109 protein-coding genes and 1 tRNA gene (1 of these 110 cut by a window edge) are annotated in these 94522 nt (G+C 64.6%); 93 read left to right on the top strand and 17 right to left on the bottom strand.

Features of this window, described 5'->3' with window-relative positions; all coding sequences use genetic code 11:
* From AC1DEL_RS22490 to dsbD, 32 genes are all read left to right on the top strand, one after another.
* A partial coding sequence (locus AC1DEL_RS22490; protein WP_477126246.1) for an EF-Tu C-terminal domain-related protein occupies positions 1–192 on the top strand: 192 nt, incomplete at its 5' end.
* A gap of 81 nt (positions 193–273) precedes the next feature.
* The gene (gene rpsJ, locus AC1DEL_RS22485; protein WP_006160488.1) at positions 274–582 is read left to right on the top strand and encodes a 30S ribosomal protein S10; all 309 of its coding nucleotides are present in this window, start codon (positions 274–276) and stop codon (positions 580–582) included.
* A gap of 369 nt (positions 583–951) precedes the next feature.
* Positions 952–1602 carry a 50S ribosomal protein L3 gene (gene rplC / locus AC1DEL_RS22480; protein WP_092299452.1) on the top strand — a complete coding sequence of 217 codons (651 nt, stop codon included), beginning with the start codon at positions 952–954 and terminating at the stop codon, positions 1600–1602.
* A gap of 12 nt (positions 1603–1614) precedes the next feature.
* Complete coding sequence (rplD, locus tag AC1DEL_RS22475; RefSeq protein WP_092299449.1) at positions 1615–2235, top strand: 50S ribosomal protein L4; 621 nt, start codon at positions 1615–1617, stop codon at positions 2233–2235.
* The gene (gene rplW, locus AC1DEL_RS22470) at positions 2232–2546 is read left to right on the top strand and encodes a 50S ribosomal protein L23 (protein ID WP_092299446.1); all 315 of its coding nucleotides are present in this window, start codon (positions 2232–2234) and stop codon (positions 2544–2546) included. The genes rplD and rplW overlap by 4 nt, the downstream gene beginning before the upstream one ends.
* A gap of 2 nt (positions 2547–2548) precedes the next feature.
* Positions 2549–3379: a 50S ribosomal protein L2 gene (rplB, locus tag AC1DEL_RS22465; protein ID WP_092299443.1), complete on the top strand. Its 831-nt coding sequence runs from the start codon at positions 2549–2551 to the stop codon at positions 3377–3379.
* A gap of 22 nt (positions 3380–3401) precedes the next feature.
* Positions 3402–3677, top strand: a complete 276-nt coding sequence (rpsS, locus tag AC1DEL_RS22460) for a 30S ribosomal protein S19 (protein ID WP_092299440.1) — start codon at positions 3402–3404, stop codon at positions 3675–3677.
* Positions 3678–3686: 9 nt separating this feature from the next.
* The gene (rplV, locus tag AC1DEL_RS22455) at positions 3687–4016 is read left to right on the top strand and encodes a 50S ribosomal protein L22 (protein ID WP_010812393.1); all 330 of its coding nucleotides are present in this window, start codon (positions 3687–3689) and stop codon (positions 4014–4016) included.
* Positions 4017–4025: 9 nt separating this feature from the next.
* Positions 4026–4835: a 30S ribosomal protein S3 gene (rpsC, locus tag AC1DEL_RS22450; protein ID WP_441593427.1), complete on the top strand. Its 810-nt coding sequence runs from the start codon at positions 4026–4028 to the stop codon at positions 4833–4835.
* Between the two features lie 2 nt (positions 4836–4837).
* The gene (rplP, locus tag AC1DEL_RS22445; RefSeq protein WP_006576240.1) at positions 4838–5254 is read left to right on the top strand and encodes a 50S ribosomal protein L16; all 417 of its coding nucleotides are present in this window, start codon (positions 4838–4840) and stop codon (positions 5252–5254) included.
* Positions 5255–5265: 11 nt separating this feature from the next.
* Positions 5266–5460, top strand: a complete 195-nt coding sequence (rpmC, locus tag AC1DEL_RS22440) for a 50S ribosomal protein L29 (protein ID WP_092299434.1) — start codon at positions 5266–5268, stop codon at positions 5458–5460.
* The gene (rpsQ, locus tag AC1DEL_RS22435; RefSeq protein ID WP_092299431.1) at positions 5457–5735 is read left to right on the top strand and encodes a 30S ribosomal protein S17; all 279 of its coding nucleotides are present in this window, start codon (positions 5457–5459) and stop codon (positions 5733–5735) included. The genes rpmC and rpsQ overlap by 4 nt, the downstream gene beginning before the upstream one ends.
* 279 nt (positions 5736–6014) lie before the next feature.
* A complete protein-coding gene (gene rplN / locus AC1DEL_RS22430; RefSeq protein WP_017225233.1) occupies positions 6015–6383 on the top strand; it encodes a 50S ribosomal protein L14 in 369 nt (122 codons plus the stop codon).
* Between the two features lie 9 nt (positions 6384–6392).
* Positions 6393–6701: a 50S ribosomal protein L24 gene (rplX, locus tag AC1DEL_RS22425; protein ID WP_092299428.1), complete on the top strand. Its 309-nt coding sequence runs from the start codon at positions 6393–6395 to the stop codon at positions 6699–6701.
* A 25-nt stretch (positions 6702–6726) separates the two neighbouring features.
* Positions 6727–7269 (top strand): 50S ribosomal protein L5, encoded by a 543-nt coding sequence (gene rplE, locus AC1DEL_RS22420; RefSeq protein WP_092299425.1) that lies wholly within the window; start codon positions 6727–6729, stop codon positions 7267–7269.
* Between the two features lie 9 nt (positions 7270–7278).
* Positions 7279–7584 carry a 30S ribosomal protein S14 gene (rpsN, locus tag AC1DEL_RS22415; protein WP_092141234.1) on the top strand — a complete coding sequence of 102 codons (306 nt, stop codon included), beginning with the start codon at positions 7279–7281 and terminating at the stop codon, positions 7582–7584.
* 27 nt (positions 7585–7611) lie between these two features.
* Positions 7612–8007, top strand: coding sequence for a 30S ribosomal protein S8 (rpsH, locus tag AC1DEL_RS22410; RefSeq protein ID WP_092141231.1), 396 nt, complete (start codon positions 7612–7614; stop codon positions 8005–8007).
* Between the two features lie 9 nt (positions 8008–8016).
* Positions 8017–8550, top strand: coding sequence for a 50S ribosomal protein L6 (gene rplF, locus AC1DEL_RS22405; RefSeq protein ID WP_477126245.1), 534 nt, complete (start codon positions 8017–8019; stop codon positions 8548–8550).
* Positions 8551–8561: 11 nt separating this feature from the next.
* Positions 8562–8918, top strand: a complete 357-nt coding sequence (gene rplR, locus AC1DEL_RS22400) for a 50S ribosomal protein L18 (protein ID WP_092299512.1) — start codon at positions 8562–8564, stop codon at positions 8916–8918.
* A 21-nt stretch (positions 8919–8939) separates the two neighbouring features.
* On the top strand, positions 8940–9458 hold the full coding sequence (gene rpsE, locus AC1DEL_RS22395) for a 30S ribosomal protein S5 (RefSeq protein ID WP_092299417.1): 519 nt from the start codon (positions 8940–8942) through the stop codon (positions 9456–9458).
* 10 nt (positions 9459–9468) lie between these two features.
* Positions 9469–9651 carry a 50S ribosomal protein L30 gene (rpmD, locus tag AC1DEL_RS22390; RefSeq protein WP_006160440.1) on the top strand — a complete coding sequence of 61 codons (183 nt, stop codon included), beginning with the start codon at positions 9469–9471 and terminating at the stop codon, positions 9649–9651.
* Between the two features lie 22 nt (positions 9652–9673).
* Positions 9674–10108, top strand: coding sequence for a 50S ribosomal protein L15 (rplO, locus tag AC1DEL_RS22385; protein WP_092299411.1), 435 nt, complete (start codon positions 9674–9676; stop codon positions 10106–10108).
* A 49-nt stretch (positions 10109–10157) separates the two neighbouring features.
* On the top strand, positions 10158–11501 hold the full coding sequence (secY, locus tag AC1DEL_RS22380) for a preprotein translocase subunit SecY (protein WP_092299408.1): 1344 nt from the start codon (positions 10158–10160) through the stop codon (positions 11499–11501).
* A gap of 25 nt (positions 11502–11526) precedes the next feature.
* Entirely contained in the window at positions 11527–11745 is a 219-nt protein-coding gene (infA, locus tag AC1DEL_RS22375; RefSeq protein WP_010812378.1) for a translation initiation factor IF-1, read from the top strand.
* 32 nt (positions 11746–11777) lie between these two features.
* Positions 11778–11894 carry a 50S ribosomal protein L36 gene (gene rpmJ / locus AC1DEL_RS22370; protein ID WP_008642959.1) on the top strand — a complete coding sequence of 39 codons (117 nt, stop codon included), beginning with the start codon at positions 11778–11780 and terminating at the stop codon, positions 11892–11894.
* A 19-nt stretch (positions 11895–11913) separates the two neighbouring features.
* Positions 11914–12279, top strand: coding sequence for a 30S ribosomal protein S13 (rpsM, locus tag AC1DEL_RS22365; RefSeq protein ID WP_092299405.1), 366 nt, complete (start codon positions 11914–11916; stop codon positions 12277–12279).
* Positions 12280–12303: 24 nt separating this feature from the next.
* Positions 12304–12705 carry a 30S ribosomal protein S11 gene (gene rpsK / locus AC1DEL_RS22360; protein WP_008642963.1) on the top strand — a complete coding sequence of 134 codons (402 nt, stop codon included), beginning with the start codon at positions 12304–12306 and terminating at the stop codon, positions 12703–12705.
* Between the two features lie 291 nt (positions 12706–12996).
* Positions 12997–13620, top strand: coding sequence for a 30S ribosomal protein S4 (gene rpsD / locus AC1DEL_RS22355; RefSeq protein WP_092299402.1), 624 nt, complete (start codon positions 12997–12999; stop codon positions 13618–13620).
* 175 nt (positions 13621–13795) lie between these two features.
* The gene (locus tag AC1DEL_RS22350; protein WP_092299399.1) at positions 13796–14776 is read left to right on the top strand and encodes a DNA-directed RNA polymerase subunit alpha; all 981 of its coding nucleotides are present in this window, start codon (positions 13796–13798) and stop codon (positions 14774–14776) included.
* Positions 14777–14926: 150 nt separating this feature from the next.
* Entirely contained in the window at positions 14927–15322 is a 396-nt protein-coding gene (gene rplQ, locus AC1DEL_RS22345; RefSeq protein WP_011299296.1) for a 50S ribosomal protein L17, read from the top strand.
* A 107-nt stretch (positions 15323–15429) separates the two neighbouring features.
* Entirely contained in the window at positions 15430–15825 is a 396-nt protein-coding gene (gene cutA / locus AC1DEL_RS22340; RefSeq protein WP_454757376.1) for a divalent-cation tolerance protein CutA, read from the top strand.
* Between the two features lie 52 nt (positions 15826–15877).
* Positions 15878–17806, top strand: a complete 1929-nt coding sequence (gene dsbD / locus AC1DEL_RS22335) for a protein-disulfide reductase DsbD (RefSeq protein ID WP_477108349.1) — start codon at positions 15878–15880, stop codon at positions 17804–17806.
* A gap of 7 nt (positions 17807–17813) precedes the next feature.
* On the opposite strand, the gene AC1DEL_RS22330 is transcribed toward dsbD, so the two are convergent.
* The 3 genes from AC1DEL_RS22330 to yihA all read right to left on the bottom strand — a co-directional run bounded on the left by AC1DEL_RS22330 (position 17814) and on the right by yihA (position 21097).
* Complete coding sequence (locus AC1DEL_RS22330; RefSeq protein WP_477159183.1) at positions 17814–19139, bottom strand: magnesium transporter CorA family protein; 1326 nt, start codon at positions 19137–19139, stop codon at positions 17814–17816.
* A 9-nt stretch (positions 19140–19148) separates the two neighbouring features.
* The gene (gene hemB / locus AC1DEL_RS22325) at positions 19149–20141 is read right to left on the bottom strand and encodes a porphobilinogen synthase (protein ID WP_477126243.1); all 993 of its coding nucleotides are present in this window, start codon (positions 20139–20141) and stop codon (positions 19149–19151) included.
* Positions 20142–20425: 284 nt separating this feature from the next.
* Positions 20426–21097, bottom strand: a complete 672-nt coding sequence (yihA, locus tag AC1DEL_RS22320; protein WP_092299390.1) for a ribosome biogenesis GTP-binding protein YihA/YsxC — start codon at positions 21095–21097, stop codon at positions 20426–20428.
* Positions 21098–21493: 396 nt separating this feature from the next.
* Between yihA and AC1DEL_RS22315 the strand changes: the two genes are divergently transcribed.
* The 6 genes from AC1DEL_RS22315 to msrQ all read left to right on the top strand — a co-directional run bounded on the left by AC1DEL_RS22315 (position 21494) and on the right by msrQ (position 28359).
* A complete protein-coding gene (locus tag AC1DEL_RS22315) occupies positions 21494–22153 on the top strand; it encodes a c-type cytochrome (protein WP_092299387.1) in 660 nt (219 codons plus the stop codon).
* Between the two features lie 164 nt (positions 22154–22317).
* The gene (locus AC1DEL_RS22310; protein ID WP_477159182.1) at positions 22318–24534 is read left to right on the top strand and encodes a cytochrome c biogenesis protein ResB; all 2217 of its coding nucleotides are present in this window, start codon (positions 22318–22320) and stop codon (positions 24532–24534) included.
* 111 nt (positions 24535–24645) lie between these two features.
* A complete protein-coding gene (gene ccsB / locus AC1DEL_RS22305) occupies positions 24646–25869 on the top strand; it encodes a c-type cytochrome biogenesis protein CcsB (RefSeq protein ID WP_092299380.1) in 1224 nt (407 codons plus the stop codon).
* A gap of 214 nt (positions 25870–26083) precedes the next feature.
* Entirely contained in the window at positions 26084–26512 is a 429-nt protein-coding gene (locus AC1DEL_RS22300; RefSeq protein ID WP_092299503.1) for a COG4315 family predicted lipoprotein, read from the top strand.
* Positions 26513–26653: 141 nt separating this feature from the next.
* A complete protein-coding gene (gene msrP / locus AC1DEL_RS22295) occupies positions 26654–27664 on the top strand; it encodes a protein-methionine-sulfoxide reductase catalytic subunit MsrP (protein ID WP_092299377.1) in 1011 nt (336 codons plus the stop codon).
* A 14-nt stretch (positions 27665–27678) separates the two neighbouring features.
* Positions 27679–28359: a protein-methionine-sulfoxide reductase heme-binding subunit MsrQ gene (gene msrQ, locus AC1DEL_RS22290; protein WP_092299500.1), complete on the top strand. Its 681-nt coding sequence runs from the start codon at positions 27679–27681 to the stop codon at positions 28357–28359.
* 45 nt (positions 28360–28404) lie between these two features.
* Here msrQ and lysA read toward each other — a convergent pair whose 3' ends face one another.
* Positions 28405–29664: a diaminopimelate decarboxylase gene (gene lysA, locus AC1DEL_RS22285; protein ID WP_441593423.1), complete on the bottom strand. Its 1260-nt coding sequence runs from the start codon at positions 29662–29664 to the stop codon at positions 28405–28407.
* Between the two features lie 31 nt (positions 29665–29695).
* A complete protein-coding gene (gene lptM, locus AC1DEL_RS22280) occupies positions 29696–29953 on the bottom strand; it encodes an LPS translocon maturation chaperone LptM (RefSeq protein WP_092299371.1) in 258 nt (85 codons plus the stop codon).
* A gap of 168 nt (positions 29954–30121) precedes the next feature.
* Between lptM and cyaY the strand changes: the two genes are divergently transcribed.
* Entirely contained in the window at positions 30122–30457 is a 336-nt protein-coding gene (cyaY, locus tag AC1DEL_RS22275; RefSeq protein WP_092299368.1) for an iron donor protein CyaY, read from the top strand.
* A gap of 90 nt (positions 30458–30547) precedes the next feature.
* On the opposite strand, the gene AC1DEL_RS22270 is transcribed toward cyaY, so the two are convergent.
* Positions 30548–32926 carry a penicillin-binding protein 1A gene (locus tag AC1DEL_RS22270; RefSeq protein WP_477159181.1) on the bottom strand — a complete coding sequence of 793 codons (2379 nt, stop codon included), beginning with the start codon at positions 32924–32926 and terminating at the stop codon, positions 30548–30550.
* A 456-nt stretch (positions 32927–33382) separates the two neighbouring features.
* Here AC1DEL_RS22270 and pilM point away from each other — a divergent pair, with 456 nt between their 5' ends.
* The 11 genes from pilM (at position 33383) to AC1DEL_RS22215 (ending at position 49067) form a co-directional block, all read left to right on the top strand.
* Positions 33383–34453 carry a type IV pilus assembly protein PilM gene (gene pilM, locus AC1DEL_RS22265; RefSeq protein WP_177219987.1) on the top strand — a complete coding sequence of 357 codons (1071 nt, stop codon included), beginning with the start codon at positions 33383–33385 and terminating at the stop codon, positions 34451–34453.
* A 17-nt stretch (positions 34454–34470) separates the two neighbouring features.
* Complete coding sequence (locus AC1DEL_RS22260) at positions 34471–35118, top strand: PilN domain-containing protein (RefSeq protein ID WP_092299361.1); 648 nt, start codon at positions 34471–34473, stop codon at positions 35116–35118.
* A 2-nt stretch (positions 35119–35120) separates the two neighbouring features.
* Positions 35121–35795 (top strand): type IV pilus inner membrane component PilO, encoded by a 675-nt coding sequence (locus AC1DEL_RS22255; RefSeq protein WP_092299358.1) that lies wholly within the window; start codon positions 35121–35123, stop codon positions 35793–35795.
* A gap of 38 nt (positions 35796–35833) precedes the next feature.
* A complete protein-coding gene (locus AC1DEL_RS22250; protein WP_177219992.1) occupies positions 35834–36370 on the top strand; it encodes a pilus assembly protein PilP in 537 nt (178 codons plus the stop codon).
* Entirely contained in the window at positions 36367–38499 is a 2133-nt protein-coding gene (locus AC1DEL_RS22245) for a type IV pilus secretin PilQ (protein WP_092299355.1), read from the top strand. The genes AC1DEL_RS22250 and AC1DEL_RS22245 overlap by 4 nt, the downstream gene beginning before the upstream one ends.
* A 260-nt stretch (positions 38500–38759) precedes the next feature.
* On the top strand, positions 38760–39332 hold the full coding sequence (locus tag AC1DEL_RS22240; protein WP_092299352.1) for a shikimate kinase: 573 nt from the start codon (positions 38760–38762) through the stop codon (positions 39330–39332).
* Entirely contained in the window at positions 39329–40435 is a 1107-nt protein-coding gene (gene aroB / locus AC1DEL_RS22235) for a 3-dehydroquinate synthase (protein WP_092299348.1), read from the top strand. Before AC1DEL_RS22240 ends, aroB begins: the two co-directional genes overlap by 4 nt.
* A 52-nt stretch (positions 40436–40487) precedes the next feature.
* Positions 40488–41624, top strand: a complete 1137-nt coding sequence (locus AC1DEL_RS22230; protein WP_092299345.1) for a deoxyguanosinetriphosphate triphosphohydrolase — start codon at positions 40488–40490, stop codon at positions 41622–41624.
* 80 nt (positions 41625–41704) lie between these two features.
* A complete protein-coding gene (locus AC1DEL_RS22225) occupies positions 41705–42436 on the top strand; it encodes a transposase (protein WP_441593422.1) in 732 nt (243 codons plus the stop codon).
* A 378-nt stretch (positions 42437–42814) separates the two neighbouring features.
* On the top strand, positions 42815–47482 hold the full coding sequence (locus AC1DEL_RS22220) for a glutamate synthase-related protein (RefSeq protein WP_441593431.1): 4668 nt from the start codon (positions 42815–42817) through the stop codon (positions 47480–47482).
* 121 nt (positions 47483–47603) lie between these two features.
* Complete coding sequence (locus AC1DEL_RS22215; RefSeq protein WP_441593421.1) at positions 47604–49067, top strand: glutamate synthase subunit beta; 1464 nt, start codon at positions 47604–47606, stop codon at positions 49065–49067.
* A gap of 346 nt (positions 49068–49413) precedes the next feature.
* Here AC1DEL_RS22215 and AC1DEL_RS22210 read toward each other — a convergent pair whose 3' ends face one another.
* The 3 genes from AC1DEL_RS22210 to AC1DEL_RS22200 all read right to left on the bottom strand — a co-directional run bounded on the left by AC1DEL_RS22210 (position 49414) and on the right by AC1DEL_RS22200 (position 50850).
* The gene (locus tag AC1DEL_RS22210) at positions 49414–49749 is read right to left on the bottom strand and encodes a DUF1493 family protein (RefSeq protein WP_477126241.1); all 336 of its coding nucleotides are present in this window, start codon (positions 49747–49749) and stop codon (positions 49414–49416) included.
* Positions 49749–50180: an STM2901 family protein gene (locus AC1DEL_RS22205; RefSeq protein ID WP_477126240.1), complete on the bottom strand. Its 432-nt coding sequence runs from the start codon at positions 50178–50180 to the stop codon at positions 49749–49751. Before AC1DEL_RS22205 ends, AC1DEL_RS22210 begins: the two co-directional genes overlap by 1 nt.
* Before the next feature lie 145 nt (positions 50181–50325).
* Positions 50326–50850, bottom strand: a complete 525-nt coding sequence (locus AC1DEL_RS22200; protein WP_477126239.1) for a GNAT family N-acetyltransferase — start codon at positions 50848–50850, stop codon at positions 50326–50328.
* A gap of 299 nt (positions 50851–51149) precedes the next feature.
* On the opposite strand from AC1DEL_RS22200, the gene AC1DEL_RS22195 reads away from it, so the two are divergent.
* From AC1DEL_RS22195 to AC1DEL_RS22065, 27 genes are all read left to right on the top strand, one after another.
* Positions 51150–52166, top strand: coding sequence for a tripartite tricarboxylate transporter substrate binding protein (locus AC1DEL_RS22195; RefSeq protein ID WP_477126238.1), 1017 nt, complete (start codon positions 51150–51152; stop codon positions 52164–52166).
* A 134-nt stretch (positions 52167–52300) separates the two neighbouring features.
* On the top strand, positions 52301–53152 hold the full coding sequence (locus tag AC1DEL_RS22190) for an ABC transporter ATP-binding protein (protein ID WP_255370940.1): 852 nt from the start codon (positions 52301–52303) through the stop codon (positions 53150–53152).
* On the top strand, positions 53149–53925 hold the full coding sequence (gene mlaE, locus AC1DEL_RS22185) for a lipid asymmetry maintenance ABC transporter permease subunit MlaE (protein ID WP_092299321.1): 777 nt from the start codon (positions 53149–53151) through the stop codon (positions 53923–53925). The genes AC1DEL_RS22190 and mlaE overlap by 4 nt, the downstream gene beginning before the upstream one ends.
* A 38-nt stretch (positions 53926–53963) precedes the next feature.
* Positions 53964–54518 (top strand): outer membrane lipid asymmetry maintenance protein MlaD, encoded by a 555-nt coding sequence (gene mlaD, locus AC1DEL_RS22180; RefSeq protein ID WP_092299318.1) that lies wholly within the window; start codon positions 53964–53966, stop codon positions 54516–54518.
* Positions 54515–55426 (top strand): MlaA family lipoprotein, encoded by a 912-nt coding sequence (locus AC1DEL_RS22175; RefSeq protein ID WP_092299315.1) that lies wholly within the window; start codon positions 54515–54517, stop codon positions 55424–55426. The genes mlaD and AC1DEL_RS22175 overlap by 4 nt, the downstream gene beginning before the upstream one ends.
* 236 nt (positions 55427–55662) lie before the next feature.
* Entirely contained in the window at positions 55663–56298 is a 636-nt protein-coding gene (locus AC1DEL_RS22170) for an MlaC/ttg2D family ABC transporter substrate-binding protein (protein ID WP_477159180.1), read from the top strand.
* A 137-nt stretch (positions 56299–56435) separates the two neighbouring features.
* Positions 56436–56738, top strand: coding sequence for an STAS domain-containing protein (locus tag AC1DEL_RS22165; protein ID WP_441593416.1), 303 nt, complete (start codon positions 56436–56438; stop codon positions 56736–56738).
* 269 nt (positions 56739–57007) lie between these two features.
* On the top strand, positions 57008–57958 hold the full coding sequence (locus AC1DEL_RS22160) for an ABC transporter ATP-binding protein (protein WP_092299306.1): 951 nt from the start codon (positions 57008–57010) through the stop codon (positions 57956–57958).
* Between the two features lie 74 nt (positions 57959–58032).
* The gene (locus tag AC1DEL_RS22155; protein WP_369823521.1) at positions 58033–58803 is read left to right on the top strand and encodes an ABC transporter permease; all 771 of its coding nucleotides are present in this window, start codon (positions 58033–58035) and stop codon (positions 58801–58803) included.
* 44 nt (positions 58804–58847) lie between these two features.
* Positions 58848–59099: a BolA family protein gene (locus AC1DEL_RS22150; protein WP_092299300.1), complete on the top strand. Its 252-nt coding sequence runs from the start codon at positions 58848–58850 to the stop codon at positions 59097–59099.
* A gap of 57 nt (positions 59100–59156) precedes the next feature.
* Positions 59157–60407, top strand: a complete 1251-nt coding sequence (gene murA / locus AC1DEL_RS22145) for a UDP-N-acetylglucosamine 1-carboxyvinyltransferase (RefSeq protein WP_092299297.1) — start codon at positions 59157–59159, stop codon at positions 60405–60407.
* Positions 60408–60449: 42 nt separating this feature from the next.
* On the top strand, positions 60450–61124 hold the full coding sequence (hisG, locus tag AC1DEL_RS22140) for an ATP phosphoribosyltransferase (protein WP_092299294.1): 675 nt from the start codon (positions 60450–60452) through the stop codon (positions 61122–61124).
* A gap of 38 nt (positions 61125–61162) precedes the next feature.
* A complete protein-coding gene (gene hisD / locus AC1DEL_RS22135) occupies positions 61163–62500 on the top strand; it encodes a histidinol dehydrogenase (protein ID WP_092299291.1) in 1338 nt (445 codons plus the stop codon).
* A 39-nt stretch (positions 62501–62539) separates the two neighbouring features.
* Positions 62540–63640, top strand: coding sequence for a histidinol-phosphate transaminase (gene hisC / locus AC1DEL_RS22130; protein ID WP_477126237.1), 1101 nt, complete (start codon positions 62540–62542; stop codon positions 63638–63640).
* 7 nt (positions 63641–63647) lie between these two features.
* The gene (hisB, locus tag AC1DEL_RS22125; protein WP_477126236.1) at positions 63648–64235 is read left to right on the top strand and encodes an imidazoleglycerol-phosphate dehydratase HisB; all 588 of its coding nucleotides are present in this window, start codon (positions 63648–63650) and stop codon (positions 64233–64235) included.
* A 97-nt stretch (positions 64236–64332) separates the two neighbouring features.
* Positions 64333–64956: a YchE family NAAT transporter gene (locus AC1DEL_RS22120; RefSeq protein ID WP_092299282.1), complete on the top strand. Its 624-nt coding sequence runs from the start codon at positions 64333–64335 to the stop codon at positions 64954–64956.
* Positions 64953–65606 carry an imidazole glycerol phosphate synthase subunit HisH gene (hisH, locus tag AC1DEL_RS22115; RefSeq protein WP_177219986.1) on the top strand — a complete coding sequence of 218 codons (654 nt, stop codon included), beginning with the start codon at positions 64953–64955 and terminating at the stop codon, positions 65604–65606. The genes AC1DEL_RS22120 and hisH overlap by 4 nt, the downstream gene beginning before the upstream one ends.
* Positions 65607–65790: 184 nt before the next feature.
* Entirely contained in the window at positions 65791–66534 is a 744-nt protein-coding gene (gene hisA, locus AC1DEL_RS22110; RefSeq protein ID WP_092299279.1) for a 1-(5-phosphoribosyl)-5-[(5-phosphoribosylamino)methylideneamino]imidazole-4-carboxamide isomerase, read from the top strand.
* A gap of 68 nt (positions 66535–66602) precedes the next feature.
* Positions 66603–67373 carry an imidazole glycerol phosphate synthase subunit HisF gene (gene hisF / locus AC1DEL_RS22105; protein WP_092299276.1) on the top strand — a complete coding sequence of 257 codons (771 nt, stop codon included), beginning with the start codon at positions 66603–66605 and terminating at the stop codon, positions 67371–67373.
* 2 nt (positions 67374–67375) lie between these two features.
* The gene (hisI, locus tag AC1DEL_RS22100) at positions 67376–67777 is read left to right on the top strand and encodes a phosphoribosyl-AMP cyclohydrolase (RefSeq protein WP_092299274.1); all 402 of its coding nucleotides are present in this window, start codon (positions 67376–67378) and stop codon (positions 67775–67777) included.
* 2 nt (positions 67778–67779) lie between these two features.
* Entirely contained in the window at positions 67780–68166 is a 387-nt protein-coding gene (locus tag AC1DEL_RS22095; RefSeq protein WP_092299271.1) for a phosphoribosyl-ATP diphosphatase, read from the top strand.
* A gap of 72 nt (positions 68167–68238) precedes the next feature.
* Positions 68239–68631, top strand: a complete 393-nt coding sequence (locus AC1DEL_RS22090) for a DUF4870 family protein (protein ID WP_092299268.1) — start codon at positions 68239–68241, stop codon at positions 68629–68631.
* A 36-nt stretch (positions 68632–68667) separates the two neighbouring features.
* Positions 68668–69024 (top strand): histidine triad nucleotide-binding protein, encoded by a 357-nt coding sequence (locus AC1DEL_RS22085; RefSeq protein WP_092299265.1) that lies wholly within the window; start codon positions 68668–68670, stop codon positions 69022–69024.
* Between the two features lie 152 nt (positions 69025–69176).
* The gene (tatA, locus tag AC1DEL_RS22080; protein WP_092299262.1) at positions 69177–69413 is read left to right on the top strand and encodes a Sec-independent protein translocase subunit TatA; all 237 of its coding nucleotides are present in this window, start codon (positions 69177–69179) and stop codon (positions 69411–69413) included.
* A 77-nt stretch (positions 69414–69490) separates the two neighbouring features.
* Positions 69491–70006: a Sec-independent protein translocase protein TatB gene (gene tatB / locus AC1DEL_RS22075; protein WP_092299259.1), complete on the top strand. Its 516-nt coding sequence runs from the start codon at positions 69491–69493 to the stop codon at positions 70004–70006.
* A 94-nt stretch (positions 70007–70100) separates the two neighbouring features.
* Positions 70101–70889 carry a twin-arginine translocase subunit TatC gene (gene tatC, locus AC1DEL_RS22070; RefSeq protein ID WP_092299256.1) on the top strand — a complete coding sequence of 263 codons (789 nt, stop codon included), beginning with the start codon at positions 70101–70103 and terminating at the stop codon, positions 70887–70889.
* Between the two features lie 254 nt (positions 70890–71143).
* A complete protein-coding gene (locus AC1DEL_RS22065) occupies positions 71144–72286 on the top strand; it encodes a porin (protein ID WP_255370939.1) in 1143 nt (380 codons plus the stop codon).
* Between the two features lie 354 nt (positions 72287–72640).
* On the opposite strand, the gene AC1DEL_RS22060 is transcribed toward AC1DEL_RS22065, so the two are convergent.
* The gene (locus AC1DEL_RS22060; RefSeq protein WP_092299249.1) at positions 72641–73834 is read right to left on the bottom strand and encodes a Do family serine endopeptidase; all 1194 of its coding nucleotides are present in this window, start codon (positions 73832–73834) and stop codon (positions 72641–72643) included.
* A gap of 20 nt (positions 73835–73854) precedes the next feature.
* Between AC1DEL_RS22060 and AC1DEL_RS22055 the strand changes: the two genes are divergently transcribed.
* Positions 73855–74601 carry a Nif3-like dinuclear metal center hexameric protein gene (locus AC1DEL_RS22055; RefSeq protein WP_477126235.1) on the top strand — a complete coding sequence of 249 codons (747 nt, stop codon included), beginning with the start codon at positions 73855–73857 and terminating at the stop codon, positions 74599–74601.
* Positions 74602–74626: 25 nt separating this feature from the next.
* Here the strand turns inward: AC1DEL_RS22055 and mscL are convergent, their stop codons facing one another.
* Entirely contained in the window at positions 74627–75061 is a 435-nt protein-coding gene (mscL, locus tag AC1DEL_RS22050) for a large conductance mechanosensitive channel protein MscL (RefSeq protein WP_092299243.1), read from the bottom strand.
* 218 nt (positions 75062–75279) lie between these two features.
* Between mscL and petA the strand changes: the two genes are divergently transcribed.
* From petA to AC1DEL_RS21995, 11 genes are all read left to right on the top strand, one after another.
* Positions 75280–75897 carry a ubiquinol-cytochrome c reductase iron-sulfur subunit gene (petA, locus tag AC1DEL_RS22045; protein ID WP_092299240.1) on the top strand — a complete coding sequence of 206 codons (618 nt, stop codon included), beginning with the start codon at positions 75280–75282 and terminating at the stop codon, positions 75895–75897.
* 2 nt (positions 75898–75899) lie between these two features.
* Positions 75900–77303 carry a cytochrome b gene (locus AC1DEL_RS22040; protein WP_477159179.1) on the top strand — a complete coding sequence of 468 codons (1404 nt, stop codon included), beginning with the start codon at positions 75900–75902 and terminating at the stop codon, positions 77301–77303.
* A gap of 37 nt (positions 77304–77340) precedes the next feature.
* The gene (locus tag AC1DEL_RS22035; RefSeq protein WP_092299234.1) at positions 77341–78084 is read left to right on the top strand and encodes a cytochrome c1; all 744 of its coding nucleotides are present in this window, start codon (positions 77341–77343) and stop codon (positions 78082–78084) included.
* A gap of 244 nt (positions 78085–78328) precedes the next feature.
* The gene (locus AC1DEL_RS22030; protein WP_008643086.1) at positions 78329–78940 is read left to right on the top strand and encodes a glutathione S-transferase N-terminal domain-containing protein; all 612 of its coding nucleotides are present in this window, start codon (positions 78329–78331) and stop codon (positions 78938–78940) included.
* A 27-nt stretch (positions 78941–78967) separates the two neighbouring features.
* Positions 78968–79456, top strand: a complete 489-nt coding sequence (locus AC1DEL_RS22025; protein WP_092299231.1) for a ClpXP protease specificity-enhancing factor — start codon at positions 78968–78970, stop codon at positions 79454–79456.
* 50 nt (positions 79457–79506) lie between these two features.
* Positions 79507–79582, top strand: a tRNA-Thr gene (locus tag AC1DEL_RS22020).
* Positions 79583–79663: 81 nt separating this feature from the next.
* Positions 79664–80362 (top strand): DUF3348 domain-containing protein, encoded by a 699-nt coding sequence (locus tag AC1DEL_RS22015; RefSeq protein ID WP_477126234.1) that lies wholly within the window; start codon positions 79664–79666, stop codon positions 80360–80362.
* Positions 80363–80372: 10 nt separating this feature from the next.
* Positions 80373–82268 carry a DUF802 domain-containing protein gene (locus AC1DEL_RS22010; protein ID WP_477126233.1) on the top strand — a complete coding sequence of 632 codons (1896 nt, stop codon included), beginning with the start codon at positions 80373–80375 and terminating at the stop codon, positions 82266–82268.
* Positions 82265–82912: an OmpA family protein gene (locus AC1DEL_RS22005; protein ID WP_092299162.1), complete on the top strand. Its 648-nt coding sequence runs from the start codon at positions 82265–82267 to the stop codon at positions 82910–82912. The genes AC1DEL_RS22010 and AC1DEL_RS22005 overlap by 4 nt, the downstream gene beginning before the upstream one ends.
* On the top strand, positions 82905–83573 hold the full coding sequence (locus AC1DEL_RS22000) for a DUF2894 domain-containing protein (protein WP_477126232.1): 669 nt from the start codon (positions 82905–82907) through the stop codon (positions 83571–83573). The genes AC1DEL_RS22005 and AC1DEL_RS22000 overlap by 8 nt, the downstream gene beginning before the upstream one ends.
* 63 nt (positions 83574–83636) lie before the next feature.
* The gene (locus tag AC1DEL_RS21995) at positions 83637–84533 is read left to right on the top strand and encodes an endo alpha-1,4 polygalactosaminidase (RefSeq protein WP_477105962.1); all 897 of its coding nucleotides are present in this window, start codon (positions 83637–83639) and stop codon (positions 84531–84533) included.
* A 39-nt stretch (positions 84534–84572) separates the two neighbouring features.
* Here AC1DEL_RS21995 and AC1DEL_RS21990 read toward each other — a convergent pair whose 3' ends face one another.
* The 5 genes from AC1DEL_RS21990 to AC1DEL_RS21970 all read right to left on the bottom strand — a co-directional run bounded on the left by AC1DEL_RS21990 (position 84573) and on the right by AC1DEL_RS21970 (position 87275).
* Entirely contained in the window at positions 84573–85076 is a 504-nt protein-coding gene (locus tag AC1DEL_RS21990) for a M48 metallopeptidase family protein (protein ID WP_477126248.1), read from the bottom strand.
* A gap of 49 nt (positions 85077–85125) precedes the next feature.
* Positions 85126–85347: a hypothetical protein gene (locus AC1DEL_RS21985; protein WP_092299156.1), complete on the bottom strand. Its 222-nt coding sequence runs from the start codon at positions 85345–85347 to the stop codon at positions 85126–85128.
* Positions 85348–85421: 74 nt separating this feature from the next.
* On the bottom strand, positions 85422–85724 hold the full coding sequence (locus AC1DEL_RS21980) for a hypothetical protein (RefSeq protein WP_255370936.1): 303 nt from the start codon (positions 85722–85724) through the stop codon (positions 85422–85424).
* A gap of 206 nt (positions 85725–85930) precedes the next feature.
* Positions 85931–86374, bottom strand: coding sequence for a hypothetical protein (locus AC1DEL_RS21975; protein ID WP_255370935.1), 444 nt, complete (start codon positions 86372–86374; stop codon positions 85931–85933).
* A gap of 58 nt (positions 86375–86432) precedes the next feature.
* Positions 86433–87275 (bottom strand): hypothetical protein, encoded by an 843-nt coding sequence (locus tag AC1DEL_RS21970; RefSeq protein WP_477126231.1) that lies wholly within the window; start codon positions 87273–87275, stop codon positions 86433–86435.
* Positions 87276–87444: 169 nt separating this feature from the next.
* Here AC1DEL_RS21970 and ettA point away from each other — a divergent pair, with 169 nt between their 5' ends.
* Positions 87445–89112 (top strand): energy-dependent translational throttle protein EttA, encoded by a 1668-nt coding sequence (ettA, locus tag AC1DEL_RS21965; protein WP_441593380.1) that lies wholly within the window; start codon positions 87445–87447, stop codon positions 89110–89112.
* A 57-nt stretch (positions 89113–89169) separates the two neighbouring features.
* Here the strand turns inward: ettA and AC1DEL_RS21960 are convergent, their stop codons facing one another.
* A complete protein-coding gene (locus tag AC1DEL_RS21960) occupies positions 89170–90303 on the bottom strand; it encodes a metallophosphoesterase (RefSeq protein ID WP_477126247.1) in 1134 nt (377 codons plus the stop codon).
* A gap of 288 nt (positions 90304–90591) precedes the next feature.
* Here AC1DEL_RS21960 and AC1DEL_RS21955 point away from each other — a divergent pair, with 288 nt between their 5' ends.
* From AC1DEL_RS21955 to AC1DEL_RS21945, 3 genes are all read left to right on the top strand, one after another.
* On the top strand, positions 90592–93018 hold the full coding sequence (locus tag AC1DEL_RS21955; RefSeq protein ID WP_477126230.1) for a carbohydrate-binding family V/XII: 2427 nt from the start codon (positions 90592–90594) through the stop codon (positions 93016–93018).
* 171 nt (positions 93019–93189) lie between these two features.
* Positions 93190–94383: an efflux RND transporter periplasmic adaptor subunit gene (locus AC1DEL_RS21950; protein WP_092299143.1), complete on the top strand. Its 1194-nt coding sequence runs from the start codon at positions 93190–93192 to the stop codon at positions 94381–94383.
* 13 nt (positions 94384–94396) lie between these two features.
* Positions 94397–94522: the 5' end (the start) of an efflux RND transporter permease subunit gene (locus AC1DEL_RS21945; RefSeq protein WP_092299140.1), read on the top strand. 3048 nt of this gene lie beyond the right edge of the window; 126 of the gene's 3174 nt are visible here — the first part of the coding sequence; the start codon lies at positions 94397–94399; its stop codon lies beyond the right edge, outside the window.

The following is a 94522-nucleotide window of genomic DNA, read 5'->3' as shown; positions in this document are numbered from 1 at the left end:
TACTTCCGTACGACCGACGTGACCGGCTCGATCGAGCTGCCGGCGGACAAGGAAATGGTCATGCCGGGCGACAACGTGTCGATCACGGTCAAGCTGATCGCCCCGATCGCCATGGAAGAAGGTCTGCGCTTCGCTATCCGTGAAGGCGGTCGTACCGTCGGCGCCGGCGTCGTGGCAAAGATCCTCGACTAAGCAATTGTTCCTGGGACATGTCCTCGGGCATGTCCCCTTTTATCTGGGCGCACGCGCTCATCGCTCTTTCAAGGAAATATCATGCAGAACCAGAAGATCCGTATCCGCCTGAAGGCTTTCGACTATCGCCTGATCGACCAGTCGGCAGCCGAAATCGTGGATACCGCCAAGCGCACGGGCGCGATCGTCAAGGGCCCGGTGCCCCTGCCGACCCGCATCCAGCGTTTTGACATCCTGCGTTCGCCGCACGTCAACAAGACCAGCCGCGATCAGTTCGAGATCCGCACCCACCAGCGCCTGATGGACATCGTCGACCCGACGGACAAGACCGTCGACGCGCTGATGAAGCTGGACCTGCCGGCCGGCGTGGACGTCGAGATCAAGGTGTAAGCTTGCCTGACCCGGGCCGGTCCTCCGGCCCGCTGCAGCACAGAACGGCGGACGCAAGTTCGCCGTTTTTGCTTCCGGGCAACACGTGTTCTGCCCGGATGGCGCCTGCATCGGCCCGCAACGTGCCGAAATTTACCGGGAAGTGCGGAAATCGTCCCCTTCCCGGCAAAAAAGGGCCAGCACCCTCAAGAAAAGGCGCCGTGCATGTTGCCCTTTCCAAACTACTGCGATATAGTGTAAGGCTACCCGTTTATCCGGGTAGTGGGGACCGTTTTGGTCGTGCGCAATCCTTTTCGCGCAACCCGCACATCGCACAGTTTTCGTGTATCAATCAGCCCCGGCCAATCGCAGCTGGGAATGGAGCAAACCATGAGCCTTGGCCTTGTAGGTCGCAAGGTTGGCATGACCCGTATTTTCACGGACGACGGTGATTCGATTCCCGTTACCGTGGTCGAGGTCGGCGACAACCGCGTGACGCAAATCAAGACGGACGAGACCGACGGTTATACCGCCGTTCAAGTCACCTTCGGCAGCCGCCGCGCAAGCCGCGTTACCAAGCCGCTGGCGGGTCACCTCGCCAAAGCCGGCGTGGAAGCCGGTGAAGTCATCAAAGAATTCCGCATCGATGCAGCCAAGGCTGCCGAGCTGCAAGCTGGCAGCTCGCTCTCCGTCGACCTGTTCCAGGTTGGCCAGAAGATCGACGTGCAGGGCGTGAGCATCGGTAAGGGCTACGCCGGTACCATCAAGCGCTATCACTTCGCATCGGGTCGTGCCTCCCACGGTAACTCGCGTTCGCACAACGTGCCGGGTTCCATCGGTATGGCGCAGGATCCGGGCCGTGTGTTCCCCGGCAAGCGCATGACCGGTCACCTGGGTGATGTCACCCGCACCGTCCAGAACCTGGAAATCGCCAAGATCGACGCAGAGCGCAAGCTGCTGCTGGTCAAGGGCGCCATTCCTGGCTCCAAGGGCGGCAAGGTCGTCGTTACCCCGGCCGTCAAGGCCAAAGCCAAAGCTTAAGGAGCGCATGTAATGGAACTCAAGCTCCTCCAGGACAACGGCCAGATCGGCGCCGGCGTTGCCGCGTCGCCTGAAGTGTTCGGCCGTGACTACAACGAAGCCCTCGTTCACCAGATCGTCGTCGCTTACCAGGCCAACGCGCGTAGCGGTAACCGTAAGCAGAAGGATCGTGAAGAGGTCAAGCACACGACCAAGAAGCCGTGGCGCCAGAAGGGTACGGGCCGTGCTCGTGCCGGTATGTCTTCCTCGCCGCTGTGGCGCGGGGGTGGTCGTATCTTCCCGAATTCGCCGGAAGAGAACTTCACCCAGAAGGTCAACAAGAAGATGTTCCGTGCCGGTATGCGCTCGATTTACTCGCAGCTCGCACGTGAAGGTCGTATCAACGTGGTGGACGGTTTCACTGTCGACGCGCCCAAGACCAAGCTCTTGGCCGACAAGTTCAAGGCCATGGGCCTGGACTCGGTGCTGATCATCACCGACAGCCTCGACGAGAACCTCTACCTGGCTTCGCGCAATCTGCCCCACGTGGCAGTCGTGGAGCCGCGCCAGGCTGACCCGCTGTCGCTCGTGCACTACAAGAAGGTGCTCGTGACCAAGGCCGCCGTCGCGCAGATCGAGGAGTTGCTGAAATGACGCAAGTAGCCAAGAACGATCATCGTTTGATGCAGGTGCTGCTCGCGCCGGTGGTTTCCGAAAAGGCAACCCTGGTCGCCGACAAGAATGAACAGGTCGTGTTCGAAGTGGCTCGCGATGCCAACAAGGCAGAAGTGCGCGCAGCCGTCGAACTGCTGTTCAAGGTCGAGGTGCAGTCCGTTCAGATCCTGAACCAGAAGGGCAAGCAAAAGCGCTTTGGCCGCTTCATGGGCCGTCGCAACCACGTAAAGAAAGCTTACGTGTCGCTGAAGCCGGGTCAGGAAATCAATTTTGAAGCGGAGGCCAAGTAATCATGGCACTCGTCAAGACCAAGCCGACTTCCCCGGGCCGCCGCTCGATGGTGAAGGTCGTGAACAACGACCTGCACAAGGGCGCCCCGCACGCTCCGCTGCTGGAAAAGCAATTCCAGAAGTCGGGCCGTAACAACAATGGTCATATCACCACCCGCCACAAGGGCGGTGGTCATAAGCACCACTATCGCGTGGTCGACTTCAAGCGCAACGACAAGGACGGCATCCCCGCCAAGGTCGAGCGCCTGGAATACGATCCGAACCGTAGCGCCAACATCGCGCTCGTGCTGTTCGCCGACGGCGAGCGCCGGTACATCATTGCCACGAAGGGCATGGTGGCTGGCCAGCCGCTGATGAACGGCTCGGAAGCGCCGATCAAGGCCGGTAACAACCTGCCGATCCGCAACATCCCGGTCGGTACCACGATCAACAACGTGGAAATGCTGCCTGGCAAGGGTGCGCAAATCGCCCGCGCTGCTGGTGGTTCCGCTGTGCTGCTGGCCCGCGAAGGCGTGTACGCCCAGGTGCGTCTGCGCTCCGGCGAAGTGCGTCGCGTGCACATCGAGTGCCGCGCCACCGTTGGTGAAGTGGGTAACGAAGAGCACAGCCTGCGCGTCATCGGCAAGGCCGGTGCGACGCGTTGGCGCGGTATTCGCCCGACCGTCCGCGGCGTGGTGATGAACCCGGTGGATCACCCGCACGGTGGTGGTGAAGGCAAGACCGCCGCTGGTCGCGATCCGGTTTCGCCGTGGGGTACCCCGGCCAAGGGTTACCGTACCCGCAGCAACAAGCGCACTGCCAGCATGATCGTGCAGAAGCGCCACAAGCGTTAATCGGTAGGTAGGAGCCTAGAACATGACACGTTCCGCAAAAAAGGGTCCGTTCTGTGACGCCCACCTGCTGAAGAAGGTGGAAACGGCTGCAGGCGGCAAGGATAAGAAACCCATCAAGACTTGGTCGCGTCGCTCGACCATTCTGCCGGAGTTCATTGGCCTGACGATCGCCGTTCACAACGGCCGTCAACACGTGCCGGTGTACGTTACGGAAAACATGGTTGGCCACAAGCTCGGCGAATTTGCGCTCACGCGCACGTTCAAGGGCCACGCGGCTGACAAGAAAGCCAAGAGGTAAGGTGCCATCATGGAAGTGAAAGCGATTCATCGCGGTGCCCGTATCTCCGCCCAGAAGACGCGTCTGGTTGCTGACCAGATCCGCGGTCTGCCGATCGAGCGTGCGCTCAACGTCCTGACGTTCAGCCCGAAAAAGGCTGCCGGGATCGTGAAGAAGGTGGTCGAATCGGCCATCGCCAACGCCGAGCATAACGAAGGCGCCGACATCGACGAGCTGAAGGTCAAATCGATCTTCGTCGACAAGGCAACCTCGCTCAAGCGCTTCACGGCACGGGCAAAGGGCCGCGGCAACCGCATCGAGAAACAAACCTGTCACATCACTGTGACGCTCGGCAACTAAGGAGTCACGATGGGACAGAAGATTCATCCGACTGGCTTCCGTCTGGCCGTCAGCCGTAACTGGGCTTCGCGTTGGTACGCCAACAACACGAAGTTCGCCGGCATGCTGAAAGAAGACATCGAAGTTCGCGAGTTCCTGAAGAAGAAGCTCAAGAACGCATCGGTTGGCCGCGTCGTGATCGAGCGTCCTGCCCGCAATGCCCGTCTCACCATTTATAGCTCGCGTCCGGGCGTGGTGATTGGCAAGAAGGGTGAGGACATCGAACTGCTCAAGGCCGAGCTGCAACGCCGCATGGGTGTGCCCGTGCACGTGAACATCGAGGAAATCCGCAAGCCGGAAACCGATGCGCAGCTGATCGCCGACTCGATCACCCAGCAGCTCGAGCGCCGTATCATGTTCCGCCGCGCCATGAAGCGCGCGATGCAGAACGCGATGCGCCTCGGTGCCCAGGGTATCAAGATCATGAGCTCGGGTCGTCTGAACGGTATCGAAATCGCWCGTACCGARTGGTAYCGYGAAGGYCGTGTGCCCCTGCACACCCTGCGCGCCGACATCGACTACGGCTTCTCCGAAGCCGAAACCACCTACGGCATCATCGGTGTCAAGGTGTGGGTCTACAAGGGCGACTACCTGGGCCGCAATGACGCGCCTGTGGTGGAAGAGCCTCAAGAAGACCGTCGTCGTCGCCCGGGTCGTCCGGAAGGCCGTCGCCGTGAAGGCGAAGGTGGCCGTCCGGGTGGCAACCGCCGCGGTGGTGCAGGTGCTGGCGCTGGCGCTGGTCGCCGCGCTGCGCCTGGCGATGCGAAGAGTGGAGAATAAGAATGCTGCAACCGAAGCGTAGGAAGTATCGCAAGGAGCAGAAAGGCCGCAACACGGGTAAGGCTACCCGTGGCAACGCCGTGTCTTTCGGCGAATTCGGCCTGAAGGCAATGGGCCGTGGTCGTCTGACCGCGCGCCAGATCGAGTCGGCCCGTCGTGCGATGACCCGTCACATCAAGCGTGGCGGCCGCATCTGGATCCGGATTTTCCCGGATAAGCCGATCTCGAAGAAGCCCGCCGAAGTCCGTATGGGTAACGGCAAGGGCAATCCGGAATACTACGTGGCTGAAATTCAGCCGGGCAAGATGCTGTACGAAATGGATGGCGTGAGCGAAGAGCTGGCACGTGAGGCGTTCCGCCTCGCGGCCGCCAAGCTGCCGATCGCCACGAATTTCGTGGTGCGTCAGGTCGGGACGTAAGGAGAGCAGGGATGAAAGCATCCGAACTTCGCGGCAAGGACGCCGCAGGGCTGAACCAGGAGCTCTCCGAGCTTCTGAAGGCCCAATTTAGCCTGCGCATGCAAAAGGCCACCCAACAGCTGCAGAACACCAGCCAGCTGAAGAAGGTGCGCAAGGACATCGCGCGTGTGCAAACCGTGCTGAGCGAAAAGGCAGACGCGAAATGACTGAAGCTGCAAAGACTGAAACGTCGCTTCGCCGGACTCTCGTAGGCCGTGTCGTTAGCGACAAGATGGACAAGACCGTTACGGTCCTGATCGAAAACCGCGTCAAGCATCCTCTGTACGGCAAGTACGTGCTGCGTTCGAAGAAGTACCACGCACACGACGAAGCCAACCAGTACAAGGAAGGCGACAAGGTCGAGATCCAGGAATCGCGTCCGCTGTCGCGGACCAAGTCCTGGGTGGTTTCCCGGCTGGTAGAAGCTGCGCGCGTCATCTAAGAACAACAGTTCTTCGCTGACTTGCAAGTCCAGGGTTATGTTGCTATAATCCTGGACTTCCGCTTTGTAGCGTTCGTCGAAGCTTCACCAACACGGCGTACCTCTGAAGCGAGCCAAGGCCTGGTGGTCCTGGAGTTGTCCGGGCTGCCTGGTGACTACCGACTTCCAAGTTGATCAACCCAAGCGGTACTGGCGTAAAGCCGGGGCCGACGGGACCAAGACTGACCGGCGGACTTCCATCTTGAGAAATCCGGCGGATTAAGTTGGGAAGATAACACCATGATTCAGACAGAAAGCCGGCTCGAAGTGGCCGATAACACTGGTGCGCGCGAAGTGCTGTGCATCAAAGTGCTGGGTGGGTCCAAGCGCCGCTATGCGAGCGTGGGCGACATCATCAAGGTGACCGTCAAGGACGCAGCGCCGCGCGGTCGCGTAAAGAAGGGCGATATCTACAACGCCGTCGTTGTACGTACCGCCAAGGGCGTGCGCCGTGCAGACGGTTCGCTCGTCAAGTTCGACAGCAATGCCGCTGTCCTGCTGAACACCAAGCTCGAGCCGATCGGCACCCGTATTTTCGGGCCGGTGACTCGTGAACTCCGTACCGAGCGCTTCATGAAGATCGTGTCGCTCGCACCGGAAGTGCTGTAAGGAGCCGCCATGAACAAGATTCGTAAAGGCGACGAAGTCATCGTCCTGACCGGCAAAGACAAGGGCAAGCGCGGTACCGTGCAAGCCATGCTCGGCGACAAGGTCGTTGTGGAAGGTGTGAACGTTGCCAAGAAGCACGCTCGCCCGAACCCGATGCTGGGCACCACCGGTGGTGTGGTCGACAAGGTCATGCCGCTGCATATTTCCAACGTTGCGCTCGTGGATGCCAATGGCAAGCCGTCGCGCGTCGGCATCAAGGTTGAAGAGGGTAAGCGCGTGCGCTTCCTGAAGTCGACCGGCGCCGTCGTGGCCGCTTGATTCTGGGCACAGATAGGAGTTGAGCATGGCAGCACGTCTGCAAGAGTTTTACAAAGAGAAGGTTGTGCCGGCGCTCATGGAGCAGTTCGGTTACAAGTCGGTCATGGAAGTGCCGCGTATCACCAAGATCACCCTGAACATGGGTCTTGGCGAAGCCATCAATGACAAGAAGGTCATTGAACTGGCCGTGGGCGACCTGACCAAGATCGCTGGTCAGAAGCCGGTTGTGACGAAGGCCAAGAAGGCCATCGCCGGTTTCAAGATCCGCCAGGGCTACCCCATCGGTGCGATGGTGACCCTGCGTGGCGAGCGCATGTTCGAATTTCTCGATCGTTTCGTGACCGTGGCCCTGCCGCGCGTGCGTGACTTCCGTGGTGTGTCGGGTCGTTCGTTTGACGGCCGTGGCAACTACAACATCGGTGTGAAAGAGCAGATCATTTTCCCCGAAATCGAGTACGACAAGATCGACGCACTGCGTGGTCTGAACATCAGCATCACGACGACGGCAAAGAACGACGAGGAAGCCAAGGCTCTCCTGAACGCGTTCAAGTTCCCGTTCCGCAATTAAGGGGTTACCGTGGCTAAACTGGCTCTGATTGAACGTGAGAAGAAGCGCGCCAAGCTGGTGGCGAAGTACGCCGCCAAGCGCGCAAACCTCAAGGCCATTATTGACGACCAAGAAAAGTCGGAAGAAGAGCGCTATCTGGCGCGTCTGGAGCTGCAACAGCTCCCGCGCAACGCGAATCCGACCCGCCAGCGTAATCGCTGCGCGATCACCGGTCGTCCCCGCGGTACCTTCCGCAAGTTTGGCCTGGCGCGTAACAAGATCCGCGAAATCGCCTTCAAGGGCGAAATTCCGGGTCTGACGAAAGCCAGCTGGTAATTACGCACAGGCTACAGGAGAAACAGTATGAGCATGAGCGATCCTATCGCCGATATGCTGACGCGCATCCGCAACGCCCAAGGCGTGCAGAAGGCGTCGGTGGTCATGCCCTCGTCGAAGCTGAAAGCGGCGATCGCCAAGGTCCTGAAGGACGAAGGCTACATCGACGACTTCGCAGTGCAGGAAGAAGGCGGCAAGGCACAACTGAGCATCGGTCTGAAGTACTATGCCGGCCGTCCGGTCATCGAGCGCATTGAGCGCGTCTCGAAGCCCGGCCTGCGCGTGTACAAGGGCCGTAGCGAGATCCCCCAGGTGATGAACGGCCTCGGTGTTGCGATCATCTCGACCCCCCAGGGTCTGATGACCGACCGCAAGGCACGTGCCACCGGCGTGGGCGGCGAAGTTCTCTGCTACGTCGCTTAAGGAGCAAACATGTCCCGTGTAGGTAAGGCTCCCATCTCGCTGCCGAAAGGCGCGGAAGTGAATGTGGCGGCTGGCGTGCTCTCCGTGAAGGGCCCGCTCGGCACGCTGTCCCAGCCGATTCACAACCTGGTCAAGGTCAGTGTCGAGAACGACACGCTGGCTTTCGCGCCGGTTGACGAATCGCGTGAAGCAAATGCCCTGCAAGGCACCATGCGCGCCCTGGCGGCAAACATGGTCAAGGGCGTGACCACTGGTTTCGAGCGTAAGCTGAACCTCGTTGGCGTGGGCTATCGTGCCCAGCTGCAAGGCGCTGCGCTGAAGCTCCAGCTTGGTTTCTCGCATGACGTGATCCATGAGATGCCGGAAGGCGTGAAGGCGGAAACGCCGACGCAGACCGAGATCATCATCAAGGGTGCGGACAAGCAGAAAGTCGGTCAGGTTGCCGCTGAAGTTCGCGCGTACCGTCCGCCTGAGCCCTACAAGGGCAAGGGTGTTCGCTACGCTGACGAGCGCGTCATCCTGAAAGAAACCAAGAAGAAGTAAGGGGTGCAATGATGAACAAGAAAGACGCTCGTTTGCGCCGTGCACGTCAGACCCGCGCCAAAATCGCGGAACTGAAAGTCAATCGTCTGACCGTGTTTCGTACGAATTCGCACATTTACGCTCAGGTGTACTCGCCGTGCGGCACGCAAGTGCTGGCATCGGCCTCGACCGCCGAAGCAGAAGTGCGCAAGGAACTGACCGGCAGCGGCGCGACTGTTGCCGCCGCCACCGTGGTTGGCAAGCGCGTGGCCGAGAAGGCCCGTGCAGCCGGCGTGGAAACCGTCGCGTTCGATCGTGGTGGCTTCCGCTTCCACGGCCGCGTGAAGGCCCTGGCTGACGCTGCGCGCGAAGCCGGCCTCAAGTTCTAAGCGCACAAAGAGAGATACGTCATGGCAAAGATGCAAGCAAAAGTCCAGCAGGACGAACGCGACGACGGCCTCCGCGAGAAGATGATCTCGGTCAACCGTGTCACCAAGGTGGTGAAGGGTGGCCGGATTCTCGGTTTCGCTGCGCTGACCGTGGTCGGTGACGGCGATGGCCGCATCGGCATGGGCAAGGGCAAGGCCAAGGAAGTTCCGGTGGCCGTGCAGAAGGCAATGGACGAAGCCCGTCGCAAGATGGTGAAGGTTTCGCTCAAGAACGGCACGCTGCAACACGAAGTCATCGGCAAGCACGGCGCTGCCAAGGTGCTGATGATGCCCGCCAAGGAAGGTACCGGCGTGATCGCCGGCGGCCCGATGCGCGCAATCTTCGAAGTGATGGGCGTGACGAACGTGGTGACCAAGTCGCACGGTTCGACGAACCCGTACAACATGGTTCGCGCCACCATCGATGGTCTGCAAAAGATGAGCACGCCGGCGGAAATCGCTGCCAAGCGCGGCAAGTCGGTTGAAGACATCCTCGGCTAAGGTGAACGAAATGTCGCAACAAACCGTAAAAGTGCAACTCGTGCGCAGCCTGATCGGCACGCGCGAGGATCACCGCGCCACCGTTCGTGGCCTGGGCCTGCGCCGCATCAACTCGGTGTCGGAGCTGCAGGACACGCCCGCCGTGCGCGGCATGATCAACAAGGTCTCGTACCTGGTGAAGGTTCTGGCCTGATCCCGGGGACTTGGAGAGCAACATGCAATTGAATAACCTGAAGCCGGCCGACGGTTCGAAGCACGCCAAGCGTCGCGTCGGCCGTGGTATCGGTTCCGGCCTGGGCAAGACCGCCGGTCGTGGTCACAAGGGTCAGAAGTCGCGTTCGGGCGGCTTCCACAAGGTGGGTTTCGAAGGCGGCCAGATGCCGCTGTATCGTCGCCTGCCGAAGCGTGGTTTTACCTCGCTGACCAAGGCGTTCAACGCCGAGGTGACCCTGCGTGACATCGAACGCCTGGAAGCTGCTGAAGTGGACCTGCTGGTCCTGAAGCAAGCTGGCCTGGTGGGCGACCTGGTCAAGAACGCCAAGGTCATCAAGGCTGGCGAACTGACCCGCAAGGTAACGATCAAGGGTCTGGGCGCCACCGCTGGTGCCAAGGCCGCGATCGAAGCCGCTGGCGGCCAGATCGCTGAGTAATTCTGCAGCAGTATTCGCAGCATAGGCGAAGTCACAGTCGGAGCATCGTTTGGCCACGGCGAAACCCAATGCAAGCGCGCAGGCTAGGAACACGGCGAAGTACGGCGATTTGAAGCGCCGGCTGATGTTCCTGGTGCTGGCCCTGATCGTCTACCGCATCGGTGCACATATTCCGGTGCCGGGAATCGATCCGGAACAGCTCGCGAAGCTTTTCCAGAGTCAGTCGGGTGGCATCCTCGGGATGTTCAACCTGTTCTCGGGCGGTGCGCTGTCGCGCTTTACCGTCTTCGCGCTCGGCATCATGCCGTACATCTCGGCGTCGATCATCATGCAATTGCTGACGATCGTGCTGCCGCAGCTGGAGACGCTGAAGAAGGAAGGGCAGGCAGGGCAACGCAAGATCACGCAGTACACGCGTTACGGCACGGTGGTTCTGGCCACGTTCCAGGCGCTGTCGATTGCGGTCGCGTTGGAGTCGCAGCCGGGTCTGGTCATCGATCCGGGCCTGATGTTCCGGGCGACGGCGGTGATCACGCTGGTGACCGGTACGATGTTCCTGATGTGGCTGGGTGAGCAGATCACCGAGCGTGGTCTGGGCAACGGCATCTCGATCATCATCTTCGGCGGTATCGCGGCGGGCCTGCCCAACGCGATCGGCGGACTGTTCGAACTGGTCCGCACGGGGTCCATGAGCGCGTTCGCAGCGATTGTCATCGTAGCGATCGTGGTCGGTGTGACCTTCGCCGTGGTGTTTGTCGAGCGGGGTCAGCGCAAGATCCTGGTGAACTATGCCAAGCGTCAGGTCGGCAACAAGGTGTACGGCGGTCAGTCGTCGCACCTGCCGCTGAAGCTGAACATGGCAGGGGTGATTCCGCCGATCTTCGCATCGTCGATCATCCTGTTCCCGGCGACGATCGCGGGCTGGTTTACGTCCGAGTCGACGGGCGCGGTGGGACGGTTCATCAAGGACCTGGCCGCTACGCTGTCGCCGGGCCAGCCGGTCTACATCCTGCTGTACGCTGCTGCAATTGTTTTCTTCTGCTTCTTCTATACGGCTCTGGTGTACAACAGCCGGGAAGTTGCGGATAACCTGAAGAAAAGCGGTGCCTTCATTCCGGGCATCCGTCCGGGCGAGCAAACGACGCGCTATATCGACAAGATCCTGGTGCGCCTGACGCTGGCTGGTGCGATTTACATCACACTGGTCTGCCTGTTGCCGGAATTCCTGGTGCTGCGCTGGAACGTTCCGTTCTATTTCGGCGGAACCTCGCTGCTGATCATCGTGGTCGTCACGATGGACTTCATGGCCCAGGTACAGTCCTATGTCATGTCGCAACAGTATGAGTCGCTGCTGAAGAAGGCGAATTTCAAGGGTAATCTGACCTTGCGTTGATGCCGGGTCGGAACAGGCTCTAGGTATGGCAAAAGACGACGTCATCCAGATGCAAGGGGAGGTCCTGGAAAATCTCCCCAACGCGACGTTCCGCGTCAAGTTGGAGAACGGCCACGTAGTACTCGGGCATATCTCGGGCAAGATGCGAATGAACTACATCCGGATACTTCCGGGTGACAAGGTGACTGTCGAGCTGACCCCATATGATCTGTCACGCGCACGCATCGTCTTCCGGACGAAGTGAAGCGAACAGGAATTGAAGGAAAGAGGAAAATCATGAAAGTGCTGGCTTCTGTGAAGCGCATTTGCCGTAACTGCAAAATTATCAAGCGCAACGGTGTCGTGCGCGTGATCTGCTCGTCGGATCCCCGCCACAAGCAACGCCAAGGCTAATCGGAAAGAGGATTGACGAATGGCACGTATCGCAGGGGTTAACATCCCGAACCATAAGCATACCGAAATCGGCCTGACGGCTATTTACGGTGTTGGCCGCTCGCGCGCTCGCAAGATTTGCGAGGCCACCGGTGTTCCGTTTGACAAGAAGGTCAAGGACCTGACCGACGCCGACCTGGAAAAGCTTCGTGACGAAGTGGGCAAGGTCACGGTCGAGGGTGACCTGCGTCGTGAAACCACGATGAACATCAAGCGTCTGATGGACCTTGGTTGCTATCGTGGCGTCCGTCACCGCAGGGGCCTGCCGATGCGCGGCCAGCGTACCCGCACGAACGCCCGCACCCGCAAGGGTCCGCGTAAGGCCGGCGTGGCTCTGAAGAAGTAAAGCCGAAGGCATAGGAAGAAACTAATGGCAAAAGGTCCGAACAACGCCGCCCAGCGCGCGCGTAAGAAGGTCAAGAAGAACGTTGCCGACGGCATTGCGCACGTCCACGCTTCGTTCAACAACACCATCATCACGATCACCGACCGTCAGGGTAACGCCCTGTCGTGGGCGACCGCCGGTGGCCAGGGCTTCAAGGGTTCGCGCAAGTCGACCCCCTTCGCTGCCCAGGTTGCTGCCGAGAACGCCGGCCGCGTGGCGCAAGACCAGGGTATCAAGAACCTGGAAGTGCGCATCAAGGGCCCCGGTCCTGGCCGCGAATCGGCTGTCCGTGCACTGAACGCGCTGGGCATCAAGATCGCCGTGATTGAAGATGTGACGCCGGTGCCGCACAACGGCTGCCGTCCGCCGAAGCGCCGCCGTATCTAAGCGCCCGGTTGGTCCGGAGGCGAGCAGGGTTTCTCGCTCGTCCCCGAGATGTGGTAATATCGCGCGTTGACCTGCTGCAATTCATTGCGGCAGGTTTTCGTTTTGCGTTCACGCTTTGCAGGGTGCCAGGTAACCGGCGCACTCGGTGTGGGCGATCGTCATGCTTTTGCGTTGCCTCCGCGTGGCCCAGGCCGCTGCGGATGAAGAACCATAAGCCCACCGTCCGTCACATGCAGATGACGGACTCGCGGCGCGTCCGAATGGCGTCGCGATCGATCAAAGGAAGATAAAGTGGCACGTTATACCGGCCCGAAGGCCAAACTTTCCCGCCGCGAAGGCACAGATCTGTTCCTGAAGAGCGCCCGTCGCTCGCTGGCCGACAAGTGCAAGCTGGACAGCAAGCCTGGCCAACACGGCCGCACCTCGGGTGCCCGTACGTCCGACTACGGCAACCAGCTGCGTGAAAAGCAGAAGGTCAAGCGTATCTACGGCGTGCTCGAACGTCAGTTCCGCCGCTACTTCGCCGAAGCCGACCGCCGCAAGGGCAACACGGGTGAAAACCTGCTGCAACTGCTGGAATCGCGCCTGGACAACGTCGTGTACCGCATGGGCTTCGGCTCGACCCGCGCTGAAGCGCGTCAGCTCGTGTCGCACAAGGCGATCCTGGTGAACGGCATTGCCATGAACGTGCCGTCGGCCCAGATCAAGTCGGGCGACATCATCACCGTGCGCGAACAGTCGAAGAAGCAAGTGCGTATCGCTGAAGCACTGTCGCTGGCCGAGCAGTCGGGTTTCCCGACCTGGGTGGCCGTGGATTCGAAGAAGTTCGAAGGCACCTTCAAGCAAGCTCCGGATCGCACCGATATTTCGGGCGATATCAACGAAAGCCTGATCGTCGAATTGTATTCGCGTTAATCGCCGAACCGATCATCGGACGATTCAGCGCTTGCCCCTACCGCAAGGCTTCGCTTTCAGCCCGACGCGCCGTTTGGCGCGCCGGGCTTATTGCCCATCGTGCGATGGGATTTTCGGGTTCCAAACGTCAGCCTTATCGGTGTAACGAGCCGAGGGTATTGAAAAGGACAACCTAATGCAAACAGCACTCCTCAAGCCAAAAATCATCGCCGTCGAACCGCTTGGCGACCATCACGCCAAAGTCGTGATGGAGCCGTTCGAGCGCGGCTACGGCCATACGCTCGGTAACGCCCTGCGTCGCGTGCTGCTGTCGTCGATGGTCGGCTATGCCCCGACCGAAGTCACGATCGCTGGGGTGGTCCACGAGTATTCCACCATCGATGGCGTGCAAGAAGACGTCGTCAACCTGCTCCTCAACCTGAAGGGCGTGGTGTTCAAGCTGCACAACCGCGACGAAGTCACGGTGTCGCTGCGCAAGGATGGCGAAGGCGTTGTCACGGCTGCCGATATCGAGCTGCCGCACGACGTCGAGATCATCAACCCGGGTCACGTGATCGCCCATCTGTCTGCCGGCGGCAAGCTGGACATGCAGATCAAGGTCGAGCAAGGCCGCGGCTACGTGCCGGGCAACGTGCGCAAGTTCGGCGACGAGTCGGGCAAGGTCATCGGCCGCATCGTGCTGGACGCGTCGTTCTCGCCGGTCCGCCGCGTGTCGTACGCCGTGGAATCCGCTCGTGTGGAACAGCGTACCGACCTGGACAAGCTGGTGATGAACATCGAAACCGACGGCGTGATCTCGCCCGAGGAAGCGATTCGTCAGTCGGCCCGCATCCTGGTTGACCAGCTGTCGGTGTTCGCCGCGCTGGAAGGTACCGAGTCGGCCGCCGAGGCCGCCTCGAGCCGCACGCCGCAGATCGATCCGATCCTGCTGCGTCCGGTGGACGACCTCGAGCTGACGGTGCGTTCGGCCAACTGCCTGAAGGCCGAAAACATCTACTACATCGGCGATCTGATCCAGCGTACCGAGAACGAACTGCTCAAGACCCCGAACCTGGGTCGCAAGTCGCTGAACGAGATCAAGGAAGTCCTCGCCTCCCGTGGCCTGACGCTCGGCATGAAGCTCGAGAACTGGCCGCCCGCAGGTCTGGAGAAGTAATTGGCGGCGCGGGATTCCGGCAACGGGGTCCCGCCTGTCATCGCGCCAAGGGCATGTTGCCTGCGGCATTGAAGCACTACCGGCCCGCGCCCGTGCCTTTGCATTGGCGATAGAAGAGCTGGTCAAACACTGAAATCGAAAGGAATCATCATGCGTCACCGTCATGGTTTGCGGAAACTGAACCGCACCTCGTCGCACCGTCTCGCGATGCTGCGCAACATGTCCAACTCGCTGTTCCAGCACGAGCTGATCAAGACCACCCTGCCCAAGGCCAAGGAACTGCGCAAGGTTGTCGAGCCGCTCATCACGCTGGCCAAGAAGGACACCGTTGCCAACCGCCGTCTGGCTTTCGCCCGTCTGCGCGACCGCGACATGGTCACCAAGCTGTTCACCGAACTGGGCCCGCGCTACAACGCTCGTCCGGGCGGCTACACCCGTATCCTGAAGTTCGGCTTCCGTCAGGGCGACAACGCGCCGATGGCGTTGGTCGAACTGGTGGATCGTCCGGAAATCACCGAAGCCCCGGCTGAAGAAGCTGCGGAATAAGTGATAGCCGTGCCCGTCCTCGCTGACGGGCAATCGAGCACCGCTTTACAATTGAGCCAGGCTTTTGCCTGGCTCTTTTGTTTTTGGCGACGTTTTCCGAGAATGACATGACCGTTTCAGAATCCGCTCATATCCAGCCGACCGGCGAGGCGGCAGAATCGGTGCTCGTGGCGATGACGAACCTGCCAGACGAGGCCTCGGCGGCGCGCCTGGCACGGGCAGTGCTGGAGGCCCGCGTGGCGGCCTGCGTGAACCGGCTCGCGCCGTGCCAGTCCGAGTACTGGTGGCAGGGCAAGCTGGAGCAGGCGCAGGAATGGCCGTTGCTGATCAAGACCACGCGCGCCCAGTATGCGGCCCTCGAGGCGGTGATCCGCGCCGAGCATCCTTATGATGTGCCGGAGCTCGTCGCGTGGCCGGTTGGAGCAGGATTTGCGCCGTATCTGGCGTGGGTGCGGGAGGAAGCCAGCGGCATGCCCACTGGCGACGCCAACGCGCCGCGCTAACACTTTGAAGAATCGGAAAAGCGACATGGGATCGACGGGAACGGGCATCGGCATGGGGTGGAACGCCGTTGCGGAATGGCAAATGCAGGGTCGGCGGGTGCGGCAAATCGTCGCAATGCTGCTGATGCTGTGCGCCTGCCTGATGCTCGGGCGCGTGGCCCATGCCGCGACCGAGGAGGATTTCCTGCCGCCCGAGAAGGCATTCCGGTTCGCGGCGAAGCAGGTGGACCCGCAGACCATCGAAGTCCGCTTCGATGTGGCCGATGGCTACTACATGTACCGCGAGCGGTTTGCGTTCGCCACCCAGCCGGCCACGATCAAGCTCGGGCCGCCGGTGTTGCCGCAGGGCCAGGTTCATTTCGACGAGACCTTCGGCAAGGACATGGAGACCTATCGCGGCAGCGTGGTGGTGCGCGTGCCTGTGGTCCAGGCCCCCGCCGATGGCCGCTGGTCGCTGGTCGTGACCTCGCAGGGCTGCGCGGACAAGGGGCTCTGCTATCCGCCGATGGAGAGCATTTACAAGGTGGGCGGGTCGGTGCTCGGCAACCTGTTCGGCGACCGTACGACACCCGCACCTTCCACGCAGGCGCCGGCAACGCCTGACCAGCCTGCTGCATCCGCTAAGGCGCCGCCGGTCACATCCGGGGCCGTCGCACTGCGGGATGACAACGATCGCATTGCCGGGGCGCTGGCAAGCCGCAATCTGGGTCTCATCGCCGCGCTGTTCTTCGGACTGGGGCTCCTGCTGACCTTCACGCCGTGCGTGTTGCCGATGGTGCCTATCCTGTCGTCGATCGTTGTGGGCGAGCATGTGACGCGCGGTCGGGCGCTGCTAGTCTCTCTAGCCTACGTGCTGGGGATGGCGGTGGTCTACACCGCTGTGGGCGTGGCGGCCGGCCTCGCCGGCGAAGGGCTTTCCGCCGCGCTGCAGAACCCGTGGGTGCTAGGCGCATTCGCCGCGCTGATGGTGGCGCTCGCGCTGTCGATGTTCGGCCTCTATGAACTGCAACTGCCCCAGCGCTGGCAGACACGGCTCACGGCATCCTCAAACCAGCGCCAGAGCGGCCAGATTTTCGGCGCGGCGGCCATGGGGGCGATTTCGGCACTGATCGTCGGCCCGTGCGTGACCGCGCCACTGGCCGGTGCGCTGGCCTATATCGCCCAGACTGGCGATGCGTTCACCGGCGGTGCGGCGCTCTTCGCAATGGCCATTGGCATGGGGGTGCCCCTCGTGCTGGTGGGCGTGGGTGCTGGCAACCTGCTGCCCCGTGCGGGCAAGTGGATGGAGGCTACCAAGCGCTTTTTCGGATTTCTGCTACTTGGCGTCGCGCTCTGGATGGTGACGCCCGTGGCGCCGGTGTGGGCCGTGATGGTTGCCTGGGCCGCGCTGCTAATCGTGGCGGCGGTCTATCTGGGAGCTTTCGATGCGCTTGGCCCCGACCCGCGCGGACTGATGCGGCTGGGCAAGGGCCTGGGCCTGCTGGCCGCGCTGGCGGGTGCGATCCAGCTGGTGGGGCTCGCCTCGGGCGGACGGGATCCGTTGCAGCCGCTGTCCCACCTCGGGGTGGTGACTTCGGGTACCGCACCGCAGGCGCGTGCGGATCACATTCGATTCGAGCGCGTCCGTTCGGTGGCAGAACTCGACGCCCGCGTGGCGCAGGCAGCCGCCAGTGGTCGGCCGGTGTTGCTCGACTTCTATGCCGACTGGTGCGTGAGTTGCAAGGAAATGGAGAAACTGACTTTTCCGGATGCGAAGGTGCGCGCCAGGCTTACCGACGTCGTTCTGTTGCAGGCGGACGTCACCGCCAACAATGCCGACGACCGCGCGCTGCTGAAGCGTTTCGGGCTATTCGGGCCCCCTGGGATCATCCTGTTCGGCCCTGATGGGCGCGAGCGCCCGGTCCGCGTGATCGGCTATCAGACGGCCACGCGCTTCCTGGACAGCCTCGAGCGCGCGCTCGGCCCCAAGACGCGTACCTGAACCAGCGTCAGCGGTCCAGCCAGCGGCCAATGGCCCAGATCGCGCCGATGGTGGCCACCACGCCGCCCATCAGGCCGATCGACCACCAGAACCCGTTCGCCTCCCGCAGCCACGGCATTCGGTCGAAATTCATGCCGAAGACGCCGGTAATCAGGGTCAGCGGCATGAACAGCGCGGTGATGACGGTCAGCGTGCGCATGGTGCGATTGGTCCGATGGGCCACTGCCGAGAAGTGGATCTGCACTGCCGACTCGATCGAGTCCTCCAGTCGCCGGGCGTGGGCCAGTACGCGCAGGATGTGCTCCATCAGGTCTGCGATGCGGACCAGCAGGACCTCATCGCGGCCCGCCACCACCGTGCCTTCGCCGCCGTCGCCGACGGCAGGATCGTTACTGCTGTAGCGATTGTCGAGCAGGCTGTCGCGGAATTCCTGGAGCGCGTCGCGCTGCTCCTCGCTCAGGTGCTCGAGCCGGCGCAATTGGATCCGGGCGTCGAGCAGACCTTCCCAGCTCGAGAAGTTCTTCTGGGTGCTAAGCAGGGCGCGCTGCCAGCGGTCTAGTTGGCGGGTGAGCGGTGCGCGCAGGTCGAGGTAGCGGTCCACCATCGCATTGAGCAGCCGCAGCATCAGGTCCTCGGGGCGCGTGGGCGGCCGCACGCCGTGCACGAGCGATGTCTGCCCATTGGGGCGCGCGGAGGCAGGCCGAGGGGCGCCGCACAATTCGAGCAGCCGCTGCCGGACCTGGTCGACGGTCCRGGAGGGCCCGGGGCGCACCGTCACCAGCACGCTGTCGAAGACGAAGAAGGTCACGGGCTGGGTGTCGATGCGGGCCAGCGCCGGCAGGAAGCCGGCCGGATACTTGCGCGCGGGCTTCTGCGGCGCGGCGGCGGGTGGCGCAGCAGGCGCCACTGGCACGGTTGCCGCAGGCGAGCCCGCCACGGCAGCCATCCCCGCCGCCGGCATAACCGAGGCTCCGGGCGTACTCACTGCTGCGCCAACCCCGCCGGCGCCAGCGTGCGCAGCGTCGGCTTCCGCGAAGAGCCTGCTCGTTTCAAACGTGAGCTTGCGGAAGATCATCATGTCGTACGCATTGGTCGTGTCGAAGAACGACGGATGCGTGGGATTGATGGCATCGACCAGGTGCAGGTCGTGGATCGGCGAGCCGGTCAGGCCCGCCAGACGATCGCGCCACGCGGCCGGCGCCGGGCTGACTTCGTCGAAGAGAAAGTCGGCCCAGACAAAGCGCGCGGCGGCGTTGCCGGCCAGGAAGTCGTGGGCCTCGTCCAGCGTGGCCAGTGGATGGACCTGGCTGGCCGAGAAGCCAAGCAGTTGCATGCGAGGGTATCAGCCGGCCAGCAGCCGCGCGGCGTCGCGCGCGAAATAGGTCAGGATGCCATCGGCGCCGGCGCGACGGAACGCCAGCAGCGACTCCATCATGACCTTGTCGTGGTCCAGCCAGCCGTTCTGCGCCGCCGCCTTGAGCATGGCGTACTCGCCGCTCACCTGATAGACGTAAGTCGGGAAGCGGAACTCGTCCTTCACGCGCCGCACGATGTCCAGGTAGGGCATGCCGGGCTTCACCATGACCATGTCGGCGCCCTCCAGGATGTCCTGGGCCACTTCGCGCAGCGCCTCGTCCGTGTTGGCGGGGTCCATCTGGTAGGTCATCTTGTTGCCCTTGCCCAGATTGGCCGCCGAGCCCACCGCGTCGCGGAACGGGCCGTAGAACGCCGACGCATACTTGGCCGAGTACGCCATGATGCGCGTGTGGATGTGCCCGGCGTCTTCCAGCGCCGCACGCACGGCGCCGATGCGACCATCCATCATGTCGGACGGCGCGACGATATCCACGCCGGCCTCAGCCTGCACGAGTGCCTGCTTGACCAGGATCTCGACCGTAATGTCGTTGATCACATACCCGTTGTCATCGAGCACGCCGTCCTGGCCGTGGCTGGTGTACGGGTCCAGCGCCACGTCGGTCAGCACGCCCAGTTCGGGGAAGCGGTTCTTCAGCGCGCGCACCGCACGCGGCACCAGGCCTTCGAGGCGCGTGGCCTCGATGCCATCAGGCGTCTTGATCGACGGATCGATCACAGGGAACAGCGCGATCACCGGAATGCCGAGCTTCACGCAGTCTTCGGCGATAGGCAGCAGCAAGTCCACCGACACGCGCTCCACGCCGGGCATCGACGCCACTTGCTGGCGCTGGTTCTGGCCTTCCAGGATGAAAACCGGGTAGATCAGGTTGTCGGGCGAGAGACGATTTTCACGCATCAGACGGCGCGAAAAGTCGTCGCGACGCATGCGGCGGGGGCGGTACTCGGGGAAAGTGGACATGTCGGGATCGAGGCAGATTTCTGAACGGAAGCGGGACGAATGCGGGGCGCGCGTCACCGCGAAACCCCGCGGCCAGCCATCTCGATCGCGCGCCGAAAGAAAAACTAAACTTTTGTGCCTGCCCGCTATCATACTCGCGGACACCTTGTGTTGCTTCGCGCAGCGCGGGTGTCCCCCGCTACTCCTCCCTGAGCGGGTACCCGCCCTGAACCGGTGGGAAAGTTCGTCCCCGTTGCTTGCAACGGGGCTTTTTTTTTTTAACGGTTCGATGGCAGCCCGCCGGCTCAGGCGGCGGGCGCCTCCGGGGCCACGGGCGGCTGGGCCTCGGGCAAGGACAACCATCCGGCCACTACGCGCTGGGCTTCCTCGATGCCGCGACGCTTGAGGCTCGAGAACAGCTGGGCGCTCATCGGCGGGGGATTGTCCATCTGGGTCGAGTACTCGGCCAGGATGCGACGCGTCTCGCGCAGGGCGTTGGCGTTTTCATTGTTCGTGAGCTTGTCGGCCTTGGTCAGCAGCACATGGATCGGCCGCCGCGTGGGCAGGAACCACTCCACCATCTGGCAGTCGAGATCCGTGAAGGGGCGCCGCGCGTCCATCATCAGCACCAGGCCGGCCAGTTGCTGGCGCGTCTGGACGTAGTCGGACAGCAGGCCCTGCCAGTGGAACTTGGCCGAACCGGACACCTCGGCGTAGCCGTAGCCGGGCAGGTCGACGAGGAAGGCCTGCGGGTCCGGTACCTTCACCGGCGCCACCGAGAAATAGTTGATGTGCTGCGTGCGCCCGGGCGTGCGCGAGGAGAACGCGAGCCGCTTCTGGTTGCACAGGATGTTGATGGCCGTCGACTTGCCGGCGTTGGAGCGGCCGGCGAAGGCCACCTCGGGGACGGCCGTGGCGGGCAGGTCGCGGAGGTGGTTGACGGTAATAAAGAAGCGAGCCTGGTGTAGGAGCGACATGCGGGTGGTGCGTTGAAGCACGGTGAGGCGTTGAGGCGGACGAGCGCGCGCGCCGTGGGCGCGCGGGCGGAATGCTCGCGCCGCGGGAAGGGGAGCCGGGACGGCTGGTGCGCCGGTGCCACACGGGCAGGGCCAAGACCTGAGCCAAGTCAATCCGGAAAGCGATTTATTGTACAATAACCCGGTTTACGGTCTCCTGAGCGGGTGACGTGTGGCATCCTTGCGGGTTGTAGTGCAGGGTGTCCTGTCCGGTCCGGGGCACCTTCGTGTATCCCGTTCCATCATGATCGGATGCACGATGCTCAGGCCCTTGCAATAAGGCGCGTCCTCACCGCCAGCAGGGGCAGATCGGCATGCATTACGGTGTTCATAACAATTCTGACAAGGTGTGTGCGAATGAACCGCATTGCGAAACTTCTGGGAGTCATGGCGCTGGCTGTTCCGGCCGCCGCGATGACAGGGCTGGCATCTGCCGCAGAGCAGGCCGCCGCCAAGGCTGATCCCGCCAAGGGCGAAACGCTGTACACCCAGGGCGCGCCCGATCGCAATGTTCCCGCATGTCTCTCCTGCCACGGCGCCGCCGGCAATAGCGGCGCGGCCGCCAATCCCAAGCTGGCAGGCCAGCAGGCTGAGTACACCCACAAGCAACTCTCCGATTTCAAGGCCAAGACGCGTACTAACGCCATCATGACGCCGTATGCCTCCGCCCTGAGCGATCAGGAAATGAAGGACGTCGGTGCGTACCTGGCCAAGCAGCAGCTGAAGCCGGCCACGGCGAAGAACAAGGATACGATCGAGGCCGGGCAGAAGATCTACCGCGGCGGTATCGCGGCCAAGGGCGTGCCCGCGTGCGCGGCCTGCCATGGCCCGACCGGCGCCGGCATCCCGGCCCAGTACCCGCGCATCGGCGGCCAGTATTCTGAATACACCGAAGCGCAGCTGGTGGCGTTCCGCCAGGGCACCCGTAAGAATAATTCGGTCATGAGCACGATCACAGCCAGGATGTCGGATGCCGAGATCAAGGCCGTGGCGGATTACGTCGCTGGCGTCCGTTAAAGTCGTACCGGCCCACGCGCCACGGCACCTCCAGCGGTGAACCGGACGCGCGGGCAACAATCGAAGAGGGTGGCCCTGCCTGCAAGCGGGACCACCCTTTTTTCATGTTTTTGCGACGTCAGCCGCATGCTGCACCGGCATTACCCAGAAACCTGTCACCGCCCATGTCCACCCCATCCACTTCAGGGCTGCACCTGAAGACCCCCCACCGTGTGCTGCGCGACGGCGTGGAACTGCTGTCCTCGATGCGCTTCGCCATCACGCTGCTGACGGTGATCGCCATCGCCAGCATCATCGGTACGGTGCTCAAGCAGAACGAGCCGTATCCAAACTACGTCAACCAGTTCGGGCCGTTCTGGGCGGACCTGTTCCACGCGCTGTCGCTCCAGAAGGTCTACAGTTCCTGGTGGTTCCTGCTGATCCTGGCGTTCCTCGTGATTTCCACGTCCCTGTGCATCACCCGCAACGGTCCGCGGATGATTGCCGACATGCGCTCGTGGAAAGACCATGTGCGCGAACGCAGCCTGCGCGCGTTCCACCATCGTGCCGAGTACGAGGCCCCGCGCGGCCGCGAGGAGGCGGTGGGCAGGCTGACCGCGCTGCTGCGCAACCGTGGCTACCGCGTGAAGCCGGTGGCGCACGAGGGGGCCACGCTGCTGGCGGCCAAGGCCGGGGCGGCGAACAAGCTCGGCTATATCCTGGCGCACACGTCCATCGTGGTGATCTGCATCGGCGGCCTGCTCGATGGCGACATGCTGATCCGCGCCCAGATGTGGTTCGGCGGCAAGAGCCCAATCGACGGCAACGCCATCATCAGCGAGATTCCGGCCAAGCACCGCCTGTCGGCCAGCAACCCCGGGTTCCGGGGTAATGCCTTCGTGCCCGAGGGCGCCACGGTGTCCACGGCCATCCTGAACATTGCCGATGGCGCGCTGGTCCAGGACTTGCCGTTCACGATCACGCTCAAGAAATTTTCGGTGGATTACTACACCACGGGCATGCCGAAGCTGTTCGCCTCGGATGTGGTGGTGACGGACCGCGCCACGGGCAAGCAGACCGAGGCAACGATCAAGGTCAATGAGCCGCTGATCGTCGATGGCGTGGCAATTTACCAGTCGAGCTTCGAGGATGGCGGCTCCAAGCTCAAGTTCGTGGGCTATCCGATGTCAGGCGCGGCGCACCGCACCTTCGCGCTGGCTGGCACGGTCGGCGGCAACGCCAAGCTGGCTGGCACCGGTACCGGGGCGGATCAGGAGGATCTGACCGTCGAATTCAGTGATTTTCGACTGATGAATATCGAGAACGTCACCGATGCCTCGGGCAAGCCCGACGCTCGGGGCGTGGCGCGCAAGTCGCTGAACCAGACGCTCGAGCAGCACCTGGGCGCGGCGGCCAGCACGGACAAGGAGAAGACGCTGCGCAACGTCGGCCCGTCGGTGCAATACAAGCTGCGCGACCGCACCGGCCAGGCGCGCGAATACAACAACTACATGGTGCCGGTGCAGCTGGAGGGCCAGTCGGTGTTCCTGGCCGGCATGCGGGAGTCGCCGAGCGAGGCGTTCCGCTACCTGCGCATTCCGGCCGACGACCAGAACGGCGTGGGCGACTGGATGCGCCTGCGCGCGGCGCTGCAGGACAGCGCGATGCGTGGCGAAGCCGCGCGCCGTTTTGCGGCCATCTCGATGCCCGGCGCCGATAAGGACACGCTGCGCAAGCAACTCGCCGAGAGCGCCCAGCGCGCGATGGACCTGTTCGCCGGCGCCACGCGCAGCGCGCCCGATGCGCCGCCGGGCGGCTTCACCGCCATCGCCGCGTTCCTCGAAAAGTCCGTGCCGCCCGCCGAGCAACAGAAGGCGGCCGATGTGCTGCTGAGGATTCTCAATGGCTCGATGTGGGAATTGTGGCAACTGTCGCGTGAGCGCGACGACCTGCCGGCCATCGCGAACGATGCGAAAAGCGGCGCTTTCCTGCAGCAGGCCATCAACACGCTGTCGGACAGTTTCTTCTACGGCGCGCCGGTTTTCCTGCAGCTCGATGACTTCCAGCAGATCAAGGCCAGCGTGTTCCAGATGACGCGTGCGCCGGGCAAAAACATCGTGTATCTTGGCTGTTTGCTACTCGTTCTTGGCGTTTTTTCGATGTTCTACATCCGCGAGCGGCGCGTGTGGATCTGGATCAAGGACAGTGCCGCGCAGGGGCCGGACAATGCGGCGCAGCAGGCCGGCAGCCATGTGCTGATGGCCATGTCGACGCAGCGCCGGACGATGGATTTCGAGAAGGAGTTCACGGCACTGCGCGACGATATCGGACGCGCARCCGGCGCGGGGCCATCGCCGGGGACGCACCCATCGCACCCCTCAGCCGATTCGTCGGCACATTGATGCGCACCGATCACCGGGATTCACGACATCAATGCCCGGTGATATGCGGGTGCGATCGATATAGTACATATGCATAACTCCCAAAAGCGCAGGAAATAGAGCAGGAATGTCATGTCGTCCAATGTCAACCACGCCAACCCGGGCCTGAACCCGTCGCGCGCCAACGCTTCCAATGCCGCCAACGCCTCGATGGCGGATGCATCGGAGGCCTACCTCGAACCCTCGTTCCTGCGCCGGCTGGGCTGGCTCGACTGGGCCTTCGCGCTGTTGCTGGTGGTGGGCGCCGGGTTTGCGCTCACGCGCTACGGCGCCTGGATGAATGTCTACGACAAGGCCGTGCTGGTGGCCGCCGTGCCCACCTTCGCGCTGCTGGGCTGGCACTGGAAGGCGGTGCGGCCGCTGATGGTCGGCATGGCCGTGCTGGCGCTGTTCGCGATCCAGCTCTACCAGGGCGACCTCGCTCGCGCTGAGCAGGCCTTCTTCCTCAAGTACTTCCTGTCGAGCCAGTCGGCCATCCTGTGGATGAGCGCGCTGGTCTACCTGTCCACGCTGTTCTACTGGGTTGGTTTCCTCGCGCGGTCCGATACCGGCTCGAGTATTGGCAGCAAGCTGCTGTGGGCGGCCGTGGTGCTCGGCTTCACGGGCCTGCTGGTGCGCTGGTACGAGTCGTACCTGATCGGCGCGGACATCGGCCATATTCCCATCTCGAACCTGTACGAAGTCTTCGTCCTGTTCACGCTGATCACCTCGCTGTTCTACCTCTATTACGAACGCCGCTACGCCACGCGCGCGATGGGGCCGTTCGTGCTGCTGGTGGTGTCGGCGGCGGTGGGTTTCCTGCTCTGGTACACGGTCACCCGCAACGCGCAGGAGATCCAGCCGCTGGTGCCGGCGCTGCAAAGCTGGTGGATGAAGATCCACGTACCGGCGAACTTCATCGGCTACGGCACGTTTGCGCTGGCGGCGATGGTGTCGGTGGCGTACCTGCTCAAGGAGCGCGGGATCCTGGCTGAACGGCTGCCGTCGCTGGAGCTGCTCGACGACGTCATGTACAAGGCCATCGCGGTCGGCTTCGCGTTCTTCACCATCGCCACCATCCTGGGCGCGCTCTGGGCCGCAGAGGCCTGGGGCGGGTATTGGAGCTGGGATCCGAAGGAAACCTGGGCGCTGATCGTCTGGCTCAACTACGCAGCGTGGCTGCACATGCGTCTGATGAAGGGCCTGCGCGGCACGATGGCGGCGTGGTGGGCGCTGGTCGGCCTGCTGGTCACGACGTTCGCGTTCCTGGGTGTCAACATGTTCCTGTCGGGGCTGCATAGCTACGGCGAACTCTGACGCTGAGGTCTCCCGCTTGATCGACGAAGGCCCGCTTTGCTCAAGCGGGCCTTTTTCTTTGTGGCTACCCGGTAGAAAGTGCTGCATTGGGCTTTTATTGACGCCTGCACCACATTTTTTTAACTTTTCGGGAATAAACGGATCACATCAGGTGTTTACTGAGGAAGTACGGCGTCGACTGGCGGCGCCGCCCTGGAGAAAAGGAGACCCAATGATGACCACTCATCGTCACACCGCTGCATCGCTGCTGCGTCCCGCCCTGCTGGCCGTGGCTTCCGCGTCCGTCGTGCTGCTGGGCGCGTGTTCCAGCATGGGCATGGGCGGCGGCAACATGCCTCCGACCGTCAAGGTGACGAACGGCGCGCTGACCGATCCGCAGGGCCTGACGCTGTACACGTTCGACCGCGACCCGGCGAATGGCGGCAAGAGTGTCTGTAACGCCACTTGCGCGACCAACTGGCCGCCACTGCTGGCGGAACCGGGCACCAGCGGCACGGGCAGCTACACCATCATCACGCGTGATGACGGCACCCGCCAGTGGGCCTACAAGGGTATGCCGCTGTATCGCTTCGCCAAGGATGCCAAGGCTGGCGACCGCGCCGGCGATAACCTCAATAACGTCTGGCACGTCGCCAAGCCCTGACCGTCTACGCATTGCTCCCCGGGCCACGTCCGGGGAGATGTCGGACGGCAAACGGCGGGGAAATAGTTGTCAGGTTTCCCCGCACCATCCGACCAAGCCCCATGTCCAACAGAACATGCGGCCATCAGGAACGCTCCCATCATGTTGATCCCTTCCCCCAAATGGCTTCGTGGTGACGATATCGCCACGTCCGAAATCACCCCGCGCCATATTTTCGAGTCGCGCCGCCGCCTGCTCGCGATGGCCGCCGCCGGCGCCGCGGGCAGTGTGCTGACGCCGTGGTTCGCCCGTGAGGCGTTTGCACAGGGCAACCCGGGCAAGGGCCAGCGCCTGGCGGCCACGCCGAACAACACCTACGTGATCACCGAGAAGCGCACGCCTTACGAGGACGTGACCACGTATAACAATTTCTACGAGTTCGGCACGGACAAGTCGGACCCGGCCCGCAACGCCGGCACGCTGCGGCCCCGGCCGTGGCAGGTGTCGGTGGAAGGACTGGTCAAGCAGCCGAAGGTCTACGACATCGACGAACTCGTGAAGCTCGCCCCGCAGGAGGAGCGCGTCTACAGGTTGCGCTGCGTGGAGGGCTGGTCGATGGTGATTCCGTGGATCGGCTACCCGCTCGCCGAGCTGATCCGCCGCGTGGAACCGCTCCCCGGCGCGAAGTTCGTCCAGTTCATCACGCTGGCCGACAAGAAGCAGATGCCTGGCATCAGCAGTTCCGTGCTCGACTGGCCGTATAGCGAAGGGCTGCGCATGGATGAGGCGATGCACCCGCTGGCGCTACTCACCTTCGGCCTGTATGGCGAGGTGCTGCCGAACCAGAACGGCGCGCCGGTGCGCATGGTGCTGCCGTGGAAGTACGGGTTCAAGAGCGCCAAGTCGATCGTCAAGATCCGCTTCCTGGACAAGCAGCCGCCGACCAGCTGGAACCTGGCCGCTTCGAATGAATATGGCTTTTATTCGAATGTGAATCCAGACGTCGATCACCCGCGCTGGAGCCAGGCTACCGAGCGGCGCATCGGCGAAGAGAAGGGCGGCGGCGGGTTCTCCGCGCTGTTCGCGCCCAAGCGCAAGACGCTGCCGTTCAACGGCTACGGCGCGCAGGTGGCGTCGCTGTATCAGGGCATGGATCTGAAGAAGAACTTCTGATGGCGGAGCCGGACATGATCGCGAATCAAGCCACGGCGCCGCGTGCGTCGGCCGCCGCTGCGCCCGCCCCGCGCGCCGGCGGGCTGGCGACGCTGTCGCCGTCGGGCGTGCGCGCCGTCAAGGTACTGGTGTGGATCCTGGCGCTGCTGCCGTTCGCCCGATTGCTCTATCTCGGCGCCACGGCGCAGTTCGGCGCCAATCCGCTTGAATTCGTCACGCGATCCACCGGAACCTGGACGCTGGTCATGCTCTGCGTCACGCTGGCCATCACGCCGCTGCGCCGCTTCACGGGGTGGAACTGGCTGATCAAGCTGCGGCGCATGCTCGGGTTGTTTGCGTTCTTCTACGCCGTGCAGCACTTCCTGTTGTGGCTGGGCGTGGACCGCGGGTTCGACGTCGCGTACATGATCAAGGACATCGCAAAACGTCCATTTATCACGGTGGGGTTTGCTGCGTTCGTGCTGTTGGTGCCGTTGGCGGCTACGTCGACCAATGGCATGGTCAAGCGGCTGGGCGGCAAGCGGTGGCAGGCGCTGCACAAAGCGATCTATGCGATCGCCGTGCTCGGCATCCTGCATTTCTGGTGGCACAAGGCGGGCAAGAACGACTTCAGCGAAGTGTCGATCTACGCCGCCGTGGTGTTCGTGCTGCTGGGCCTGCGGATGTGGTGGTGGGCGCGCAAGCGCGCCGCGTAGCGAGGATGGCGCGCCCCCCGCCGTGCGGAGAGGGGCGCCGCTGGGTCAGCCCTTGAGCAGGTGCTCGCCCTTGAACAGGTCGGCCGGCAGTTCGCGCTCGCGCACCAGGTGCACGGTGTCGCCATCGACCATCACCTCGGCGGCGCGGCCGCGGGTGTTGTAGTTGGAACTCATCACGAAACCATAAGCGCCGGCGGACATCACCGCCAGCAGGTCGCCCGGCTGCACGGCCAGCGCGCGGTCGCGGCCGAGCCAGTCGCCCGATTCGCACACCGGGCCCACTACGTCATAGGTCACGGGCGCGTCGGCGCGCGGCGCCACGGGCTCGATCCGGTGGTAGGCCTCGTACATCGCCGGGCGCGCCAGATCGTTCATCGCCGCATCGACGATGCAGAAGTTCTTGGCCGCACCGGGCTTCAGGAATTCCACCTGCGTCAGCAGCGCGCCGGCGTTGCCTACCAGCGAGCGGCCCGGCTCGAACAGCACCTCGCGGTGGCCATGGCCACGTGCTGCTACGCGGTCCAGCAGCGTGGTGGCGAAGCCGGTGATGTCGGGCGGGGTTTCATCGGCATAGGTGATGCCCAGGCCGCCGCCCACGTCGATGTGGTCCAGACGGATACCTTCGCGCTCAAGCGCTTCCACCACGTCGAGCACCTTGTCGAGCGCCTCCAGATAGGGCGCCACTTCCGTGATCTGCGAGCCGATATGGCAGTCGATGCCGACCACTTCGAGGTGCGGCAGTGCGGCGGCGGCACGGTAGGTCGGCAGTACGTCCTCGAACGCCACGCCGAACTTGTTGCCCTTGAGACCGGTTGAGATATAGGGATGCGTCTTGGCATCCACGTCCGGATTGATCCGCAGCGACACGCGCGCGCGCTTGCCCAGCCGGCCGGCCACGGCGTTCAGCCGGTCCAGTTCGGGGATCGATTCGACGTTGAAGCCGCGTACGTCGTGCTCCAGCGCCAGCGCCATGTCGGCCTCGCTCTTGGCCACGCCCGAGAACACCACCTTGCGCGGATCGCCGCCGGCGGCCAGCACGCGGAGCAGTTCGCCACCGGACACAATGTCGAAACCGGCGCCCAGCTGGGCGAACACCTGCAGCACGGCCAGGTTCGAATTCGCCTTCACGGCGAACTGCACATGCGCGTTGCGGCCCTTGCAGGCGGCGGCGTAGGCCTGGTAGGCCGTGGTCAGCGCGGCGCGCGAGTAGACGTAGGTCGGCGTGCCGAACTCGGCCGCGATACGGGCCAGCGGCACTTGTTCGACGGCCAGGGCGCCGTCGCGGCGGGTAAAGAAATCAGTCATGTTCTGCGTGCGGAGGGGCGAGGCGCCCAGGTTACTTCGTCGAATTCGTGTTCGTGGCCGGCTCGGCAGGAACCGGCGCGCTGGTGGCGGGTTCGCCCATCGGCCGTGCCGGTGCCACCGCGCCCGCCTGGCCCAGGCCCGGATCGGGCACCGTGGGCGGGGTCGGGGCGGGCGGTACCCGGGGCATGGTCAGCGGGCCGCGAACGCCGCATCCGGTCAGGGTCATCGCGAGTACGGCGGCAAACGCCGATACAATCGCACCACGACGCAGCTTCGGGGAGTCCTTCATTGTCTGAATGCCTTGGATGGCTTGGGGTGACTTTCTGGATGGCTGGCGAAACGGCCCGGAATCCGCAGGAATCCGCGGTAAGTCCCGACAATTTTCCATTTTTCCGCCAGCCGGATCGCGACCCGGGACGTCTGTCCGGGCGCGCTGCCGGCGGCCTTGGAGTGTAGCATGCCCCCCCTCACCGAAAGCGAGTTCCTGGTACTGGCCGGCAAGGCCCTGGACCGGCTGGAAGCCGACATCGAAACCGCCGCCGACGCGGCCGACGCCGATGTCGAGATCAACCGCACCGGCAATGTCATGGAGCTGGAATTCGAGGATGGCTCGAAGATCATCGTCAATAGCCAGGCGCCGATGCAGGAGCTGTGGGTGGCAGCGAAGGCCGGCGGTTTCCACTTCCGCCACGACGGCGCCAAGTGGATGGATACGCGCAGCGGCGCCGAACTGTACGCGGCGCTCTCCACCTATATGAGCCAGCAAGCGGGCGTCACGCTGACGCTCGGCTAAGGCAGCGCCGGCCCCAGCCAACAAAAAACCGGCCGAGTGGGCCGGTTTTTTGTTGGGGCGAAAATTACCGTCCGGATGCCGATCAGGCGTTCAAGCGCCGCCGAACATCTCCAGGATCTTGCGCTTCTCGGCTTCCGTATCCTGCGCCGGACGCGCGCTCTCGTCGGGTTTGCCGGGCCACGGATCGCCCAGTCCCACCGATGCCACGCCGGCACCCGCCGCGTTCTCCTCGAGCGTCCAGTCGCCGGCCACCATCACCACGCCTTCCGGCGCCTGCCGGTCGGGGCTCTCGGGCACGCCCTTGAGCGCCTTGCTCATATAGCTGACCCAGATCGGCAGCGCCAGGCCGCCACCGGTTTCGCGCACGCCCAGGCTCTTGGGCTGGTCGTAGCCCATCCACGCAATCGCCACGAGCTTCGGCGTGTAGCCGGCGAACCAGGYATCCACGGCATCGTTCGTGGTACCGGTCTTGCCGGCCAGGTCGTTGCGGCCCAGGCGCTGCTTGGCCGGGTTGGCCGTGCCGCTACGTACCACCTCGCGCAGCATGCTGTCGGCGATGAACGCGGTGCGCGCATCCAGCACGCGCACCGCGTCCTGGCCAGCCTTCTGCGGACGGGTCTCGGAGATCACGTTGCCGCGCGAATCCACCACGCGCTGGATGAGGTACGGATTGACGCGATAGCCGCCGTTGGCGAACACCGAGTAGGCGCCGGCCATCTGGAGCGGCGTCACCGCGCCGGAGCCCAGCGCCATCGGCAGGTAGGCCGGGTGTTTGTCGGCCTCGAAGCCGAACCGGGTGATGTAGTCCTGCGCGTACTGCGTGCCGATGGCGCGAAGAATTCGTACGGATACGAGGTTCTTCGACTTGGCCAGCGCGCGGCGCATCGTCATCGGGCCCTCGAACTTGCCGTCGTAGTTCTTGGGCTCCCAGACCTGGCCGCCGGTGTCGGGGCCGATCGTCAGCGGGGCATCGTTGATCACCGTGGCGGGCGAGAAGCCCTTCTCCAGCGCGGCCGTGTAGATGAACGGCTTGAAGCTCGAGCCCGGCTGGCGCCACGCCTGCGTCACGTGGTTGAACTTGTTGCGGTTGAAGTCGAAGCCGCCGACCATCGCCCGGATCTCGCCATCTTCAGGATTCAACGAGACGAAGGCGGCCGCCACCTCAGGCAGCTGGGTGACGGACCACGTGTTGTCCTTGGCGTCCTGCGTGACGCGGATGATCGCGCCGGGGCGGATCTTGACCTTGGGCTGGGCATTGGCCGACAGCGACGGTGCGATGAACCGCAGCGCCGTGCCCTCGATCGTCGCCACCTCGCCCGAGAGCAGCGTGGCGCGTACCTGCTTCGGCGTCACGCTGGTGACCACGGCCGAGCGCAGGTCGTCGCTGCCCGGGTGCTCCACCAGGGCGTCGTCGATGGCCTGCTCGCGTTCGGACGGATTCGACGGCAGGTCGACGAACGCCTCCGGGCCGCGATAGCCGTGCTTGCGCTCGTAGGTCATGATGCCGCCGCGCACCGCGTCGTACGCGGCGTCCTGGTCGGCCTTGTTCAGCGTCGTGTAGACGTTGAGGCCGCGCGTATAGGTTTCCTCGCGATATTGTGCGTACATGAGCTGGCGCACGATTTCCGCGACGTATTCGGCATGGGTGGAGAACTCGTTACCCTCGCCGCGCACCTTCAGCTCCTCGCGCACGGCCTGTTCGTACTGCGCCGGTGTGATGTAGCCGAGGTCGCGCATGCGCTGGAGGATGTATTCCTGGCGCACCTTGGCGCGGCGCGGGTTCACCACGGGGTTGTAGGCCGACGGCGCCTTCGGCAGGCCAGCCAGCATGGCGGCCTCGGCCGGCGTCACGTCCTTGATCGACTTGCCGAAGTAGACCCGCGCGGCGCTGGCGAAGCCGTAGGCGCGCTGCCCCAGATAGATCTGGTTCATGTACAGCTCGAGGATCTGGTCCTTGGTCAGGTTCGCCTCGATCTTGTACGCCAGCAGCATCTCGTAGATCTTGCGCGTGTAGGTCTTCTCGCTCGAGAGGAAGAAGTTGCGCGCCACCTGCATGGTGATGGTGGAGGCGCCCTGCGACAGCCCGCCACGCAGGTTGGCCAGCCCGGCGCGCAGCACGCCCACGAAGTCGACGCCGCCGTGCTCGTAGAAACGGTCGTCCTCGATCGCGAGCACGGCCTTCTTCATGACGTCCGGGATCTCGGTGATCGGCACGAAGTTGCGGCGCTCCTCGCCGAACTCGCCGATCAGCACGTTGTCCGCCGTGTAGATCCGCAGCGGGATCTTCGGCCGGTAGTCGGTGATGGTGTCCAGCGATGGCAGGTTGGGCGCGGCCACGACCAGCGCGTAGCCCACGAGCAACGCCACGGCGACCAGCCCGGCGACAAGCAGTCCAATCAGCCCGAACATGATCCGCGCCCAGAGCGGACGGCGGACGGGARGGGACGGCTTCTGTTGTGCTGTGGCCATAAGGGTTTACCTAATCAGAGTGCCCGGATTATATCGTCGGGGATGGGGCGTCCCCGGTGCGCCGTGCCGCAAAAGGCGCTATCGCCCTGTTACAAGATGTAATCCTGTTGAGATCAGGTTGTCACGGCGCGCAGGTCTTCGGCGCAGGGCGGGTTGGCGGGTGTCGCGAAGGCGTGTTGGCCGGGAGACCGGATCGAGGGTGACCGATGCGGTGGCGCGGCGCTCTGTAACGGGCTTGAGGTGGACCGTGGGATTTTGGCAACGCTTTCGTGCGGCCCGTCTGAAAAAGAAAGCGTGGTCAGATCGGCACATTGCGCGCGCCTCTGCTTTTTGTGAGAATCCACGAACATAAAAGAGCAAACGTTTCATCCAAGAAACTAATCTGGCTCGCCCCATTAGAGCAGTCATGCCGTGGGCGAGTTCAAATGTCAGGGGGTCACCTTGCGACGGGGCATCTTGTCGGGTCTTCTGCGCCGGACTACGGTCGGCGTAGATATCGGGTCGTCCAGCGTCAAGGTCGTGGAGCTGTCCGTTGGGGCGGGCAAACACGACTTCAGGCTGGAAAAATGCGCCAGCGAACTGCTGGACCGCAACGCCGTTGCCGATGGCAACGTCGTCAACATCGAGGCCGTGGGCATCGCGCTGAAGCGAGCCCTTGGCAAGGCCGGTATTCGTACCAAGGACGTTGTCCTTGGCGTGCCGTCCATGCTGACGGAATCTCAGACTGTCAGTCTTCCGGACAACCTGTCCGAGGACGAACTCTATTCGCAGGTCGAATCGGAGGCGCACCGCCTCTATCCGCCTTCCCAGGCGGTGAATTTCGACTTCGCGGTGATTGGCCCCAACGAGACCGAAGGCGGGATTGGCGTGCGCGTGACGGCCGCCAACAGCGATCGCGTGCAGGAGCGGGTGACGGCGGCCGAAATGGCTGGCCTGAAGCCGCAGGTGATGGATGTCGAGGAGTACGCCGTGCAGCGCTCGGTCGTACAGATGCTCGGCGTGCCGTCCTCCCTGACCGAGACCGATGCCAAGGATCTCCCCGTGGTCGCCGTCATCCACCTCGGTGGCAGTCGCTCCAAGGCGATCTTCTACCAGGGCTGGAAGGAACTCTACGAACAGCCACTGAACAGCTACGGCGACCAGCTCACGCAGAGCGCCGCGCGCATGTTCACGCTGGATGCCCTCAAGGCCGAGATCAAGAAGCGCAAGAACACGCTGCCTGAAGCGTGGCGCGCGCAATTGCTCAAGCCGTCGCTGGAAGCCCTGGCGATGGAAGTGCAGGGCGCCATCGGCAATTTCGTAGCCAGTTCCAGCCTGGGCCGGGTCGACGAGATCCTGCTCTCGGGCGGACATGCCTCGCTGCTGGGGGTGCAGGCCGCCATCCAGCAGCAGACGCAGATCACTACCACGCTGGCCAATCCTTTCGCCAACATGATGACCGCAGGCAACGTCAACGAGCGCTATCTCCAGCGCGACTTGCCGGCCTACATCGTCAGTGCGGGACTGGCATTGCGCGGGCTGCAATAACCCACGGGGGGAGAAGCATGTCCACGACGACGAACACCATCCCGTCGGTCAACCTGCTGCCGTATCACGAGGCCCGCAAGGCCGCGCGGCGCAAGAAGGTCTATTCGCTCCTGGGCGGCGCGGCAGCCGCCGGGGCGGTCATCGTGCTGATCGGCGGGTTCTATATCGACTCGCAGATCGAGGCCGTGACGGCGCGCAACGCCGTGCTGCAGCAGGCCAACACGCAGATGGATGGCCAGATCCGCGAGGTCAACACGCTCAAGAAGGATATCGAGGCCCTGCTGGACCGCCAGCGCGCCATCGAGAGCCTGCAGGCGGAGCGCAACCTGCCTGTGCAGCTGCTCGAAGAGCTGGTGCGCCAGGTGCCGGAAGGCGTCTACCTGACCAGCCTGAAGCAGACCGGCGACAGCTTTGTCATGGCTGGCGTGGCGCAGTCCAACGAACGCGTGTCCGAACTGCTGCGCAATATCGACCAGGTGACGTGGCTCGACCGCGCCGAACTGGTGGAATCGAAGGCCGTGACGATGACCAACAACCTGCGCGAGCAGCGCCGGCTGTTTGATTTCTCGATGCGGTTCTCCTATCGCGCGCCGGAAGTGCCTGGCGACAAGAAGAAGGGCGCCGCCTCCGATGCCGCGGCCAAACCTGCAGCGGGGAAGGTCTGATCATGGCACTCAATTCGGATATTTCCCTCAATGACCTGACCGCGCAGTTCCGCGGCCTGAACCTGAACGAGCCCGAGACCTGGCCGGCCGCGCCGCGCCTGCTGTTCTCGGCGCTGGCCGCCGTGATCGTGCTGGTGGTCGGCTGGCAGTTCTACTGGAGCGACAAGAACACCGAACTCGAACGCAAGCATGCGGAGCACGAGACGCTGAAGCAGTCGTTCAAGACCAAGGTGGCGCAGGTGGCCAATCTGGACGCGCTGCGCGCCCAGAAGACGGAGGTGGAAAAGCGCGTGGCGCTGGCCGAGCGCCAGTTGCCGAACAGCACCGAGATGGATGCGCTGCTGGCCGACGTGAACCACGCCGGCGTGGCGCGCGGCCTCCAGTTCGAGCTGTTCAAGCCGCAGGCCGCCGTGGTCAAGTCGTATTTCGCCGAAATTCCGGTGAACCTGAAGGTCACCGGCCGCTACCACGACGTCGCGCTGTTCAACGCGGACGTGGCGGCGCTCTCCCGGATCGTTTCGATGCGCAACCTGAACATGGCGGTGGCCAAGGACGGCACGTTGTCGATGGAAGCGCAGGCCATGGCCTACCGCGCCCTGGATCCGGACGAGCAGGCGGCCCAACGCCGCGCCGCCGCGGACGCTGCCGCCAAGAAGGCCAAGGGAGGTGCCAAGTGAGCCGGTTGACACATCGCCCCCCGCATCGCATTGCCATGATGTCACGCACGTCCCGCACGCCGCGCCGGCTGGCAGCCGCCGCTGTTGCGATGCTGGCCGCCACCACGCTGACCGCCTGCGGCGCCAGCGAGGACGAAGGGCTGCAGCAGTGGATGAGCCAGACGCGCGCCGCCAAGGCGCCGCCGCCGGAGCCGCTGCCCGAGGTCAAGCCGTACGTGCCGCGCGAATACGGCGGCCGCACGTCGCCGGAACCGTTCGCGCAGACCAAGATTGGTGAGCTGAACAAGACGATGTCTGAGTCGCCGGAGGCCGGACGGCGACGCGAGCCGCTTGAGGAATTCCCGCTGGAAAACTTCAAGATGCTCGGCATGCTGAAAAAAAACGGCGAGACCTACGGTGTCGTACGCGTAGATAACAAGATCCACCACGTCAAAGTGGGTCAGTATCTCGGCCAGAGTTATGGCCGGGTGGTCCGCATCAACGATCAAGAGATCGTGTTGCGCGAATTGGTTCGGGAAGGGGTCTCAGATTGGAAAGAGAAAATGACCAGCCTGAAGCTGGAGGCATCCGCATGATCACGGCACGATGGTACCGGGCGCTTGCGGGCGCAGCAGCGATGGCATTGGTGCTGGCCTCTCCGGCCGCACACGCTCAGACTAACCAGCTCAAGCAGGTGGAAGCCAACGTCGTTGGCGAGCAGACCGTGTTCACGGTCGACCTGCAAGGGCCGCTCACGCAGAAGCCTGCGGACTTCACCACGCAGAATCCGGCGAAGATCGCGATCGACTTCTTCGACACGGGCTTCCCTGCCGGCCGTGCGCAGTACGAGTACGCCGGCAAGGTGCTCAAGAGCGCCAATGTGATGCAGATCGGCGACCGCACCCGCGTGGTGCTGAACCTGAGCCGCTCGGCCACGTATCGCACGGAAGTGCGCGGCAACCAGTTCGTGGTGTTGCTGGACAACGTGGCGCAGACCAGCACGACGTCGGCACCGACGTTCGCGGCCAGCCCGGCGCCGGCCCAGGCGGCCAACCGCCCGGCGCTGCGCAATATCGACTTCCGGCGCGGCACCGACGGTGCAGGGCGGGTGGTCGTGGACCTGTCCTCGCGCGACTCGGGCATCAATATCCAGCAACAGGGCCAGAACCTGGTGGTGGACTTCATGGGCACCGCGCTGCCGCAGGACCTGCGTCGCCGCTTCGACGTGACGGACTTCGGCACGCCGGTACAGGGCATGCGCGCCAGCGACGCCAACGGCAACGCCCGCCTGACCATCGAGCCGCGCGGTAACTGGGAGTACAGCTCGTACCAGACCGACAACCAGTTCGTGGTGGAAGTGCGTCCGGTCAAGGATGATCCGAACAAGCTGATCGCCGGCCAGGGTTACCGGGGCGAGCGCCTGTCGCTGAACTTCCAGAACATCGACATCCGCTCGCTGCTCCAGGTGTTCGCCGACTTCACGAACCTGAACATCATCACGAGCGACACGGTGCAGGGCAACCTGACGCTGCGTCTCAAGGATGTGCCGTGGGACCAGGCGCTCCAGATCGTGATGGATTCGAAGGGTCTGGCCTCCCGCCGCAACGGCAACGTGCTGTGGGTGGCACCCAAGGCGGAACTGGCGACCAAGGAGAAGCTGGAACTCGAGGCGGCGCAGCAGATCACCGAGCTCGAGCCGATCCGCAGCCAGGTCTACCAGCTCAACTACCAGCGGGCGGACGATGTGCGACGCATGCTGCTGGGCCAGAGCACCGGCGGTTCGGGTGCCAGCTCGGGCGGCGTGGCCGCGGGCGGCGCGGCCGGCACGATGGGCGCGACGCGCATGCTGTCCAAGCGCGGCTCGCTGACGGCTGACCCGCGTACCAACCAGCTGTTCGTGTCGGACGTGGCGAGCAAGCTCGAGGAAGTGCAGAACTTCCTGACGAAGATCGACATCCCGGTGCGCCAGGTGATCATTGAGGCACGTATCGTCGAGGCCAGCGACACCTTCAGCCGGAACCTCGGCGTGAAGCTGGGCTTTGCCTCGCAGCGGTCGGGCGCTGGCTACGGCAACTCGTACACCAACGTGGTGAGCCCGATCACGCAGGACGCCACGTGGGATAACGGCCCGGCCCTGAGCCTGCCGGCCGCCGCGATCAACGGCACGAACCCGGCATCGGTGGCGTTCAGCATCTTCAACGCCGGTGCGGGCCGCTTCCTGGCGCTCGAACTGTCGGCGCTGGAAGCCGACGGCAAGGGCAAGATCATCTCCAGTCCGCGCGTGGTCACTGCCAACAACATCAAGGCGCTGATCGAGCAGGGCACGGAGTTGCCGTACCAATCCGCCACGTCGAGCGGTGCCACCTCGGTGCAGTTCCGCAAGGCCAACCTGAAGCTCGAGGTCACGCCGCAGATCACGCCGGAAGGCAACGTGCTGCTGGATGTGGACGTGAACAAGGACAGCGTGGGTATCCAGACCACCAACGGCTTCGCCATCGACACCAAGCACGTGCAGACGCAGGTGCTGGTGGAGAACGGCGGCACCGTGGTGATTGGCGGTATCTACAGCCAGGAAGAGAGCAACAACTACAACAAGGTGCCGTTCCTGGGCGATATCCCGGTGATCGGCTACCTGTTCAAGAACAACGCCAAGGTCAACAACCGCACCGAGCTGCTGGTGTTCCTGACGCCGCGTATCCTGAACGACAACGTGTCGCTGAAATAACCGCGCCGGGTGCAGTACCGGGCCCGGATGCAGTAGACTGAGAGGCCGCGTCGCTTGCCGACGCGGCCTTTTTTCATTGGCGGCGTCGTCAGGCAGCCAGGCCGGAAGCGCGCGATGCCGCGTGATGTATTGTCATCACCTGTTTTGCGAAAGTCCCGGCCGGGGCGATAATGCGAAGCCGCCAGGCACCACGCCTGCTTGACCTCGATACCCCAGTGACCGCGCAAGCCACTCGCCCGAATCTCTTCTTCGTTGGCCTTATGGGCGCCGGCAAGACTACCGTCGGCCGCACCGTGGCCCGGCGTCTCAACTACCCGTTCTTCGACTCCGACCATGAGCTCGAGGCGCGTTGCGGCGTGCGGATTCCGATTATTTTCGAGCACGAGGGCGAGGCGGGCTTCCGCGACCGCGAGGCGCACATCATTGCCGAGCTGGCTTCGCGCCAGGGCATCGTGCTGGCCACGGGCGGCGGCGCCGTGCTGCGCCCGGAGAACCGCGAGGTGCTGCGCGCCAATGGCACCGTGGTCTACCTGCGCGCGAGCCCGCACGACCTGTGGCTGCGCACCCGCCACGACCGCAATCGCCCGCTGCTCCAGACCCAGGACCCCAAGGGCCGGCTCGAGGCGCTGTACGCCGAGCGCGACCCGCTCTACCGCGAAGTGGCGGATTTCATCATCGAAACCGGCAAGCCGTCCGTGGCACAGCTTGCTAATATGGTTCTGATGCAACTTGAGATGGCCGGCTTTGTGTTTCCGCCCGCGGAAGCCATCCCGGACGGCGATGCGGCCACGCCCGCGGCGCCGGACCAGCCGGCGCAGGACACCCATTCATGATTACGCTTGAAGTCGACCTCGGGACGCGCAGCTACCCGATCCATATCGGTGGCGGTCTGCTCGACCGCGCCGAATTGCTGGCGCCGCACGTGCGCGGCCAGCACGCCGTCATCGTCACCAACGAGACGGTCGGCCCGCTGTACGCCGCCCGGGTGGAAGCCACGCTGGCCGCGCTCGGCAAGACCGTGCGCGTGGTCACGCTGCCGGACGGCGAGCGTTTCAAGCACTGGGAAACCCTGAACCTGATCTTCGATGCGCTGCTGAGCGCCGGCGCCGACCGCAAGACCACGCTGATCGCACTCGGCGGCGGCGTGGTGGGCGACATGACCGGGTTTGCCGCCGCCTGCTACATGCGCGGCGTGCCGTTCGTGCAGATGCCGACCACGCTGCTGGCGCAGGTGGATTCCTCGGTGGGTGGCAAGACCGGCATCAACCACCCGCTCGGCAAGAACATGATCGGCGCGTTCCACCAGCCGAACGCGGTGATCGCCGACATCGACACCCTGCGCACCCTCCCGGCCCGCGAGCTGGCGGCCGGTCTGGCCGAGGTCATCAAGCATGGCGCGATTGCCGATACGGCCTACTTCGACTGGATCGAGACCCATATCGCCGGCCTGAACGCCTGCGATACCAGCCTGATGGCCGACGCCGTGCGCCGCTCCTGCGAGATCAAGGCCGCCGTGGTGGCCCAGGACGAGCGCGAGGGCGGCCTGCGGGCGATCCTGAACTTCGGCCATACCTTCGGCCATGCCATCGAGGCGGGCATGGGCTACGGCGAGTGGCTGCACGGCGAGGCGGTGGGCTGCGGCATGGTCATGGCTGCCGACCTGTCGCACCGGCTGGGCTTCATCGATACCGAGACGCGCGCGCGCATCCGCGAGCTGACCCGGGCGGCCATGCTGCCCGTGGTGGCGCCGGAACTCGGCATCGACCGCTATATCGAACTGATGAAAGTGGACAAGAAGGCCGAGGCGGGCAGCATCAAGTTCATCCTGCTGAAGAAACTTGGCGATGCTTTCATCACCACCGTGCCCGACGCGGACCTGCGCGAGACGCTGCGCCACGCGACGTTGAAACCCCCAACCGAGGCACCGGTCGCCTGAACCCGCGATCGGCCATGCCTTGCAACCCCAAGCCCCGCCACCGGATTGCCGCATGACCGACCTCGAATCCCACCTCGCCCCGTACGCCGCTCACTCGTCGCAGTCGCGGGGGCGGGTGCATGCCGAACCGGCGTCGTCGTCGCGCAGCGAATTCCAGCGTGACCGCGACCGCGTGATCCACAGCACCGCGTTCCGGCGCCTGGAGTACAAGACCCAGGTGTTTGTGAACCATGAGGGCGACCTGTTCCGCACCCGGCTCACGCACAGCCTGGAGGTGGCGCAGATCGCGCGGTCCATCGCCCGTAACCTGCGCGTCAACGAGGATCTGGTCGAGGCGATCTCACTGGCGCACGACCTTGGACACACGCCGTTCGGCCATGCCGGGCAGGACGCGCTGAACCTCTGCATGAAGAACCACGGCGGTTTCGAGCACAACCTGCAGAGCCTGCTGGTGGTGGACGAGCTGGAGGAGCGCTACGGCGGCTTCAACGGCCTGAACCTGACGTTCGAAACGCGTGAGGGCATTCTCAAGCATTGCTCGCGGGTCAACGCGGCGGCGCTCGGGGAGCTGGGGCGGCGCTTCTTGGAGGGCGCGCAGCCGTCGCTGGAGGCCCAGCTGGCCAATCTGGCCGATGAGATCGCGTACAACAACCACGATATCGACGATGGCCTGCGCTCGGGGCTGCTGACGCTGGAACAGCTCGACGAAGTGCCGATGTGGGGCCGCCACCGGGCCGAGGTCACGGCCGCATTCCCGGGCATCAATGGCCGGCGCGCCATCAATGAGACGGTTCGCCGCATGATCAACACGCTGATCGTCGACCTGATCGAGACCACCGGGCGCAATATCGCCGCAGCCAACCCCAAGAATATCGATGCGGTGCGCGCCGCCGGGCCGCTTGTCGCCTTCAGCCCCAAGGTCCACGAGGAGGCCGCGGCGCTCAAGCGCTTCCTGTTCCGTCATCTATATAGGCACTATCTGGTGATGCGGATGTCCGCCAAGGCCCAGCGGATCATTTCGGACCTCTTCGGGGCCTTCATGCAGGACTCCCGCCTGTTGCCGCCGCAGTACCAGGCCAGCCATGGCGGCGACCAGCCGCGCCTGATTGCCCATTACATCGCCGGGATGACGGACCGCTACGCGATTCGCGAGCACCGCCGGATCTTCGCCGTCAGCGAGAGCGACTGATCCCGCCACGTCCCGAATTAAATGGGGACGGATCAGGCTATCATGCGGGGATTGCTGATTCACGTTCCTCGAATCCCCCGATGGCGCGCCTTCCCCGATTCTCCCCAGCCGGCTTGCCGGCGCTCGTGTTGCAACGCGGCAACAATCGTCAGCCCGTGTTCCTGGGCCCGGACGACTACCTCCATTACCTCGATTGCCTGCGCATGGCCGCGCGCGAGCATGAACTGGCCGTCCATGCCTACGCGCTGCGCCCAAACCATATCCATCTGGTGGCCACGCCCAAGGGGCCCGATTCCCTGAGCCTGGCGATGCAGGCCGTCGGCCGCCGCTACGCGCGGCACTTCAACCGGGTGGCCAATCGCACCGGCACGCTCTGGGAAGGGCGCTTCCGCTCGGCCGTGATCGAACCCAATGCCTGGCTGCTGCCGGCCATGCTCTATGCCGAAGGCAACGCGCTGCGTGCCGGCGAGGTGATGACGGCCGAAGCCGATCGCTGGAGCAGCTACCGCCATCACGCGGGCATCGAGTCCAGCCCGCTTGTGAGCGATCACTCTGCCTACTGGGAGCTTGGCAACACGCCTTTCGAGCGCCAGTCGAACTATCGCGCGCTCACTGCCGAAGGGCTGTCCGGCAAGACGCTCGCCACACTGCGCAAACATGCCCATAGCGGGTGGCCGCTCGGCAACGAAGCCTTCCTCGCGCAGCTGGAGCGTCACGCCACGCGGCGCGTGCAGCCGTTGCCGAAGGGCCGGCCGCGCCGCGCCAGCGAGGAAGATCTCGACGAGGCACCGGCCACCGATGCACCAGCCTGAAGATTAAGTGCGCAAAAGTTAATGTGTCCCCATTAAAAATGCGCCCTGAACCGGGGCGATTTTTAATGTGTTCTGACCCCATTTAAAATTTTTGCGATACATTCCCGATTCTCATATAGTTGCTCCACCCACAGTCATTGTGCGGCGCGTCACGCTCGTGTACGCCGCTGCGGTCCCGCTGCCTGCCATCCGCCCGTCAAAGAGGCGCCTGCATCCAGCCACCCCCGTTCGGTCTGCCTTGCCGCGCGCGCTGCCTTCACCGGAATTCAGCCCGTGGACCACTCGCAACACCCCGCCGATCCCATCGATACCGCCGCCCGCCCGCAAGCGCAGGGCCTCTATGACCCGGCCAACGAGCATGACGCCTGCGGCGTCGGCATGGTTGCGCACATCAAGGGCCGCAAGTCGCACGAGATCATCTCGCAGGGCCTGAAGATCCTCGAGAACCTCGACCATCGCGGCGCCGTGGGTGCCGACAAGCTGATGGGCGACGGCGCCGGCATCCTGATCCAGATCCCGGACCAGTTCTACCGCGAGGAAATGGCCAAGCAGGGCGTGACCCTGCCGCCGAACGGCGAGTACGGCGTCGGCATGATCTTCCTGCCGAAGGAACACGCCTCGCGCCTGGCCTGCGAGCAGGAGCTCGAGCGCACGGTGCGCCTGGAAGGCCAGGTCGTGCTGGGCTGGCGTGACGTGCCGGTGGACTGCAACATGCCGATGTCCCCCACGGTGCGCACCACCGAGCCGGTAATCCGCCAGATCTTCATTGGCCGTGGCCGCGACATCATGACCACGGACGCGCTGGAACGTAAGCTCTACGTCATCCGCAAGACCGCCAGCCACGCCATCCAGGCGCTCAAGCTCAAGCACGGCAAGGAATACTTCGTGCCGTCGATGTCGGCCCGTACCGTGGTGTACAAGGGCCTGCTGCTGGCCACCCAGGTGGGCGAGTACTACCTCGACCTGCAGGACCCGCGCGCCGTCTCGGCCCTGGCCCTGGTGCACCAGCGCTTCTCCACCAACACCTTCCCGGCCTGGGAGCTTGCCCACCCGTACCGCATGGTCGCCCACAACGGCGAAATCAACACGGTCAAGGGCAACGTCAACTGGGTCAACGCGCGCACGGGCGCCATCTCGTCGCCGGTGCTCGGCGACGACCTGCCCAAGCTGTGGCCGCTGATCTACCCGGGCCAGTCCGATACGGCATCGTTCGACAACTGCCTCGAACTGCTGACGATGGCCGGCTACCCGCTCGTCCACGCGATGATGATGATGATCCCGGAAGCCTGGGAACAGCACACGCTGATGGACGACAACCGCCGCGCGTTCTACGAGTACCACGCCGCCATGATGGAGCCGTGGGACGGCCCCGCCGCCATCTGCTTCACCGATGGCCGCCAGATCGGCGCCACGCTGGACCGTAACGGCCTGCGTCCGGCCCGTTTCTATGTGACGGAAGACGACGTGGTCGTGCTGGCCTCCGAAGCCGGCGTGCTGCCGTTCCCCGAGTCGCGCGTGGTGCAGAAGTGGCGCCTGCAGCCCGGCAAGATGTTCCTGATCGACATGGAACAGGGCCGCATCATCGACGACAAGGAGCTCAAGGACAACCTGGCCAACGCCAAGCCGTACAAGAGCTGGATCGATGCCGTGCGCATCAAGATGGACGAACTCGAAGCCAAGCCCGAGGACGTGGCCGCCGAGAAGAAGCCCGTGGCGCCGCTACTGGACCGCCAGCAGGCCTTCGGCTACACGCAGGAGGACGTCAAGTTCCTGATGGCGCCGATGGCGCTGGCCGGCGAGGAAGCCACCGGCTCGATGGGCAATGACTCGCCGCTGGCCGTGCTGTCGTCCAAGAACAAGACGCTGTACCACTACTTCAAGCAGCTGTTCGCCCAGGTGACCAACCCGCCGATCGACCCGATCCGCGAGAACATGGTCATGTCGCTGGTGTCGTTCATCGGCCCGAAGCCGAACCTGCTCGAACTGAACAACATCAACCCGCCGATGCGCCTCGAAGTGTCCCAGCCCGTGCTGGACTTCAAGGACATCGCCAAAATCCGCAACATCGAGCACTACACCGGTGGCAAGTTCCGCGCTTATGAGCTGAACATCTGCTATCCGACGGCATGGGGCAAGGAAGGCATCGAGGCGCGCCTGGCGTCGCTGTGCGCCGAGGCCGTTGATGCCGTGCGCTCGGGCTACAACATCCTGATCGTGTCCGACCGCCGCGTCGATGCCGATCATGTGGCGATTCCGGCACTGCTGGCGACGTCGGCCATCCACCATCACTTGGTGGAGAAGGGCCTGCGCACGTCCGCCGGCCTGGTGGTGGAAACCGGCTCCGCGCGTGAAGTGCACCACTTCGCGCTGCTGGCTGGCTACGGCGCCGAAGCCGTCCACCCGTACCTGGCCATGGAAACGCTGGCCGACATGGCCACCGGCCTGTCGGGCGACCTGTCGCCGGAGAAGGCGGTCAAGAACTTCGTCAAGGCCATCGGCAAGGGCCTGTTCAAGGTGATGTCCAAGATGGGCATCTCCACGTACATGTCCTACACCGGCGCGCAGATCTTCGAGGCCATCGGCCTGTCGCGCGAACTGGTGCAGAAGTATTTCCACGGCACGCCGTCCAACGTGGAAGGCATCGGCATCTTCGAGGTTGCCGAGGAAGCCATCCGCCTGCACCGCGACGCGTTTGGCAACAACCCCGTGCTCGAGTCCATGCTCGAAGCCGGCGGTGAGTACGCCTACCGCGTGCGGGGCGAGGAGCATATGTGGACGCCGGATTCGGTGGCCAAGCTCCAGCACTCGGTGCGCGCCGATGACGGCAAGGGTGCCTACCAGACGTACAAGGAATACGCGAACATCATCAACGACCAGAGCCGCCGTCACATGACGCTGCGTGGCCTGTTCGAGTTCAAGGTCGATCCGTCGCGCGCCATTCCGCTCGAGGAAGTGGAGTCGGCCAAGGACATCGTGAAGCGTTTCGCCACGGGTGCCATGTCGCTCGGCTCGATCTCGACCGAAGCCCACACCACGCTGGCCGTGGCGATGAACCGCATCGGCGGCAAGTCGAACACCGGCGAAGGCGGCGAGGACGAGAAGCGCTACCGGAACGAACTGCGCGGCATCCCAATCAAGCAGGGCGATACCCTCAAGGGCCTGCTGGGCGACCACGTGATCGAGCGTGACCTGCCGCTGCAGGCAGGTGACTCGCTGCGCAGCAAGATCAAGCAGGTGGCATCGGGCCGCTTTGGCGTGACCGCCGAGTACCTGGCGTCGGCCGACCAGATCCAGATCAAGATGGCCCAGGGCGCCAAGCCTGGCGAGGGCGGCCAGCTGCCCGGCCACAAGGTGTCGGACTACATCGGCAAGCTGCGTTACTCGGTGCCGGGCGTGGGCCTGATCTCGCCGCCGCCGCACCATGACATCTACTCGATCGAGGATCTGGCACAGCTGATCCACGACCTGAAGAACGTGAACCCGGTGTCGGACATCTCGGTCAAGCTGGTGTCCGAAGTGGGCGTGGGCACCGTGGCGGCCGGCGTGGCGAAGGCCAAGGCCGACCACGTGGTGATCGCCGGCCATGACGGCGGCACCGGCGCCTCGCCGTGGTCGTCGATCAAGCACGCCGGCACGCCGTGGGAGCTGGGCCTGGCCGAGACGCAGCAGACGCTGATGCTCAACGGCCTGCGCAACCGCATCCGCGTGCAGGCTGACGGCCAGATGAAGACCGGCCGCGACGTGGTGATCGGCGCGCTGCTGGGCGCTGACGAGTTCGGCTTCGCCACGGCACCGCTGGTGGCCGAGGGCTGCATCATGATGCGCAAGTGCCACCTGAACACCTGCCCGGTGGGCGTGGCCACGCAGGATCCGGCGCTGCGCAAGAAGTTCCAGGGCAAGCCCGAGCATGTGGTGAACTTCTTCTTCTTCGTTGCCGAGGAAGCGCGCGAGATCATGGCCCAGCTGGGCATCCGCACGTTCGATGAGCTGATCGGCCGCGCCGACCTGCTCGACATGCGCAACGGCATCGAGCACTGGAAGGCGCGTGGCCTGGACTTCGGCCGCATCTTCTATCAGCCGGCGTTCGCCGCCGACGTGCCGCGCTTCCATACGGACGTGCAGGACCACGGTCTGTCGGTGGAAGCCGGCAAGGCGCTGGACCATGTGCTGATCGCCAAGGCGCGTCAGGCCATCGACAAGGGTGAGCGCGTGTCGTTCATCCAGCCGGTGAAGAACGTGAACCGCACGGTGGGCGCGATGCTGTCCGGCGTGATCGCCAAGCAGTATGGCCACGAGGGCCTGCCCGACGACACCATCCACATCCAGCTGCAGGGCACGGCCGGCCAGTCGTTCGGCGCGTTCCTGGCGCACGGCATCACGCTGGATCTGGTGGGCGACGGCAACGACTACGTCGGCAAGGGCCTCTCCGGCGGCCGCGTGATCGTGCGCACGCCGCACGAGTTCCGCGGCGACCCGACGCGCAACATCATCGTCGGCAACACGGTGCTGTACGGCGCCATCGCCGGCGAGGCATTCTTCAACGGCGTGGCCGGCGAACGTTTCGCGGTGCGTAACTCGGGCGCCGTGGCGGTGGTCGAGGGCACGGGCGACCACGGTTGCGAGTACATGACCGGCGGCACGGTGGTCGTGCTGGGCGGCACGGGCCGCAACTTCGCGGCGGGCATGTCCGGCGGCGTGGCCTACGTCTATGACGAGGATGGCTTGTTCGACAAGCGCTGCAACACGTCGATGGTGGCGCTGGAGGCGGTGCTCGCCTCGGCCGACCAGGAGAAGGGCCAGCCCAAGTCGCAGTGGCACAAGCAGGGCGGCAAGCGCGAGCTGGACGAGGTGATCCTGCGCAACCTGATCGAGCAGCATTTCCGCTACACCGGTTCGGAGCGCGCCAAGGCGCTGCTGGCGGACTGGACCACGGCGCGCCGCAAGTTCGTCAAGGTCTTCCCGACCGAGTACAAGCGCGCCCTGGGCGAGATGTACGCCAAGGAGCAGGCCGCCCGCGACAACGACCGCGAGGCGATTGCCGCCTGACGGCGCGCATCGGCCATCCCCACGAGACGGCGCCGCGCGGCATGCCCGCGGCGCCAACAAGATACTGACCCCACGCGAGGCCGGCCCCGCCGCCTCGCGCCAGCTAGACCAAGGACGCAACATGGGTAAGGCGACTGGCTTTCTCGAATTTCCCCGCCAGAACGAAGGCTATGAGCCGGTAGTCAAGCGTGTGAAGCACTACAAGGAGTTCGTCTTCGCGCTGTCCGACAGCGAGGCGAAGATCCAGGGTGCACGCTGCATGGACTGCGGCATCCCGTTCTGCAACAACGGCTGCCCGGTCAACAACATCATTCCGGACTTCAACGACCTGGTGTACCGCCAGGACTGGAAGACGGCCATCGAGGTCCTGCACCAGACCAACAACTTCCCCGAGTTCACGGGCCGGATCTGCCCGGCACCGTGCGAGGCGGCCTGCACGCTCGGCATCAACGAGCTGCCAGTGGGTATCAAGTCGATCGAGCACGCCATCATCGACAAGGCCTGGGAAGAGGGCTGGGTGGCGCCGCAGGTGCCCGCGCACAAGACCGGCAAGACCGTGGCCGTGGTTGGCTCGGGCCCGGCTGGCATGGCTGCCGCGCAGCAACTGGCGCGCGCCGGCCATGACGTGACGGTGTTCGAGAAGAACGACCGCATCGGCGGTCTGCTGCGCTACGGCATCCCCGACTTCAAGATGGAGAAGACGCTGATCGACCGCCGCATCGAGCAGATGCAGGCCGAAGGCGTCACGTTCCGGGCTGGCGTGATGGTGACCGAAGGCGAACTGCCCGCCGGCATCGTGAACTACGCCCGCGAGACCATCTCGGCACAGTCGCTGATGGAGCAGTTCGACGCCGTGGTGCTGGCCGGCGGCTCGGAAGTGCCGCGCGACCTGCCGGTGCCGGGCCGTGAGCTGGCTGGCGTGCACTACGCGCTGGAATTCCTGATCCCGCAGAACAAGGAAGTGGCCGGCGACGCCCTGAACGACATCCGCGCGGACGGCAAGCACGTGATCGTGATCGGCGGTGGCGATACGGGTTCCGACTGCGTCGGCACGTCGAATCGCCATGGCGCAGTGTCGGTGACCCAGTTCGAACTGCTGCCGCAGCCGCCGGACGAGGAAAACAAGCCGCTGGTGTGGCCGTACTGGCCGATCAAGCTGCGCACCTCGTCCTCCCACGACGAAGGCTGCTCGCGCGACTGGTCCGTGGCCACCAAGGAATTCATCGGCGAGAACGGCAAGATCAAGGCCCTGAAGGCCTGCCGCGTGGAGTGGAAGGACGGCCGCATGCAGGAAGTGCCGGACAGCGAGTTCGTGCTGCCGGCAGACCTGGTGCTGCTGGCCATGGGCTTCACCAACCCGGTGGGCTCGATGCTGGAAGCCTTCGGCGTGGACACGGACGCTCGCAAGAACGCCAAGGCCTCCACCGAAGGCGACCGCGCGTACTACACCAACGTGCCGAAGGTCTTCGCCGCCGGCGACGTGCGCCGCGGCCAGTCCCTCGTGGTCTGGGCCATCCGCGAAGGCCGCCAGGCCGCCCGCTCCGTCGACGCCTTCCTGATGGGCCACACGGTACTGCCGCGCTGATTGCAGGCGTTCCAGGTAAAGAGCCCGCCCGGGGTTTCTCGGGCGGGCTTTTTGTTTTGTGGACGGGGTGGACTAGAGCGTCATGGTCCACGGTACAGCGGCGGCGGCGATCGTCAGCACCGCCATCCATCTCGCCGATGCGCGTCTCGCCCGGCATGCCATGCCGCTATCGCCAGGAAGACCATGGTTGCCAGGACCGCCTCGTTGCCTGAGGCCCCCTCGATTGCGCCACGCGGAATCGAGGGGGCCATCTCGTACATCCAGCTATACGAGTTGCCCGCTAGAGCCGCCAGGAGAAGCACTCCCCAGATGCAAGAAGCTTGGGCAAGCCAGCGGATCGCGGATCTCATGGCGTTTCCCAGGCGCCCGACTCGATCGCCCGTTCCAGCATGCCGACGGTCAGCGGCATCTTTTCGTACTTCAGACGAAGCTTCCGTGAGAACGGCATGGCGAGGATCTCGAGCAGGCTGAAGCCCTCTTCGCAGAAGTAACGCTGGAACGCATAGTCGCCACGCTCGATGCCGAAGTGCGTGAGAAATTCCTCCATGAAATCAAAGGCTTCGTCGCCGGTCAGGTCCAGATCGCGCTCAAGGCTGTCGGTGCGGGAAATGCGCCGGCCTTCCGGAAGGCCGGTGCTTTGCCGGATAAAGGCAGTAACTGCCGCAAGCGTGGCGTCTGTCATTAGAAGGCCCTGTCTTCGCTTTTGACCAAACGGTTGTACTGGCCCACTGAGTTAGCAGTGATGATGGCTACGTCTCGAGCGAAGAGTGCCCAGCCGAGAACCGGAACGGAGCGGCCGACGAAAGTGCCAAGGTTTCGCGTCATGAACACTTTGAGTTGTCTGACGCTCGCATTCGTGACAGTCGGCAAGATCTTTCGCTTCAGATCGTAATTCAGGTAGGTTCGCGCGAGTTTTGAAGCCACGGAGGTTCGCGGCGTGGCCCCGTGAAATTTACCTCGCATGGGCACCCAGTTCTGGCCCGCCAGAATCGCTCCAACAGTAGCGAAATCTTCAATCCCAAGCTGCTTGCAGGTTTCGTCGATGGTGACCAGCAGGAACAATCCTCCGGGCGAAAGGTTTTCGTGGATGCCATAGCGATAAGTGTTGCCCATACGTAGATCTCCAACTCTGTTGAGCTGGAAACCGTATCGCCACACCGCCGGTGAAGAAATCGGACTTCATCGAGTTCCCGGTCGGGCTTGCTGCACGTCAAACACGCGCGACGCGCTTGCCACCGCCCACCCTGTCAGCCTCCCGTCAGCCGCCAAACCTACGCTCCATGAGGATTGCATCTGCGCCGTAGGCGGCCAGTTTTTGGGCATGCGGGGCGGCGTCGTGTGCGGTCAGCGGGGCGTACCCGATCCTGCGCCACCAGGCGGCGGCGGACTGTACAGCGATGAGGCGTGACGACGTCAGGCCCAGCGCGCGGGCCGGTTGTTCGGCGGCGGCGTAGAGGCGGGCGGCCAGGCCGGAGCCTTGGCCGGCGGGGGCCACGGCCATGTCGTGGATGAACCAGGTGAGGGACGCGGCGGGTGGCCAGTCGCGCGCCAGCACGCCGTCGAGCGGGGGCAGTGAGGCCTCCGGCCAGGCGTGGGTGAACAGGTAGGCGGCCAGCCGGCCTTCGGGCAGGGCGGCCACCCAGCAGGTTTCGGGCGACAGCGCGAGGCGGCTGGCGAGGGCGTCGGTGGATTCGATCAGCGTGGCGGCATAGCACTGCGCCTGGACGGCGAGCACGGCGGGCAGGTCGGCGGCCAGCATCCGCCGCAGGACAATTTCAGACATCGGGCGATTATAAAAGACCCATCCATTGCGCCCTGCGATCACCCATTGGGGTCCACCCGGCTATGGTTTACGTGGTCTGTGCCGTCATCGGCATTGTTCGTAGAATGCCCAGAAAACCATAACAAGAGACTGCCTCGCAATCCCTTTCAGCCGATTTGGTGCCATGGCCTTGTGCCGTGGTCCGGAGGAAATTGATGCCAGAAGTGCGCACAATGTCGCGGCTTTGGCGAGGTAAAACGAAGTTGCCAACACTCGCTGCCTCCCCGGCGGCTCCGCGCCGTTCCTGGCGGGCCGTCCTGATGCTGCCCGCCTTCCTCGGTGCGGCAGTGGCATTCGCGCAGCCTCCCGCCGGACTGGCCACCGCACAATTCGCCAGCATTCCCAATGGCAGCCGCCCCGAGTTGCTGAACCGTTCCGTGTCGTTCCCGGCGCGGCCCATCCGCATGATCGTGCCGTTCCCGGCCGGCGGCGTGGCGGATGCCACGGCGCGATTGCTGGCCGAGCGTCTCGCCGTGCGTCTGGGCGTGCCGGTCGAGGTGGACAATCGCCCCGGCGCGGCGGGCACGATGGCCGGCGATGTCGTCGCCAAGTCCAGTTCCGATGGCCATACATTGCTGTTCCATCAGGCCAACATGCTGATCCAGCCCGGCCTGGAGCCGGTGCCCTACGATGTAGTGCGCGACTTCACGCCCGTGGCGCGCGTGGCCACGATGCCGCTGTTCCTCGTGATCGATGGGCGCCTGCCGATGCAGACGCCGCAGCAATGGGTCACGGCGGTGCGGTCGAGCCCGGGCTCCTATAGCTATGGCTACGGCCAGCCCGGCAGCCCGTCCCAGTTCTATGCCGAATACGCCGTGCGCGGCATCCCGAGCGGCGTGCCGCTGGTGACGGCCAAGGGCGAGGCTGCCGTGGTCCTGGAAATGCTCGCCGGCCGGATCAGTGCCTGCTTCTGTTCGTATACAGCCGTGCAGAACCACGTGCGCAGCGGCGCGCTGCGCCTGCTCGGCGTGACCGGCGGCCAGCGCTCGCCGCTGGCGCCACAGGTGCCCACGCTGCAGGAAGCGGGTGTGGATGGCTATGGCGCCACCGCCTGGTATGGCGTGATGGCGCCAGCCAAGACGCCGCGCGCCATCGTCGCCCGCCTGGCCACGGAGCTGGACAACGTCACCAACGAGCGCGAAGTGCGCGCGCGGCTGATGGCGTCCGGGCTCACGGCGGTGCGCGATTCGCCGGAGGCGTTCGCCACGGCCATCCGCGCCGACACCCTCCAGTGGCAGATGCTGGTGCGCCAGTCGACGCAGGGCGGGGAGCCCTGACCGGCCACTATCCGGCGATTTGTTCCATTTCGGGAACACTGTTGTCCGGACTGGAATGTAGTGGTCGCCACACAGCAACCCGCGCGTCTAGGTGGTAGCCCTTATAATGGCGCCCTGCCCAATCCGGTGCCAACGTGACCGCTACCGTACCGAACCTCCCTGCCCAGTCCCTGATCAGCCCGGACATCGTCGAACTCGCCGATGTCGATTTCGCCTATGCGGCGGGCGACAAACCGGTGCTTGCCGGCCTGTCGATGCGCTTCCCGCGCGGCAAGGTTGTGGCCGTAATGGGCGGCTCGGGCTGCGGCAAGACCACGGTCATGCGGCTGATCGGTGGCATGGTGCGCCCGTCCAGCGGGCGGGTGACCTTCAACGGCGCCGACATCGACGCCATGGACCAGTCCGGCCTCTACGCCGTGCGGCGCCAGATGGGCATGCTGTTCCAGTTTGGCGCGCTGTTCACCGACCTGTCGGTCTTCGATAATGTGGCGTTTCCGTTGCGTGAGCACACGGACCTGCCCGATTCAATGATCCGCGACCTCGTGCTGATGAAGCTCAACGCGGTGGGCCTGCGCGGCGCGCGGGACCTGATGCCCGCGCAGATCTCCGGCGGCATGGCGCGGCGGGTGGCGCTGGCGCGGGCCATCGCGCTGGACCCGGCGCTGCTGATGTATGACGAGCCGTTCGCCGGCCTCGACCCGATCTCGCTCGGCCTCACCGCCAACCTGATCCGCAGCCTCAACGACGCGCTGGGCGCCACCACGATCATCGTCTCCCATGATGTGCAGGAGACGTTCCAGATCGCCGACTACGTCTATTTCATCGCCAATGGCCGGATCGCGGCCGAGGGCGAGCCGGCCGCGCTGCGTGCCTCGACCGATCCGTTCGTGCGCCAGTTCGTCCATGCCGAGGCCGATGGCCCGGTGCCGTTCCACTACCCGGGCCCCTCGCTGGCCGAAGACTTCGCCGCCGGAGGTAGCCGTTGACCGCCTTCTTCATCAGCATCGGCGCCGCCGTGCGCAATTTCGTGGGCGGCGTCGGCCACGCCACGCGCATATTCTTCGCGCTGCTGTCGCTGTCCCCGGCGCTGCTGCGCCGGCCCCGGCTGGTCAGCGACCAGGTGTTCTTCGTCGGCAACCTGTCGCTGGTGATCATCGCCGTGTCCGGGCTGTTCGTCGGCTTCGTGCTGGGCCTGCAGGGCTATTACACGCTGAACCGCTATGGCTCCGAGCAGGCGCTCGGGCTGCTGGTGGCGCTGTCGCTGGTGCGTGAGCTGGGGCCGGTGGTCTCGGCGCTGTTGTTCGCGGGGCGTGCGGGGACCTCGCTGACGGCCGAAATCGGCCTGATGAAGGCGGGCGAGCAGCTCACCGCCATGGAAATGATGGCCGTGAACCCGTTGCAGCGCGTGATTGCACCGCGCTTCTGGGCCGGCGTGATTGCCATGCCAGTCCTGGCGGCCATCTTCAGCGCCGTGGGCATCCTGGGCGGCTATCTGGTCGGTGTGCAGCTGATCGGGGTGGACGCCGGCGCGTTCTGGTCGCAGATGCAGGGCGGCGTGGATGTGCGCGCCGACGTGCTGAATGGCGTGATCAAGAGCTTCATTTTTGGCATCGCGGTGACGTTTATCGCCTTGTACCAGGGCTTCGAGGCCAGCCCGACGCCGGAAGGCGTCTCGCGCGCCACCACGCGTACCGTGGTGATGGCCTCGCTGGCCGTGCTGGGCCTGGATTTCCTGCTGACCGCGCTGATGTTCAGCTGACGCGGCGGCAAACGAAACGCATTCGACAAGAGACTCGCATGAAGAAAAAATCACTCGACTACTGGGTGGGGCTGTTCGTGGTGGTGGGGTTTGTCGCGCTGCTGTTCCTGGCGCTCAAGGCCGGCAACATGAGCAGCTTCTCGTTCCAGGAGACCTACTCGGTCCAGGCGCAGTTCGACAACATCGGCGGGCTGAAGGCGCGCGCGCCGGTCAAGAGCGCCGGCGTGGTGGTGGGGCGCGTGGCGTCCATCCGCTTCGATGACAAGTCCTACCTGGCCACCGTCGAGCTGAACCTGGACAAGTCGTACCAGTTTCCGAAGGACACCTCGGCCAAGATCCTGACGTCCGGCCTGCTGGGCGAGCAGTACATCGGCCTCGAGGCCGGCGGCGACACCGCTATGCTGGCCCAGGGCAGCAAGATCACGATGACCCAGTCGGCTGTTGTGCTCGAAAACCTGATCGGTCAGTTCCTGTACAACAAGGCCGCCGACGCCGGCTCCGGCGGGGGCTCGGGCTCCACGGCCGCGCCTGCCGCGCCGTCTTCCGGCGCCGCCGCGCTGCCGGCCGCACCGGGCACGGAGGGCGCGAAATGAGCCGCCGTGCCAGGCATCGGCGCCCGCGGGCGCCGGGACAACTGTGTGCCGCCGCCCTTGCCGCCCTGCTGCTGGCGGGCTGCGCCACCGGCCCCGACGCCAATCCGAAGGACCCGCTCGAACCCCTGAACCGGGGCGTGCAGACGGTCAACGAACAAGTCGACAAATACGCGCTGAAGCCGGTTGCCACGGTCTACGCGGACTACGTGCCGTCGCCGGTCCGAACCGCCGTCGGCAACTTCTTCTCGAATATGTCCGATGTCTACTCGGCGGCGAACAACCTGCTGCAGGGCAAGCCATCGCGCGCGGCGGAAGACACCATGCGGGTGGCCATCAACAGCGTGCTCGGCATTGGCGGGTTGATCGACATCGCCACGCCGGCCGGGCTGCCCAAGTACAAGGAAGACTTCGGCCAGACGCTCGGCGTGTGGGGCGTGCCGTCTGGCCCGTACCTGGTGCTGCCGCTGTTCGGCCCGAGCACCGTGCGCGACACCGGCGGGATGCTGGTGGACCGCCTGATGGACCCGTCCGCCTATATCTATCCGGTGTGGGCGCGCAATACGGCCGCCGGCGTGCGTATCGTCGATGGCCGCTCGCAGTTGATGGGCGCCTCGAACCTGATCGAGGCGGCCGCGCTGGACCGCTATGCCTTCCTGCGCGATTCCTATATGCAGCGCCGCCAGTACCTGATCTACGACGGCAACCCGCCGTCCCAGGATGACCCGGACCAGGAGGGCGCTTCACCGGCCAGCCCGGTGAGCCCGACCGCCCCGTCCGACGCGGCGCCGGCCCAGGACAAGCCCGCCAGCGAAGCCCCGGCCGACCAGGGCACCCAGCCGGCCCAGCCGATGCCGCTGCCGGCCCCGAACCTGATCGGGCCGGGCGGTGCATTGCGCTTCGGCCGGTAATTGATTAGCCAGCCCAGTGCTGGCAAGGGTTCGCGGCGACTGTGCCAGCGCTGTGAGCCCTGCAACAAAGTGTTTTAAAGCGGCGCAATAGACGCTCGGATGCTAAACGTTTCCAGAGCGCCTATGTTTCAATGAATGCGCGGTCTGGCAGCTCCACGCCTGCCGCGCTGGTTACCTGGGCACCTGACGTTGTGCGTTGGCCGACGCGAAGCCCTTGATAGATAAGGATATTTACGATGCTGAAGCGACTGTTGGTCCCCTTTGTTTCTGTCTTCACCGTGCTGGCTTTCACCGGCACCGCACAGGCCCAGCAGGCCACGGACACGTCCTCGCCGGACGCGCTGGTCAAGACCGTGGTGAACGAGGTCATGGCCACCGTGCGGTCAGACAAGGACATGCAGGCCGGCAACMTCGSCAAGATCWCGGCGCTGGTCGAGCAGAAGATCCTGCCGAACGCCAACTTCRGSAARACCACGCAGATCGCCATGGGCCGCAACTGGTCGAAGGCCACGCCGGAACAGCAGAAGATCATTACCGATGAGTTCAAGACGCTGCTGATCCGTACGTATGCCGGCGCCATCGCCCAGATCCGCGACCAGCAGGTGCAGTTCCGCCCGTACCGCGGCACGGCCGAGGACACCGACGCCACGATCCGCACGCAGGTCATCAACAAGGGTGAGCCGATCCAGATGGATTACCGCCTTGAGAAGACGCCGCAGGGCTGGAAGGTTTACGACATCAATGTGCTCGGCGCGTGGCTGACCGAAGCCTACAAGGGCAGCTTCAACACGATCGTGACGCAGCAGGGCGTGGACGGTGTCATCAAGACCCTGCAGGACCGCAATCGCCAGCTGGCCAACGCCAAGAGCTGATGCGGAATCTGGTTGCGGCGCAGCACGCCGCAGCCATTCCGGTCTACAATGGCCGCTCGGCGCCGACCTGTTTCTCGTAGAAATATGCGTGGGCGCCGGGTCTCCAAACCTCTGTTTTCCCTTCTTCGATCGATCTGATGCCTGCGCTCGGCACTTCGCTGACTAACCGCAACGCCGCCGCCGTGCTGCGTGAGGGGCTGTCGCGCGTGTCCCAGGGCGACGTGGCCATCGATTGCAGCGCACTGGCGCAGGTCGATTCGGCTGCCGTGGCCGTGCTGCTGGCGTGGCAACGCGCCGCCGCCGCACAGGGTCAGACGCTGGCGCTGCATGGCGTGCCGCCACAGCTGGCCTCGCTGGCCACGCTCTACGGGGTGGACAGCCTGCTGGGCCTGCCGCCCGCGCCGATCTCCCACCCGGAACACCACCACCACCGACATTGAACCGGCATCCATGGCTGCGCGTGATTGGCGCGGCCGATGCGATGCCCCGGCGTCAGGCTGCGGCCGGCGCCGCGTCGGAACGGTAGCGGGCCAGTCGGGCCAAAGCGAGACACCCCCCGCATCCCCTATAATTCCGGGTTGTTCGTCCCCAAGTCGCCCCCAAGTGTCCTGATACGGCTCCACCAGGTGCTGCGCGGCTAACCTCAAGGACGTCCCCCCAAACTCCAGTGAGGCGGCCCGCCCAGGCGCCACTCACAAGACCATCGGCCATGAAAGCCATCGAAATTACCGATGTCCGCAAGCGCTACCGCAACCTGCAGGCGCTCAAGGGTGTCAGTTTCACCGTCGAGCGCGGCGAGTTCTTCGGCCTGCTCGGTCCCAACGGTGCCGGCAAGACCACGCTGATCTCGATCCTCGCGGGCCTGAACCGCGCCGATTCGGGCCGCGTGAGCGTGCTCGGGCACGATGTGGTGGACGACTACCGCATGGCGCGCCGCATGCTCGGCGTGGTGCCCCAGGAACTGGTTTTCGATCCGTTTTTCACGGTTCGGGAGACGTTGCGGCTGCAATCGGGCTATTTCGGCCTGACGCGCAACGACGACTGGATCGACGAAATCATGGCCAACCTGGACCTCACCAGCAAGGCGGACGCCAACATGCGCCAGTTGTCCGGCGGCATGAAGCGGCGCGTGCTGGTGGCGCAGGCGCTGGTACACCGGCCGCCCGTGATCGTGCTCGATGAACCGACCGCCGGCGTGGACGTGGAGCTGCGCCAGACGCTCTGGAAGTTCATCTCGCGCCTGAACAAGGAAGGCCACACGATCATCCTGACGACGCACTACCTCGAGGAAGCCGAGGCGCTGTGCGATCGCATCGCCATGTTGAAGTTCGGCGAGGTGGTGGCGCTGGACCGCACCAGCAGCCTGCTGACCCAGTTCGCGGGGCTGCAACTGGTGCTCACGCTGTCGCGCGGCACGCTGCCGCCGGCGCTGGAGGCGCTGCGCACCCCGTCCAACCCCGGGGAGCGCGCCCACCGGCTGCGGCTGTCCGGCTATGAAGCCGTCGAACCGATCCTGGCCGCGCTGCGCGAGGCTGGCTGCGAAGTGGAAGACATGGAAATCAGCAAGGCCGACCTCGAAGACGTGTTTGTCCAGATCATGCGCCGAGAAGGTCACATGCCGGGCGCGGTGCCTGATGCGTCGCTGGAGGCCGCGGCATGAACCAACCCATCGAGCATCTGGACAATCGCGCCTCGGAGGCGTCCGACCTGACCGAGAAGGCCCGGCTCGACACCATGGCCGTGGGCGGCTTCGTCGGCTTCCGCACGCTGCTCTATAAGGAAGTGCTGCGTTTCTGGAAGGTGGCGTTCCAGACCGTGGCCGCGCCGGTGCTGACCGCCGTGCTGTACCTGCTGATCTTCGGCCATGTGCTGGAAGACCGCGTGCGGGTGTACGACCAGATCAGCTATACCGCTTTCCTGGTGCCGGGGCTGGTGATGATGAGCATTCTCCAGAATGCGTTTGCGAACAGTTCGTCGTCGCTGATCCAGTCCAAGATCACCGGAAACCTTGTATTCATCATGCTGCCGCCGCTTTCCCACTGGGAGATGTACGGCGCCTACGTGGCGGCGTCGGTCATCCGTGGCCTGAGCGTGGGTCTGGGCGTGCTGCTGGTGACGGCGTGGTTCGCGAACCTGCATGTGTACAACGTCGGCTGGATCCTGGTCTTCGCGCTGGCCGGGGCCGGCATTCTCGGCACGCTGGGGCTGGTGGCGGGTATCTGGGCCGAAAAGTTCGACCAGCTGGCCACGTTTCAGAATTTCCTGATCATGCCGGCGACATTCCTGTCCGGCGTGTTCTATTCGATTCACTCGCTGCCGCCGTTCTGGCGGGCGGTGTCGCACGCCAACCCGTTCTTCTACATGATCGACGGGTTCCGCTACGGCTTCTTCGGCGTATCGGACGTGCCGCCGCTGCAGAGCCTGGCCGTGGTGGCCGTGTCGTTCGCGGTGCTGGCCGGGCTGGCGCTGCGGATGCTCAGCACCGGCTACAAGCTGCGCCACTGACGCTACCCCCTCACGCGATCGACACAAATTCACAAGAGACAGACATGCTGCCTACACCGGAACAAGTCAGGGAATACATTGCCCAAGGGTTGCCCTGCGACCATCTGGAAGTGGAAGGCGACGGCCAGCACTTCTTTGCCACCATCGTCAGCGCCGAGTTCGACGGCAAGCGCCTGATCCAGCGGCACCAGCGCGTCTACGCGGCGCTGGGCGACCGTATGCGGGCCGAGATCCATGCGCTGTCGATGAAGACGCTGACCCCGGCCGAATGGAAGTCCGGGTCGGGCGCCGCCTGATGTCCGTCCAGGGACGCATCACGCCGCCTAACGCTGCATAACGAATACCGACACAACATGGACAAATTCCAGATCGAGGGCAACGGCCCGCTCAAAGGCGAGATCCGGGTTTCCGGCGCCAAGAATGCGGCGCTGCCGATCCTGTGCGCCAGCCTGCTGACCGCCGATGCCATCACCATCGACAACGTGCCGAACCTGCAGGACACGCGCACGATGCTCAAGCTGCTGCGCCAGATGGGCACCCGGGCCGACATTGACGGCGCCACGGCCACGCTGGCCGCCGCCGACATCAACGCGCCCGAGGCACCGTACGAGCTGGTGAAGACCATGCGCGCGTCGATCCTCGTGCTGGGGCCGCTGGTGGCGCGCTTCGGCGAGGCCCGCGTCTCCCTGCCGGGCGGCTGCGGCATCGGTGCACGGCCGGTGGACCAGCACATCAAGGGCCTGCAGGCGATGGGCGCCGACATCACCATCGAGCACGGCTTCATCCACGCCCGCGCCAGCCGCCTGAAGGGCGCGCGCGTGGTGACGGACATGATCACCGTGACCGGCACCGAGAACCTGCTGATGGCCGCCACGCTGGCCGAGGGCGAGACCGTCCTCGAAAATGCCGCGCGCGAGCCCGAGGTGACCGATCTGGCCAACCTGCTGGTGAAGATGGGGGCCAAGATCGACGGCATCGGCACCGACCGCCTGGTGGTGCAGGGCGTGGACCGCCTGCACGGCGCGCGCCATGCCGTGGTGGCCGACCGCATCGAGGCCGGCACCTTCCTCTGCGCGGCCGCGGCCACGCTGGGCGACGTGACGCTGCGCGACATCCCGCCGACCATCCTGGACGCCGTGCTGATCAAGCTGCGCGAAGCCGGCGCCACGATCGAGACCGGCGACGACTGGATCCGCCTGGCCATGCCGCGCCGCGCGCAGGCCGTGAGCTTCCGCACCTCGGAATATCCGGCCTTCCCGACCGACATGCAGGCCCAGTTCATGGCGCTCAACGCCGTGGCCGAAGGCACCGCGCGGATCACCGAGACGATCTTCGAGAACCGCTTCATGCACGTGCAGGAACTGAATCGCCTGGGCGCCAACATCACCGCCGAAGGCAACACGGCCGTGGTGACCGGCGTGCCGCGCCTGTCCGGCGCGAGCGTGATGGCGACCGACCTGCGCGCCTCGGCCGGGCTGGTGATTGGTGGCCTGGTGGCCGATGGCGAGACCGTCATCGACCGCATCTACCATCTGGACCGCGGCTACGACCGCATGGAAGCCAAGCTGTCGGCCGTGGGCGCGAAGATCCGCCGCATTGCCTGAGACGGCCCCTGAAACACTGCACGACGAATTGAAGAACGTACGATGAGCCCAGCTTTCAACGCCTCGCCCGACCAGCTTACGCTGGCGCTGTCCAAGGGCCGCATCTTCTCCGAGACGCTGCCGCTGCTGGCGGCCGCCGGCATCCACGTGACCGAGGACCCGGAGACGTCGCGCAAGCTGATCCTGCCGACGTCGGACCCGGCGGTGCGCGTGATCATCGTGCGCGCCTCGGACGTGCCGACCTACGTGCAGTACGGCGCGGCGGACTTCGGCGTGGCGGGCAAGGACGTGCTGATGGAAACCGGCATGACCGGGCTGTACGCGCCGATTGACCTGAATATCGCCCGCTGCCGCATGTCGGTGGCGGTGCCGGCCGGCTTCGACTACGCCAACGCGGTGCGCCAGGGCGCGCGGCTGGCCGTGGCCACCAAGTATGTGCAGACCGCGCGCGAGCACTTCGCCAAGAAGGGCGTGCACGTCGACCTGATCAAGCTGTACGGCTCGATGGAGCTTGGCCCGCTGGTGGGCCTGTCCGATGCCATCGTCGACCTGGTGAGCACTGGCGGCACGCTGCGCGCCAACAACCTCGTCGAAGTGGAAGAGATCGTGCAGATTTCGTCGCGGCTGGTGGTCAACCAGGCCGCGCTCAAGCTCAAGCGGGAACGGCTCACGCCGATTCTCGAAGCATTTGAACGGGCCTCGGCGGCACTCGCCTGAGGCATTGCCGCACCCGGGGACCCGTGAGGAAGGAAGTCATGACCGAAAGCGAAATGGATAACCTGTCGATACGCCGGCTGGACGCGGCGGAGCCGGGCTTCGCGCACGCGCTGCGCCAGGTGCTGGCGTTCGAGGCGTCCGAGGACGAGGCCATCGACCGTGCCGCGGCCGAGATCCTGGCCGATGTGCGCCAGCGCGGCGACGAGGCCGTGCTCGAGTACACGCGCCGCTTCGACCGCCTGGAGGCGGCATCGATGGGCGCGCTGGAGCTGTCGCAGTCCGAACTGGAAGCGGCGCTGGAAGATCTGGAGCCGAAGCGCCGCGCCGCGCTGGAGGCCGCCGCCGCGCGCGTGCGGGCCTACCACGAGAAGCAGAAGATCGAATGCGGCAGCCATAGCTGGGAATACACCGAGGCCGACGGCACGATGCTGGGCCAGAAGGTGACCCCGCTGGACCGCGTGGGCCTGTACGTGCCGGGCGGCAAGGCCGCGTATCCGTCGTCGGTGCTGATGAACGCCATTCCGGCCCGCGTGGCCGGCGTGAAGGAAGTGGTCATGGTCGTGCCCACGCCCGGCGGCGTGCGCAACGAACTGGTGCTGGCCGCCGCGCAGATCGCCGGCGTGGACCGCGTGTTCACGATCGGCGGCGCCCAGGCCGTGGGCGCGCTGGCCTACGGCACGGCTACGCTGCCGCAGGTGGACAAGATCGTCGGCCCGGGCAATGCCTACGTGGCGGCGGCCAAGCGTCGCGTGTTCGGCACGGTCGGCATCGACATGATCGCCGGGCCGTCCGAGATCCTGGTGATCTGCGACGGCACCACCGACCCGGACTGGGTGGCGATGGACCTGTTCTCGCAGGCCGAGCACGACGAGCTGGCACAGTCGATCCTGCTGTGCCCGGACGCCGACTACCTGAACCGCGTGGAGGCGAGCATCCGCCGCCAGCTGCCGACCATGCCGCGCCGCGAGGTGATCCATGCCTCCCTGACGGGCCGGGGCGCGCTGATCAAGGTGCGCGATATGGAAGAGGCGTGCGAGATCGCCAACGCCATCGCCCCGGAACACCTGGAGATCTCCGCCGAGAATCCGCGCCAGTGGAGCGAGAAGATCCGCCACGCCGGCGCCATCTTCCTGGGCCGCTATACCAGCGAGTCGCTGGGCGACTACTGCGCGGGCCCGAACCACGTGCTGCCGACCTCGCGCACGGCGCGCTTCTCGTCGCCGCTGGGCGTGTACGACTTCCAGAAGCGCTCGAGCCTGATCGAGGTCAGCGAAGCCGGCGCCCAGATGCTGGGCCAGATCGCCGCCGAACTTGCCTATGGCGAGGGCCTCCAGGCCCACGCCCGCAGTGCGGAATACCGTTTCAAGCGCGGCTGATGTCAGTGCGCGCAACGCTTTGAACCAAAAGGACTTTTCATGTCGGCCGTAGACCCTTCCCTGATCGAACGCATCATCCGTGACGACGTACGCGCCATGGGCGCCTACCACGTGGCGGACTCGCACGGTCTGGTGAAGCTGGACGCCATGGAGAATCCGTACCGCCTGCCGCCCGTGCTGCGCGACCAGCTGGCCGCGCGGCTAGGCGAGGTGGCGCTGAACCGCTACCCGGTGCCGAGCAGCGAGGCGCTGCGCGCCCGGCTGCGCGACGTCATGGACGTGCCGGTCGGCATGGACGTGCTGCTGGGCAACGGTTCGGACGAGATCATCAGCATGCTGTCGCTGGCCGCCGCGCGCCCCGGCGCCAAGGTGCTGGCCCCGGTGCCCGGTTTCGTCATGTATGCGATGTCGGCGCAGTTCGCCGGGCTGGCGTTCGTCGGCGTGCCGCTGCGCGCCGATTTCACGCTGGACCGCGCCGCGATGCTGGCCGCCATGGCCGAGCACAAGCCGGCCATCATCTATCTCGCCTACCCGAACAACCCCACCGGCAACCTGTTCGATGCGGCCGACATGGAGGCCATCGTCCGTGCCGCCCAGGGCGAGGTCTGCCACAGCCTGGTGGTGGTGGACGAGGCCTACCAGCCGTTCGCCCAGGAAAGCTGGATGCCGCGCCTGACCGAATTCGGCAACCTGCTGGTCATGCGCACGGTGTCGAAACTTGGCCTGGCCGGGATCCGCCTCGGCTACGTGGCCGGCGCGCCCGAGTGGCTGGCGCAGCTGGACAAGGTGCGCCCGCCGTACAACGTCAACGTGCTGACCGAGGCCACCGCGCTGTTCGCGCTCGAACATGTGGATGTGCTCGACGAGCAGGCGGCCCAGCTGCGTGCCGAGCGCGGCCGGCTGGCCGAGGCCATGGCCGCCCAGCCGGGCGTGACGGTGTTCCCGAGCGCCGCCAACTTCCTGTTGATCCGCGTGACGGATGCAGCACAGACGTTCGACCGACTGCTCGCGCGGAAGGTATTGATCAAGAACGTGAGTAAAATGCACGCATTGCTGGCCAACTGTCTGCGCGTGACGGTCAGCACACCCGAAGAAAACGCGCAGTTTCTTGAAGCATTTGCTGCTTCATTGCAGGATTAACCCCACCATGCGTGTAGCAGAGGTCACCCGCGATACCTCGGAAACGCAGATCCGCGTTTCGCTGAATCTTGATGGCACCGGTCGCCAGAAGCTGGCCACCGGCGTGCCGTTCCTCGACCACATGCTGGACCAGATCGCCCGCCATGGCATGGTCGACCTCGAGGTCGAGGCCCGTGGCGACCTGCATATCGACGACCACCATACGGTGGAAGACGTCGGCATCACGCTCGGCCAGGCCGTGGCCAAGGCGATCGGCGACAAGAAGGGCATCACCCGCTACGGCCACAGCTATGTGCCGCTGGATGAGTGCCTGTCGCGCGTGGTGATCGACTTCTCGGGCCGCCCGGGCCTGGAATTCCACGTGCCGTTCACCCGTGCCCGCGTGGGCAGCTTCGACGTGGACCTGACCATCGAATTTTTCCGAGGTTTCGTCAATCACGCCGGCGTGACGCTCCATATCGACAACCTGCGCGGCATCAATGCCCACCATCAATGCGAAACGGTGTTCAAAGCCTTCGGGCGGGCCCTGCGCATGGCGGTGGAGCTTGACCCGCGCGCGGGCAACATGATTCCATCGACAAAAGGGACGCTTTAAGGCATAAGGCGAGGGGCCCGCTGCCGGGCCCGACCCGAACCTGCAGGCGTGCCGGCCGGTTGCGGCGCCCGCTGACGCTCACCCGACCCCGCAACCGATGGATACGCTCAAGTCCTTTATCTCGCTGCTGGCGCTGATCAATCCGATCGGGGCGATCCCGTTCTTCATCAGCCTGACCAGTCAGCAGACGGAAGCGGAAAAGCTGCGTACCATCAAGACGGCGTCGATGTCGGTGGCGATCGTGGTGGCGGTTTCGGCGCTGCTGGGGCAGCAGATCATCGAATTCTTCAATATCTCGGTGGCGTCGTTGCAGGTGGGTGGCGGGCTGATCATGATCATGATGGCCATGAACATGCTGAACGCGCAGACCAGCCGCACCAAGGCCACGCCCGAGGAAGAGGACGAGGCTGACGCCAAGGCCAGCATCGCGGTGGTGCCGCTGGCGATTCCGCTGCTGACCGGGCCAGGGTCCATCAGCACGGTGATCGTCTATGCCGGCAAGTCCGCGCACTGGTGGCAGTCGCTGGTGCTGGTGGGGATTGGCGTGTTGCTGGGGGCCGTGGTGTACCTGACGTTCCGCGCGGCGGACCCCATCGCACGGGTGATGGGGCGCACCGGAATCAATATTGGCACGCGTCTGATGGGTTTGATCCTGTCGGCGCTGGCCGTCGAGTTCATTGTGGACGGGCTGAAGACATTGTTGCCTGTTTTGAAATCATGACTACCATAGCAATTGTGGATTACGGCATGGGCAACCTGCGCTCGGTGGCGCAGGCGTTGCGCGCCGCGGCACCGGAAGCGGATGTCCAGGTGGTGGATCGGCCCGAGGCCATCCGCGCGGCGGACCGCGTGGTGCTGCCGGGGCAGGGCGCCATGCCTGACTGCATGGGCGCGCTGGGCGCATCCGGGTTGCAGGAGGCCGTGCTGGAGGCGGCCGCGAGCAAGCCGATGCTCGGCGTGTGCGTTGGCGAACAGATGCTGTTCGACCGTAGCACCGAAAGTCGCACTGGCAACGCGGCCACGCCTTGCCTGGCACTGATGCCGGGCGAAGTGGTCCGTTTCGAGCTGGAAGGGCTGACGCAGCCCGACGGCTCGCGCTTCAAGGTGCCGCAAATGGGCTGGAACCGCGTGCGGCAGTCGCGCGCGCACCCGCTCTGGCAGGGCATTCCGGACGATAGCTGGTTCTATTTCGTCCACAGTTACTATGTGCGCGCGCAGGATGCGTCGCACATCGCGGGCGAAACCGACTACGGCGGCGTGTTTACCAGCGCGGTGGCACGCGATAATATTTTCGCCACGCAGTTCCACCCGGAGAAGAGCGCCGCGATGGGTTTGCAGCTTTACCGGAATTTCGTGCACTGGAATCCGTAACGCGCCGAGAAGCGCGTGAGAAGCACCCGAGAACCGAAGCGCCCCGATACTGACCAGCGATCGTTCAGAGCCACCGACCAGACTGCGCATCCAACTGCCAAACTGACATGACCTGAGCCCACCGGCGCTCGCGCCGGCATCGCTGCCTTTTTCCTTTTACACAACCACCACGCTCGTCACGCTTATGTTGCTCATTCCGGCCATCGACCTGAAGGACGGTCAGTGTGTACGCCTCAAACAAGGCGACATGGACCAGGCCACCGTCTTTTCCGAAGATCCCGCCGCCATGGCACGTCACTGGGTCAACCAGGGCGCGCGTCGCCTGCATCTGGTCGACCTCAACGGCGCATTTGTCGGCAAGCCCCGCAACGAGGCCGCCATCAAGGCCATCATCGCCGAGGTGGGCGACGAGATCCCCGTCCAGTTGGGCGGCGGCATCCGCGACCTCAACACCATCGAGCGCTGGCTCGATGACGGGCTGTCGTACGTCATCATCGGCACCGCGGCGGTCAAGAACCCCGGCTTCCTGAAGGACGCCTGCTCGGCCTTCGGCGGCCACATCATCGTCGGCCTCGATGCCAAGGACGGCAAGGTCGCCACCGACGGCTGGAGCAAGCTGACCGGCCACGAAGTGGCGGATCTGGCACGCAAGTACGAGGACTACGGCGTCGAAGCCATCATCTACACCGATATCGGCCGCGACGGCATGCTGCAGGGCATCAATATCGACGCCACGGTGAAGCTGGCCCAGTCCATGTCGATCCCGGTGATCGCCAGCGGCGGGCTGTCCAACCTGACCGACATCGAGCAACTGTGCGCGGTGGAGCGCGAAGGCGTGGAAGGCGTGATCTGCGGCCGTGCCATCTACTCGGGCGACCTCAACTTCACCGAGGCGCAGGCGCGCGCGGACAAGCTGGGCGAAGAGTAAGCCGCCCCGGCGCGGGTGCGCCGGGCAACACGCCGCCACCCGGCAAGGGGCGGGCGGCAAGGAAACCCATGTTAGCCAAACGTATCATCCCCTGCCTGGACGTGACCAACGGGCGGGTGGTCAAGGGGGTCAACTTCGTCGAACTCCGCGACGCGGGCGACCCGGTCGAGATCGCGCGCCGATACGACGAGCAAGGTGCCGATGAAATCACTTTTCTCGACATCACCGCGACCAGCGACGGCCGCGACCTGATCCTCCACATCATCGAGGCTGTGGCTTCGCAGGTGTTCATTCCGCTGACCGTGGGTGGCGGCGTGCGCGCCGTGGAAGACGTGCGCCGGCTGCTCAATGCCGGGGCGGACAAGATCAGCGTGAATTCCTCGGCCATCGCCAATCCGCAACTGGTATCCGATGCCACGGGCAAGTACGGCTCGCAGTGCATCGTGGTGGCCATCGACGCCAAGCGCAGTTCCGCGCCGGGCGAGCCGCCGCGCTGGGAAGTCTTCACGCACGGCGGCCGCAAGGCCACCGGCCTGGACGCCGTGGCATGGGCGAAGGAAATGGCCACGCGCGGTGCCGGCGAGATCCTGCTGACCAGCATGGATCGCGACGGCACCAAGAGCGGTTTCGACCTCGAACTGACCCGCGCGGTCAGCGACGCGGTGCCGGTGCCGGTGATCGCCTCGGGCGGCGTGGGCGGCCTGCAGGACCTGGCCGACGGCATCCGCCTGGGCCACGCCGACGCCGTGCTGGCGGCCAGCATCTTCCACTATGGCCAGCACACGGTGGGTGAGGCTAAGGCATTCATGGCCCGCGAGGGCATTCCCGTCCGGATGTGATCATGGCGAAGAAGTGGCTGAACAAGGTGAAGTGGGACGACAACGGCCTGGTGCCGGTGATCGTCCAGGAAGTCGGCTCGAACGATGTGCTGATGTTCGCGTTCATGAACCGCGAGGCGCTCCAGCGCACCGTGGAGCTGGGCGAGGCCGTGTTCTGGTCGCGCTCGCGCAAGCGGCTCTGGCACAAGGGCGAGGAATCGGGCCACGTGCAGAAGGTCCATGAGATGCGTCTGGATTGCGACGAGGACGTGGTGCTCCTGAAGGTGACGCAGGTGGACAGCATCGCCTGCCACACGGGCCGTCACTCGTGCTTCTTCCAGAAATTCGAGGGCGATGTGGAGTCGGGCGACTGGCAGACCGTGGAGCCGGTGCTCAAGGACCCCTCCACCATCTACGCCAAATAACCATGAGCGACACCCCGAACCCCGCCGTCCCGGCAGATCTGGCCGACGTGCTGGCGCGCGTGGCCGCCACGCTCGAGTCCCGCAAGCCCGAGAACGGCGGCGATCCGGACAAATCCTACGTGGCCAAGCTGTTCCAGAAGGGCGACGATGCCATCCTGAAGAAGATTGGCGAGGAAGCGACCGAGACCGTGATGGCCGCCAAGGACGCGCGCGCCGCCGGCCTGAGCGCCGAGGCCACCGGCAAGGTGGTCTACGAGGTGGCCGACCTGTGGTTCCACACCATGGTGCTGCTGTCCCGCTTCGGGCTGAGCCCGGCGGACGTGGTGGGCGAACTGGCGCGGCGCGAGGGACTTTCCGGCCTGGCCGAGAAGGCGAGCCGCAAGGCGTAGCATAATGCGCATGTGGCCGCGGGAATCGTCCCGCGCCGCGCGCAATGCACGCAACGGACGCTGGAGGGCACGATGGCGACTGACACCACCACGCAAGTCACGACCACGGCTGAGGACGACAGGCTGAGCAGCCTGCGCAAGCTCACGCATATCCTGTATGCGCTCTACGCCATTTTCTGGCTGACGGGCGGGATCACGGCGCTGATCGCGATCGTGGTGAACTACGTGAAGCGCGACGATACGCGCGGCACGCTGTATGCCTCGCACTTCGCCTGGCAGATCCGCACGTTCTGGTGGTCGATCCTCTGGTTCGCGCTGAGCTGGGTCCTGTTCTTCACGATTTTGCTGGCGCCGGTAGCCTGGGTGATGTGGTGCGTGTTGTCACTATGGATGCTGTATCGTATCGTCAAGGGTTGGCTGTATCTGAACGATCGCAAGCCCATGTATCCGGACCAGCAGTTCTGAGAACGCGACGATCCGACATCACGCAACAAAAACGTCATGAAATCTCAGGACAATTGCATTTTCTGCAAGATCGTGGCCGGGCAGATCCCGTCGAACAAGCTGTACGAAGACAACGAACTGCTCGCGTTTCACGACATCCATCCCAAAGCGCCGGTACACTTCCTGCTAATTCCGAAGACTCACGTCGATTCGCTGGCGGATTGCGGACCCGGCGATGGGGATGTGCTTGCTAGAATAATGCTCAAGGTGCCTGAACTGGCGCGCCAGGCCGGCTGCGATAACGGCTTCCGGACGGTGATCAACACCGGTCCGGACGGCGGGCAGGAGGTCTACCACCTTCATGTCCACGTGCTCGGCGGCCCGCGCGAACAGTGGAAGGCACCGGCGCCCTGAGCAATCGGGGCAGCCAGGGTATCAGCGGACCGGGACTCGCGTCCCGGCCACGTGCTGCGTCGGCAACCGTCGCCCGACGCGGCCTTTGAGGGACGGAACTACGGGGCCGGGCGGCCAATCTCCATCGCCCGCGGCTTCATCAGGAGCAAGAAATGGGTTCGTTTAGCATTTGGCACTGGCTGATCGTGCTGGTCATCGTCATGCTCGTGTTCGGCACCAAGAAGCTGCGCAATATCGGCACCGACCTGGGTGGCGCGGTCAAGGGCTTCAAGGATGGCATGAAGGACGGCAATGGCAACGCGGCCGAGGAGCCGGGTGCCCCGGCCAAGGAACTGCGCGATACCACCACGATCGACGTGGAAGCGAAGGACAAGTCGCGTCAGCAGTAAGCCGAATTGCCTGAATTCCTCATGGCGGCCGCGTTCGCGTCGGCCCGCCCCTCTCGTGTCCCTGGCTCCATGTCCGCATGATCGATCTCGGCATTTCCAAGCTGGCACTGATAGGCGCCGTGGCGCTCATCGTGATCGGTCCCGAACGGCTGCCCAAGGTGGCACGCACAGTGGGCGCGCTCGTCGGGCGCGCGCAGCGCTATATCAATGATGTGAAGGCGGAAGTCAGCCGCGAGGTGGAGTTGGACGAACTGCGCAAGATGCGCACGGAGTTCGAAGACGCCGCGCGCGATGTCGAGCGCACGATCCACAAGGAAGTGAACGAGCAGTCCCAGGCGCTGAACGAAGCCCTGGGCGGCACCGACACAGCGGCTTCCGACACCGGCAGCCCCGGCGTGGGTGGCGGCTACGTGCCGAGCTGGGACGCCGCGCACAAGTCGCACAACGGACGCAAGAGCTGGCGCGTCAARCAGGGCGCGCGGCCGATCTGGTTCAAGCGCCAGCAGAACATGCGCGTGTGGGTGCAGTCAGGCGCCGCGCGCGTGAAGCGGCATCGCCCGCCCACCGGACGCTCCCGCTCGTTCTTCGAGTAACCATGCCGTGCAGCGCCGTCCCGCCGCCGTGCAGGCTGGCGGCGGCCGCCACGATAACTACGATGCCAGCCAGCACGGCTGAAGCGGCTACGCCATGAGCGACTCCCCCTCCCAAGACCCCAACGACGAAACCCAGCAGGAAACCTTCATCTCCCACCTGATCGAGCTGCGCGAGCGGTTGGTCAAGGCGGTGGCGGGGGTCATCATCGTCTTCCTCAGCCTGATCTACTGGGCGCCGCAGATCTTCAACCTGTTCTCCGCGCCGCTGATGGAATCGCTGCCGAAGGGCGGCAGGATGATCGTGACCGATGTCACCGGCTCGTTCTTCGTACCGATGAAGGTGACGATGCTCGTGGCGTTCCTGATCGCGCTGCCGTGGGTGCTCTACCAGGTCTGGCAGTTCGTGGCGCCGGGCCTGTATCAGCATGAGAAGAAACTGATCATGCCGCTGGTGAGCAGCAGCTACCTGCTGTTCCTGTGCGGCGTGGCGTTTGCCTATTTCCTCGTGTTTCCCACCGTGTTTCATTTCATGGCGCATTACAACGCGCCATTGGGTGCGGACATGTCCACGGACATCGATAAATACCTGAGTTTCGCCATGACGACGTTCCTGGCGTTCGGTATTACCTTCGAGGTGCCCGTGGTGGTCATCGTCCTCGTGCGATTTGGTGTGGTGGAACTCGAGAAACTGAAGCAGATCCGCCCGTATGTGATCGTCGGGGCCTTCATCGTCGCCGCCGTGGTGACGCCGCCCGATGTGATGTCGCAGTTGCTGCTCGCCGTGCCGCTGATCGCGCTATACGAATTGGGCCTGTTGCTCGCCCGATTTGTGACCAAGCAGCCGCTTGGTACGCCCGCGCCGGGCGAAAACCCCGCCGACTGAGTTCCCCGGTACTTGTAACGGAGATGTTTCTGCCACGTCCGAATGGGCGGTTTTGCACCAACATGGGGAAAAATGCTGCATTTGTTGTTGCTTGATGACAACAAACCACGTTGGTAAACCGTGTTTACGGCGAAAAAGTCTTCTGGCGGGGAGGGGGGGTGTCACATAATACGACGCAGACGTGAAGGTTAATGCGTCGCCCAAGCACTTGGGCAACCAAGATTTCCCAATCAGTTGACAAGGAAAGTGTCGATATGAAGATGAAACTGTTTGCAGCTGCCGTTGCCGCCATGGCCGCCGGTGGCGCGTATGCCCAATCGAGCGTAACCCTGTACGGTGTGGTTGACGCTGGTATCGAGTACCAGAACCACCAGCCGAACGTGGCTGGTAGCCACGACGTTGTGCGCCTGACCTCGGGCAACATGTCCGGCAGCCGTTGGGGCCTGCGTGGCGTGGAAGATCTGGGCGGCGGCCTGAAGGGCGTGTTCGTTCTGGAAAGCGGTTTCAACGTTGACACCGGTACGTCGGGCCAAGGTGGCCGTCTGTTCGGTCGTCAAGCGTTCGTTGGTCTGCAAAGCAACTACGGCACGCTGTCGCTGGGCCGTCACCAGACCCCGTTCTATGACTTCGGTCTGGCCTTCGACCCGATGGCCATCTCGACGAACTACTCGATCACGTCGCAAGACGCTGGTTTCAGCAGCCGCGCCGACAACTCGCTGAAGTACATCGGCAAGTTCGGTGGCCTGACCGCCTCGCTGCTGTACAGCACGGGCGCCAACACGGTTGGTACGGCTAACGCCTACACCGGCGTTGCTGGCGAAGTTCCGGGCTCGTACAAGACCGGCCGTGAGTACAGCGCAAGCCTGATCTACGCAGGCGGCCCGTTCTCGATCGGTGCTGTGTTCGACGAAACCAACCTGGGCAACCCGACGGGTGTGGGCATCGACACGACGCGCGCCAAGATCCAACGCGCTTCGCTGGCTGGTACGTACGCTTTCGGTCCGGCTAAGGTGTTCGCTGGCTACCGCTACGCGCACGCCCTGTCGAACGCTCGTCTGCCGGGCGGTACGCTGGCAAACGGTACGGTCGACGCCAACGTGTCGAACCTGTACTGGCTGGGCATGGGTTACCAGCTGACCCCGGCTCTGTCGCTGACGGGCGCCGCTTACTACCAAGACTTCCGTTCGTCGGGTGCTGATCCGTGGAGCTTCGTGGCTTCGGCTGACTACGCCTTCTCGAAGCGCACTGACGCTTACCTGAACGTGGCCTACACGAAGAACAAGGACGGCTCGACCCTCGGTCTGGGTAGCTCGGGCGCTGCTGGTTCGGGCTTCGGCACGACCAACGGCTCGGCTAACCAGTTCGGCGCTGTGGTTGGTGTGCGTCACAAGTTCTAATTTGACGCGGGTGTAAGCCCGCATCAGATTCGGCTTGATTCAAAACGCCGGCATCCGAAAGGATGTCGGCGTTTTGTTTTGTGGTGTGGGATGGGGTGGTGGTTGATAGCATGCCAGGTGCCCTGGCTTGATCGGCATGCCCCGTAAGGCCCCCCTACCTGGGAGCTGTGCGACGCGCGCTGCACGGCCTGCTCGTGGCTTGCAGCGGTCAGCCGGAGGTGCCCTCGGCGCCCGATCTCGACAATCGGCCATCGACCCACACGCCCCAACAAAAAAACCCCGCCGGCTACCCGGCGGGGTTTTTACATTCAGGCTACCTGGTCCTTCAGCTTCCGATCGACCTTCCAGCCAGTCCTACTCTTCCTCATCAAGCGGCATTGCGCGCCGTGGCGGGGGAGGGCGCTTGCCGATGGTCACCGTGACCTCGGCCGGCTTGCCACGCCGGATCACCTTCATCTTGGCCTCGGCCCCCGGTTTGAGCTGCGCAATCGCATTGAGCAGCGCGGTGGTATCGGAGATCACCTGGTTATCGACCGACACCAGCACATCGCCCGGCTTCACGCCAGCCTTGTCCGCCGGTCCGCCCTGGACTACGGCGGCAATCAGCGCGCCATCCTTGGCATCGAGCCCAAACGACTCGGCGATCTCGGGTGTCAGGTCCTGCGGCTCCACGCCGATCCAGCCGCGCGTGACCGTGCCGGAGGAGATGATCGATTCCATCACTTGCTTGGCCGTCGAGACAGGAATCGCGAAGCCAATCCCCAGCGAGCCACCCGAGCGCGAGTAGATCGCCGTGTTGATCCCGAGCAGGTTGCCCTGTGCGTCAACCAGCGCACCGCCCGAGTTGCCGGGGTTGATCGCCGCGTCGGTCTGGATGAAGTTCTCGAACGTGTTGATGCCCAGGTGGCTGCGGCCCAGCGCCGAGACGATACCCATCGTCACAGTCTGGCCGACCCCGAACGGATTGCCGATGGCCAGCACCACGTCGCCGACCTTCACATTCTCGATCCGGCCCAGCGTGATCGCCGGCAGGTCCTTGAGCGTGACCTTGAGCACGGCCAGGTCGGTTTCCGGGTCGGAACCCACGACCTTGGCGTTGGCCTTGCGCCCATCGGTCAGGGCGATCTCGATTTCGTCGGCGCCGTCCACCACGTGGTGGTTGGTTAGAATATAACCCTCGGCGCTGACGATTACGCCCGAGCCCAGGCTGGACACCGGTTCCTGGCGCTCCGGCAGCCGGTCGCCAAAGAAGAACCGGAACCAAGGATCCTCGGTTTGTGGATTGGGCGACCGCCGCGAGCCGTTCTTGCTCGTGAAGATATTCACCACCGCAGGCATGGCCTGGCGCGCCGCGTCACTATAAGAGCCCTCGGCCGCGGAACCCGTCACACTCGGCACCACTTCCTTCAGTGCCACGATTGGTGAGCCTGATTGCACGGCCACCCGCCCGCGCTGCAGCCACTCGGGTTTCAGCGTGGCCACGACGAACCACACGGCCAGCACCACGGTGACAGCCTGGGCGAAAAACAGCCAGAATCGGCGCAACATATTGGAGTTTTGAGCAGAAAATGAAAACAAAAGAGCTTGAATTGTACTTGAACGATCTACTGGAAGTTTCCCGTTTCAAGGACTATTGCCCGAACGGCCTCCAAGTGCAAGGTAGATCGGAGGTCACCCACGTCGTCACCGGCGTGACGGCCAGCCTGGCCCTCGTCGAAGCGGCGATCGAGGCCGGCGCCGACGCCATCCTGGTCCATCACGGCTATTTCTGGAAAAACGAGGATGCCCGGGTCATCGGCCAGAAGCATGCGCGCCTGAAACGGCTGCTTGGCGCCGACGTCAACCTGATGGCTTTCCACCTGCCGCTCGATAACCATCCCGAGCTGGGCAACAATGCGCAGCTTGGCCTGCAGCTCGGCTTCATGCCGAACGGCCGTTTCAGCGACGATCAACTGGGTTGGACCGGTGCACTGCCGCAGCCGATGCCGCTGCACGCGCTGGCCGCGCATGTCGGTGCGGTGCTCCAGCGCGAGCCGCTGGCGATTGGCGACCCCGATCAGATGATTCGCAAGGTGGGCTGGTGCACGGGCGGTGCGCAGGGCTATTTCGACGCCGCCGTAGCGGCTGGCGTCGATGTGTACCTGAGCGGAGAGGTGTCGGAGCAGACCACCCACCTCGCGCGCGAGAGCGGCGTGGCCTACCTGGCCGCCGGTCATCACGCCACGGAACGCTACGGCATCCGCGCGGTGGGCGAGCATCTGGCGCAGCGTTTCGGGCTGCGCCATACCTTCATCGATATTCCGAACCCGGTCTGAGCCGGGCTCCGGGCGTGGCGCGCGGTCAGGCGCGCGGCGTCTTCAGGCTGTCGCGGATCTCGCGCAGCAGCACGATATCCTCGGGCGTGGCGGCCGGCGTGGCCGGCTCCTCGTGCTTCGCGGCCATCCGGTTGAAGGCGCGGACCATCAAGAAGATGATGAAGGCGAGGATGACGAAGTTCACCACGATGGTGAGAAAGTTGCCGTAAGCGAAGACCGGCACGCCGGCCTTCTTCAGTGCATCGAGGGTATGCGGCACGCCGGGAGGCGGGTCCGCAAGCACGACGAACATGTTCGAGAAGTCCAGTTTGCCGATGATGCGGCCGATCACTGGCATGATCAGGTCGTTGACGACGGAATCCACGATCTTGCCGAAAGCTGCGCCGATGATCACGCCGACGGCGAGATCAATCACGTTGCCGCGCATCGCAAAAGTACGGAATTCGCTGATCATGCTCATTGGTTATTCTCCGCTTTGTTGTTTCAGATTAACGTTTGCGTTTGACACAGACTGCATCATCGCACCCCTGAGCGCAAGCCCGCGGGCGGGATTCGCGCTGCCATGACCGATTATCGACCAGTCGGCTATCGGTAGTTCGCCTATCGTCGAGGGATGTGCCTCAGGTATAATTTTTGGTTGACGCAAGATCTAATTGATGACATCCCCTGGGGTTTGGAATGAGTGACCAGCAAAACGTGAAGAACGTGGACAAAGGTCGCCGCAATTGGTTGATCGCGACATCTGTCGCGGGCGGCGTAGGAGGCGTAGCAGTAGCAGTGCCCTTTGTCAGTACCTTTGCACCGTCGGAGAAGGCCAAAGCCGCCGGGGCACCTGTCGAGGCCGATGTCGGTGGCCTCAAGCCCGGCGAGATGATGACCGTGGAATGGCGTGGCAAGCCGGTCTGGATTCTTCGTCGCACCCCTGAAATGCTGGCCTCGCTCCAGAAAACCGATAGCGAGGTGGCTGATCCCAAGTCCGCTGTGCCATTCACGATGGAGACGCCGGACTACGCCAAAAACGAAACCCGCTCCCGTGCCGAGCACAAGGACCTGCTGGTGGTCGTCGGCATTTGTTCCCACCTTGGCTGCTCGCCGTCCGGTCCGTTCGTGTCTGGCGCCAACCCCCAGCTCGGCGCCGATCCCGGCTTCCTCTGCCCTTGCCACGGCTCGACGTTCGACCTGGCGGGCCGCGTGTTCAAGAACAAGCCGGCCCCGCAGAACCTTGACGTCCCCCCGTACCAGTTCCTGTCCGACACCAAGATCGTGATCGGCAAGGACGAGAAAGGAGAAGCCTGATCATGGCGGCCGAAAAAGAAGTCAAGACCACCGGGCTGCTGGGCTGGATCGACGCCCGTTTCCCTGCCACCCAGCTCTGGGAAGATCATCTCTCCAAGTACTACGCGCCGAAGAACTTCAACTTCTGGTACTTCTTCGGCTCGCTGGCGCTGCTGGTCCTCGTGATCCAGATCGTCACCGGCATCTTCCTGGTGATGAACTACAAGCCGGACGGCACGCTCAACGCGGCTGGCATTCCGGTGGCCTTTGCCAGCGTGGAGTACATCATGCGCGAGGTGCCGTGGGGCTGGCTGGTGCGCTACATGCACTCCACCGGCGCCTCGGCGTTCTTCGTCGTGGTCTACCTGCACATGTTCCGCGGGCTGCTGTACGGYTCGTACCGCAAGCCGCGCGARCTGGTCTGGATCTTCGGCTGCSYGATCTTCCTGTGCCTGATGGCCGAGGCSTTCATGGGCTACCTGCTGCCSTGGGGCCAGATGTCGTACTGGGGCGCGCAGGTGATCGTGAACCTGTTTTCGGCGATCCCGGTGATCGGCCAGGACCTGTCGCTGTTCATCCGCGGCGACTACGTGGTGAGCGATGCCACGCTGAACCGCTTCTTCTCGTTCCACGTGATCGCGGTGCCGCTGGTGCTGCTCGGCCTGGTCGTGGCGCACATCATCGCGCTGCACGAAGTGGGCTCGAACAACCCGGACGGCGTGGAGATCAAGGCGAAGAAGGACGAGAACGGCATCCCGCTGGATGGCATTCCGTTCCACCCGTACTACTCGGTGCATGACCTGCTGGGCGTGGGCGGCTTCCTGTTCTTCTTCTCGGCGGTGATCTTCTTCTTCCCGGAAGTGGGCGGCTATTTCCTCGAAGCCAACAACTTCTTCCCGGCCGATCCGCTGAAGACGCCGCCGCACATCGCGCCGGTCTGGTACTTCACCCCGTTCTATTCGATGCTGCGCGCTACGACGTCGAACTTCCTGCCGGTGCTGTGGCTGTTCTTCGCCATCGTGCTGGGCCTGGTGGTCCTGCGCAGCAAGGATGTGCGCGTGAAGATCGGCTCGGTGGCGATCCTCGTGATCCTGGCGGCAGGCTTCTACTTCATCGAAGCCAAGTTCTGGGGCGTGCTGGTGATGGGCGGCTCCGTGGTCGTGCTGTTCTTCATGCCCTGGCTCGACTGCTCGCCGGTCAAGTCCATCCGCTATCGTCCCGCCTTCCATAAGACAATTCTGATTGTCTTCGTGGTGGTGTTCCTGGTCCTCGGCTACCTGGGCGTGCAACCGCCGTCGCCGGTGGGTGAGAAGGTGTCGCAGCTCGGTACGCTGCTGTACTTCGCCTTCTTCCTGACCATGCCGCTGTGGAGCCGTGCCGGCGAGTTCAAGCCGGTGCCGGAGCGTGTCACGTTCCATCCGCACTAAGCGCCGCGCGACCCCCAAAAGAGGACAAGGACACAAGATGAAAAAGTTGCTTTCGATCTTCGCACTGGTCGGCGCGTGCTTCGCGGCCATGCCCGCGATGGCTTCCGAGGGGGGCTACCCCCTGGAGCCGGCGCCGCTCGACACCAGCGACGTGTCGTCGCTGCAGCGCGGTGCCAAGCTGTTCGTCAACTACTGCCTGAACTGCCATGGCGCGTCGATGATGCGCTACAACCGGCTCAGGGACTTGGCGCTGACGGATGACCAGATCCGTCAGAACCTGCTCTTCACGGCCGACAAGGTGGGCGAGACCATGACGATCGCGATGCCACCGAAGGACGCCAAGACGTTCTTCGGCGCCATGCCGCCGGACCTGTCGGTCATCGCCCGCGCCCGCGGCAACGACTGGCTGTACACCTACCTGCGTACCTTCTACCGCGACGACACGCGCGCCACGGGCTGGAACAACCTCGTCTTCCCGGCCGTCGGCATGCCGCACGTGCTGTGGGAGCTGCAGGGCCAGCGCACGGCCAAGTTCGCCGAAGTGGAAGAACACGGCCAGAAGGTGCACAAGTTCGCGGGCTTCGAGCAGGTCACGCCGGGCAAGCTGAGCACGCAGGAATATGACCAGGCCGCGGCCGATATCGTGAACTACCTGAACTGGATGGCCGAACCGGCGCAGAGCCACCGCAAGCGTCTGGGCGTCTGGGTGCTGCTGTTCCTCGGCGTGTTCACGGTCTTTGCCTGGCGCCTGAACGCGGCTTTCTGGAAGGACGTGAAGTAAGTTGTAACAGCCGTCAGCGGCTGCCGGCAGGGCCGGCGCGGAAGTTGCACTGTTGCAGCACCGCGCCGGCCCTTTTCCGTTGCGGATCGGCAGTCTAGGTGGCTCAAGCGTCTCTTTCTCTATTTGTAACTTATTTGCTTTTCGATGGGGCGTTCTGACAGAATGTTTGCCCTGTCCGATCTAGCGCTGCCAAGTTCGCCGTCATGCACTGCATCCGGCGACTTTACACCCAAGGAATTCAACCATGATGGTGTTGTATTCGGGTACGACTTGCCCGTTTTCCCAACGTTGCCGCCTTGTCCTGTTCGAAAAGGGCATGGATTTTGAAATTCGCGACGTTGATCTGTTCAACAAGCCGGAAGACATTTCGGTGATGAACCCGTACGGCCAGGTGCCGATTCTCGTCGAACGTGACCTGATCCTGTACGAATCGAACATCATCAACGAGTATATCGACGAGCGCTTCCCGCACCCGCAGCTGATGCCGGCCGACCCGGTGCAGCGTGCACGCGCCCGCCTGTTCCTCTTCAATTTCGAGAAGGAACTGTTCACCCACGTGTACGTGCTCGAGAACGAGAAGGGCAAGGCCGCCGAGAAGAATCACGAGCGCGCCCGCGCCGCGATTCGCGACCGCCTGACCCAGCTCGCACCGATCTTCGTGAAGAACAAGTACATGCTCGGTGAAGAATTTTCGATGCTCGACGTCGCCATCGCGCCGCTGCTGTGGCGCCTGGATCACTACGGGATCGAGCTCTCGAAGAACGCCGCGCCGCTACTCAAGTATGCGGAACGGATCTTCAGCCGCCCGGCGTACATCGAGGCGCTGACCCCGTCTGAAAAGGTCATGCGTCGTTAAGACGGTATCGACGCCACCGGAAGCGTAATGTCTGAAACATCCACCAAGCCTTACCTGATCCGCGCCATTTACGAGTGGTGCACGGATAACGGTTTTACGCCGTATATCGCCGTGTTTGTCGACGGGAATACGAACGTGCCGCGCGAATTCGTGAAAAACAACGAGATCGTGCTGAACGTGAGTTTCGATGCGACGAGCGGGCTGGACATGGGCAACGAGTGGATTGGGTTCAGCGCGCGCTTTGGTGGTGTATCGCGCAAGATCGACGTGCCCGTGGAAAACGTGCTGGCGATCTACGCGCGGGAAAATGGCCAGGGCATGGCGTTCCCGGTGGAGCGCAGCATCCCCGAGACGCAGGCCGCCACCGAGCGTGAAAACAATCCCCCGCCGAAGCTGGCACCGGTGGATGCAGACACGCCGGTCACGGCCGAACAGGGCGGCACGGACGACGATCCGACTCCGCCCCCGGTACCGCGAATCGGAGGCAAGAAGCCGTCGCTGAAGGTGGTGAAGTAGCCATCGTCAAAGTGGGTCGCATGCAGTAGAATCGCGGTCTGCAACAAAATGCCGGCTTAGCTCATCAGGTAGAGCAGTTGATTTGTAATCATCAGGTGGCGGGTTCGAGTCCTGCAGCCGGCACCAGATAAAACAAGGGGTTACAGCAAGCGCTGTAACCCCTTGTCCGTTGTAAACTGCTTGGTTTTTCGATCGGAAACCGGCGGTATGTCCCATCTGCCACGGCGCACTGCCCATAGCGGCCCGACGCTCGTTCGGCTCCTGTCTCGCCTGATCCACGTCGATGCTGCGGAACCTGCCAGTTCCCTCTCCCACCAGCTAAGCCAATGGCTCGGGTGGACGGATGCCATCGCGCTGTCCGCCGCACTTACCAGCCATCCAGTGCCGGGATCGTCGCTGCAGCCGCGCCCGGGGAATACCGAGGCGCGTGATGCCGTGCGCGTGCGCGCGGCGCTGGCCAATGCGATTGTCGATGACGGCACATCAAGCGCGCGGCGTCGTGGGCCGGGGCGCCCAGCCGTGCCGGCGGAGTCGCCTGACGCCACGGTCGATTTTGCTGTCTATCGCCACCGCTATCTGACCACGCAACAAACCATGGCGACGGAAATCGGCATATTGCGAGGCCGGCTACGCAAGGCGCTGACCGCCCGGCAGCCCGCGATGGCGAAGCTGGCGATGGTCGATACCGTCATGGAGCGCGTGGTGGGTGCGCGCGAGCAGAGCCTGCTGGCGAGCGTGCCGGCGCTGTTGGAAACCCATTTCGAGCACTTGCGCCAAGCCCACGAGCATGCGCCCGGCGCCTGGCTCACGCAGTTCCGCAAAGACATGCAGGCTGTCCTGCTTGCCGAACTGGACATCCGTTTTGAACCGGTCGAAGGGCTGCTCGCCGCCCTGCGCGCTGGCTAACTGCATAGACATGAACAGAATTCTTCCCCATATCGTCGCTTTTGTTGCCGGTCTCGCCGTGGTTTGCTGGATCGGTGCCGGCTACGCGGGCGCGAACGCGCTCGCCCTCGCCGTGACGTTGGTGATCGGTGCCTTCTACGTGACTGGCGCGTTCGAACTCCAGTGCTATCGGCAGGAGACGGCCTCGCTGGCGCATGCGGTCTCGAATTTGTCCGAGAAACCGGCGGGTCTCGGCCAGTGGCTGGACACGCTTCCAGCCGGTCTGCGCGATGCCGTCCGGCTGCGCGTCGAGGGCGAGCGCGTGACGCTCCCCGCGCCGACGCTGACGCCGTATCTCGTCGGATTGCTAGTCCTGCTCGGCATGTTCGGCACTTTCCTCGGCATGGTGGCCACGCTGCGCGGCACGGGCATGGCACTGGAAGGGGCGACGGACCTGCAAGCCATGCGTGCTTCGCTGGCGGCACCGGTGAAGGGGCTGGGTTTCGCGTTCGGTACCTCGGTCGCGGGCGTTGCCACGTCGGCGATGCTGGGCCTGATCGCGGCGCTGTGTCGGCGCGAGCGCATCGAAGCCGTGCGGCAACTCGACACCCGCATCGCCACCACGCTGCGCCCGTTCTCGCGCAGCCATCAGCGCGATGAGATGTTCCGGCTCGTGCAGCGTCAGGCCGAGGTCATGCCGACGCTGGTCGACCGTCTGCAAGACATGATGGCCACGATGGAGCGCCAGAGCCGGACCCTGGCCGAGCGCCTTGCCGCGAGCCAGGAGGCGTTTCACGGTTCGACCGAAGCGACTTACACGCGGCTGGCGTCCTCCGTCGAAGAAAGCTTGAAATCCAGTATTGCCGAGAGCGCGCGCGTAGTCAGCGCGGTGGTCGAGCCCGCCGTCAGGGAGACGATGGCCGGTCTCGCGCAGGAGATGTCGGCATTGCGCGAGACCGTCTCTGGGACGGTGCAGCAACAACTCGAAGGCATCTCGACCCAGTTCGCGACAACCACTGCCAATGTCGCCGATGTCTGGCAGCAGGCCTTGGGCGACCATCGACACGCAAGCGAAGCCCTGACGCGCGACCTCCGCCAATCGCTCGATACCTTCGGTGAAGCCCTGGTACGCGAGAACCAGCAAGCACTGGCTGGCACTTCGGCCAGTTTCGCATCGCAATCAGCATCGCTGGCGGCGACGGTGAGCCAGTCGCACGCTGATCTTCAGGCCCAGTTGCTGGCTCGCGACGAACAGCGCCTGGCCGCGTGGACCGATGCGCTCGGCGCCATGGCCGCCGCCATCGCCACGCAGACGCAAGCCCAGGCCAGTGAGACGATTGCGGAAGTGTCCCGCCTCGTCGAGGCCACGACGGCGGCCCCCAAGGCAGCGGCCGCCATCATCGAGGAACTGCGGGAGAAGCTCTCCGACGGCCTCGCGCGCGACAACGCGATGCTCGCCGAACGTGGGCGCCTGCTGGCATCGCTGGAGACGCTGCTCGATGCCGTGAACCATGCCTCCACCGGCCAGCGCGCCGCGGTTGACGGCCTCGTGACGACCACGGCGGAGCTGCTTGAGCGCGTCGGCGCCCGGTTTGCCGAGACGGTCGAGTCCGAATCCGGACGCATGGCGACGATTGCCGCGCAGGTGTCGTGCAGCGCCGTCGAGACCGCCAGCCTTGGCGAGTCGTTCGGCGCCGCCGTGCAGGTGTTCAGCGATGCCAACGGGCAGTTGGTCGCGCATTTGGAACGCATCGAGGCTGCGCTCGACAAGTCGATGACGCGCAGCGACGAGCAGCTCGCCTACTACGTGGCGCAGGCGCGGGAAGTGGTCGATCTCAGCATGCTGTCGCAGAAGCAAATCCTGGAAGACCTGCAACGGCTGGCAGCGCCGGGCGCGGCCAACGGACCGGGCGCGGAGGCCGCATGAGTGAGGACCTCGACGCCGGCGTGGAGTCAACGGCGCCCGTCTGGGCCGTCTTCGGCGACCTGATGTCGGTGCTACTGGGCGGCTTCGTGCTGATTTTGCTTGGGGTGATCGGCTTCCAGATGGAGCTGTCGGCCCGGCTCGAAGCCGAGGTCAAGCAGCGGCAGGAGGAGATGCAGCGGCGCGAGACGCTCGAGAAGGCGCTGGCGGGGCCGCTTTCGGCGGGCCGTGTGACGCTCGTGAACGGGCGCATCGGCATCAGCGGGAACGTGTTGTTCGCGGTGAATTCGGACCAGTTGCAGCCAGAAGGGCGCGAGTTGCTGAAGGGGCTCGCTGCGCCGCTGGGGGCCTATCTGCATGCGCGCGACGAGATCCTGATGGTGAGCGGCTATACCGATGACACCCAGGTGCGCGACAGCAATCGCCGCTTTGCCGACAATTGGGAATTGTCTGCCCAGCGCGCACTGACTGTGACGCGCGCGCTAATCGATGCGGGCATTCCCGCCGCGATGGTGTTCTCTGCCGCGTTCGGCGCCGAGCAGCCGGTGGTGCCGAATGCCGACGTCGCGAGCCGCGCCAAAAACCGCCGCGTGGAGATCGCGCCGATTCCGAGAGTGTCCACGGGTGCGGCAAAGTCTCATGGCTGAATTGGACCCGCACCAGGACCCGCGCCAGGATCCGCGCGCCCGCCTCGCCGCCTGGCGCGAGCGCGGCGCCGAACGGATCGACCCGGTGCGCTTCCGATTCCTGGAAGCGCTGGCGCGGCGCTCGGCGACCCAGCATGGCGAAGCGCGCGAACTGCTCGATGCACGGCTTGCGCACCTCGTGGCGTCCTTTGGCGATGCCCTCACGCAAGCCGCCCCACGCGCTGACCGGCCGGCCAAGCCAGACGCCAGCCCGCTCGGCGGACTCGTGGAATACATCGCTGCGCGGTCCTCGGCCAGTGCGCTGCCACCTGTCGCTGGCGCGCAACGCGGTCCCGAGCCGGCGCCGGCCCTGATCGACTATTTCCGCGACAGTTGGGCGCGCGTCAGCGCCGACCGCCAGTTGCGCGAGGCACTGGACAGCGTGCCGGCGAACGCCGGGCCGCTCAATACGAATCATCTTGTGCATGGCGCACTTGCGCTGATGCAGGACGTATCGCCGGGCTATTTCCAGCGTTTTTTGTCCTATGTCGATGGCCTGGCGTGGCTCGAGCAGATGAGTCCCGGCGGCGCGCCCGCCGAACCGCCGGCGCGCCGTGCCGCAAGCGCCCCAAAACGACCGCGCGTCAAGCGCCGTGCCGCCGATGCCGACCCCCTTGCCTGATCGCCCATGCTTGCACGCATAATGTGCCGCATACAGTTGGGATAACAACAGGAAGGGTCAATGATGGATAACAATCAGGGCATGGGCGACCTCGCGCGCCTCGCCGCGGCGGTGGCCGTGGCAACGCTTGCCGCCTGCGGCGGTGGGGGCGATGACGACGGCGGTTCCGTCGTCCGCGTCTCGGAGGTGACCGCCACGACGAGCAAGGCTACCGCCAGCGCCAGCGCACTTCCCACCACACGCTGGATGCCGGCCGCCACGGACACGTGGCAGCTCCAGCTCCAGGGCAAGCTCAACACGTCGTACAACGCCGTCGTGTTCGATTTCGACCTCTTCGACACCCCGCAGGCCACCATCGACACGCTGAAGTCCCAAGGCAAGCGCGTGGTCTGCTACTTCTCCGCCGGTAGCAGCGAGAACTGGCGTTCGGATTACTCTCAATTCACGGCCGCCGACCAGGGCCATCCGCTCGATGGCTGGGCAGGCGAGCGCTGGCTCGACACCCGTTCCGCCAACGTCCGCAAGATCATGACGGCGCGGATGGACCTCGCGAAGGCGAAGGGGTGCGATGGCATCGACACGGACAATGTCGACGGCTACACCAACAACCCCGGCGTGCCGTTGACGGCCGCGACGCAGCTCGACTACAACCGCTTTCTGGCCACCGAGGCCCACGCGCGCGGGCTGGCCATCGGGCTCAAGAACGATATCGATCAGGTCGCCCAGCTTGCCGGCGATTTCGATTTCGCGGTCAATGAGCAGTGCTTCCAGTACAACGAATGCGGGGTCTACGCGGCGTTCACCACGCAGGGCAAGGCCGTTTTCAATGTGGAATATGCGGCGAAATGGAAGGACCCCGCGCGGCGCCCGACGCTCTGCGCGAAGGCTCAGGCGCTGAACCTGCGCACGGTGGTCTTGCCGCTGAAGCTGAACGATAACTTCCGCTACACCTGCGACTAGGCTGTTGCAATTCAGGCCGGGGGAGGCCGGCGAGCCGCCTCAGTCTGGCGCCTTGCCGGTTTTCTCCAGCTCGCGCCACGCCAGGAATAGCCGCGTGTCGAATTCGAGCTGGTGATAGCGTGGCTCCATGTGCTCGCAGAGCCGATAGAACGCCTTGTTGTGGTCGCTCTCTTTCAGGTGGGCCAGTTCGTGGACGACGATCATGCGGAGAAAGTCCGCCGGCGCCTCCTTGAACAGCGACGCCACGCGGATTTCCTTCTTGGCCTTGAGCTTGCCGCCCTGCACGCGCGAGATGGCGGTGTGCAGGCCGAGCGCGTGCTGCGCGGTGTCGAGGCGCGCGTCGTAGCCCACCTTGTGCAGCGGCGGCGCGCTGCGCAGGTATTCCTGCTTGATGTCCGACGTGTAGTCGTACAGCGCGCGATCCGTCTGGACCGTGTGCGGCGCCGGATAGCGCCGCGCGAGGTGATCCCCCAACCCGCCCGCCGCGATCAGCGCGCGCACCTGGTCGAGCACCCCGGGCGGATAACCACCCAGGAAGCGCATCGGATCCTTCACGCCGGGGCGCCAGCCTTCGCTCACAGACCCTTCCTATTTAGTGGTGATGATGGTGATGGTGCATCCAGCTGTTATCCACCGAGTTGACGAACGACTCGACGGCGTCCTTGTCCCCGGTGGCATGGCGCATCATCTCGCCGCACTTGCAGAAACCCTGGTACGGCAGGATGTGCGAGCAGGCCGACGTCTTTTGCAGATACAGTGTGACGGGTTTGGTGCACTTCTTGCACTTGAACTTGAGGGTAAGAGCAGCTTTCATGGCAATTCGGACCGAGTGTCGGAGGCCTCGCGGGATTCGCGGGACAAAGGCGACATTGTAACGATGCCCACGAATCAGCGTGGATCGCTGGTTTTCGACGGGGCAATCCGGAACGGCTCGATTTCGTACTGCTCGCCATGCTTGCGACAGTCATCGGCGATGGAGATCCACCAGTCCACCGTGACGATATACGTGCTGCCGTTGATGTCGTTCTCGGTGGCAACAGTGTCGCGGCCGAGTTTGAGATTTCGGCGGGCCATCGTCAGGGCTTTCAAGCGGGTGTCGGCGTAAAGGCTGGGGTCCCAGAGCATCATCAGCCGTTTTTCTTCCCAGACCACCCAGGCCAGTTCGTTGCCGCTGGGGAATTTATAGCCCACGACACAAAAGCGATTCCGCTCTCGGTTTGCTCTCTCTATCGCGAGGAGGTACTTGATTGTCGCCCTTGGGTCTAGGTAGCCCGGATCAGCGGAGACTCTGAATCGCCCGGAGGCATTGCCGGCAACAGCATCAGGTAGATCATGATTCGCTTGTGTACTGCTCCACCCTAGAAGTGCGAATAGCAGGAAGCCCCAAGGCGCTATTTTCATTGACGCGGCTCCCTGATCGCGAACGGCTCGATTTCGTACTGCTCGCCGTGCTTGCGGCAGTCATCGGCGATGGAGATCCACCAGTCGACTGTGACGAGATAGGTGCTGCCCTTGATGTCGTTCTCGGTGGCTACGGTGTCGCGGCCGAGCATTAGGCTGTGGCGCGCCATTGCCAAGCCGGCCAGCCGCATGTCCGCGTCAGAGCTTCCTCGCCAGAGCAGGAGGGTTCGCTCCTCCTCCCACAAGGTCCAGACCACCAAATATCCTTGCGGCATCCTGTAGCCAACAGTGCAAAATCGATTGCGCTGTTGGTTCTTGCCGCTACTGGCGACCAGATAGCGAATGGCTTTAGCGGGATCCCTGTAATAGGGGTTCGTCGAAGCTCTTGTGCGTCCCGTTGCGGTTTCCGAAACGGCGTCCGGTAGCTTGTCTTTGGCCATGGCATTTATCGAGCAGAAGGCCAAGAGAGCCAGGATTGTCTTTCTCATGGAAGTCGCCCTATTTTTTGGCATTCAACTGCGCAAGAAACGACTTGGTCAATGTGTAGAACTGCTGGCCTCCAAGTTGTTGAAATGGCTCGAAATTGGGCCCCGGTGGCTTTGACGGAAGCGTTCGCCATGCGTACATCTCGCCGGCAGATGGGTCGTTTCCAAAATGCTTTCCACTGGCGACCGCTATCGCATTTTCCACGTAGGTTCGGAAGGCCGCGTTTTTTGCGTGCGTACCGTCGTTCGCAATGTTCATGGTTTTGTTCAGCAGAAGCGCCGGACGGTCCGCAATGATCGGGTAGCTTTCGAAACCCTCTACCTGATTGGGTGCCTTGATAAGATCGGTCAAGCTGGTGGCACCGCGCGCTGCAAAATGTGTTGCCCCGAGGCGTAGCCGATTACGCATGACATGCACCATCCATTGCATGCACTTGAGCGCCTCATCCAGACTGCTGAATTTGTCGCTATCGGGGTTCGCGTTCTCCACCACCAACATCCGCGTCAAAATCCCCGCCTCGGTCCCCGCGTCTGGCAACTCAAGCCTTGGCAACACCTCCACCGTCAGCCTCGGCGTATTCGCATCCCGCTGGGTGGTGCCATATATATAGGCATCGACATGCACCACCCGCCGGCTCACGATGCCGGTTTCGCTGACTTCGATCTTCAGTTGTTGCTCGATATCCCGGTCATTGACCTTGAGCGGGAGGATTCTCAAGGTGGAGTCGCTGCTCCGGAAGGCGAGATGCCTGCGGTTCGGGCCCAGGCCCGAGACCCTGAAAGGGAGTTGGTTTCCAGCGATGAGCGTGATTTGCGCGCCCATTGCCGCGCCGCTGCGGCGCAATAGTTTTGCCATGTCGGGTCCGATCCAGTGGTGAACCCGCCCGATTCTCCGAACCGCTCAGTGCCTCAGCAATGAGACGAGTCTGAAATTGGGCGCCATTTTTGCCGCGCCCGCGGCACGCCGGCCCCGCCCATCCGCCTGCTACACTCCCGCCATTCCTAGTCACACACCGCACACCTCCATGGCACAGTACGTTTTCACCATGAATCGCGTGGGCAAGATCGTTCCGCCCAAGCGTCACATTCTCAAGGACATTTCGCTGTCCTTCTTCCCCGGCGCCAAGATTGGCGTGCTGGGCCTGAACGGCTCGGGCAAGTCCACGGTGCTGAAGATCATGGCTGGCCTGGACAAGGAGATCGAGGGCGAAGCCACGCCGATGCCGAACCTGAACATCGGCTACCTGCCGCAGGAACCGCAGCTCGACCCCGAGCAGACCGTGCGCGAGTCCGTGGAAGAGGCGCTCGGCGGCGTGTTCGAGGCGCGCAAGAAGCTCGACGAGATCTACGCGGCCTATGCCGAGCCGGACGCCGATTTCGACGCCCTGGCCGCCGATCAGGCGAAATACGAGGCCATCCTGGCCGCCAGCGACGGCAACAACGTCGACCTCCAGCTCGATATCGCCGCCGATGCGCTGCGCCTGCCGCCGTGGGAAGCCAAGGTCGGCCATCTGTCCGGTGGCGAGAAGCGCCGCGTGGCGCTGTGCCGCCTGCTGCTGTCGCGCCCGGACATGCTGCTGCTCGACGAACCGACCAACCACCTGGACGCCGAGTCCGTGGACTGGCTCGAACAGTTCCTCACGCGCTTCCCGGGCACCGTGGTGGCCGTGACCCACGATCGCTACTTCCTCGACAACGCCGCCGAATGGATCCTGGAGCTGGACCGCGGACACGGCATTCCGTGGAAGGGCAACTACAGCTCGTGGCTGGACCAGAAGGAGCAGCGCCTGAAGCAGGAAGAGTCGACCGAGTCGGCGCGCCAGAAGGCACTGAACAAGGAACTGGAGTGGGTGCGCCAGAACCCGAAGGGCCGGCAGGCCAAGTCGAAGGCGCGTCTGGCGCGGTTCGACGAACTGAACAGCCAGGAATACCAGAAGCGCAACGAAACCCAGGAGATTTTCATCCCCGTGGGCGAGCGCCTCGGCAACGAGGTCATCGAGTTCGACGGCGTGAGCAAGGGCTATGGCGACCGCCTGCTGATCGACAACCTGAGCTTCAAGGTGCCGCCGGGCGCGATCGTCGGCATCATCGGGCCGAACGGCGCCGGCAAGTCCACCTTCTTCCGCATGCTGACCGGCAAGGAGCAGCCGGATAGCGGCGAGATCAAGATCGGGCCGACCGTGAAGATGGCGTTCGTCGACCAGAGCCGCGACGCGCTGGATCCGAACAAGACCGTGTTCGAGGAAATCTCGGGCGGTTCGGACGTGCTGACCGTGGGCCGCTACGAAACGCCGTCGCGCGCCTACATCGGCCGCTTCAACTTCAAGGGCGGCGACCAGCAGAAGCATGTGGGCACGCTCTCCGGCGGCGAGCGCGGCCGGCTGCACATGGCCAAGACGCTGATCGCGGGTGGCAACGTGCTGCTGCTCGATGAACCGTCGAACGATCTCGACGTGGAAACGCTGCGCGCGCTGGAAGATGCGCTGCTGGAATTCGCGGGCTGCGTGATGGTGATCTCGCATGATCGCTGGTTCCTGGACCGCATCGCCACGCACATCCTGGCGTTCGAGGGCGATTCCCACGTGGAATTCTTCCCCGGCAACTACCAGGAATACGAGGCGGACAAGAAGCGCCGTCTCGGCGAGGAAGGCGCCAAGCCGAAGCGCATCCGCTACAAGCCGATCGTACGTTGATCGTGGGATTCCCCTCTCCCGCGCGGGGGAGGGGAATCCGCAGGCATCACCCCCGCATCACCCCCGCACCAGCCTCACCTTCGTGATCTCCGAAGGCGCCCCGAAGCGTTTCGGTGGCCCCCAGTAGCCCGTACCGCGGCTCACATACACCCACAGGTTTTCATGCCGGTTCAGCCCATGCACGTAGGGCTGCTGCATCGGCACGAACAGGTTCCACGGCCAGAACTGCCCGCCATGGGTATGTCCGGACAATTGCAGCTGGAAGCCGGCCGCCGCTGCCGCCGGTGCGGTACGTGGCTGGTGGGCCAGCAGCACCCGCACCGCCGCGTGCGCCGGCGCGCCGGCCAGCGCCTGCACCGGATCGCTGCGATGGCTATCGATGAAGTGGCCTGCCGAATAGTCGGTCACGCCGCCCAGCACCAGCGCTGCGCCGTCCCGCTCCACCACCACATGCTCGTTCATCAGCACGCGCAGGCCCAATCGGCGTAGTTCAACGATCCACGCTTCGGCGCCCGAGTAGTACTCATGGTTGCCGGTCACGACGAAGGCCCCGTGTTTGGCCGATAGCCGGCCCAGCGGTGCGGTGTGGTCGGCCAGCTCGCGCACGGTGCCGTCCACGAGGTCGCCGGTCACGGCCACCGCATCGGCCTGCAACTGGTTCACGCGGTCCACGATGCGGTCCAGGTAGGGCTTCTTGATCGTCGGGCCGACGTGGATGTCGCTGATCTGGGCGATCGTGAAGCCGTGCAGCGCCTCGGGCAGATTGGGAATCGGCACATCCACCTCGACCACCCGGGCCAGCCCGCGCGCATTGAAATAGCCGATCACGCTGACCAGCAGCGCCAGCCCCACCACGGCGACCGCGCTGTCGGGCAGCAGGGCGGGCGGATGCCAGCCCACGGCCAGCGTCCCGAGCAGGAACAGGTCGCGCGCCGCGGTCAGGATCAGCAGCGTTGAGAAAAATCCCATCGCCAGCATGCCGAGCCAGGAAACCCGGTCCGCCCAGGGCGGCGTCAGGCGCCGTGCCAGCAGCGCGGTGGGCAGCAGCAGGGCCGAGATGACGAGCCAGAGCGCGCCCAGGCAGGCCACGGCCATCGGCACGGGCAGGTCCGGCAACAGCCGCACGCCGATATAGCCATGCAGCAGCGCCGTGATGGAGGCGGCAAAGAGAATCGAACGGCGGGGCGGCAGGGCGCTCATCGGATGGCCTTAGGCATCGTAGTTATCCGAGGAAGGTGAGGCTGGCATAACGCGGCTTCAAGGGCAGGGTGCCAGATTCAGAGGATTCTCAAGCGAAGCAAGATGCACACCTGGCCTCAGGCCGGGCGGTCCAAACCGTACCCAGTGCTGCGGTGATCTGCGCGGATTCAACGTACGAAATGAATGTTTTCGACAGGGATTGTCCCGTCTGAGCGCCTCCATTAGATTCCTCTCAGCAGCCCGCTTGTGCCGGATGCTGCGCAATTCGACGGAGTCGCCATGTCGTTCCGCTTCATGCGTGGGTTGTCCTGCCGGGCGATGGTCGCCCTGGCCTTGCTGGGCGCCACCGCGCCAATCCTGGCTGCACAGCCGCCGGCGCGCTCGCCGCTCACGCCACTCACGTGGCCGCGCAACTTTGATACCACCGGCGACCACATCGAGCTCTATCAGCCAGAAATCGAGAAATGGGATGGCACCCGCATGTCGGGCCGCGCCGCCGTGGCGGTGGGCCCGCGCGACGGCACGCCGACCTACGGCGTGGTGCATTTCTCCGCGACGGCCGACATCGACAAGCCCTCGGCGCTGGTCCAGCTCTCCCAGATCGAGATCGAAAGCGTGGAAGTCCCCACCCGCCCCGACGCGGCCGACACGGTGCGCCAGGCGGTCATCGCGCGGCTGCCGGCCAAGGGGCTGACGGTGCCGCTGGATCAACTGCAGGCCAGCTACGCGGTGTCCCAGCAACTGGGCCGCGCGGTGCGCGTGCCGGTGAAGAACGACGTGCCGCAGATCCTGTTCGCCACCACGCCGACCTTGCTGGTGCATGTCGATGGTGAACCCGCGTGGCGCGCCGTGGGCGGCACGTCGCTGGAGCGGGCGATCAACAGCCGCGCCCTGCTGTTGCGCGAAGCGGGCGGGGAGCTTTGGCTCAACGCCGCCGGTTACTGGTACAAGTCCGAGTCGGCGGGCGGCGCGTGGGCCGTGGTGCCGTCGCCGCCGGCGGCCCTGCTCGGCGCGGCCAGCAAGATCCAGGCAAACAAGGCCGAGCCGAAGCCCGATCCGATGTTGCCGGCCAGCGGCAAGCCGCCCGCGCAGGCGCCGGCCGTGCTGCTGGCCACGCAGCCGGCCGAACTGATCGTCACCAGCGGCGAGCCGAAGATGACCCCGGTGGGCGGCACCAGCCTGCTCACGGTGTCCAACGCCGATCACGCGGTCTTCGTCGATCCATCCACCAACCAGTCTTACGTGCTGCTYTCSGGCCGCTGGTTCCGCGCGCCAATGCTGACCGGGCCGTGGACGCACGTGGCTGGCAATCAGCTACCGGCCGACTTCGCCAAGATCTCCCCGCAGGATCCCAAGGCCAACGTGCTGGTCTCGGTGCCGGGCACGCCGCAGGCGCGCGAGGCCGAGATCGCCGCCACGATTCCGCAGACGGCATCGGTGGCGCGGGCCAAGGCCACGGTGGCCGTGGTCTATGACGGCACGCCGAAGTTCGTGCCGATCACCGGCACCTCGCTGCAATACGCGGTGAACACGGGCACGCCGGTGATCGAGGTGGATAGCAACCATTACTACGCCGTGGCCAACGGCGTCTGGTTCACGGCGAGCGTGCCGGGCGGACCGTGGCATGTGGCCACCGAGGTGCCGTCCGCCATCTACACCATCCCGCCGAGTTCGCCGATCTACTACGTCACCTACGTGCGGGTCTATTCGGTCACGCCTGAGGCGGTGGTGGTCGGCTACACCCCCGGCTACATGGGCGTGGTGGTCAACCCCGACGGCACCGTGGTCTACGGCACCGGCTATGTCTATCCGCCCTATGTGGGCGCCTACTACTACGGTTACCCCGCCACCTACGGCTATGGCGCCGGGTTTGCCGTGGGCGTGACCGAGGGCTTCGCGTTTGGCTTCGCGGCCGGCGCCATCTGGGGCGCGGCGTCGCCGTACTGGGGCCCGTACTGGTGGGGCGGCGGCTACGGCTGGAACTACGTCAACGTGAATCAGGCGAATTTCTATGGCCGATGGGGCCAGGGCACGGTCACGCACGCCCAGGGCTGGAACGCGTGGACCGGCACCCAGTGGCGCGGCACGGCGGGGTCCGGCTACAACCCGGCCACCGGCGCGCGCTACCAGGGCAGCCGGGGCGCCGCATTCAATCCGTATTCGGGCGACTACGCCGCCGGGCGGCAGGGCTCGTTCTCGAATCCATCCACCGGGCGCGAAGGCGCCGGGCGCGGCGGCGTGGTCGGCAACGAGTACACGGGCAACTACGCGGGCGGCCGGCAGGTGGCGGGCTACAACGCGCAAACCGGCCGGGCTGGCGCCGCCGAGTTCGGCGTGGCCGGCAACACCCAGACCGGCGACCACACCGCCGGCAGCCGCGGTGTGGTGGTCAATCCGAACAAGAACAACGCCGTGGCGTGGAACAACGGCAACGTCTACGCCGGCCACGACGGCAACGTCTACCAGCGCACCGACGATGGCTGGCAGCAGCACACCCCCAACGGCTGGCAGCCGGTGCAGCCAAACAGCGACGTGCAGAACCGGCTCGACCAGCAGCGCCAGGCGCGCGATGTCGGCCAGCAACGCTTCGGCAATTCCGCGCAGCAGTGGCAGGGCCGCGGGGGCGGCTTCCAGGGCGGGGGCGGGCGCTTCGGTGGCGGCGGATTCGGCGGCGGAGGCGGTCGCTTCCACGGCTTCCGGCGCTGATCGCGCGCAGTCTCGAACCCGCCTGTCCGCAGAGACTGCATCGAACGAATTTGTTGAAGGCGGCGACGAAAAGTTTGAATGGTGGCGCCGCCGACACCGCTTTAACCTGCCCACACGCACGTTGTGCGGCACGCCGCCGCGCAGCGAGACCCAACCGCAGCGGAGCGGCACATGAAACTGGTTTTCCCCATCGTCCTGGCCGTTGCCGCGCTCGGCCTGGGTGCCTGCAAGAAATCCGAACCCCCGCCGGCAGCCCAGCAGGCCGTGCCGGTGCAGGTGGTCAAGACGGCGGCGCAGGACCTGCCCGTGACCTTCGATTTCGTCGGCCAGACCGAGAGCGACCAGGCCGTCGATATCCGCGCCCGCGTGGCCGGCTTCCTGATCAAGCGCAACTACACCGAAGGCGCGGTGGTCAAGGAAAACCAGCTGCTGTTCGAGATCGACCACAAGCCGTTCCAGGTCCAGCTCGACGCCGCCCGGGCGCAGCTGGCCCAGCAGAAGGCCCGGTTCGAGGTGGCCCGCGCCAACCTCGCCCGCGTGAAGCCGCTGGCGGCGCGCAACGCGCTCTCGCAGAAGGATCTCGACGATGCCAACGGCAACTTCCACGAGGCCGCCGCCGGCGTGGAGCAGGCCCAGGCCGAGGTGAAGACCCAGGAACTGAACCTGTCCTACACCTACGTGCGCTCGCCCGTGGATGGCGTGTCCAGCTTCGCCGTGCTGCCGGTGGGTGCCTATGTCAGCACGTCCAACAGCCTGCTGACCACGGTCTCCACGCTCCAGCCGATGCGGATCAACTTCAGCATCTCCGAGCCCCAGACGCTCGAGTTCCGCGCCCAGCGCGAGGCGAAGTCGCTGGTGGTGCCGCACGACGATCAATACACGGTGACCGTGATCATGGCCGATGGCAGCGAGTACCCACAAAAGGGCCGCATCACCTTCGCCGATGCCACGTACAACCAGAACACCGGCACCTACCTCGTGCGCGCGCTGATGCCGAACCCGGGCGGCCAGCTGCGGCCCGGCCAGTTCGTGCGCGTGCTGGTCAGCGGCGCGAGCCGGCCCGGCGCCATCGTCGTGCCGCAGCGCGCGGTCATGCATGGCCCCAAGGGCGATCTGGTCTACGTGGTGGACAAGGACAACAAGGCCCAGCCGCGGCCGGTGATGGTGGGCGAGCTGTCCGGCTCGATGTGGCGCATCGCCAAGGGGCTCGAGCCGAACGAGACCGTGGTGGTGGACGGCGCCGGCAAGCTGGCGGCCGGCGCACCGGTGCGCGTGACCGGCGAGGCCCCGCCGGCGGCGGTCGGCGAGGGCAGCCGCCCCGTCAGTGCCCCGGCCAGTGCCCCCCCGGCCCCGGCCAAGACCTGAACCGGAGCGCCCCATGATTTCCGCCTTCTGCGTCAAGCGGCCGATCTTCGCGGTGGTGATGTCGATGATCATCGTCATCGGCGGCGGCGTGGCGATGTTCGCGCTGCCGATCGCCCAGTACCCGGACATCACCCCGCCC

Source organism: Cupriavidus sp. 10L43_2 (genome assembly GCF_056395265.1).
Note: the sequence above shows the minus strand (reverse complement) of the source record. Positions and strands in the feature narration are given on the sequence as shown.

Bases quoted from the DNA above. Each gene is read 5' to 3' on its own strand.
- rpsJ (WP_006160488.1), top strand. From the start codon at position 274: ATGCAGAACCAGAAGATCCGTATCCGCCTGAAGGCTTTCGACTATCGC.
- rplC (WP_092299452.1), top strand. From the start codon at position 952: ATGAGCCTTGGCCTTGTAGGTCGCAAGGTTGGCATGACCCGTATTTTC.
- rplD (WP_092299449.1), top strand. From the start codon at position 1,615: ATGGAACTCAAGCTCCTCCAGGACAACGGCCAGATCGGCGCCGGCGTT.
- rplW (WP_092299446.1), top strand. From the start codon at position 2,232: ATGACGCAAGTAGCCAAGAACGATCATCGTTTGATGCAGGTGCTGCTC.
- rplB (WP_092299443.1), top strand. From the start codon at position 2,549: ATGGCACTCGTCAAGACCAAGCCGACTTCCCCGGGCCGCCGCTCGATG.
- rpsS (WP_092299440.1), top strand. From the start codon at position 3,402: ATGACACGTTCCGCAAAAAAGGGTCCGTTCTGTGACGCCCACCTGCTG.
- rplV (WP_010812393.1), top strand. From the start codon at position 3,687: ATGGAAGTGAAAGCGATTCATCGCGGTGCCCGTATCTCCGCCCAGAAG.
- rplP (WP_006576240.1), top strand. From the start codon at position 4,838: ATGCTGCAACCGAAGCGTAGGAAGTATCGCAAGGAGCAGAAAGGCCGC.
- rpmC (WP_092299434.1), top strand. From the start codon at position 5,266: ATGAAAGCATCCGAACTTCGCGGCAAGGACGCCGCAGGGCTGAACCAG.
- rpsQ (WP_092299431.1), top strand. From the start codon at position 5,457: ATGACTGAAGCTGCAAAGACTGAAACGTCGCTTCGCCGGACTCTCGTA.
- rplN (WP_017225233.1), top strand. From the start codon at position 6,015: ATGATTCAGACAGAAAGCCGGCTCGAAGTGGCCGATAACACTGGTGCG.
- rplX (WP_092299428.1), top strand. From the start codon at position 6,393: ATGAACAAGATTCGTAAAGGCGACGAAGTCATCGTCCTGACCGGCAAA.
- rplE (WP_092299425.1), top strand. From the start codon at position 6,727: ATGGCAGCACGTCTGCAAGAGTTTTACAAAGAGAAGGTTGTGCCGGCG.
- rpsH (WP_092141231.1), top strand. From the start codon at position 7,612: ATGAGCATGAGCGATCCTATCGCCGATATGCTGACGCGCATCCGCAAC.
- rplF (WP_477126245.1), top strand. From the start codon at position 8,017: ATGTCCCGTGTAGGTAAGGCTCCCATCTCGCTGCCGAAAGGCGCGGAA.
- rplR (WP_092299512.1), top strand. From the start codon at position 8,562: ATGAACAAGAAAGACGCTCGTTTGCGCCGTGCACGTCAGACCCGCGCC.
- rpsE (WP_092299417.1), top strand. From the start codon at position 8,940: ATGGCAAAGATGCAAGCAAAAGTCCAGCAGGACGAACGCGACGACGGC.
- rpmD (WP_006160440.1), top strand. From the start codon at position 9,469: ATGTCGCAACAAACCGTAAAAGTGCAACTCGTGCGCAGCCTGATCGGC.
- rplO (WP_092299411.1), top strand. From the start codon at position 9,674: ATGCAATTGAATAACCTGAAGCCGGCCGACGGTTCGAAGCACGCCAAG.
- infA (WP_010812378.1), top strand. From the start codon at position 11,527: ATGGCAAAAGACGACGTCATCCAGATGCAAGGGGAGGTCCTGGAAAAT.
- rpmJ (WP_008642959.1), top strand. From the start codon at position 11,778: ATGAAAGTGCTGGCTTCTGTGAAGCGCATTTGCCGTAACTGCAAAATT.
- rpsM (WP_092299405.1), top strand. From the start codon at position 11,914: ATGGCACGTATCGCAGGGGTTAACATCCCGAACCATAAGCATACCGAA.
- rpsK (WP_008642963.1), top strand. From the start codon at position 12,304: ATGGCAAAAGGTCCGAACAACGCCGCCCAGCGCGCGCGTAAGAAGGTC.
- AC1DEL_RS22350 (WP_092299399.1), top strand. From the start codon at position 13,796: ATGCAAACAGCACTCCTCAAGCCAAAAATCATCGCCGTCGAACCGCTT.
- rplQ (WP_011299296.1), top strand. From the start codon at position 14,927: ATGCGTCACCGTCATGGTTTGCGGAAACTGAACCGCACCTCGTCGCAC.
- cutA (WP_454757376.1), top strand. From the start codon at position 15,430: ATGACCGTTTCAGAATCCGCTCATATCCAGCCGACCGGCGAGGCGGCA.
- dsbD (WP_477108349.1), top strand. From the start codon at position 15,878: ATGGGGTGGAACGCCGTTGCGGAATGGCAAATGCAGGGTCGGCGGGTG.
- hemB (WP_477126243.1), bottom strand. From the start codon at position 20,141: ATGTCCACTTTCCCCGAGTACCGCCCCCGCCGCATGCGTCGCGACGAC.
- yihA (WP_092299390.1), bottom strand. From the start codon at position 21,097: ATGTCGCTCCTACACCAGGCTCGCTTCTTTATTACCGTCAACCACCTC.
- AC1DEL_RS22315 (WP_092299387.1), top strand. From the start codon at position 21,494: ATGAACCGCATTGCGAAACTTCTGGGAGTCATGGCGCTGGCTGTTCCG.
- ccsB (WP_092299380.1), top strand. From the start codon at position 24,646: ATGTCGTCCAATGTCAACCACGCCAACCCGGGCCTGAACCCGTCGCGC.
- AC1DEL_RS22300 (WP_092299503.1), top strand. From the start codon at position 26,084: ATGACCACTCATCGTCACACCGCTGCATCGCTGCTGCGTCCCGCCCTG.
- msrP (WP_092299377.1), top strand. From the start codon at position 26,654: ATGTTGATCCCTTCCCCCAAATGGCTTCGTGGTGACGATATCGCCACG.
- msrQ (WP_092299500.1), top strand. From the start codon at position 27,679: ATGATCGCGAATCAAGCCACGGCGCCGCGTGCGTCGGCCGCCGCTGCG.
- lysA (WP_441593423.1), bottom strand. From the start codon at position 29,664: ATGACTGATTTCTTTACCCGCCGCGACGGCGCCCTGGCCGTCGAACAA.
- lptM (WP_092299371.1), bottom strand. From the start codon at position 29,953: ATGAAGGACTCCCCGAAGCTGCGTCGTGGTGCGATTGTATCGGCGTTT.
- cyaY (WP_092299368.1), top strand. From the start codon at position 30,122: ATGCCCCCCCTCACCGAAAGCGAGTTCCTGGTACTGGCCGGCAAGGCC.
- AC1DEL_RS22260 (WP_092299361.1), top strand. From the start codon at position 34,471: ATGTCCACGACGACGAACACCATCCCGTCGGTCAACCTGCTGCCGTAT.
- AC1DEL_RS22255 (WP_092299358.1), top strand. From the start codon at position 35,121: ATGGCACTCAATTCGGATATTTCCCTCAATGACCTGACCGCGCAGTTC.
- AC1DEL_RS22250 (WP_177219992.1), top strand. From the start codon at position 35,834: ATGTCACGCACGTCCCGCACGCCGCGCCGGCTGGCAGCCGCCGCTGTT.
- AC1DEL_RS22245 (WP_092299355.1), top strand. From the start codon at position 36,367: ATGATCACGGCACGATGGTACCGGGCGCTTGCGGGCGCAGCAGCGATG.
- AC1DEL_RS22240 (WP_092299352.1), top strand. From the start codon at position 38,760: ATGGGCGCCGGCAAGACTACCGTCGGCCGCACCGTGGCCCGGCGTCTC.
- aroB (WP_092299348.1), top strand. From the start codon at position 39,329: ATGATTACGCTTGAAGTCGACCTCGGGACGCGCAGCTACCCGATCCAT.
- AC1DEL_RS22230 (WP_092299345.1), top strand. From the start codon at position 40,488: ATGACCGACCTCGAATCCCACCTCGCCCCGTACGCCGCTCACTCGTCG.
- AC1DEL_RS22225 (WP_441593422.1), top strand. From the start codon at position 41,705: ATGGCGCGCCTTCCCCGATTCTCCCCAGCCGGCTTGCCGGCGCTCGTG.
- AC1DEL_RS22220 (WP_441593431.1), top strand. From the start codon at position 42,815: ATGGTTGCGCACATCAAGGGCCGCAAGTCGCACGAGATCATCTCGCAG.
- AC1DEL_RS22215 (WP_441593421.1), top strand. From the start codon at position 47,604: ATGGGTAAGGCGACTGGCTTTCTCGAATTTCCCCGCCAGAACGAAGGC.
- AC1DEL_RS22210 (WP_477126241.1), bottom strand. From the start codon at position 49,749: ATGACAGACGCCACGCTTGCGGCAGTTACTGCCTTTATCCGGCAAAGC.
- AC1DEL_RS22205 (WP_477126240.1), bottom strand. From the start codon at position 50,180: ATGGGCAACACTTATCGCTATGGCATCCACGAAAACCTTTCGCCCGGA.
- AC1DEL_RS22200 (WP_477126239.1), bottom strand. From the start codon at position 50,850: ATGTCTGAAATTGTCCTGCGGCGGATGCTGGCCGCCGACCTGCCCGCC.
- AC1DEL_RS22195 (WP_477126238.1), top strand. From the start codon at position 51,150: ATGCTGCCCGCCTTCCTCGGTGCGGCAGTGGCATTCGCGCAGCCTCCC.
- mlaD (WP_092299318.1), top strand. From the start codon at position 53,964: ATGAAGAAAAAATCACTCGACTACTGGGTGGGGCTGTTCGTGGTGGTG.
- AC1DEL_RS22175 (WP_092299315.1), top strand. From the start codon at position 54,515: ATGAGCCGCCGTGCCAGGCATCGGCGCCCGCGGGCGCCGGGACAACTG.
- AC1DEL_RS22165 (WP_441593416.1), top strand. From the start codon at position 56,436: ATGCCTGCGCTCGGCACTTCGCTGACTAACCGCAACGCCGCCGCCGTG.
- AC1DEL_RS22160 (WP_092299306.1), top strand. From the start codon at position 57,008: ATGAAAGCCATCGAAATTACCGATGTCCGCAAGCGCTACCGCAACCTG.
- AC1DEL_RS22155 (WP_369823521.1), top strand. From the start codon at position 58,033: ATGGCCGTGGGCGGCTTCGTCGGCTTCCGCACGCTGCTCTATAAGGAA.
- AC1DEL_RS22150 (WP_092299300.1), top strand. From the start codon at position 58,848: ATGCTGCCTACACCGGAACAAGTCAGGGAATACATTGCCCAAGGGTTG.
- murA (WP_092299297.1), top strand. From the start codon at position 59,157: ATGGACAAATTCCAGATCGAGGGCAACGGCCCGCTCAAAGGCGAGATC.
- hisG (WP_092299294.1), top strand. From the start codon at position 60,450: ATGAGCCCAGCTTTCAACGCCTCGCCCGACCAGCTTACGCTGGCGCTG.
- hisD (WP_092299291.1), top strand. From the start codon at position 61,163: ATGACCGAAAGCGAAATGGATAACCTGTCGATACGCCGGCTGGACGCG.
- hisC (WP_477126237.1), top strand. From the start codon at position 62,540: ATGTCGGCCGTAGACCCTTCCCTGATCGAACGCATCATCCGTGACGAC.
- hisB (WP_477126236.1), top strand. From the start codon at position 63,648: ATGCGTGTAGCAGAGGTCACCCGCGATACCTCGGAAACGCAGATCCGC.
- AC1DEL_RS22120 (WP_092299282.1), top strand. From the start codon at position 64,333: ATGGATACGCTCAAGTCCTTTATCTCGCTGCTGGCGCTGATCAATCCG.
- hisH (WP_177219986.1), top strand. From the start codon at position 64,953: ATGACTACCATAGCAATTGTGGATTACGGCATGGGCAACCTGCGCTCG.
- hisA (WP_092299279.1), top strand. From the start codon at position 65,791: ATGTTGCTCATTCCGGCCATCGACCTGAAGGACGGTCAGTGTGTACGC.
- hisF (WP_092299276.1), top strand. From the start codon at position 66,603: ATGTTAGCCAAACGTATCATCCCCTGCCTGGACGTGACCAACGGGCGG.
- hisI (WP_092299274.1), top strand. From the start codon at position 67,376: ATGGCGAAGAAGTGGCTGAACAAGGTGAAGTGGGACGACAACGGCCTG.
- AC1DEL_RS22095 (WP_092299271.1), top strand. From the start codon at position 67,780: ATGAGCGACACCCCGAACCCCGCCGTCCCGGCAGATCTGGCCGACGTG.
- AC1DEL_RS22090 (WP_092299268.1), top strand. From the start codon at position 68,239: ATGGCGACTGACACCACCACGCAAGTCACGACCACGGCTGAGGACGAC.
- AC1DEL_RS22085 (WP_092299265.1), top strand. From the start codon at position 68,668: ATGAAATCTCAGGACAATTGCATTTTCTGCAAGATCGTGGCCGGGCAG.
- tatA (WP_092299262.1), top strand. From the start codon at position 69,177: ATGGGTTCGTTTAGCATTTGGCACTGGCTGATCGTGCTGGTCATCGTC.
- tatC (WP_092299256.1), top strand. From the start codon at position 70,101: ATGAGCGACTCCCCCTCCCAAGACCCCAACGACGAAACCCAGCAGGAA.
- AC1DEL_RS22065 (WP_255370939.1), top strand. From the start codon at position 71,144: ATGAAGATGAAACTGTTTGCAGCTGCCGTTGCCGCCATGGCCGCCGGT.
- AC1DEL_RS22060 (WP_092299249.1), bottom strand. From the start codon at position 73,834: ATGTTGCGCCGATTCTGGCTGTTTTTCGCCCAGGCTGTCACCGTGGTG.
- AC1DEL_RS22055 (WP_477126235.1), top strand. From the start codon at position 73,855: ATGAAAACAAAAGAGCTTGAATTGTACTTGAACGATCTACTGGAAGTT.
- mscL (WP_092299243.1), bottom strand. From the start codon at position 75,061: ATGAGCATGATCAGCGAATTCCGTACTTTTGCGATGCGCGGCAACGTG.
- petA (WP_092299240.1), top strand. From the start codon at position 75,280: ATGAGTGACCAGCAAAACGTGAAGAACGTGGACAAAGGTCGCCGCAAT.
- AC1DEL_RS22035 (WP_092299234.1), top strand. From the start codon at position 77,341: ATGAAAAAGTTGCTTTCGATCTTCGCACTGGTCGGCGCGTGCTTCGCG.
- AC1DEL_RS22030 (WP_008643086.1), top strand. From the start codon at position 78,329: ATGATGGTGTTGTATTCGGGTACGACTTGCCCGTTTTCCCAACGTTGC.
- AC1DEL_RS22025 (WP_092299231.1), top strand. From the start codon at position 78,968: ATGTCTGAAACATCCACCAAGCCTTACCTGATCCGCGCCATTTACGAG.
- AC1DEL_RS22015 (WP_477126234.1), top strand. From the start codon at position 79,664: ATGTCCCATCTGCCACGGCGCACTGCCCATAGCGGCCCGACGCTCGTT.
- AC1DEL_RS22010 (WP_477126233.1), top strand. From the start codon at position 80,373: ATGAACAGAATTCTTCCCCATATCGTCGCTTTTGTTGCCGGTCTCGCC.
- AC1DEL_RS22005 (WP_092299162.1), top strand. From the start codon at position 82,265: ATGAGTGAGGACCTCGACGCCGGCGTGGAGTCAACGGCGCCCGTCTGG.
- AC1DEL_RS22000 (WP_477126232.1), top strand. From the start codon at position 82,905: ATGGCTGAATTGGACCCGCACCAGGACCCGCGCCAGGATCCGCGCGCC.
- AC1DEL_RS21995 (WP_477105962.1), top strand. From the start codon at position 83,637: ATGGATAACAATCAGGGCATGGGCGACCTCGCGCGCCTCGCCGCGGCG.
- AC1DEL_RS21990 (WP_477126248.1), bottom strand. From the start codon at position 85,076: ATGCGCTTCCTGGGTGGTTATCCGCCCGGGGTGCTCGACCAGGTGCGC.
- AC1DEL_RS21985 (WP_092299156.1), bottom strand. From the start codon at position 85,347: ATGAAAGCTGCTCTTACCCTCAAGTTCAAGTGCAAGAAGTGCACCAAA.
- AC1DEL_RS21975 (WP_255370935.1), bottom strand. From the start codon at position 86,374: ATGGCCAAAGACAAGCTACCGGACGCCGTTTCGGAAACCGCAACGGGA.
- AC1DEL_RS21970 (WP_477126231.1), bottom strand. From the start codon at position 87,275: ATGGCAAAACTATTGCGCCGCAGCGGCGCGGCAATGGGCGCGCAAATC.
- ettA (WP_441593380.1), top strand. From the start codon at position 87,445: ATGGCACAGTACGTTTTCACCATGAATCGCGTGGGCAAGATCGTTCCG.
- AC1DEL_RS21950 (WP_092299143.1), top strand. From the start codon at position 93,190: ATGAAACTGGTTTTCCCCATCGTCCTGGCCGTTGCCGCGCTCGGCCTG.